Annotated in this window: 105 protein-coding genes, 3 tRNA genes, 12 pseudogenes and 1 other annotated feature; of the genes and pseudogenes, 79 read left to right on the top strand and 41 right to left on the bottom strand. The window is 63.5% G+C overall.

Annotated elements, in window-relative coordinates; genetic code table 11:
* Positions 1 to 84 precede the first annotated feature (84 nt).
* A complete protein-coding gene (locus THIX_RS12250; RefSeq protein WP_112484377.1) occupies positions 85 to 1,440 on the top strand; it encodes an IS1182-like element ISThsp16 family transposase in 1,356 nt (451 codons plus the stop codon).
* A 149-nt stretch (positions 1,441 to 1,589) separates the two neighbouring features.
* Here the strand turns inward: THIX_RS12250 and THIX_RS12245 are convergent, their stop codons facing one another.
* Both THIX_RS12245 and THIX_RS12240 read right to left on the bottom strand, forming a co-directional pair.
* Positions 1,590 to 2,462: a nitronate monooxygenase family protein gene (locus tag THIX_RS12245; RefSeq protein WP_112488338.1), complete on the bottom strand. Its 873-nt coding sequence runs from the start codon at positions 2,460 to 2,462 to the stop codon at positions 1,590 to 1,592.
* A gap of 8 nt (positions 2,463 to 2,470) precedes the next feature.
* The gene (locus THIX_RS12240) at positions 2,471 to 3,691 is read right to left on the bottom strand and encodes a YbfB/YjiJ family MFS transporter (RefSeq protein ID WP_112486458.1); all 1,221 of its coding nucleotides are present in this window, start codon (positions 3,689 to 3,691) and stop codon (positions 2,471 to 2,473) included.
* Between the two features lie 103 nt (positions 3,692 to 3,794).
* Here THIX_RS12240 and THIX_RS12235 point away from each other — a divergent pair, with 103 nt between their 5' ends.
* A complete protein-coding gene (locus THIX_RS12235; protein ID WP_199195287.1) occupies positions 3,795 to 4,805 on the top strand; it encodes a LysR substrate-binding domain-containing protein in 1,011 nt (336 codons plus the stop codon).
* Between the two features lie 298 nt (positions 4,806 to 5,103).
* Here the strand turns inward: THIX_RS12235 and THIX_RS24250 are convergent, their stop codons facing one another.
* Together THIX_RS24250 and THIX_RS12230 are read right to left on the bottom strand one after the other, a co-directional pair.
* A complete protein-coding gene (locus THIX_RS24250; protein ID WP_146748537.1) occupies positions 5,104 to 5,310 on the bottom strand; it encodes a hypothetical protein in 207 nt (68 codons plus the stop codon).
* Complete coding sequence (locus tag THIX_RS12230; protein ID WP_112486457.1) at positions 5,277 to 6,149, bottom strand: GyrI-like domain-containing protein; 873 nt, start codon at positions 6,147 to 6,149, stop codon at positions 5,277 to 5,279. Before THIX_RS12230 ends, THIX_RS24250 begins: the two co-directional genes overlap by 34 nt.
* Positions 6,150 to 6,515: 366 nt before the next feature.
* Here THIX_RS12230 and THIX_RS12225 point away from each other — a divergent pair.
* The 11 genes and pseudogenes from THIX_RS12225 to THIX_RS12170 all read left to right on the top strand — a co-directional run.
* Positions 6,516 to 6,824, top strand: a pseudogene (locus tag THIX_RS12225) (transposase); the annotation flags it as partial.
* Positions 6,825 to 6,879: 55 nt separating this feature from the next.
* Entirely contained in the window at positions 6,880 to 8,022 is a 1,143-nt protein-coding gene (locus tag THIX_RS12220; protein WP_371412905.1) for an NAD-dependent epimerase/dehydratase family protein, read from the top strand.
* Positions 8,023 to 8,942: 920 nt separating this feature from the next.
* Entirely contained in the window at positions 8,943 to 9,422 is a 480-nt protein-coding gene (locus tag THIX_RS12210; protein ID WP_112486455.1) for a hypothetical protein, read from the top strand.
* A 171-nt stretch (positions 9,423 to 9,593) separates the two neighbouring features.
* Positions 9,594 to 9,899, top strand: a complete 306-nt coding sequence (locus THIX_RS12205) for a carbamoyltransferase N-terminal domain-containing protein (RefSeq protein WP_112486454.1) — start codon at positions 9,594 to 9,596, stop codon at positions 9,897 to 9,899.
* Positions 9,900 to 9,922: 23 nt separating this feature from the next.
* A complete protein-coding gene (locus THIX_RS12200) occupies positions 9,923 to 11,161 on the top strand; it encodes a carbamoyltransferase C-terminal domain-containing protein (protein WP_233224537.1) in 1,239 nt (412 codons plus the stop codon).
* On the top strand, positions 11,154 to 12,086 hold the full coding sequence (locus THIX_RS12195; RefSeq protein WP_158540874.1) for a glycosyltransferase family 2 protein: 933 nt from the start codon (positions 11,154 to 11,156) through the stop codon (positions 12,084 to 12,086). Before THIX_RS12200 ends, THIX_RS12195 begins: the two co-directional genes overlap by 8 nt.
* Positions 12,083 to 13,291 (top strand): radical SAM protein, encoded by a 1,209-nt coding sequence (locus THIX_RS12190; RefSeq protein ID WP_112486451.1) that lies wholly within the window; start codon positions 12,083 to 12,085, stop codon positions 13,289 to 13,291. The genes THIX_RS12195 and THIX_RS12190 overlap by 4 nt, the downstream gene beginning before the upstream one ends.
* A gap of 126 nt (positions 13,292 to 13,417) precedes the next feature.
* Positions 13,418 to 13,678 (top strand): annotated as a pseudogene (locus THIX_RS12185) (transposase); the annotation flags it as partial.
* 89 nt (positions 13,679 to 13,767) lie between these two features.
* Entirely contained in the window at positions 13,768 to 14,838 is a 1,071-nt protein-coding gene (locus THIX_RS12180; RefSeq protein ID WP_112486449.1) for an IS110 family transposase, read from the top strand.
* A 296-nt stretch (positions 14,839 to 15,134) separates the two neighbouring features.
* Positions 15,135 to 15,599 (top strand): annotated as a pseudogene (locus tag THIX_RS12175) (IS3 family transposase); the annotation flags it as partial.
* A 96-nt stretch (positions 15,600 to 15,695) separates the two neighbouring features.
* A pseudogene (locus THIX_RS12170) lies at positions 15,696 to 16,701 on the top strand (IS3 family transposase).
* 52 nt (positions 16,702 to 16,753) lie between these two features.
* Here THIX_RS12170 and THIX_RS24240 read toward each other — a convergent pair.
* From THIX_RS24240 to THIX_RS12150, 5 genes and pseudogenes are all read right to left on the bottom strand, one after another.
* Positions 16,754 to 17,164, bottom strand: a pseudogene (locus THIX_RS24240) (DUF3291 domain-containing protein); the annotation flags it as partial.
* A gap of 24 nt (positions 17,165 to 17,188) precedes the next feature.
* Complete coding sequence (locus THIX_RS23410) at positions 17,189 to 17,371, bottom strand: hypothetical protein (RefSeq protein WP_158540873.1); 183 nt, start codon at positions 17,369 to 17,371, stop codon at positions 17,189 to 17,191.
* Positions 17,372 to 17,609: 238 nt separating this feature from the next.
* Entirely contained in the window at positions 17,610 to 18,188 is a 579-nt protein-coding gene (locus tag THIX_RS12160) for a biotin transporter BioY (protein WP_112486447.1), read from the bottom strand.
* A 5-nt stretch (positions 18,189 to 18,193) separates the two neighbouring features.
* Entirely contained in the window at positions 18,194 to 18,580 is a 387-nt protein-coding gene (gene panD / locus THIX_RS12155) for an aspartate 1-decarboxylase (RefSeq protein WP_233224536.1), read from the bottom strand.
* 9 nt (positions 18,581 to 18,589) lie between these two features.
* The gene (locus tag THIX_RS12150) at positions 18,590 to 18,892 is read right to left on the bottom strand and encodes an H-NS family nucleoid-associated regulatory protein (protein WP_199195286.1); all 303 of its coding nucleotides are present in this window, start codon (positions 18,890 to 18,892) and stop codon (positions 18,590 to 18,592) included.
* A gap of 483 nt (positions 18,893 to 19,375) precedes the next feature.
* Between THIX_RS12150 and THIX_RS12145 the strand changes: the two genes are divergently transcribed.
* The gene (locus THIX_RS12145; protein ID WP_146748535.1) at positions 19,376 to 19,555 is read left to right on the top strand and encodes a hypothetical protein; all 180 of its coding nucleotides are present in this window, start codon (positions 19,376 to 19,378) and stop codon (positions 19,553 to 19,555) included.
* 295 nt (positions 19,556 to 19,850) lie between these two features.
* On the opposite strand, the gene THIX_RS12135 is transcribed toward THIX_RS12145, so the two are convergent.
* The 4 genes from THIX_RS12135 to THIX_RS12120 all read right to left on the bottom strand — a co-directional run bounded on the left by THIX_RS12135 (position 19,851) and on the right by THIX_RS12120 (position 23,605).
* Positions 19,851 to 20,099, bottom strand: a complete 249-nt coding sequence (locus THIX_RS12135) for a hypothetical protein (RefSeq protein ID WP_112486443.1) — start codon at positions 20,097 to 20,099, stop codon at positions 19,851 to 19,853.
* Between the two features lie 332 nt (positions 20,100 to 20,431).
* Entirely contained in the window at positions 20,432 to 21,205 is a 774-nt protein-coding gene (locus THIX_RS12130; protein ID WP_146748534.1) for a hypothetical protein, read from the bottom strand.
* A 28-nt stretch (positions 21,206 to 21,233) separates the two neighbouring features.
* Entirely contained in the window at positions 21,234 to 21,875 is a 642-nt protein-coding gene (locus THIX_RS12125) for a cytochrome b/b6 domain-containing protein (protein ID WP_112486441.1), read from the bottom strand.
* Between the two features lie 20 nt (positions 21,876 to 21,895).
* Positions 21,896 to 23,605, bottom strand: coding sequence for a tetrathionate reductase family octaheme c-type cytochrome (locus tag THIX_RS12120; protein ID WP_233224535.1), 1,710 nt, complete (start codon positions 23,603 to 23,605; stop codon positions 21,896 to 21,898).
* A gap of 91 nt (positions 23,606 to 23,696) precedes the next feature.
* Here THIX_RS12120 and THIX_RS23405 point away from each other — a divergent pair, with 91 nt between their 5' ends.
* The gene (locus tag THIX_RS23405) at positions 23,697 to 23,903 is read left to right on the top strand and encodes a hypothetical protein (protein WP_158540872.1); all 207 of its coding nucleotides are present in this window, start codon (positions 23,697 to 23,699) and stop codon (positions 23,901 to 23,903) included.
* Positions 23,904 to 24,066: 163 nt separating this feature from the next.
* On the opposite strand, the gene THIX_RS12115 is transcribed toward THIX_RS23405, so the two are convergent.
* From THIX_RS12115 to THIX_RS12090, 7 genes and pseudogenes are all read right to left on the bottom strand, one after another.
* Positions 24,067 to 25,269, bottom strand: coding sequence for a DUF2252 domain-containing protein (locus THIX_RS12115; RefSeq protein WP_112486439.1), 1,203 nt, complete (start codon positions 25,267 to 25,269; stop codon positions 24,067 to 24,069).
* Between the two features lie 295 nt (positions 25,270 to 25,564).
* Positions 25,565 to 25,906: a hypothetical protein gene (locus THIX_RS24855; protein WP_371413001.1), complete on the bottom strand. Its 342-nt coding sequence runs from the start codon at positions 25,904 to 25,906 to the stop codon at positions 25,565 to 25,567.
* A 10-nt stretch (positions 25,907 to 25,916) separates the two neighbouring features.
* Positions 25,917 to 26,417, bottom strand: a pseudogene (locus tag THIX_RS24850) (KUP/HAK/KT family potassium transporter); the annotation flags it as partial.
* A gap of 125 nt (positions 26,418 to 26,542) precedes the next feature.
* Positions 26,543 to 26,755, bottom strand: coding sequence for a hypothetical protein (locus THIX_RS12105; protein WP_112486437.1), 213 nt, complete (start codon positions 26,753 to 26,755; stop codon positions 26,543 to 26,545).
* Positions 26,756 to 26,909: 154 nt separating this feature from the next.
* A complete protein-coding gene (locus THIX_RS12100) occupies positions 26,910 to 27,107 on the bottom strand; it encodes a hypothetical protein (RefSeq protein ID WP_112486436.1) in 198 nt (65 codons plus the stop codon).
* Positions 27,108 to 27,110: 3 nt separating this feature from the next.
* Complete coding sequence (locus THIX_RS12095) at positions 27,111 to 28,493, bottom strand: NRAMP family divalent metal transporter (protein WP_112486435.1); 1,383 nt, start codon at positions 28,491 to 28,493, stop codon at positions 27,111 to 27,113.
* On the bottom strand, positions 28,490 to 28,696 hold the full coding sequence (locus THIX_RS12090; protein WP_112486434.1) for a hypothetical protein: 207 nt from the start codon (positions 28,694 to 28,696) through the stop codon (positions 28,490 to 28,492). Before THIX_RS12090 ends, THIX_RS12095 begins: the two co-directional genes overlap by 4 nt.
* A 547-nt stretch (positions 28,697 to 29,243) precedes the next feature.
* Here THIX_RS12090 and THIX_RS24610 point away from each other — a divergent pair.
* On the top strand, positions 29,244 to 29,372 hold the full coding sequence (locus THIX_RS24610; protein ID WP_256359978.1) for a hypothetical protein: 129 nt from the start codon (positions 29,244 to 29,246) through the stop codon (positions 29,370 to 29,372).
* A 633-nt stretch (positions 29,373 to 30,005) separates the two neighbouring features.
* Positions 30,006 to 31,052: an O-antigen ligase gene (locus tag THIX_RS12085; protein WP_233224744.1), complete on the top strand. Its 1,047-nt coding sequence runs from the start codon at positions 30,006 to 30,008 to the stop codon at positions 31,050 to 31,052.
* Here the strand turns inward: THIX_RS12085 and THIX_RS23800 are convergent.
* The 3 genes and pseudogenes from THIX_RS23800 to THIX_RS12070 all read right to left on the bottom strand — a co-directional run.
* A pseudogene (locus THIX_RS23800) lies at positions 30,993 to 31,574 on the bottom strand (hypothetical protein); the annotation flags it as partial. The gene THIX_RS12085 and the pseudogene THIX_RS23800 overlap by 60 nt on opposite strands.
* A gap of 139 nt (positions 31,575 to 31,713) precedes the next feature.
* A complete protein-coding gene (locus THIX_RS12075; RefSeq protein ID WP_112486432.1) occupies positions 31,714 to 32,715 on the bottom strand; it encodes a hypothetical protein in 1,002 nt (333 codons plus the stop codon).
* A gap of 93 nt (positions 32,716 to 32,808) precedes the next feature.
* The gene (locus THIX_RS12070) at positions 32,809 to 33,249 is read right to left on the bottom strand and encodes a hypothetical protein (RefSeq protein WP_112486431.1); all 441 of its coding nucleotides are present in this window, start codon (positions 33,247 to 33,249) and stop codon (positions 32,809 to 32,811) included.
* Between the two features lie 93 nt (positions 33,250 to 33,342).
* Between THIX_RS12070 and THIX_RS12065 the strand changes: the two genes are divergently transcribed.
* Positions 33,343 to 34,698, top strand: a complete 1,356-nt coding sequence (locus THIX_RS12065) for an IS1182-like element ISThsp16 family transposase (protein WP_112484377.1) — start codon at positions 33,343 to 33,345, stop codon at positions 34,696 to 34,698.
* A gap of 166 nt (positions 34,699 to 34,864) precedes the next feature.
* On the opposite strand, the gene THIX_RS24845 is transcribed toward THIX_RS12065, so the two are convergent.
* Positions 34,865 to 35,311: a hypothetical protein gene (locus THIX_RS24845; RefSeq protein WP_146748533.1), complete on the bottom strand. Its 447-nt coding sequence runs from the start codon at positions 35,309 to 35,311 to the stop codon at positions 34,865 to 34,867.
* Here THIX_RS24845 and THIX_RS23020 point away from each other — a divergent pair.
* The 21 genes and pseudogenes from THIX_RS23020 to THIX_RS11960 all read left to right on the top strand — a co-directional run bounded on the left by THIX_RS23020 (position 35,304) and on the right by THIX_RS11960 (position 54,432).
* Positions 35,304 to 35,606 carry a helix-turn-helix transcriptional regulator gene (locus THIX_RS23020; protein WP_146748532.1) on the top strand — a complete coding sequence of 101 codons (303 nt, stop codon included), beginning with the start codon at positions 35,304 to 35,306 and terminating at the stop codon, positions 35,604 to 35,606. The genes THIX_RS24845 and THIX_RS23020 overlap by 8 nt on opposite strands.
* 39 nt (positions 35,607 to 35,645) lie before the next feature.
* A complete protein-coding gene (locus THIX_RS12055; RefSeq protein ID WP_112486429.1) occupies positions 35,646 to 35,834 on the top strand; it encodes a hypothetical protein in 189 nt (62 codons plus the stop codon).
* A 32-nt stretch (positions 35,835 to 35,866) separates the two neighbouring features.
* Positions 35,867 to 36,142 carry a hypothetical protein gene (locus THIX_RS12050; protein ID WP_112486428.1) on the top strand — a complete coding sequence of 92 codons (276 nt, stop codon included), beginning with the start codon at positions 35,867 to 35,869 and terminating at the stop codon, positions 36,140 to 36,142.
* Between the two features lie 68 nt (positions 36,143 to 36,210).
* Positions 36,211 to 36,525 (top strand): annotated as a pseudogene (locus tag THIX_RS24840) (radical SAM protein); the annotation flags it as partial.
* Between the two features lie 290 nt (positions 36,526 to 36,815).
* Positions 36,816 to 37,400 (top strand): nitroreductase, encoded by a 585-nt coding sequence (locus THIX_RS12040; protein WP_199195284.1) that lies wholly within the window; start codon positions 36,816 to 36,818, stop codon positions 37,398 to 37,400.
* A 244-nt stretch (positions 37,401 to 37,644) separates the two neighbouring features.
* Positions 37,645 to 40,074, top strand: a complete 2,430-nt coding sequence (locus tag THIX_RS12035) for a phosphoketolase (RefSeq protein WP_112486426.1) — start codon at positions 37,645 to 37,647, stop codon at positions 40,072 to 40,074.
* Positions 40,071 to 41,621, top strand: a complete 1,551-nt coding sequence (locus tag THIX_RS12030) for a thymidine phosphorylase family protein (RefSeq protein ID WP_112486425.1) — start codon at positions 40,071 to 40,073, stop codon at positions 41,619 to 41,621. Before THIX_RS12035 ends, THIX_RS12030 begins: the two co-directional genes overlap by 4 nt.
* A gap of 3 nt (positions 41,622 to 41,624) precedes the next feature.
* Positions 41,625 to 42,605 carry a ribose-phosphate diphosphokinase gene (locus THIX_RS12025; protein ID WP_112486424.1) on the top strand — a complete coding sequence of 327 codons (981 nt, stop codon included), beginning with the start codon at positions 41,625 to 41,627 and terminating at the stop codon, positions 42,603 to 42,605.
* Positions 42,602 to 44,005 carry an MBL fold metallo-hydrolase gene (locus THIX_RS12020; RefSeq protein ID WP_112486423.1) on the top strand — a complete coding sequence of 468 codons (1,404 nt, stop codon included), beginning with the start codon at positions 42,602 to 42,604 and terminating at the stop codon, positions 44,003 to 44,005. The genes THIX_RS12025 and THIX_RS12020 overlap by 4 nt, the downstream gene beginning before the upstream one ends.
* 133 nt (positions 44,006 to 44,138) lie before the next feature.
* Positions 44,139 to 44,585, top strand: a complete 447-nt coding sequence (locus THIX_RS12015) for a universal stress protein (RefSeq protein WP_112486422.1) — start codon at positions 44,139 to 44,141, stop codon at positions 44,583 to 44,585.
* 29 nt (positions 44,586 to 44,614) lie between these two features.
* Entirely contained in the window at positions 44,615 to 45,613 is a 999-nt protein-coding gene (locus tag THIX_RS12010; protein ID WP_199195283.1) for an HlyD family secretion protein, read from the top strand.
* Positions 45,610 to 46,551 carry an ABC transporter ATP-binding protein gene (locus THIX_RS12005; RefSeq protein ID WP_112486421.1) on the top strand — a complete coding sequence of 314 codons (942 nt, stop codon included), beginning with the start codon at positions 45,610 to 45,612 and terminating at the stop codon, positions 46,549 to 46,551. The genes THIX_RS12010 and THIX_RS12005 overlap by 4 nt, the downstream gene beginning before the upstream one ends.
* Positions 46,548 to 47,504 carry an ABC transporter ATP-binding protein gene (locus THIX_RS12000; RefSeq protein WP_112486420.1) on the top strand — a complete coding sequence of 319 codons (957 nt, stop codon included), beginning with the start codon at positions 46,548 to 46,550 and terminating at the stop codon, positions 47,502 to 47,504. The genes THIX_RS12005 and THIX_RS12000 overlap by 4 nt, the downstream gene beginning before the upstream one ends.
* Positions 47,501 to 48,637 carry an ABC transporter permease gene (locus THIX_RS11995; protein ID WP_112486419.1) on the top strand — a complete coding sequence of 379 codons (1,137 nt, stop codon included), beginning with the start codon at positions 47,501 to 47,503 and terminating at the stop codon, positions 48,635 to 48,637. Before THIX_RS12000 ends, THIX_RS11995 begins: the two co-directional genes overlap by 4 nt.
* 4 nt (positions 48,638 to 48,641) lie before the next feature.
* Positions 48,642 to 49,775 carry an ABC transporter permease gene (locus tag THIX_RS11990; protein ID WP_112486418.1) on the top strand — a complete coding sequence of 378 codons (1,134 nt, stop codon included), beginning with the start codon at positions 48,642 to 48,644 and terminating at the stop codon, positions 49,773 to 49,775.
* Between the two features lie 211 nt (positions 49,776 to 49,986).
* Positions 49,987 to 50,667, top strand: a complete 681-nt coding sequence (locus THIX_RS11985) for a Bax inhibitor-1 family protein (protein ID WP_112486417.1) — start codon at positions 49,987 to 49,989, stop codon at positions 50,665 to 50,667.
* A 60-nt stretch (positions 50,668 to 50,727) separates the two neighbouring features.
* Positions 50,728 to 51,288, top strand: coding sequence for a general stress protein (locus tag THIX_RS11980; protein ID WP_112488334.1), 561 nt, complete (start codon positions 50,728 to 50,730; stop codon positions 51,286 to 51,288).
* Between the two features lie 114 nt (positions 51,289 to 51,402).
* The gene (locus THIX_RS11975; protein ID WP_146748530.1) at positions 51,403 to 51,753 is read left to right on the top strand and encodes a hypothetical protein; all 351 of its coding nucleotides are present in this window, start codon (positions 51,403 to 51,405) and stop codon (positions 51,751 to 51,753) included.
* A 62-nt stretch (positions 51,754 to 51,815) separates the two neighbouring features.
* A complete protein-coding gene (locus tag THIX_RS11970; protein WP_112486415.1) occupies positions 51,816 to 52,280 on the top strand; it encodes a universal stress protein in 465 nt (154 codons plus the stop codon).
* Positions 52,281 to 52,342: 62 nt separating this feature from the next.
* Positions 52,343 to 54,346 carry a protein-L-isoaspartate(D-aspartate) O-methyltransferase gene (locus THIX_RS11965; protein WP_112486414.1) on the top strand — a complete coding sequence of 668 codons (2,004 nt, stop codon included), beginning with the start codon at positions 52,343 to 52,345 and terminating at the stop codon, positions 54,344 to 54,346.
* Positions 54,343 to 54,432: an SHOCT domain-containing protein gene (locus THIX_RS11960; RefSeq protein WP_112486413.1), complete on the top strand. Its 90-nt coding sequence runs from the start codon at positions 54,343 to 54,345 to the stop codon at positions 54,430 to 54,432. The genes THIX_RS11965 and THIX_RS11960 overlap by 4 nt, the downstream gene beginning before the upstream one ends.
* Before the next feature lie 151 nt (positions 54,433 to 54,583).
* On the opposite strand, the gene THIX_RS11955 is transcribed toward THIX_RS11960, so the two are convergent.
* The 3 genes from THIX_RS11955 to THIX_RS11945 form a co-directional block, all read right to left on the bottom strand.
* The gene (locus THIX_RS11955) at positions 54,584 to 55,030 is read right to left on the bottom strand and encodes an Hsp20/alpha crystallin family protein (RefSeq protein ID WP_112486412.1); all 447 of its coding nucleotides are present in this window, start codon (positions 55,028 to 55,030) and stop codon (positions 54,584 to 54,586) included.
* 143 nt (positions 55,031 to 55,173) lie between these two features.
* Positions 55,174 to 55,776: a hypothetical protein gene (locus tag THIX_RS11950; protein ID WP_112486411.1), complete on the bottom strand. Its 603-nt coding sequence runs from the start codon at positions 55,774 to 55,776 to the stop codon at positions 55,174 to 55,176.
* Positions 55,777 to 55,786: 10 nt separating this feature from the next.
* The gene (locus THIX_RS11945; RefSeq protein ID WP_112486410.1) at positions 55,787 to 57,130 is read right to left on the bottom strand and encodes a class I SAM-dependent methyltransferase; all 1,344 of its coding nucleotides are present in this window, start codon (positions 57,128 to 57,130) and stop codon (positions 55,787 to 55,789) included.
* A gap of 296 nt (positions 57,131 to 57,426) precedes the next feature.
* Here THIX_RS11945 and THIX_RS24600 point away from each other — a divergent pair, with 296 nt between their 5' ends.
* From THIX_RS24600 to THIX_RS11850, 19 genes and pseudogenes are all read left to right on the top strand, one after another.
* Entirely contained in the window at positions 57,427 to 57,645 is a 219-nt protein-coding gene (locus THIX_RS24600) for a helix-turn-helix domain-containing protein (RefSeq protein ID WP_112486409.1), read from the top strand.
* Positions 57,646 to 58,029: 384 nt separating this feature from the next.
* A pseudogene (locus THIX_RS11935) lies at positions 58,030 to 59,202 on the top strand (IS110-like element ISCARN20 family transposase); the annotation flags it as partial.
* Positions 59,198 to 60,028 (top strand): annotated as a pseudogene (locus tag THIX_RS11930) (IS630 family transposase); the annotation flags it as partial. The pseudogenes THIX_RS11935 and THIX_RS11930, both read left to right, overlap by 5 nt.
* A 228-nt stretch (positions 60,029 to 60,256) precedes the next feature.
* The gene (gene phaP, locus THIX_RS11925; protein ID WP_112486408.1) at positions 60,257 to 60,820 is read left to right on the top strand and encodes a TIGR01841 family phasin; all 564 of its coding nucleotides are present in this window, start codon (positions 60,257 to 60,259) and stop codon (positions 60,818 to 60,820) included.
* A gap of 261 nt (positions 60,821 to 61,081) precedes the next feature.
* Positions 61,082 to 61,807, top strand: coding sequence for an acetoacetyl-CoA reductase (gene phbB / locus THIX_RS11920; RefSeq protein ID WP_112486407.1), 726 nt, complete (start codon positions 61,082 to 61,084; stop codon positions 61,805 to 61,807).
* Positions 61,808 to 61,858: 51 nt separating this feature from the next.
* Complete coding sequence (locus tag THIX_RS11915) at positions 61,859 to 62,059, top strand: hypothetical protein (protein ID WP_146748529.1); 201 nt, start codon at positions 61,859 to 61,861, stop codon at positions 62,057 to 62,059.
* A gap of 137 nt (positions 62,060 to 62,196) precedes the next feature.
* Complete coding sequence (gene ppk2 / locus THIX_RS11910; protein ID WP_112486405.1) at positions 62,197 to 62,979, top strand: polyphosphate kinase 2; 783 nt, start codon at positions 62,197 to 62,199, stop codon at positions 62,977 to 62,979.
* A gap of 217 nt (positions 62,980 to 63,196) precedes the next feature.
* A complete protein-coding gene (locus tag THIX_RS11905) occupies positions 63,197 to 63,550 on the top strand; it encodes a translational machinery protein (RefSeq protein WP_233224533.1) in 354 nt (117 codons plus the stop codon).
* 87 nt (positions 63,551 to 63,637) lie between these two features.
* Positions 63,638 to 64,084, top strand: a complete 447-nt coding sequence (locus THIX_RS11900; protein WP_112486404.1) for a universal stress protein — start codon at positions 63,638 to 63,640, stop codon at positions 64,082 to 64,084.
* A 49-nt stretch (positions 64,085 to 64,133) separates the two neighbouring features.
* Positions 64,134 to 65,603 carry a F0F1 ATP synthase subunit beta gene (atpD, locus tag THIX_RS11895; protein WP_112488333.1) on the top strand — a complete coding sequence of 490 codons (1,470 nt, stop codon included), beginning with the start codon at positions 64,134 to 64,136 and terminating at the stop codon, positions 65,601 to 65,603.
* Positions 65,600 to 66,022 (top strand): F0F1 ATP synthase subunit epsilon, encoded by a 423-nt coding sequence (locus tag THIX_RS11890; protein ID WP_112486403.1) that lies wholly within the window; start codon positions 65,600 to 65,602, stop codon positions 66,020 to 66,022. Before atpD ends, THIX_RS11890 begins: the two co-directional genes overlap by 4 nt.
* Complete coding sequence (locus THIX_RS11885; RefSeq protein ID WP_112486402.1) at positions 66,019 to 66,315, top strand: AtpZ/AtpI family protein; 297 nt, start codon at positions 66,019 to 66,021, stop codon at positions 66,313 to 66,315. The genes THIX_RS11890 and THIX_RS11885 overlap by 4 nt, the downstream gene beginning before the upstream one ends.
* Positions 66,297 to 66,620 carry an ATP synthase subunit I gene (locus tag THIX_RS11880; protein ID WP_199195282.1) on the top strand — a complete coding sequence of 108 codons (324 nt, stop codon included), beginning with the start codon at positions 66,297 to 66,299 and terminating at the stop codon, positions 66,618 to 66,620. Before THIX_RS11885 ends, THIX_RS11880 begins: the two co-directional genes overlap by 19 nt.
* Entirely contained in the window at positions 66,617 to 67,330 is a 714-nt protein-coding gene (locus THIX_RS11875) for a F0F1 ATP synthase subunit A (RefSeq protein WP_112486400.1), read from the top strand. The genes THIX_RS11880 and THIX_RS11875 overlap by 4 nt, the downstream gene beginning before the upstream one ends.
* Entirely contained in the window at positions 67,327 to 67,572 is a 246-nt protein-coding gene (locus THIX_RS11870; protein ID WP_112486399.1) for a F0F1 ATP synthase subunit C, read from the top strand. The genes THIX_RS11875 and THIX_RS11870 overlap by 4 nt, the downstream gene beginning before the upstream one ends.
* 4 nt (positions 67,573 to 67,576) lie before the next feature.
* Complete coding sequence (locus THIX_RS11865; protein WP_112486398.1) at positions 67,577 to 68,317, top strand: F0F1 ATP synthase subunit delta; 741 nt, start codon at positions 67,577 to 67,579, stop codon at positions 68,315 to 68,317.
* Positions 68,301 to 69,851, top strand: a complete 1,551-nt coding sequence (locus tag THIX_RS11860; RefSeq protein ID WP_112486397.1) for a F0F1 ATP synthase subunit alpha — start codon at positions 68,301 to 68,303, stop codon at positions 69,849 to 69,851. The genes THIX_RS11865 and THIX_RS11860 overlap by 17 nt, the downstream gene beginning before the upstream one ends.
* Positions 69,848 to 70,708, top strand: coding sequence for a F0F1 ATP synthase subunit gamma (locus THIX_RS11855; RefSeq protein ID WP_112486396.1), 861 nt, complete (start codon positions 69,848 to 69,850; stop codon positions 70,706 to 70,708). Before THIX_RS11860 ends, THIX_RS11855 begins: the two co-directional genes overlap by 4 nt.
* 42 nt (positions 70,709 to 70,750) lie before the next feature.
* Positions 70,751 to 71,128: pseudogene (locus THIX_RS11850) on the top strand (IS1634 family transposase); the annotation flags it as partial.
* A 145-nt stretch (positions 71,129 to 71,273) separates the two neighbouring features.
* Here THIX_RS11850 and THIX_RS11845 read toward each other — a convergent pair.
* The 3 genes and pseudogenes from THIX_RS11845 to mfd form a co-directional block, all read right to left on the bottom strand.
* Positions 71,274 to 72,402: pseudogene (locus THIX_RS11845) on the bottom strand (IS5 family transposase).
* On the bottom strand, positions 72,380 to 73,354 hold the full coding sequence (gene serB / locus THIX_RS11840; RefSeq protein WP_112486394.1) for a phosphoserine phosphatase SerB: 975 nt from the start codon (positions 73,352 to 73,354) through the stop codon (positions 72,380 to 72,382). Before serB ends, THIX_RS11845 begins: the two are co-directional and overlap by 23 nt.
* 73 nt (positions 73,355 to 73,427) lie before the next feature.
* On the bottom strand, positions 73,428 to 77,081 hold the full coding sequence (mfd, locus tag THIX_RS11835; protein WP_112486393.1) for a transcription-repair coupling factor: 3,654 nt from the start codon (positions 77,079 to 77,081) through the stop codon (positions 73,428 to 73,430).
* Between the two features lie 49 nt (positions 77,082 to 77,130).
* Between mfd and ispD the strand changes: the two genes are divergently transcribed.
* The 7 genes from ispD (at position 77,131) to pssA (ending at position 83,858) form a co-directional block, all read left to right on the top strand.
* Positions 77,131 to 77,868, top strand: coding sequence for a 2-C-methyl-D-erythritol 4-phosphate cytidylyltransferase (ispD, locus tag THIX_RS11830; protein WP_371412902.1), 738 nt, complete (start codon positions 77,131 to 77,133; stop codon positions 77,866 to 77,868).
* Positions 77,861 to 78,367 (top strand): 2-C-methyl-D-erythritol 2,4-cyclodiphosphate synthase, encoded by a 507-nt coding sequence (ispF, locus tag THIX_RS11825; RefSeq protein WP_112488331.1) that lies wholly within the window; start codon positions 77,861 to 77,863, stop codon positions 78,365 to 78,367. The genes ispD and ispF overlap by 8 nt, the downstream gene beginning before the upstream one ends.
* A 256-nt stretch (positions 78,368 to 78,623) precedes the next feature.
* Complete coding sequence (locus THIX_RS11820; protein ID WP_112488330.1) at positions 78,624 to 80,426, top strand: acetolactate synthase 3 catalytic subunit; 1,803 nt, start codon at positions 78,624 to 78,626, stop codon at positions 80,424 to 80,426.
* Between the two features lie 171 nt (positions 80,427 to 80,597).
* On the top strand, positions 80,598 to 81,089 hold the full coding sequence (ilvN, locus tag THIX_RS11815) for an acetolactate synthase small subunit (RefSeq protein ID WP_112486392.1): 492 nt from the start codon (positions 80,598 to 80,600) through the stop codon (positions 81,087 to 81,089).
* 33 nt (positions 81,090 to 81,122) lie between these two features.
* Entirely contained in the window at positions 81,123 to 82,139 is a 1,017-nt protein-coding gene (gene ilvC / locus THIX_RS11810; RefSeq protein ID WP_112486391.1) for a ketol-acid reductoisomerase, read from the top strand.
* A 150-nt stretch (positions 82,140 to 82,289) separates the two neighbouring features.
* Complete coding sequence (locus THIX_RS11805) at positions 82,290 to 82,943, top strand: phosphatidylserine decarboxylase (RefSeq protein WP_112486390.1); 654 nt, start codon at positions 82,290 to 82,292, stop codon at positions 82,941 to 82,943.
* A gap of 18 nt (positions 82,944 to 82,961) precedes the next feature.
* Complete coding sequence (gene pssA / locus THIX_RS11800) at positions 82,962 to 83,858, top strand: CDP-diacylglycerol--serine O-phosphatidyltransferase (RefSeq protein WP_112486389.1); 897 nt, start codon at positions 82,962 to 82,964, stop codon at positions 83,856 to 83,858.
* On the opposite strand, the gene THIX_RS24220 is transcribed toward pssA, so the two are convergent.
* Entirely contained in the window at positions 83,855 to 84,013 is a 159-nt protein-coding gene (locus THIX_RS24220) for a hypothetical protein (protein ID WP_233224532.1), read from the bottom strand. The two genes, pssA and THIX_RS24220, sit on opposite strands and share 4 nt — an antisense overlap.
* A 42-nt stretch (positions 84,014 to 84,055) precedes the next feature.
* The gene (gene wrbA, locus THIX_RS11795; RefSeq protein WP_112486388.1) at positions 84,056 to 84,658 is read right to left on the bottom strand and encodes an NAD(P)H:quinone oxidoreductase; all 603 of its coding nucleotides are present in this window, start codon (positions 84,656 to 84,658) and stop codon (positions 84,056 to 84,058) included.
* A 188-nt stretch (positions 84,659 to 84,846) separates the two neighbouring features.
* On the opposite strand from wrbA, the gene THIX_RS11790 reads away from it, so the two are divergent.
* Positions 84,847 to 85,245: a helix-turn-helix domain-containing protein gene (locus THIX_RS11790; RefSeq protein ID WP_112486387.1), complete on the top strand. Its 399-nt coding sequence runs from the start codon at positions 84,847 to 84,849 to the stop codon at positions 85,243 to 85,245.
* Here the strand turns inward: THIX_RS11790 and THIX_RS11785 are convergent.
* The 5 genes from THIX_RS11785 to THIX_RS11765 all read right to left on the bottom strand — a co-directional run bounded on the left by THIX_RS11785 (position 85,242) and on the right by THIX_RS11765 (position 87,931).
* On the bottom strand, positions 85,242 to 86,546 hold the full coding sequence (locus THIX_RS11785; RefSeq protein WP_112486386.1) for an SGNH/GDSL hydrolase family protein: 1,305 nt from the start codon (positions 86,544 to 86,546) through the stop codon (positions 85,242 to 85,244). The genes THIX_RS11790 and THIX_RS11785 overlap by 4 nt on opposite strands.
* Positions 86,546 to 86,638, bottom strand: a tRNA-Leu gene (locus THIX_RS11780). The genes THIX_RS11785 and THIX_RS11780 overlap by 1 nt, the downstream gene beginning before the upstream one ends.
* Before the next feature lie 44 nt (positions 86,639 to 86,682).
* A tRNA-Cys gene (locus THIX_RS11775) sits at positions 86,683 to 86,756 on the bottom strand.
* Between the two features lie 186 nt (positions 86,757 to 86,942).
* Positions 86,943 to 87,018 (bottom strand) — tRNA-Gly (locus THIX_RS11770).
* Between the two features lie 85 nt (positions 87,019 to 87,103).
* Positions 87,104 to 87,931 (bottom strand): DDE-type integrase/transposase/recombinase, encoded by an 828-nt coding sequence (locus THIX_RS11765; protein WP_112484590.1) that lies wholly within the window; start codon positions 87,929 to 87,931, stop codon positions 87,104 to 87,106.
* A 147-nt stretch (positions 87,932 to 88,078) separates the two neighbouring features.
* Here THIX_RS11765 and THIX_RS11760 point away from each other — a divergent pair, with 147 nt between their 5' ends.
* Positions 88,079 to 88,516, top strand: coding sequence for a hypothetical protein (locus THIX_RS11760; protein ID WP_112484591.1), 438 nt, complete (start codon positions 88,079 to 88,081; stop codon positions 88,514 to 88,516).
* 149 nt (positions 88,517 to 88,665) lie between these two features.
* On the opposite strand, the gene THIX_RS11755 is transcribed toward THIX_RS11760, so the two are convergent.
* A complete protein-coding gene (locus THIX_RS11755) occupies positions 88,666 to 90,021 on the bottom strand; it encodes an IS1182-like element ISThsp16 family transposase (RefSeq protein ID WP_112484377.1) in 1,356 nt (451 codons plus the stop codon).
* 196 nt (positions 90,022 to 90,217) lie between these two features.
* Positions 90,218 to 91,024: an enoyl-ACP reductase FabI gene (gene fabI, locus THIX_RS11750; protein ID WP_112486385.1), complete on the bottom strand. Its 807-nt coding sequence runs from the start codon at positions 91,022 to 91,024 to the stop codon at positions 90,218 to 90,220.
* A 131-nt stretch (positions 91,025 to 91,155) separates the two neighbouring features.
* Here fabI and THIX_RS11745 point away from each other — a divergent pair, with 131 nt between their 5' ends.
* The 11 genes from THIX_RS11745 to THIX_RS11695 all read left to right on the top strand — a co-directional run bounded on the left by THIX_RS11745 (position 91,156) and on the right by THIX_RS11695 (position 106,335).
* Positions 91,156 to 93,018: an extracellular solute-binding protein gene (locus tag THIX_RS11745; protein WP_233224531.1), complete on the top strand. Its 1,863-nt coding sequence runs from the start codon at positions 91,156 to 91,158 to the stop codon at positions 93,016 to 93,018.
* Entirely contained in the window at positions 93,015 to 94,064 is a 1,050-nt protein-coding gene (locus THIX_RS11740; protein ID WP_112488328.1) for a microcin C ABC transporter permease YejB, read from the top strand. The genes THIX_RS11745 and THIX_RS11740 overlap by 4 nt, the downstream gene beginning before the upstream one ends.
* Positions 94,061 to 95,134 (top strand): ABC transporter permease, encoded by a 1,074-nt coding sequence (locus THIX_RS11735; RefSeq protein ID WP_112486384.1) that lies wholly within the window; start codon positions 94,061 to 94,063, stop codon positions 95,132 to 95,134. Before THIX_RS11740 ends, THIX_RS11735 begins: the two co-directional genes overlap by 4 nt.
* Before the next feature lie 10 nt (positions 95,135 to 95,144).
* On the top strand, positions 95,145 to 96,764 hold the full coding sequence (locus tag THIX_RS11730; RefSeq protein WP_112486383.1) for an ABC transporter ATP-binding protein: 1,620 nt from the start codon (positions 95,145 to 95,147) through the stop codon (positions 96,762 to 96,764).
* A gap of 328 nt (positions 96,765 to 97,092) precedes the next feature.
* A complete protein-coding gene (locus tag THIX_RS11725; RefSeq protein ID WP_112486382.1) occupies positions 97,093 to 97,722 on the top strand; it encodes a ribosome maturation factor RimP in 630 nt (209 codons plus the stop codon).
* The gene (gene nusA, locus THIX_RS11720) at positions 97,719 to 99,197 is read left to right on the top strand and encodes a transcription termination factor NusA (protein ID WP_112486381.1); all 1,479 of its coding nucleotides are present in this window, start codon (positions 97,719 to 97,721) and stop codon (positions 99,195 to 99,197) included. Before THIX_RS11725 ends, nusA begins: the two co-directional genes overlap by 4 nt.
* A gap of 24 nt (positions 99,198 to 99,221) precedes the next feature.
* Positions 99,222 to 102,074 (top strand): translation initiation factor IF-2, encoded by a 2,853-nt coding sequence (gene infB / locus THIX_RS11715; protein ID WP_112486380.1) that lies wholly within the window; start codon positions 99,222 to 99,224, stop codon positions 102,072 to 102,074.
* A gap of 116 nt (positions 102,075 to 102,190) precedes the next feature.
* A complete protein-coding gene (gene rbfA / locus THIX_RS11710; protein WP_112488327.1) occupies positions 102,191 to 102,559 on the top strand; it encodes a 30S ribosome-binding factor RbfA in 369 nt (122 codons plus the stop codon).
* Between the two features lie 26 nt (positions 102,560 to 102,585).
* On the top strand, positions 102,586 to 103,530 hold the full coding sequence (gene truB / locus THIX_RS11705) for a tRNA pseudouridine(55) synthase TruB (protein WP_112486379.1): 945 nt from the start codon (positions 102,586 to 102,588) through the stop codon (positions 103,528 to 103,530).
* Between the two features lie 7 nt (positions 103,531 to 103,537).
* Positions 103,538 to 105,364, top strand: a complete 1,827-nt coding sequence (gene typA, locus THIX_RS11700) for a translational GTPase TypA (RefSeq protein WP_112486378.1) — start codon at positions 103,538 to 103,540, stop codon at positions 105,362 to 105,364.
* A 41-nt stretch (positions 105,365 to 105,405) separates the two neighbouring features.
* Entirely contained in the window at positions 105,406 to 106,335 is a 930-nt protein-coding gene (locus tag THIX_RS11695) for a DMT family transporter (protein ID WP_256359975.1), read from the top strand.
* A 384-nt stretch (positions 106,336 to 106,719) separates the two neighbouring features.
* Here the strand turns inward: THIX_RS11695 and THIX_RS11690 are convergent, their stop codons facing one another.
* Positions 106,720 to 106,992 (bottom strand): hypothetical protein, encoded by a 273-nt coding sequence (locus tag THIX_RS11690; RefSeq protein WP_158540868.1) that lies wholly within the window; start codon positions 106,990 to 106,992, stop codon positions 106,720 to 106,722.
* 651 nt (positions 106,993 to 107,643) lie between these two features.
* Positions 107,644 to 108,869 (bottom strand): IS3 family transposase gene (locus tag THIX_RS11685; RefSeq protein WP_112486375.1). Its coding sequence is split into 2 segments (ribosomal slippage): positions 107,644 to 108,590 and positions 108,590 to 108,869, totalling 1,227 coding nucleotides; the frame shifts between segments, so codons are not numbered across the junction.
* Positions 108,475 to 108,591, bottom strand: a sequence feature (AL1L pseudoknot). (Overlaps the previous gene by 117 nt.)
* Before the next feature lie 173 nt (positions 108,870 to 109,042).
* Between THIX_RS11685 and THIX_RS11680 the strand changes: the two genes are divergently transcribed.
* On the top strand, positions 109,043 to 110,089 hold the full coding sequence (locus THIX_RS11680) for an IS110 family transposase (RefSeq protein ID WP_112486297.1): 1,047 nt from the start codon (positions 109,043 to 109,045) through the stop codon (positions 110,087 to 110,089).
* Positions 110,090 to 110,407 lie beyond the last annotated feature (318 nt).

The raw sequence follows: 110,407 nt of genomic DNA, 5'->3' as shown, positions 1-110,407 counted from the left end.
CTAGGAGACTGTCGGACTTTGCGGTCTTCCGGATGAAGACGCTATCCGAGACAATTGCTGCTGCACAACCGAGAGCCCGAGCCGATGAGCCGCTTCGTCCCTGTTGACCGAGACACCGCATATCTGTTGCCACCGTCGGTGGACGAATGGCTGCCCACTGATCACTTGGCGCGCTTCGTGGTCGAAGTCATCGAGCAGCTTGATCTGGGCGATCTGGCCCGACAGTACGCAGGCCGGGGCTCGGCGGCGCACCATCCGGCGGTGCTGCTGGGCCTGCTGATCTACGGCTACGCCAACGGCGTGCACTCCAGCCGCAAGATCGAGCGGGCGACCTACGACTCGGTGGCGTTCCGCTTTGTTGCGGCCAATACCCACCCCGATCACGACACGCTGGCGACGTTCCGCCGCCGCTTCTTGAAGGAGGTGGAGGCACTGTTCGTGCAGGTGCTGGTTCTGGCGCGCGAGATGAAGCTGCTCAAGCTCGGACACATCGCGCTGGATGGCACCAAGATCGACGCCAACGCCAGCAAGCACAAGGCCTTGTCGTGGGCTCATGCCAACAAGATCGAGGCGCAGCTGCGCCAGGAAGTACAAACGCTGCTGGCGCTGGCAGAGAACAGCGACCGCGCGACGGTACCCGACGGCATGGATGTGCCGGCGGAGATCGCCCTGCGTGCAGATCGCTTGAGCGCAATCGCGCAGGCCAAGGCCAAGATCGAGCAGCGCGCCAGCGAACGCCATCAGGTCGAGCAGCAGGAGTACGAGGCCAAGACCGCCAAGCGCCAAGCCCAGCGCGAGGCGGGCAAGAAGCCGCGCGGCAAGGACCCTGAGCCGCCAGAGGCCGGCCCCCGGAGCAGCGATCAGGTCAACCTCACGGATGAAGAGTCGCGCATCATGCCCGTGTCGGGTGGGGGCTTCGAGCAAAGCTACAACGCACAAGCCGGCGTGGACATCGCGACGATGATGGTGATCACCCAGCATGTGAGCCAGGCATCCAACGACAAGCGCGAAGTTGTGCCTACGCTGCAGCAGATCCAAGCGTTACCCGCGGTGCTGGGCGAGGTGCACACGCTCATCACGGACAACGGCTTCTTCAGCCAAGCCAACGTGATCGCGTGCAACGACGCGGGTATCGAGCCGCTGCTGGCGCTCAAGCGGGAGTCGCATCACACGCCGGTGATGGGGCGCTTTGCACCCGATGTGCCCGAGCCCCAGACGACGGATCCGCTCGTGCAGATGGCACACCGCCTGGGCACGCAAGCAGGCCGAGCCCTGTACGGCCTGCGCAAGCAGACAGTGGAGCCGGTGTTCGGCATCATCAAGCAAGTGATGGGTTGGCGCCAGATGAGCATGCGCGGGCTGGCCAAGGCACAAGGCGAATGGAGCTTGGTGACCATGGCTTGGAACATCAAGCGCATGCACGTCCTGCGAGCCGCGTGAGGGCAATAGTGCGCCCCGACCACGCCAAAACCGAGTCCCCAGGCCGCCCCATGTGCCCTCACAGTGTCTCGCCAACCATCGAGAGCGTTCGATCAGCGCGCCGCTGTCAAAAAAAACGCGTCGCACTGATCAATCGGATTCGCTCGGGTTCAAGTCCGACAGCCTCCTAGGCTGCGCCCCGCGCGACCGGAGAAGGCGCGTGTGACGAGCGTCTGTTCCGGCAGGCTGCCTCCGATCGCATCCGCCCATGCCGGCGCAAGCGCGGCTTCAGGGCAACGCAGGAAACCCGTACCGATCTGCACTGCCGACGCGCCAAGGATCAACGCTGCCGCAACACCGCGCGCATCGGCGATGCCACCTGTGGCGATCACCGGCACATGCACCGCATCGACGACGGCTGGCAGCAGAGAGAAGAGTCCGACCATGCTGGCCTCGGCTTGTGCTGCGTTGAAGGCACCCCGATTCCCGCCCGCCTCCATGCCTTGAGCGACGATGGCGTCCGCACCGGCGCGCTCCGCACGGCGGGCTTCGGTGACTGTGGTCACTGTTGCAAACCACTGGATGCCGCGCGACTTCGCTTTCGCGATGAAGTCGCATGGGTAGATCCCCATGATGGAGGAGACCACGGCGGGACCGATATCCAGAATGGCGTCGCACTGCGCCGCGAAATCAGGCATCCGCACATCGCCATCTTCGCGGCTGGGTCGCGGCCCCCAGTTGCCGAGAAAGGCACACATCGCCTCCTCGGTTGGGCCGTCACGGATCGGCGCCGGGTCGGGAATCCACAGGTTGATCTGAAATCCCCCGTTGCTGCCCGCTCTGAACGCCGATGCCCAGTCCCGAATGGCATCGGGCTGCATGAGCAGCGCGCCGCACGCTCCAAGCCCTCCCGCATTTGCAACGGCAATCGAGAGTGAAGCCGGGCATGCCCCTGCCATCGGCGCCAGCAAGATGGGCATCCGAAGATTGTTCGCGTCGCAGAAGCGGTTGGCGCGCGCCAGAGCAGGATTCGTCGTCGGCATGATGGACCTCATGGTTCATCGCAAGACCCAGACCCTACATCGGCGGCATCGGGAGTCCATTCGCCAACACCCTGTTCCACGGGACGTATGGCACTTTGTGTCCGCACCATGGCAAGGCCTGTTGCCGCAAGGAGGGTCAGCGCCGCGAGCAGCAGCGGCGCATCGAAGCTGTGCAGCCGTACGGCCAGCCACGCCGCAGTCAACGGCCCGACGATCTGCCCGCTGCCGAACGCGGTGGTCAGCGCGGCGATCAGGCGGGTGTGGTCGTGCGGTGCAAGCCGGCGCGCTTCGCGCATGACCACCATGACGATGGGCATGAGCACACTGCCGATCAACACGGTCGCCAGCGCGAGGCCGATGATGCTCGGCCAGACCAGAATCAGGGTGATGCCCAAGATCATCGAGACACAGGTTCCGGCCAGCGCGCGGCGGTTGTCGATGCGCTGCAGAATGCGCGGCAGCAGCAAGGTCAGGACGACGGTCGCCGCACCGTAGAGCGGCCAGAACCACTCGCGCAGTGCGGGAAGGTGCAGGCGCTCGCCGGCGATGACCGGCAGAAAGGTGGCGGGGATCACATAGCCAAATCCGATCAAACCGTAGGCGGCAATGAGCGTCCATGCCGGACCTGTCGGCGTTGCCGTGGTTGCGACATGGGCGTGTGCCGTTGCCGCTGGGGAGGCGCTGTCCAGGGTGCGCCAGATCAGCGCCGTGGCCAGGACGCAGGCCAGGCCGAAGCCGATCCAGCTTGCCGCCGAACTCACGCCCAAGGGCTGCATTCCTGCCACCACCACACCGCTCACCACGATGCCAACACCCGGGCCGGTGAACACGAAGGCTTCGAGCAGGGGGTGGCCCGAGGCCTGCAGGCGATGCATGCTCCAGGCGATGCCGTGGACCACCAACACCGCCGCAGCGACGCCCGCCAACAAGCGCCAAGCCAGCCACGGCACCATGCCATGCGTCAAGCCCATGCCCGCGGTGGACAACGTTATCGCCACCAGCCCCCAGCGCAACGCTTGCCGCTGCGGCAGGGCCACCACGGCGCACAGCAGGGCACCGGCCAGATAGCCGAGATTGTTCACCGACGCCAGCCAGCCCCCGCCCACCAGACTCAGCCCGGCGTCCGCCTGCATGATGGGCAGCAGGGGAGTGAGCAGAAAGCGGCCGATGCCGAGCGCGACGGCGAGCAGGGTCATGCCGGTGAGGGCAAATCGGAGTGGGCTGCGCATGGTTGGACGTGAACGGAGGGGCCATCGACAGAACGATCATAGGCATCATGTTCCATTGCGTAAAATGAATAATTCAGCGGTATTCATTCGATGGAATCGAATCATGGAATTGCGTGAACTTGAAACATTCCGCGCCATTGTCGAGTCCGGTGGCGTTGTGCGCGCGGCGTCGCGACTGCATCGCGCGCAATCCAGCGTGACGGTCAGGATTCGTCAATTGGAGGCGTCGCTTGGCGTCCAGTTGTTCGAACGGGATGGGCGCTCGCTCCGGCTGACGGCTGCCGGGGATGTGCTGCTGCAATACGCCGACCGGCTGCTTGGGCTGGCCGAGGAGGCGCGCACGGCAGTGCGCCTGGATTGCGTCTGTGGCCGCCTGCGCCTGGGGGCGATGGAAAGCGTGGCCGCCAGCCGCTTGCCCGGCCCGCTGGCCGTGTTCCACGGACGCCATCCCGAGGTCGTGGTGGAATTGCAGACCGCGCCATCCCGGGAACTGATCGCGCGTTTGCAAGCCGGTGGGCTCGATGCCGCGATCGTCGGCGATGAGGTGGACGACGCACGCTTCACCTCCGTGCCCCTGTACCAGGAGGAACTGATCCTGGTCGCGGCCGCCGGCTGTCCGCTGCCACACCATCCGAAACGGCTCAACGGCAAGACTCTGCTGGTCTTCCAGGGGCAGGGGTGCGCCTATCGCCGGCGTTTCGAGCAGTGGATGCAGACCTTGCGCGTGGTGCCATCGCGCGTGCTGGAATTCGGCTCCTACCACGCCATCCTCGCGGCGGCGGCTGCTGGTGTGGGGGCCAGCCTGATTCCGCGCTCGGTGCTGGAGATTTACGCGCAGCAGGACGCGGTTTCCTGGGCCACGGTGCCCCCGCGTGTCGCCAAGCTGCGAACCCTGTTGCTCATGCCCTCGACCACCCACGCACCGGCGCTCACCCGCCTGGTCGAGTTGTTGCGTACAGACGCTGCGGCGCGAACCGCGGCTACAGTGCAGCCACAGAAGACATTGAAGGATGCGATGTCCAAGGGTGATCGACGACAAGGCTTGCAAGAATCAACGCCAAAGCCCCCAGGAGCATCGAACCAGCGGCTGGAACCACAGATGCCAGACCGTTGAATGGGCGGCCATCGGCCTCTTGCGCTTGGCGTCAGCCGGCAATCGCAGCGTCAGGCTGCCGCCCGAAGAATGGCAACCGGGCGCGATGCGGCAGTTGGGCCGGCCTCGCGACGCAGTGCGGCGACGAGGTCGGTAAGGTTTTCTTCGAGTTGGGCAACATGGTCGATGCCGCCACGTCTCGCCGGTGCCGCACGGCCGCGTCAATCTGTCATAGACGCGTTGGCGATCCCACGCTCGGCGAGCGTTTCGTCGAACTTCTGCAGGTAGCTGCTTTCGCCTCCCGAGCCATGCAACAGGATCAGATGCAAATTGCATGTGCTGGATACCAGCGCAGCGCCAACTCGCTTCCATCGCGCACGGTGAAGACGTCCGATGCAGGGAATTGGCCTTGCAGACGAACGTCGCGCAGCACCGAAAAGTTGAACGTCGCCATGATCGACACTTGTTTTTCACCGGCGCAGCCGGGGCGATCTATTTCAGCGGCAGGTACACGTCGGTCTGCCATGCATGCTCCGGCGTTTCGGGGTAGACGCTGAGATAGTGGAAGAACAGCGGGAAGTCGCGCAACTCTTTCCCGCTCTTGGGCAACCAATCCCGATACAACGGGTAGATGGTTTCACCAATCCTGTCAGGCGACCCCAGATGCCGCACCACGGCGCAGCGGCCTGCAGGGATGATCTTGTTGCGCACGCCCTGCGGGTTGTCCAGCACCAGGGCCGCGACCTCACCGCAGACGTCGAACCGGAACTCGTCCGGTGGCGTGGTATCCGGGTTGCTGTAGGGGATGCCGAAAGTTCTGCTGGCTTGAACCGGAGACAGACCCGTCTGCTGGCGCCAGTCGATGAAGACGCGCACCGTCTCGTTCAGATGACCGATATGACCACGATGTTCAAGGGCCGCAACGCGGGTTTCGGGGAAATCGACGATCTTCACATTCATGATGGGCTTCCTTGCGAGATTGGGAAAGACGAAGCAGGCGCTCCAAGCATGCCACTCCGGCTTGCGCCGGAATGCTGACGGCGTCTGACCGAATGTGCGCTTGAACGCCCGGGCAAAGGCCTCGGGGCTCTCGAAGCGAGCATCCAGTGCAATGTCCAGAATCCTGTCGGCTTGGTGAAACGCGAGCCGAAGGGATGCCCGGCGCAACCGCATGAGTTGTACATATTTGAAAACGCTGATGCCGGTGTAGGCCGAGAATTGCCGGTGGAAGTGAAACTTCGAGAAGTTCGCGAGTTGGCTCAGACTCTCCACCGAGAGGTCATCATCCAGGTGCGCGTCGATGTACTCGAATACCTTGCTGAATCGTTGGACATAGGCGCTCGTGTTGGGTCTGACTTGGCTCATGGCATCACTCGATCGACGGTTGTGATGTTGCCTGCCAGACGGCCACGATGTCCTGACCGTGATTGCTCAATTCAGATCACGTTGGATGCAGCGCATGGCGCGCATCTCGGCCATTGACTTGATTTCAGTCAGGTTTCGCTGCGTGACGCTTCCTCCATGATTTCACAGGCCACCTGGCCGATGGTCTTCAGTCCCTCGATGCGAGTGGCGCTCCAGCGCTCGCCAACATTGAGCCTGATGCAGTTCTGGTACCGCTTCGAGGTTGTGAACAGGTACCCTGTGCTTTAAGCAGGCCGTTGAAATACTGGCGCGCTGCACGGGGATCAGCGAGGATGGCGGGCAACGCCCAACCGTGAGAGACGAGGAATGCGAGGAGCCGACAGCTACAACGAGGCGCTGTTCAGCACGGTGAAGTTGGAGGAGTTCGTGCCCCAGACGCATCCGCTGCGCCCGATCCGCAAGTGGATGAACGAGGCGCTGGCGAAGATGGGCGCGAAGTTCTCGGCGATGTACGAGGCTGACGTGAAGGGCGGGCGCCCGAGCATCGCGCCGGAGAAGCTGATGCGTGCGATGCTGTTGCAGGTGCTCTACAGCATCCGCAGCGAGCGCCAGCTAGTTGAGCAGATCTCCTACAACCTTCTGTTCCGCTGGTTCATCGGGCTGTCCACCGAGGACACCTCGTGCGGGCAGCAACAACATTCGTAACAAAGCATCATCAGGGATCGGGATCGTGCGCATCTTAGTTGCCGGCGGGGCGGGGTTCATCGGGGCCGCCTTGTGCGAAAAATTACTCGGGCTGGGACACGCGGTGGTGTGTGTCGATTCGTTGCAGACCGGCAGCGCGCAAGCGGTCGACCGGCTGCGCGCGTTCGCGGGCTTCACCTTTCTCCATCAGGACATCGCGCAGCCGCTGGATTCCGCCCCGGTGGGCCCGGTCGAGCAGGTCTACAACCTGGCCTGCCCGGCCTCGCCGCGGCAATACCAGCAAGCCCCGGTCAAGACCATCGAAACCAATATCATCGGTACGCGCAACCTGCTGGACCTCGCCCGGCTTACCTGCGCCCGTTTTCTCCTGGCGTCGACCAGTGAGGTCTATGGCAGCCCCCAACAGAAACCCCAGCGCGAAGACTACTGGGGCAACGTCAACACCATCGGCCCGCGCGCCTGTTATGACGAAGGCAAGCGATGTGCCGAGGCACTCGTCCAGGCCTATCAAACGCAGTACCAGATGGATACGCGCATCGCGCGCATCTTCAATACCTACGGGCCCGGTATGCAACGCGATGACGGCCGCGTGGTGAGCAATTTCGTTACCCGCATCCTCGACGGCGCGCCTATCGAGATCTACGGTGACGGCCGTCAGACGCGTTGCTTCTGTTACGTGGACGACATGGTCGAGGCCTTGATCGCCCTCATGGCCAGCGACTGTGCCACGCCCGTGAACCTGGGGGCGGACCGCGAAGTGTCGGTCGCCCAACTGGCGCATCTGGTCGGCCTGGTGCTGGAAAAACCGGTCACCTTGCACTATGCTCCAGCCTTGGTCGACGACCCGCGGGAGCGCCAGCCCGACCTGGAAAAGTGCCGCCGCGTGCTGGGCTGGCAAACCACCACGCCGCTGGAGGCGGGTTTGTTGAAGACGGCCGCATTCTTCGCGCAAACGCAGGAGCATAGCCATGCTCGACTATGTGGTGGCGGGCGCCTCCTCGATCGAGGACATCCCGCAGTTCGTGGCGGTGGCCACGCATGCCGGCATGACAGTGCTGCTCCTGGAAAACGCGGCGATGTCGGAGCACATTCCGACGCAGCACCGTGCGCTAGTGACCTGCAGCGAGGACATCCCGCAAATCCGCGCGCCCGTGATCCCGCTCAATGAATTCTGGGTGAGCCGGGCGATCCGGGCCGGCGTGGCCAATATTGCACCGCACGCGCTGCGCGCCAGCCGCTCAAAGCACGACCTCTCCGCTCGGCTCGCTGCATGCGGCCTGCATAGCTTGCCGCGGCGCTACCTAGAAGACGTCGCCACGCCTTATCCCGATCGCTACCTGGCCCGGCTGGATGCGGCCTATTCCGGCTATGGCATCGTGCGCCACGCCGAAGCGGGGCGCTTCGACCCCATGGCGATCGCCCGGCTGGTGCAAGCCGACGCCGGCCGAATCATGCGCGCCGTGCTCGACGAGGATGCCGCCCGGGTGGTGGTGGAAGACTACCTGGACGGCGAGGAATACAGCGCCGACGTGTTCGTGCACCAGGGCCGGCCGGTCGTGCTGCGCCTGTTTCGCAAGATCGTCGCCTGGATCGGCGGGCGGCCGGTGTGCGACAGTTACATCGCCGTGCCGCAGGACCCTGCCTTGTGTGCAGCCATCCACGACTGGTGTGCGGCCCTGTACAGCGCCGGTTGCACTAGCTTCGGTCAGTTCGACTTCATCGTTGTCGACGGGCGCGCCGTCGCGGTAGATTTTTCCTGCCGCATCGGCAGCGGCCTGGGCGCGATCAAGCGATTCTCGGGCATTGCCAGCTATGCCGCCCTGGCACTGGCCGGGAGCACGCCGTCTTTCGCGCCGTTCACGGTGCAGAAGAATGTGCTGGCGCGGCGCCCCGGCCGCCTGGCGAACTTTGCCTGCCGGTTGCCGCACGCGTACCAGGTGACGGTCCACAAACAAGCCGGCGACTTGCTGTCGGAAAACATCTGCAGCACTAACGCCAGGATCGCCGAGATCTGCTTCGCGGCCCGTGACCTGGACGATGCAGCGGCCATTGCGCAAGCTCTGGATGACAAGGTGAGCATCGATGTCCATGACTGATACCGAAGAACTGCCCCATCTGCTGTCCGGCTGTTTCACCCTGCTGGACGGCGTCCCGACGCCAGCCGAACTGGCGCGCCGCCTGCGCGCCATCGAAAAGCTGGACGACCTGGCCGCCATCGACGGCGACTTGGACGATCCGCTGTGGCGCGTGGTGCCGCAGATCATCATGCATCGCTTCGGACTGGCGGCTTTCCAGTCGTTCGAAACCCGGCACGCGGCCGGCAAATCCTTCGTCTTCGTGCATCCCGCCCATGGCCATATCGTGCCGCAGCTGCAGGAGGCATTGCGCCAGCGCTGGACGGTGGGCGAGCCCATCACGCGCGAACTGACGCCCCGGCTGATCTGCGGCCTGTACGGCGGCTACCCCTGGCATGCGGCCTACGCCGCAGCTTGCCGATACCGGGGTGACATCGGCCGGCCACGATCCTACCGCTGGCGCCCTGCGCCCGTGCGGCGCTGCAAGACCTGATCGCCTACAAGAACGACAACCGGGACCGCCTAGCGGAAAAGATCGTCATTCCCCGCGAGCGCCTGGGCCAGGCGATGAACGGGTTGATCCAGGCCTTCCATTGCCCCGATGTGATTGAAAACACTCGCCAGTTATTGAACCTCGGCCTGGCGGATTCGAGCGAAATTTCGGATGAGCACTCGCATCATCGGCCTGCATAGCGGCCACGACGCCTCGGCCTGCCTGCTGGTGGACAATGTCGTGGTCGGCGCCATCGCCCGCGAGCGGCTGACCCGCAGGAAGCACGATCAGGGCGACCCAGTCGAGTGCGTCGATTACCTGCTGACGCATTTCGGGCTGGCGCCGGCCGACATCGACCTGCTGGTGTGCAGCGACTGGCACGATGCCACGGCTTGCGCGAGGATCGCTATTGCCGGTTTGCCCGCGTGGAAAGGACGCGGCGCCATCATCTGCTGCACGCCTACGCGGCCAGTGTGATGGCGCCGGCCGGACCAGCCCTGGTGCTAGTCGCCGACGGCCGCGGATGCCGCCCCGAAGACAACGGCGTGGCCGGGATGAATCCGGGTTTGTTCGAGGTTGAGTCCGTCTACCGCCATGAAGACGGCAGGCTCACCGCGCTGGAAAAAACCTACCGCCCCTATTACAACAAGCGCTACCCTTGGGGCAGCCACATCGACAGCCTGGGCTATGCCTACGCCGCAGTCAGCAAGAAGATCTTCGGCTCCTCCCATGCGGCCGGCAAGGTCATGGCGCTGGCCGCGCTGGCCACGCGCACGCACGGCATTCCCGCGCCGCTGCGCTTCGGCCGGGATCAGGCGTTCGGCGTCAACCCGGACTGGCTGGCCTTCCTGCAAGCCTGTCCCGACCATATCGACTGGGACACGCCGCTGGCGGCCGACCTGGCAGACGCGATCCAGCAGGGCCTGGAAGCTTACCTGGCCTTTCGCACGCAGCAACTGGCGCAGGCCCACCAGTGCCGGGATCTGCTGCTGGGCGGCGGCGTGGCGCTGAACTGCAGGAACAATGGCTTGCTGGTCAACGCCGCCTGGCTGCGCTCGGTGAACATTTTCCCCGCCGCAGGCGACGACGGCCTTTCGGTGGGGGCTGCCGTGATGGCCCTGCGCGAGACCTTCGGCGACTACCGCCCCATCGTATACCGGGTGAGCCAGGGCGCCTCTTATGCAGCGCCGATGGCGCAAGGGGCGCAGGCTGCACAGGCGCTTGCCCGCTTGCTGGCCGACGGCCACACCGTGGGCGTGTTCCAGGGCGGCTCGGAATTCGGCCCGCGCGCGCTGGGCTACCGCTCCATCCTGTCGTCGGCGGCCGACCTGGCCTTGAAGACCCGGCTCAACGCCCAGATCAAGCGCCGCGAATCCTTCCGTCCCTTCGGTGGCATCGTGCTGCGCGCCAATCTGGACCAGATCACCGGCGACGCCCTGGCCGGGCCCAACATGCTGTCGGCAGCGCGGATGACCGATACGTCTCGCGCCTGCTATCCGGCGCTAGCCCACGTCGATGGCACCGTCCGGCTGCAGGTGGTGGAAGAAGATGGCTGCCTGTTGCACCAGGTCCTGGCCGCCTATGAGGGCCTGACCGGCCACGTGGTGCTGCTCAACACCTCCTTCAATGGTCGTGACGAGCCCATCGTGGAAACGCTCGCCCAGGCCCGCGCCTGCGCCGCCGCCATCGGCCTGGATCATCTCTATGCGCACGGCGCGGTGGAGGACGTGCATGCCTGAACTGGCCATCGTTACCTACCTGCGCGGCCAGGAACGGTTGACGCCAGAACTGATCGACATCGGCAACCAGTTGCACCGGCGCTACCCCGACCTGGTCATGGAGCTGTACGTGGAATCGACGGGGCCGGTGCCTGCGCCGGGCTCTGACTTCCCCATCCGCGTCACCCATGTCCAGGGAACCAAGTACCGCAAGCTGCTGCATGCATTGCAGGGTACCGGCCATCGCTACCTGCTGAGCCTGGACAACGACATCGCCGCCGACATCCCCAGCCTGCTGCGCCTGGTCGCACAGACCGTGGATGGCGATTTCGACCTGGGCTGGGGCCGGATCCATTCGCGCAGGGTGTCGAGTTTCATCTCGCGCCTGGTGGAAGTGGACAAGCTGCTTTCCCACACCGTGCTGCGGCCCGCGCTGTGGCGCCTGCACCTCGGGGTGACGATTCCCGGCCAGTGTTTCCTGCTCAAGGCGGCCAGCTTCCAGGGCAGGCTGCCGGGCACGGATACATTCCTCGATGACCTCTCCATCGGCCTGCACGCGGCCAAGCATCGCCTGCGCTATCACTATGCGCAGGAAGTGGTGGCCTTCGAGTTACCGTTTTACTCATTCGCGGCGCTGTGGAAGCAGCGCTCGCGCTGGGCCACGGGCTTTCGCCAGTCCTTGTCCTGCGCCACCCTGACCCGCCAGGACCGCCGGCTGCTGTGGATCCACGCCTTTTGTTATCACCTGCTACCCATCCTCCACGTGGTGGCGCTGGCGGCACTGGCGCCGCAGGCGCCGCTTGCCTGCGCCGGCTGGCTGGGCGCACTCGCGCTGGCCATCGCCCGGCGCCGCCCGCAAGCGCTGGGCGCGGCGCTTGCTTACCCGATCCTGTTCCCGCTATTCCATGTGGGATGGTGGCTCCATTTCTTTTACGTCAAACCATGATCCTTTCACCTGAAACCGAGTTGAAGGCCGAGATCCTCACGCGCGGAGTGGTATTCACTCCCGCCGCGATCGACTGCGCCGCGCGCATGGGTGCCAAGGGCCAGAACCTCGTCTACAACGCCCCCAAGGGCTTTGCCCGGGAGCGGCCGCAGGAATTGTTCCTGGAGGGCGAGGACGGTTATCGCACCGTGGTCTCCTGCGTGTCGGCCCACGGCAAGCGTGAACCCGTCACCGTAGACGTGGCGGCTTCGGGCGAGCTGGTATGCCGCATCGGCGAACAGGCCGCCAGCGACTGCGTCAAGGTCAGCTTCGTCAAGCAGCCGAAGTATTATGCGCAGCGCCTGGCCAGCGGCGACCCGGCCCAGAAGTACATTTCGGCCTGCGGCTATGACGAACTCAACATCATTCCCTGGAAGGGCTGCCTCATTTCCAGCGTCTGCCGGTTTTGCGGCGTCAACAGCGTGGCCGTGAAAAATCCCAGCGACGCCTTGCACGCGGCGCACTTGCAGCCCGGCGCCCTGGGCTGGGAAGCGGCGCGAGCATCCTACCTGGGCAACCTGTCGGAATCGATCGAGCTGGCGCTGCAGGCCGAGTGTTATTCGGAGCACATGCACGTGATCCTGATCTCGGGCAACCTGCCGGACGACCAGCTCGACGACCAAGCCGACATCTATTGCGACATCGCCGCTCACATCAAGGACCAGGTCGCGCCAAAGAGCACCGAGGGCATCGTCGCCGTCATCACGCCGCCACACGACCTGGGTCGGCTGGACAAGCTCAAGCAGGCCGGCGTGGCCATCGTGGTGTTCAATCTGGAGGTGGGCAACGACCCCTGGTTCAGCAAGTACTGCCCCGGCAAGAGTGCACTGGGCCGTGATTTCTTCATCGATCGGCTCAAGCACGCCGCCACCGTGTTCGGCCGCGGCAAGTCCTGGACCAATTTCGTGCTGGGCCTGGAACCGGTGGACGAATTGCTAGCGCTGTGCGAGGAACTGGCCGGGCACGGCATCGCCTCTAGCGCCAATGTGCTGCACGTGGACGAGGGAAGCCGGCTCGACTGCGACCCGCCGACCAAGGAAACCGTCATCCGCTTCTTCCACGGGCTGGCCCAGATCAACCATCGCAATGGCTTCGAAGCCTTCTATTGCGCCAAGGCCTTGCGCACCAGCCTGTCCAACGAATTCCAGGACGGGCGCTGCGCATAGGAAATTCAAACCTTGTTTTGTCGTGTTGGCTTGCGTAGAGAGGTGGCTCGGCGAAACTGAACACGGGGATAAGTGGATAGGCTGCTCCCAAGGGCGAGGAATTCGCCCGACAGAACAGGAGCAGACATGAGCAAGAGGACCCGTCGCAATCACTCACCGGCGTTCAAGGCCAAAGTGGCCTTGGCGGCGATGAAGGACGACAAGACGATCGCCGAGATCGCGCAGCAGTTCGAGGTTCATCCCACCCAGGTCAGCGAGTGGCGCCGGCAACTGCTGGAGCGCGCCTACGACGTGTTCGGCACGAGCGCAGCGCCAAGTGCGGCACCGACCGTGGACATGAAGTCGCTGCACGCCAAGATCGGGCAGCTGACGCTGGAGAATGAATACGAAGGGACTTCCCACGATGCGGCCATGGCATTCGCTGCGAGGATTGACCAGCGGAAGTCATTCTGAAACCACTTGAAAGGAAGATCCCCATGAGCACGATGACACGAGTCGGCGTTGATTTGGCAAAGCGCATCATCCAGGTTCACGCAGTGGATGCGATTGGAAACCGCATCACCAGTCTGGCACTCCCGCGCGACAAGTTCATGGCGTGGTGCGCGCAGTTACCGCCAGGCTGCGTGGTCGCCATGGAAGCCAGTTCCGGTGCACATCACTGGGCGCGTCGACTCATCGCCCTCGGTCTGGATGCGCGCATCATCGCCGCGCATTTGGTCGAGCCCTACCGTGTGCAGGGCAAGAGCGGAAAGAACGACGCCAATGACGCTGCCGCCATCTGCGAAGCAGCCAGTCGGCCCCACATGCATTTCGTTCCCGTCAAAAGCGTCGAGCAACAAAGCATGCTGTGCATCCACCGCCTGCGTGAGGGTTTCAAGACCGAGCGCACCGCATGCATCAACCGCATTCGTGGCCTGCTGGCTGAGTTTGGTCTCGTGTTTGCGCAAAATCCCACAGAGCTGCTCCGGGGTTTACTTGATGTCATCGAGGACGCCAGCAATGAACTGGGCGGTCTGGCGCGATTGGCGCTGCAGCGGGCTTGGGGGCAGTGGCGGGAACTTGATGCCCATCTGGCCTGGTGTGACGAACGCATTGCCGCCCATCTGAAAGCAAGTGAGCCGGTGCGTCAGGCCGAGAAGCTCCTCGGCGTCGGGCCCGTGACGGCATCGGCCCTGGTGGCCACGGTGGGGGATTTCAAGCAGTTCAAGAACGGTGCCCAGTTTGGCGCGTGGCTGGGGCTGGTGCCGCGACAACGCTCCAGTGGAGGCAAGGCCACTCTGGGGGCGATCACCAAACGCGGTGAGCCCTATTTGCGCACCTTGCTGATTCAAGGGGCAAGGTCAGCCGTGATGACCGCCCACCGGCGTGATGATCCGATCTCGAAGTGGGCGCACCGGCTGCGCGAAAAATCGGGTTGGCAGAAGGCCGTGGTTGCGCTGGCCAACAAGAATGCGCGCATCGTGTGGGCGGTCTTCGTCCGGGGGAAAGCGTTCGATGCGCACCATGTCGGCATCAAGTCAGGAGCGCCTGGGGCGCTGGCCGCTTGATGCCGAGTTGATGTCCTTGCAAGACGTGAGTTCGAAGATGCATTGAACAGGTCAGACCGGCAGCGTGCAAGCTCGATAAAAAATCTGGCGCACCAAGTCTGGGGACGCCGAAGAACGAATGGAGCCCCGCTGCGCGGTTCGTATCTGGGTCCGCATGCTGGTCGTGCAACAAGGCCGTCTGTAGATGTGCAGTCTGTTCCTCGTTCGGGTGCGCCTTGAATTCATGCAGAGGCAAGAAAAATCGCCATCAAGGTCAACCATCCACATCTCTTGACTGCGGGGGGAGTCCCTGTAGATTTTTTAAGCGGCGCGCTCACCAAGGCGGGACTGCTGAGCGCAAGTCAATGATCGACCGCGACCACAAACTGCCGGTGAAGCGTCAGGCCCAACTGCTCGACATCAGTCGGGGCACTGCGTATTACTAGCCCCGGCCGGTGAACGAGTGCGACCTGGCGCTGATGCGCCGCATGGACGAGTTGCACCTGGAGCATCCCTTCGCCGGCAGCCGCCTGCTGCGCGACTTGCTGCGGCGCGAAGGACATCTGGTCGGCCGGCTGCACGTCGGCACGTTGATGGCCCGCATGGGCATCGAGGCGCTGTACAAGAAGCCCAACACGAGCCGCAAGCATCCCCGGCATCCGATCTACCCGTACCTGCTGCGGGGGCTGAAGATCGAGCGCGCCAATCAGGTCTGGGCGATGGACATCACCTACATCCCGATGGCGCGCGGCTTCGTCGACCTGGCCGCAGTTCTGGACTGGCATGCCGCCGGGTGCTCGTCATGCCCGTGACCTGCCCCGGGATTTTCGGACCATTTAAAACTTGAGATGATGGCTCCCGCCGACAAGGAGGGAGTGGTGAGGAAGAGCCGGTTCAGCGAAGAGAAGATGGTGTCGATCCTGCGGGAGGCCGACCGTGAGCCCGTGGGCGAGGTGGCCAAGCGGCACGGAGTCAGCGAGCAGACGATCTACAACTGGCGGCGGTATTTCGGGTCGATGGACACGGCCGACGTGAAAAAGCTGCGTGAGCTCGAACAGGAGAACGCGCGGCTGAAGAGGATGGTGGCCGACCGCGACCTTGAGATCGACGTGATGAAGGAGATCGCCGCAAAAAAATGGTGAGCGCGCAGGCGCGTCGCGAGCAGGTCCGGTTCGCCATTGGGCGTGGCCTGTCGCAGCGAAGGGCTTGCGCGCTGCTGTCGGTGGCGAGGTCTGCTTTGAACTACACGTCGAAGATGCTCGAGAAGGATGTTCCGGCGCTGGGCGCGATGAGCGTGCTGTCGGCGCAGTACCCACGCTTCGGGTCTCGTCGTGTGCACGTGTTTATGGAGCGCCAGGGCTTCGAGATGGGCCATGGTCGGGCGTGGCGGCTGTGGACCAAGGGCAATCTGCAGGTGCCGCGCAAGCGGCCCAGGAAGCGCGTCGCCGGCAGCAGGCCGCGGCCGTGCACCCCGAAGGGGCCAGGCCAGGCCAGGTCTGGGCTTACGATTTCGTGCACGACGCGTGCGCCAACGGCGCAGAAGCTCAAGTGCTTCACCGTGATCGACGAGTTCACCAAGGTGAGCCTGACGATCGACGTGGCCGGCTCCATCAAATCCGGCCGCGTGGTCGAGGTGTTGTCCCAGCTCGTCAGCGTGCACGGCGCACCGCGGTACGTTCGCTCCGACAATGGCCCCGATTCCGGGACGAATGCCTGAGCCTGGAATGGTTCAGGAATCGCACCGAGGCGAAGGTCGTCATCGAGCAATGGCGGCGGCATTACAACGAGGTCCGGCCGCACAGCAGTCTCGGCTACCGGACCCCGAACGAGTTCGTGCAGCAAGGGTGTTCAACTGTGAAACAGGGGGCCGTCGTCCAGGAATGACTGGTCCGATGAACCGTGGCAGGTCACAAGGGCAAAAAACCCGCTTAAACGCGAATGCCTCTCGCGTAGGGCCGTTCTTCAGAAGGAGATCCAATTTGAATTTGGCTTCATCAACAGTCGGACGATGATTGCGGACGACCCACCACAGCACGGCATGGGTTTGGGCCAAGCCCGTGAACCACTCTTTCCTTCGCCGAATCCATTCGGCATGCTCGCCCCTGTAGACAAAACGACTCAGTGCATCGGGATCCTGCCATACGGATAGATGAAACAAGATGGGATGCGTCGACTGCAGCAGCACATGGGCATCGCCGGCTTCAGGTTGATACGCCCATATAAAACCCGGTGCGGCTGCGGCGAGTGCGTTGATGCGCTCTCGATTGGCAACAAAATCGGCCATCACAGGGGAGTCCAGTGGCGCCCTGGCTACGGCAATATTGAGTTGGGCTAGCTGATATGGCATTGAACTTGCTCAGCGGTGAGTCATTCACGATTCAGGCCATAGCGATTGTCGCTGGATCTGGCGGTATTGGTATTGATTGCGTTCGGCCCATATCCCCCACACGACCACCAGCAGGGCGGGCAGGACAAGCAGCAGCCCCTCCCTGAGCAGGCGGATGCGTGAGGAGCGCGTGGTTGGGGTCTGTAGCTTCTTGGCCGCAGTGAACACAATGGGCTCTCGATCGCGGGGTGCGCGGGGAAGTGGACTCCGGCGCATGGCGACGCCATGCTCACCGTGTTTTGTGCAGCATCGACCCGGGGATGGATCGGCCCTTCCGCCGGTCTTCCGACCGGGTTCCAGGCCCGCGCATCTTGATCTTCCGCGCGGGGCTCAAGCACTGGACGCGCTGAGCCGTGCCGGGGAAGAACGCATTCATGCGCGGCTAAGAGGCCGGCGGCTCGCATGACTACCGCATGGCCGACCAGGCCCTGACGATCGCAGCCCCAAGGATGGACTTCAGGACTCCCCCGAACACAAAAGGCAGGACACCCAAAGTGATGGCCTTGGCCGGCCCGATCATGCCGGCCAGCCAAACAGCGCCAAGCAGCAGACATAGGGTGTTACCCGCGAGCATCGCCAGAAACACCAGGAAGGGCCGCGACCCATTCCGGCCCCGCCCGGCCAGCCAGCCGGTGAGCGCACCGGCCAGGGGAAAGGCGAACAGGTAGCCGCCCGTTGGCCCCATGAAATGGGCGATTCCGGAGGCCCCACCCGCGAGAACCGGCAAGCCCAGAGCCCCTTCCACCAACCAGGCGATGATCGTCACGCTGCCCAGCCGCCAACCGTAGAGGGCACCCACCAAGGTCACCGCCAGCGTCTGCAGGGTCATCGGCACGGGAACCATCGGGACCGTGATCAGCGAAGACACCGTGAGCAGCAGCGTGCCCAAGAGGACAGCGGCCAGCTTGACGGAAAGCGATCGATTCTGGAGCGACAACGGTTGCGTTGTCGTGCCAGCAAGCGTATGCGCGGCGTTGGGATTCATCGTCTTCAGGCTTTCATTGCGGCAATCTGATTATCGGGATCGAGCAAGGCGATGCGCGGCTTGAAGGCGCGTGCAGTTGCGTCGTCCATCGGACTGTAGGTACAGATGATCAGCAGATCGCCGACGGCAGCATGCCGAGCCGCCGAGCCATTCAAGGTGATCCGTTTGCTTCCGGCTGGTTCGGCGATGGCATAGGTGCTCAGACGCGCGCCGTTGGTGACGTTATAGATTTCGATCTGCTCGCCGGGGAGAATGTCGCAGGCCTCAAGCAAAGTCTGGTCGATGCCGCAGGATCCCTCATAGTGCAGATCCGCACCAGTGAGGGTGGCGCGGTGCAGTTTGGCGCGCAGCATGCTGCGCACGGGTGCGGGATGCACAGGGTTGGCAGCCATGGCTGCCGCTCAGGCGATGGCGAACGCGGTGATGTCCTGGCCCGCGGCGATCTCCGCAGCCAGCCAGCGCGGATGCTTGCCTCGTCCCGTCCAGGTCTGGCCGGTCGTCGGGTGGCGGTACTTCGGCGCGACCGTGCGGCCCTTGCGAAAGCTGGCGCGCTTGCCGCCCAGGTCTTCCAGGGTGATGCCATAGTCGGCCATCTTTTGCTGGATCTCGGCGATCACGCTGGCCAGTTCCGCGCGGCGGGCAGCGTCGGCCCGGGCGGTGAGCGCGGCAATCTGGGCTTGCAGTTCGGCGTAGGTCGGTGTCATGCGGAGCATCCCTTTTGGAAAATGTCCTCAGCTTATCGCTGCACACCAGGAACAGCAAGATCGTGGATCGAGCGATTCACTGCCCGTTACCTGCATCGGATCGCACAGCGATGGCCGTTGGTAGCCAGATGGGTTCATGCGCTTCAACATTGCGCGAATGCTCCAGTGCTGCCTGGCAAGGCCGGAATACAACACGCCTCTGGGCGCAGACGCGTCCTCCCCTTGATCCGGGTCAAGGCCGGCGCCGCATCGCCCCCGTAAGCTGCCCGACAGCCTGGGCGCCAGCGGCAAGGCCGTCCGGGGCTCAGGTCAGGCCGCCCCAGGCCCGCAGGCCAGGCCTGCGCTTCACCCTGGGGCGGCCGCCCGGGTCGTCCGGTGGCCTGCCGATGGCGCTTGTCGGTTGGGACCTCTTTCGCATCGTCCACCGGCTTGCTACGCTGGCGGCCTGCGCTGGACGTCCAGCGCCCCATGGAGGACCTGTCCATGCCATCCACCCTCATGCTGGCCCCGAACGAACACTCCACCTTGTTGCAAGCCATTCAGGACTTGCGCGAGATCCTCGAAGAGGGCTTGCGTGCCTGCGACAGCGCCCGGCTGTGCCAGATTGCCGAGCTGTGCCAGCGGTTGTGCAGCCAGGCTGCCGGGCTGCCGGCGGCGGCCTGAGCCCGGCCGTATTCCGCTCCGCGCTGCTGACCGACAACGGCCGGGCACTGCTCGACACAGCCATCGACACCCACATGGAACTGATGGGCGCAGCGGTGGATGCTGCCGAGCTGCACGCCATCGGCGAGCTGTGCTTGAGCTCTGGGCCCGTCAGCGGCGCGAAGCAACAGGAGAAGGCGACGAGGACGGGGGTGAGGACGCCGAGGGTCGGGATGACCTCCCGGAGCTGGACGACCTGGAGCCCAGCGGCTGAATCCCACTGCGGCGTCACCCGACCGGTCTGAGGCACCGGGGGCTACCGCTTCGCGGCCTGCAGGTCGTTCTGACGCTGGCGCAGCCAGGCTTGGGCCTTGACCTGGTTCATCTCGACCCGCTTGGCCATATCCAGATGCAGCCGCGAGTTGGAGAGGCAGTGGCCGGTCCTGGAATCATAGAGATAGAGCGCCCCGGTCAACAGGTCCGCCAGCACGGGCAGCCCCCGGAAGCTCATCTGCACCACCAGCGCCTCCAGCACCGGCAAGCCGGCCCGGCAGGCCTGCGCCATCGGGCACAGAACCTGCAGCCCGGCATCCTTGGCGGCTTTCTCCGCGAGGAGGCGCAGTCCAGGGTCGCCCGAGGATGGCGCTGGACTGCGAGCGCGCGGTTGGAGGCGGTGATTACCACGGCACCCATGAACGAGGCCAGCGTGAACGCCTGGTGCCGCGAGCACGGGGTGTATCCGGAGCCGAGCTCAGCACGTGGCGCGCGAGTTGCACCGCCGCGCGCTGGCCGAGCCCGAGGAGATGCGAGCCAGCCCGCAGGCCACAAGAGCGTCTGCCCGGCGGATCAAGGATTTAGAGCGCGAACTGTTGCGCAAAGACCGCGTTTTGGCTGTCGTTAGGAACCGCTCGCCTGCGTGATCAGCACCCCGCCGACGGTGTCCTTGAGCGTGATCTTGCGCAGGTCGATGGACAGCGCCTTGTCCTTGGCGACAGAGCCGCTCACATGGCCGACGATGTCCATCGAGAAGTGTTCGTAATTGACGATCGCCGAGTCGAGTGTGGCGATGGTTTGGGCGTTGGTGCAGTGCAACTTGCGGAATGAACCAGGGCTGGCATAAAAATAATGGAACGGCGAGTTGTCGAAGTAATAGTCCGCGCCCTTGATGAACAACCGGTTGTCGATCGGATAGGCTTGGTCGGCCTTGTCGTAGGCGTCCAGCGCGATGTCGCTGACCTTGATCAGCACATCGGGATGCGCCTTGGCGGCCTGGATCAGGCGGTCGATCTCCTGCTTTTGCGTCGCGCTGGCCTGCACGGGCTTGGGCGGGTCGATGTTCTCGGTGTTCTCGGTCAGGACGGCGCTGTAATCCACCGGCTGGCCGGAGTAGGCGTAGACGTAAAGCTTCAGCAGCACGTCCGAATCCAGTACCGCCAGGCCTTGCTCGGTTTTGAGCGTGCCGCCGTTTAAGGCGCGGTCCATCACCGGCAGCGACGGCTTGATGCCGGGCGTGTCGGCCAGGCCCGGCATGTTCTGGTTGGTTTCCGACGGGGCCGACACCGCCAGTTCGCCGAGCCACGGCAGCGCCACAGCGCCGCAGACCAGCAGCGCGGCTGCCAGGCGGGACGGTTTGCGAGCCCTGGCGGTCCATGATTTTTGCGTTTCGCGCATCTGCATCACCTCGTTTGCAAGTTCTGTCTCAGGCGCCCGCCGAAGAAGGGCTCTTGTCCTGCGGTTCGTCGTCGCTCGTTTCCCAGCCGGTGACCATGGCCTTGATGTAGGTGAGCGGCGTGTGGCCGGTGGTGGCCAGATAGACATGGGCGATAAAGAACAGCAGCATCATGTAGGCCGCCACGGTGTGCGTCCAGGCCACTTCGGTCAGGTTCAGGCCCAGCGGCGACAGGCGGATCCAGTCGTAGCTGAAGAACAGCAGCAACAGGCCGCTGGCCCAGATCAGCGGATTGATCATCAGCTTGAGCCAGAGATAGGCCAGTCGCTGCAGCGGGTTGTGCTTGTGCAGCGGGGTCGCGTGATAGGGATGGGACTCGCCGCGGAACATGCCCCAGGCGTAATGCCGCGCCACCAGTGTGATCTTGCGGAAGGTGGGGATGTACTGCTTCCATTCCCCGGTGGTGAAGTGCCAGAAAATGGCGAATACCCACAGGATCATCAGTAGCCAGGCGGCGTACTCGTGGATCAGCAGCGAGGTTCTGAACTCCAGCCCGCCCAGATAGCCGTGGATGGCGAAGCCGGTGTAGAGCATGGCGATGATGAGAAGCGTCTGGCTCCAGTGCCAGAAGCGCTCGAAGCGTTTGAACAGGTAGATGCGTTGTTCGGCCATGACGATGTCTCCTTGGAGCTTTAGCGGCGGCGCAGCCACAGCGCGACGCGAATCAGGCCGTGGATCAGCACGCCAGCGAAGGCCAGCGCTGCCACCAGCAGGCCAATGCGCTCGATCCATGGCTGGTGGTCCTTGCTGCGCCCGGGCATGTACACACCGTCGATGTTCTGCAGCCGGCCGTTGTCGGCATGGCACTGCATGCAACTGAGGGCCTGCGACTTGGGCGCCACCATGTGCGCGATGGGCCAGTACATCTCGGTCTTGATGAATTTGTAATGCCCGGAATACGGTAGATGGGCTGCTTTCATCCCGGCGGCGATCGACGTGCTCCAGTCGTAACTCATGGTGTAAGAGTCTTTGTCGAAGCCGAACGAGTGAAAGACGACGAGCATGCCATGGGCAGGGTCATACGGCTGGTTGTTGCGGGCGATCTTGAACGGCCAGATCTTGGACTGACCATCGGTTGGACTGCCTTCGATGGAGTTGACCTTGACCACGCCTTGGGCATCAGGGTGGATTTTGTCGCCCACGTGCATCCAGCGCTCGGTGCCGTTGAACCAACGATACTCGGGCACCACGTTCTCCGCCCATTCGAAGCTGCCCTTGACGCCCCAATAGGTGTTCCAGCCGCGCTTGTCCATGATCACCAGCGGCGAGCCGTTGGGCGCGAGCTTGCCGGCGGTGGCGTAGTTCCAGTTCATTTTGGTGGGCAGGCCGCCGCGTGCGTATTTCGGGATGTGGCAGGTCTCGCAGGCGATGTCACGCGTGTGCATGTCCAGCGTGGATGCCACCAGGCTGGACTGCAGGTTGTCGCCCTTGTGCGGCGCCTGCCCGTGGCAGGACTGGCAGGTCACGGCGTTGCCGTTGTGCGCGTCGCCGCGCATATAAGCGGCGTGCTTGGGATCGGCGTCGATGGCGTAATGCTCGCCGCTGATGTTGTGATCGCTGGTCTTGTGGCATTCCTGGCAGGAGAAGTTCAGCCCCTTCGCATCCATGTGCACGTCCAGTGCGCGCGGCGGGTCGTTCAACGAACTGTCGAGGTCGCCGTGCTTCACGCCGTCGCCGCCGCCGCCATAGAAGTGGCAGATACCGCAGGTGTAACGCGTGGGCGCGCCGACATGCTGGGCGATGGCCGTCAAGTTTTCCGGCTCGACATAAGGCTTGTCGGTGCCGTAGACCTCATTGCAACCGGGCCGCACCGCGATCTTGGCCAGCGCAGGATTGCCGCCGATGAACGGGATCTTGCGATACGTCTTGGTCCGATCGTGGCACACCAGACAGTCCACATGGTCTTCGGTGCGCTGACTGAAGGGGATGAACTTGTCTGGATTGGCGCTGCCGTAGCCAGCATGGCAGACCGTGCAGAACTGCTCGTTGCTGATGGGACTCACGCAAAAGGTGTTGAGCACCTCATTCTTGCCCACCATCTGCTTGGTCTTGGGATTCCACGCCTTCCAGGTCCAGTGGATGGTGGACATCACCTGCTTGGCCGCCTGGGTGTGGCAACCCAGGCAGGCCTGTGTGACTTGCTCGGGGGTTGTGAACGGGCCCTGGAGCTGTTTGAACTTGCTGTGATCCTGCGGAGTTTTGGGGCCGACCGGGCTGTCCACTTCCTTGGGCACGACATGCCAGGTCGACGGCTGACTGGCGCTGGCCGCATGGGTGTCGATGAAGGTCTGCGCGGATTCGGCACCGAAAGCCTGTGCTGTGCTGGCAACCAGCAAGGCCATCAGTGCAAGGAACCATCGGCCTTGCGGTCGGAGGTGTCCTTTGGAAGCCGGTGCGCCTTGTTGTGTGGACGTTTCCATCCGTGTCCCCTCGATGAGCATTCGCGCCATAATGCGCGGGGGACATGCCTTTGTTTTTGAGAAATCGCAAGCAATTCGATTGCAATTCAAGCGCAATCGCGGTCTCTTGACCTGCGACAAACGAGCGGCAATGACCGAATCCGCCTGCGCCCATCATTGCGCAGAAAACATAAGGGCTGCATTGCGCGTCATTTTCCAAAACATTGACCGCCGCCTATAGGATCGGGGTCGGCTGGGCCATGCCTGGACGATACTATTCAAGGGCCGAATCTATAGAGCGCAGCAAGGCCCAATGGCTGGTTTGGGCCGTTATCAGCCGCCAAGTTTGGCGATCCAGCGGACGGCGACCCCAAGCCGCCATGCAAAACTCCCTGCCGTCTGGGCTACCCCTTGAACCCTCCCGCGTCAAAGGCCGCCGCGAACGCCTTCCAATCCTGCTCGCACTGCCGCGCACAATCTTGCGCAGCAGCCATCAGGGTCTTGCCCCATTTGCGCCCAGCGGCAAAGTCCTGCAGCTCATCCGTGGTGGCTGACCCACCTCGGCCGCTGCTGCGCAACTGCGCCCAGGCCGTCAGTCGCCCCATGGTCCTGATCACGCCCTCGAGTTCGGCCATCGATGGCTGTGTCCTGTCCAACGCCACCCGGTCTTCCGAAGGTTGCAGGCCGCGCAGGACGTAAGACTCCTGCTTCCACTTCAGCGGCCGCAGGAAGGCCATCGACACCGCCTGCATGCGCTGCTGCACACCCACCACACGGTGCGCGTGCGAGGCCCACTTGGGTTGGCGCGTCGCCACATGCCCGGCCAGCGCCGAAGGCAGCGCCTGCTTGAGGTCCAGCAGATAGTTGGCATCCGGCGAGCCCTTGCCCTGCACCAGGATGACATAGCGATCCACCCCCAGGCTGCCCGTGCCGGCAATACGCCGGGCCACATCCAGCACGGTGTAGAACTCCGGATGCGCCTGGGCGGCCGCAAACTCGGCCAGTAAGGCGGTCACCTGTTCGCGCTGCTCATCGCTGGCTGGGAGAGCCTTCTGGCCATCCACCCGCAGCAGCCTGCGCTTGCCCTTGCGCACGGTGCGGGTGTCCAGGAAGGCGGGTCGGGCGCGGTCTTGCAGCGCCCCGAGCAACTGCCGCACCCGCCCATGCGCCGTTTCCCGCTCCACCCAGCGGGCGTTGCCATCCAGGATGGCCTGGGTGTAGGCATCCAGGAAGCGGCGACCCAAATCGAGGGCTTCGTCTTGGGCTGCGTGCAGGACATCGGCGCCGACCAAGATGCTGGTGAGGGCGCGCACCAGATCGAGCGTGAGCGAGCCCAGCAGGGCTTCGTCGAAGTCGTTCAGATCGAAATACACCAGGCGGTTGTCACCCTTGTAGCTGCCGAAATTCTCCAGGTGCAAATCACCGCAAAGCCAGGCAGTGGGCGCCTTGGTGAACAGCTTGGCTGCCGGCAGGCGGTCATGGAACAGGTGACAGCTTCCGCGCAGGAAGGCGAAGCGGCTCTGGCGCATGGCGCGGTATTTGAGCGCCAGGCGCTCGGGGTCGCGTCCGGCGTTGAAACTGCGGATGGCACGAACGGGGTCGATCATGGGTGTCGCTTCGGGGAGGATGAGGAGGCGGGCGAGGCCGACGCACGGACCACATGGCGCGGGCGTGGGCGTTTGCCGGCCTGCGCTGCCCAGGCTTGCAACTCCTCGGGCGTGCCGATCCGGGTGGAAAGCGCCAAGGCCTGTGCCTGGTCGTGACGCTGCAGGCGCAACTCAACCAGGCCTTCCGGGGTTGCGGCCAGCCGCAGCTCTGCCGCCCGGCAGCTCAGCAAGGCGCAGAGCTGGGTGGCCAGGCGGGTGAGATCGGTGCGGGCAAGGCGGGCCATGGGCCATTGTGTCAGCACACAGCCGCGGGCATCAAGGTGTTTCCAGGCAAATGACGCAAGGGACTCCCGACGCAGATCGAGATCTCGATCTGCGTGCCCAACTCGACCGCCTGGTTGGGCGGAATCTTGAAATAGTCCGACGCGGCCTGCGTTGCGGTTGAGCCAGGCGAACAAGACCTCCCGCCAGGGTGCAGACCCTTGCGGCGTGCCGACACAAGGGTCTGCGGCGCCAGAAAGAATGAAGTCTCGTTCATCTGGAACTCGAAGTCGCAGAACTGCGCGCAGTTCGCAAACAATCCCTGGATGTCCACGGCATCCTGAAAGCCGCGCTGGGCGTGCAGGGTGTATGCCATACCTCTTGTCGCTCAGCACCGCGCGTGCGGGCCCTGTGACATGCGGCGCCTCAAGCGTCTGGGTCCACGGGAAGGCCACCCGCTCATGCAGCACCTCGTTGTGCTTGAGGTTGTGCAGGAACGCTGCCGGGATCACATCGGTGGCGGGCGCGAAGTACGCCGCCGTACCTTCGACATGCTGAATGTCTGCGTATTGCAGACTCGCCACGAAATCAGCCGCATTCGGCGTGTCGGCCTTGAGCTTGGCGATCAGCAGGGTGCGACCACGCTTCCAGGTCGACAGGGCGGTGTAGACGCAGGCACCGAACAGCAACGGGAACCAGCCTCCATGCAGGGTCTTCAAGCTGTTGGAGGCCAGCAACAGCAGGTCGATCACCAGAATGGCGCTCTTGATCGGGTTCCAATGCCACTTCTCCAGCGAAACCGTCCGACAAAACGCCGTCGTCACCAGCACCGTGACATTGACCGCGAAGCCGTAGGCACTGGCCAGACTGTCGGCGTTGTCGAACACCACCAAGGCCAGGTGCCGCCTTCACTGCTCGGGATCTGGATGGCGCCGGTGCGCGCAGGCAGGTTGCCATCGGAGCGCACCCCTCGACGCTGAACTCGATCAGGCCTCCTGGCCATCCAAGGGCTCTACCCGTAGCCCAGACTGCCGCCCCACTGGAACAAGGCCGAGGAAGCGCGGCGGCTTTGCAGACCGCCCGAGACATTGGCCATGCTGGTCAGATCCAAGCGGCCCGAGGTGCTCAAAGCGGCATCGTCGGCATGGACGATGGGCAGCCAGACCGTCAGCAACACGATGGCCAGCGGCAGGGCGTACAAAGCATCGCCATGAAATTTGCACATGATGCGTCCTTGCGTTCCGATGCTGAGCCGGGATCGTGCCAGTTCAGGATGGGGGCGGGTGCGTCAGGCGCGCGCCCTTAAGCCGTGACGCTGTGCGCCACGGACCTTGCATGCAGTCGGGAGAACTGGCGCGCGATGCACGCCAGAGGGGTGTTCAGCCAGCCGCGCCGTGCAGGAAAGCCCAGACGACCACGGCCGTCATCACCACCACATAGAGGCGCAGCCCCCAGAACACGGCTTGCTGCCGCCCTGTGAGTTGCACGCGACGCACCTCGGGCAAGGGTTTTTGCCAACCTTCGCGCTCGACCAAGCGGCGGATGACCCCAGGATCGAATTCATGCAGTTGCTTCATGGCTCATCCTCCCAAGGCATGCGGAAACAAGGTGGCAACGCCATACAGGACATTGCACACGATCAGCCCGACCATGATGGCCACTGCCACCGCATTGCGCCGCGCCGAATTGACCTGATCGCCCATCAGCTCCCGGTCGTTGAGCAGCATGAGCAAAAACAACATGGCGGCCGGCATGAACACTGTGGCGATGACCTGCACGCTCAGGTTCAGAAAACCCAGGGACAGATTCGGAATCATCACCGCGACGGCCGCCAGGGCCGTGCCGATGATCGCCGGCAGATAAAACCCCATGGCCTTGCGCGGCGGCGCGTTGATCGAACGATCGATCTCGAAGGCTTCGCCGATCGCCCAGGCGCTGCTGGCGGTGATCACGATGGAGGCGATCAGGCCCGCTTCCATCAGCCCCAAGGCAAACAAGGCCATCATGCCGTCGCCCAGCTTGCTGCGGATGGCGCCCAGCACGGCATCGGCGTCCAGGTTCTGCACATTGGGCAGGCCCTTGAGGGTTTGCGCCGCCACGATGATGATGGCCATGGCCACGAACACCATGCCCACCACCCCCAGCATCAAGTCGCGCCGCCCGGCGCGGATGTCCTGCGGCAGCAACCCCTTGTCGACGACGCACGATTGCTGAAAGAACAACTGCCAGGGGGCGATGGTGGTGCCGATATTGGCCGAGATCAGGATCAGGAAGGTCAGCGACAGAAATCCGCCCGGCACGATCCAGCCATGACCGACGAAGGCCAGCGCCACCGCATGCCAGTTCGGATGCGAGAACAGGGCGAGTGGCACGAAGATGAGGTTGAACACCGCGATGAAGAGCGAAATCCGCTCCCAGGTCCAGTAGCGCAGGAACACCAGCACATAGGTGATGAAAGCCAGCGAGGCGGGCACCGTCAGCCAGGGCGACAGTCCCAGCGCCTGGCCACCCAGGCGGATGCCGATGAACTCGGTCATCAGGGTCAGCACATTGGCCACCACCAGGTCGATGAGCGAGAACCAGCCCCAGAAGGCGCCGTAGCGCTTCCAGATGAGCTCGGCGTGGCCGCGGCGGGTGACGGCCCCCAGGCGCACCGTCATCTCCTGCACCACATAGGCGACGAAGCCCAGCAGGATCATCAGGGGCAGGAACAGCCCCAAGCCATAGGTGGCCCCGGTCTGGGCATATGTGACCACGCCGCCGGCGTCGTTGTCGCCCAGCATGACCAGCACGCCGGGGCCGATCAGGGCCAGCCCCAGCGCCAGACGGGTGCGCCAGTTCGGCTTGGCACGGCGCAACTCGTCCAGGTGCAGGCGGTCGCGCAGGCGGTGCTCCAGGTTCTCCGGCAGGGGAGGGCAGTCCGGGCACAGCCGGGCATCGAGGGTGGCGACGTCGGTGTTCATGGGCGGCCTCCACGGTTCAAGGTGCGGCGGGTGTTGGGTTCGCCGATTGGACCCAGGGCGATGCCCAAGGACGCCAGGCGTACAGCGTTGATGGTGATGCGCGGGCGCTCCACGTTGACGGACGCGGGGCGTGCCGGCGCGAGCTGCACGGCACCGCTGCGGAACAGCCCGGGGCGGGCGAGGAGTTTTTGGAGCACAAACATGGGATCCTCCGTTCGTGTGAGACGGCTGAACAGGTTGCGCGCAGGCGTTGACAAGACGCTCGCACGGCAACGGACACGAAGAGGGGGAGGAACCAGGTCGAGGAACTCGACCTGAGCCACCGCCGGCCTGAGGGCGGCGGCAGCGAAGAACTGGGGCTGCTGTCGAATGCCTTCAGGCGTTCACTTCAACGATTCGACAACTGCCACTGTCCATGGGGTGAGTTGAGCCGGGATACGGCCAAAAAAGCAACATTCGAAATCGTAGTTGCGGCGCAGCAGGGGTGTCAAGCGTCTTGTGCGCAGAGCTTGGGGGGCGTTGTCAGCGGACTAACATCAGCGGACAAACGCGCAAGGGACTGGGTGATGCGTTGCGCGCGTTCCGCCGTGCTGCTGGCGACACCTGCGCTGGCTGCTGCGTGCGCGATGGTCCTTCAGCGCCGACCTTCTCGAACGCAGGGCGCTGCGCAACGCTACAGCAACAATCAGAGGCCAGAATGCAGGGGACAGCAGATTGTGCGGTCCATCGATCCCGTGAGGAGAAACTGAAATGAAGTTGCGGCCGTCCTTGGAAGTCATGATGACGATCATGGCCTTTGCCATCGCCGTTGCATTCGTCGGCCTTTGCTTGGCCTACATCATCAGCGCGTTGGGGGATGCTCCACTGGCCGGGCTGTGAAGGGGCCGACAACGATCTGGTTACGAATGCGAAGGTCGGTGCAAGTTTTCAGCGCAGTGATGAACAGCACTGTCTTGAACGCCGCGGAAACCACACCCGTGTTGTTCAGGGCATCGGCCACTGCGGTGGATCGGGAATCAAATCGTGCGCGCTGGTGATGGCGGGGAAGACACTGAGCCATTTCTCAACTCGGCTCTCTGAGCATCAATACAGCCCCCTCGGCGGGCGGCCCCTACGACCCGGCCCTGAACGGCGCACAGAAATATCTCGCAGCCCCACCAGGATCGGCCGACGACCCGAACGCCAACAATCTGCTCACTTGGACGCTGACGGCGTCGAATGTAAGGCCGACTACACAGCCGCTTACAACGTCATCAGCGGCACAAAACTGACCTTCACTTTCCATTGATACCAAGCGCCATGTCGCAACAATTTGCCGAACCAACAAGGCCATGGCGCCCGATTGATCTCGCTGCAGTGTTGCTGGTGTTCACCCTGCCACTGCCCACGGCCTGGGGCTCCATCGCCGTGGTTCTCCTGCTTTTGGCTTGGCCATGGAGCGGCAGATGGACGGAGCAATTTCAGCGCTGGAAAGCGGTGCCAGCGGCGATGTGGGCGACGGCCTTGCTGCTGATGTTCATCATTGGCGCGAGCTACAGCGCGGGCACACAGCATGGCGTCATCAATTTCATGACCAAGTACGCCAAGCTCTTGCTGCTGCCCTTGCTGGTCATGACCATGAGCAATGAACGCTGGCGACAGCGTGCCATCCAAGCCTTTCTCGTGGGCGCAGTCCTCGCGGCTGCGCTGTCCTACGCTCGCTTTCTTGGGTGGGTGCCTACACGCTGTCAACAATCCATGGTGCAAGGCACGATCCACTTCGGCACGATCATGGCCTTTGCCGCCTATTTTTTTGCCCGCAAGGCGTTTGCTTCCAAGCGCTGGGCCTGGCTATGGACTTTGACCTCCGCCTGCATCGCCTTCGATGTCCTGTACACAAACCGTGCAAGAACCGGCTATGTCATTCTTTTCGCGCTGATTGTGTTATTGGCTTGGCAGCGCTTCGGGTGGCGTGGAATGATGATCGGGGCTCTGGCTTCGACCCTGCTGGCCGCAGTTGCATTCACCACATCCCCAGTGGCCAAGAGGCGGCTGGATGAGGCCATCAGCAACGTCCATGCCTACGCCCAGCGCCAGCATCCGCACGAAGGCATGTTGACCGGAAACTCGATGGGATTGCGTCTGCAGTTCTGGCAAAACACCCTCGCCCTGATCGCGAAACATCCGCTGTTTGGCACGGGAACCGGCAGCCTCCACCAAGACTATAAGAAGCTCGTGGCCGGAACCGACACCCTGGTGGCCGTGAACCCACACAATGAATACCTCGGCACGACGGCCCAACTTGGTATTGTCGGGCTGATCCTTCTGCTGGGCATGGGGGCATCCGCGTGGCGTCAAGGCCTGAAACTGCCAAGCGTGGATCGTGACGCTGTGCAGGCAGTGATTGCCACGGTCGCCATCGGCAGTTTGTTCAACTCACTGCTGCTGGACGTCAACGAGGGGCGGTTTTTCATGGTGATGCTGGGCCTGCTGCTTGCCGGGGTCGCAAACCAAGCTCGGTCATCCCCAGACTTGAGCCTTACACCGTCGCGAGATACAGGGCACGCGCTTTCTGGCTGAGATGACGCTCAGGGTCTGCATGCTTGACTGACCTGTTGTGTCGATTTCCAGGCACGGAACGTCAAAAATGTTCGTCAACTTCCGGATTTCAGCAACCTTGTGGAGATCGAAGGCGGCCGCAAGGACGTCTTTGATATGACGCGTTATCTGGTTTTCCGCGTGTTTTTTGCGAGCCGCGAGCCTTGTCATGGCGGACTCAAGGCTGGCTGGCCCGGCGTTGCCGGGCCGCGTCCCGGTGCCCCGGGGTGATGGCCCCTGCGGGCGAGCCATCCAGGTTGACCCGCAGGTGCGCACCCAAACCCCCCGCCTGTACGCTGGCGAGGAGCGATGCGGATACAGCAGTTGTTTGGACAACGGATGCAAAGCCGTGCCCGAGAGGGTTTGGCTTGCAGGCTGGGCGCGCATCCACCGCGCGAACTGGGTGTGAATGCCCGCCGCCAACGCCAGCGCATTGAGGCACACGCCCTCGGCTTGGGCACGAGAGAGCTTGGCGTGGATGGATTTTGGCACGCGCGCCACGAATTGGCCAGAAACGCTCGGCCCCTGTCATGCAATGCGGACATGACAGCGACGAAGACATCCTGACTGTTCTTCACGGCTTCGGCTGCCCTATCCGACGTGCACCCTGGCGGATCGGTTGAAACCACCCATGTCGTTTGCCTCAGAACTGATACGTCACCCCCACGTTACCCATCCAGTGCGCAACTTGCTGATAGCCGTTGGCATGACGGTAGAGCGGCATATACACCGAAGCATTCAACAGCCAATGGCTGTTCAGATTGACCTGAACGCCGGGGGTGATGTAGAGGTTGGAGTAGCCGCTGTCCCTATTGCCGTACTGCGCATCCCCGCCACCTTGGTCATGGCCGCGCCACTGGGCGTTGAACTGCAGGGTTGGAACCAGATCGGTGCTGGCCTCGATGCCGTCATAGTGCGCGCCCACGGCAAGGTTCACGCTGTCCCCCGGCTTGTAGCCCTCCCGGCTGCCGAGCGCATGGCGCCAGATTCCCTGAACGAACCAGCCCCAATCGTTCTCATTGCCCATCTTGTAGCCGCCCAGCAGCAGATCGGAGGTGCCGGTGCCAGGCTGGGTATCCCGATCCATGATGGGCTTGCCCTGGTAGTCGTTTCCGGCGTTGAACGAGCCTGTGGGCAGTTTCAAGCCGAACATCACCCCGCTGGACATGTCCGGCTCGAACCCCGTGTACATGCCCATCACCCGGATGTCCGACAGCACGGTCGCGTTGGAGGTGAGCAACTGTTGCGAAACACCCTGGCGCTGGTCCGTCTGGCCCACCGTGCCATTGTTGTCGGTGACGAAATGCCGGTTCCAGTAGGGGATCATCGCCATGACTCCCCACTGGCGGTTGAACATGTGCTGGATGTCGAGGTTGAAGAAATTGGTCTTGATCTGCTTGTCTGGATTCAGATCCCCCGAGACGATGTTGCTGCCATGCTGGGTCTCGTTCTGGTTCATGGCGTCGTATTGCAGCGAGATCTTGGTGCTGTAGACCGTATTGGGCAGACCCGGCAGGCCGGGGTTGAAGACGCCGCAGCCGCAGGCACAGGCTGCGGCGATGGCGGGGGTCAGGAAGGCTGCGGTGGCGGCAAGGCTGGTGAGGGCAAAGCGCAGTGGGGTTGTTTCGCGGATGGAATGGTTCATCGAAGGCTCCCGCGCGCGCCAAGCTCACGCCTGGCGCGGCATTGATGATGACAAGTTGGAGCGGGCGCGGTGGCACAGCACGCACCCGCCGGGTCACAGCGTCAGGGTGGGAGCCCAGGGTGGCGCGTGGGACGGAGGGCGCAGAAAACGCGTTTCGACCCGCGGAGTCCGCTCCTGCTGGCGCGCAAACCGGAATTCGCCTTGTGGGCTCGGGGCGATGTGCTGCGCGCCAGGCAGCAGGGCCGGTTGATCGAGCAGGGCTGTCTGGTCGTGGCCGAGCTGGATCAGCAGGTGTTGCGGCGGCTGGTGGGGAGTCTCGGTGTGCGGCGCTTGGGCTTGGGCTTGCGCGTTCGGTGCGGCCTGGAAAGACCCAAGCTGGCCTGCGCAGTAGGGGACTTCCACCCAGCGCTGGGGGAATGCCAGCGCTTGCAGGGTTGGCAGCAAGGCGTAAGTCCACGCCATCAGAACGATGGTCGTGAGGCTGGCCTGCTGGCGTATCAGGGTGCGCAGGCGTGGCAAGGGAGGCCGCGACATGCATTCATTCTAGGAGACTGTCGGACTTTGCGGTCTTCCGGATGAAGACGCTATCCGAGACAATTGCTGCTGCACAACCGAGAGCCCGAGCCGATGAGCCGCTTCGTCCCTGTTGACCGAGACACCGCATATCTGTTGCCACCGTCGGTGGACGAATGGCTGCCCACTGATCACTTGGCGCGCTTCGTGGTCGAAGTCATCGAGCAGCTTGATCTGGGCGATCTGGCCCGACAGTACGCAGGCCGGGGCTCGGCGGCGCACCATCCGGCGGTGCTGCTGGGCCTGCTGATCTACGGCTACGCCAACGGCGTGCACTCCAGCCGCAAGATCGAGCGGGCGACCTACGACTCGGTGGCGTTCCGCTTTGTTGCGGCCAATACCCACCCCGATCACGACACGCTGGCGACGTTCCGCCGCCGCTTCTTGAAGGAGGTGGAGGCACTGTTCGTGCAGGTGCTGGTTCTGGCGCGCGAGATGAAGCTGCTCAAGCTCGGACACATCGCGCTGGATGGCACCAAGATCGACGCCAACGCCAGCAAGCACAAGGCCTTGTCGTGGGCTCATGCCAACAAGATCGAGGCGCAGCTGCGCCAGGAAGTACAAACGCTGCTGGCGCTGGCAGAGAACAGCGACCGCGCGACGGTACCCGACGGCATGGATGTGCCGGCGGAGATCGCCCTGCGTGCAGATCGCTTGAGCGCAATCGCGCAGGCCAAGGCCAAGATCGAGCAGCGCGCCAGCGAACGCCATCAGGTCGAGCAGCAGGAGTACGAGGCCAAGACCGCCAAGCGCCAAGCCCAGCGCGAGGCGGGCAAGAAGCCGCGCGGCAAGGACCCTGAGCCGCCAGAGGCCGGCCCCCGGAGCAGCGATCAGGTCAACCTCACGGATGAAGAGTCGCGCATCATGCCCGTGTCGGGTGGGGGCTTCGAGCAAAGCTACAACGCACAAGCCGGCGTGGACATCGCGACGATGATGGTGATCACCCAGCATGTGAGCCAGGCATCCAACGACAAGCGCGAAGTTGTGCCTACGCTGCAGCAGATCCAAGCGTTACCCGCGGTGCTGGGCGAGGTGCACACGCTCATCACGGACAACGGCTTCTTCAGCCAAGCCAACGTGATCGCGTGCAACGACGCGGGTATCGAGCCGCTGCTGGCGCTCAAGCGGGAGTCGCATCACACGCCGGTGATGGGGCGCTTTGCACCCGATGTGCCCGAGCCCCAGACGACGGATCCGCTCGTGCAGATGGCACACCGCCTGGGCACGCAAGCAGGCCGAGCCCTGTACGGCCTGCGCAAGCAGACAGTGGAGCCGGTGTTCGGCATCATCAAGCAAGTGATGGGTTGGCGCCAGATGAGCATGCGCGGGCTGGCCAAGGCACAAGGCGAATGGAGCTTGGTGACCATGGCTTGGAACATCAAGCGCATGCACGTCCTGCGAGCCGCGTGAGGGCAATAGTGCGCCCCGACCACGCCAAAACCGAGTCCCCAGGCCGCCCCATGTGCCCTCACAGTGTCTCGCCAACCATCGAGAGCGTTCGATCAGCGCGCCGCTGTCAAAAAAAACGCGTCGCACTGATCAATCGGATTCGCTCGGGTTCAAGTCCGACAGCCTCCTAGGGAACGTGTTCAAAACTTCCTGCTAGGCGCGATACTTGTCGCTTAATGATTGGAATTGCCTGATTGATGACCACGGGCCGCGGTGGTTTGGCGTGGCGTCGTCGCAGTGGCCAGTTGCTCATTGTTCGTTTGACGCTGCGCAGATTGCGTCGGCCGCGATGGCAGGCAACCCCCTCCTGCAAGATTGTGTCGAGCACACGCTCATGGAAGGCTTGCCTCTGCACAGGGGGAATCGCGTTGAAGACGGGGAGTTTGCGGCGCACGACGCGCACAGCGTGAATGAACGGCGGCCGGTCGGGAGTCTTGCTGCGCAAGACGATCCTGGCGCCGCGCAAGTGGGTCTTGAGCTCGTCCAGCGCCGTCTCGATCTCCCAGCGCTCGCGGTCCAGCGCGGCCAGTTCCTGCGCCGGGGCTTGTTGCGGATCCAGCACGCTGGTGGCCAAGCGATCGATCGGCTCGGCATCGCTGACGCTCTCCAGTCGGTACTCGATCATCCGCAGGCCAATCGCGGGGGTCTGGCGTTCGATCTTTCTCCGAGGGATCGATGCGACTCAGGTCGGAGCCATCGGCCAGTCGCTTGTCGCGCGGCAGGCGGGGCAGCCCAACACGTCCCTGCATCTGCGTCATCTGCGCCAGATCGGCATCGTGCATCGCACCCGTGAGGGGCGCGTTGCGACCTACCGCATTGGCAACACCGTCGTGGCTGATCTTTGCGACACCGTCTGCCAAGACCATTGAACGCGCCTCACAGCGGGGTTCCGATCGGGGATTCTCCTTATGTTCAAATCAGCGTCTTCAACCGCCGATGGCGTCGAATTCAACGCCTTGTCCCGCGGCGCGACCTTACGCAAGTTGCCCTGGATGCTCCCGGTCAGCCTTGTCTTGGATCAAGATGACAAAAGCCGAATCGCATCAAACTTCATTCCACAGAGCGGCCATGTCGAGCAGACCGTGGCCTGCATTTGAGTGCCGATGTCATCGGCAGGGGAGACGCATCCATGGAAACCGAAATCGTGTATTTCGCACAGGCCTTCCACCGTGGTGAGCCCGAGCAACGCAGTTATGTGATTGCCGTTGGCACGCTGGACGTGGTGAACCGCTTGGCACTCGCCGAGCAGCACAAGCACCCCGAGTACGGCGTGGCCGTGTACAAAACGGTCGTCGATCAACCAACCACAACGCATGCCCATCTCGTGCAGTACTACAGCTCCGAAAGCGGCGAACACTGGACCGATCATCACTCCCGAGGACTCAAACACGGATTGCTCGAATAAACCCTGGCCTGGGCACACCAACCGACGCGATGTGTGAAAACACCGACCGAGCCGGGGCCATCCACCCGGTGGCGCGCCGAACGATTCCCATCGCCGACTGTCGCCACGCCAGCGTCGTGCCCAGCGTTCCCAAGCAAGCGTCGAAGCCCGCGCGGCTGCTGGCCGATCGGATGGGTCGTCCCCTGCAGGATCTGCGCATTTCGGTCACCGACCGTTGCAACTTCCGCTGCACCTACTGCATGCCCAAGGAGGTCTTCGGCAAGGAGCATGCATTCCTGGCGCATCGCGATTTGTTGAGTTTCGAGGAAATCACCCGTGCCGCGCGTGCATGCATGGATCTTGGGGCGCGCAAGATCCGATTGACGGGCGGCGAGCCCCTGTTATCGGCGGCTAAGCAGCGTGCACATCGATCGGGATGGGCTCCCCAGCCCAAGACCCTTGACCACGCCGTCGGCCGGTTTGGGCTCGCCGCATGCGCGCCACACCCCAGCCTCTGCTTTGACGGGCTTGATCCTGGCCGGTGGGCGCGCATCGCGTATGGGAGGGCTCGATCAAGGTTTGCGGCCGTTGCGTGGTCGATGCCGATCCCGCAGCTTTCAATGGTCCCTTGGCAGGCATTTTGAACAGGTTTTGTGATGCCAGAATTTTGAGCAACCCTTGGATGAACACCCATATGGATCAAATCGACACCATCGATTGGACGCTCGAACTGCTTCGCAAGCGCCAACAAACCTCCCCGAAGCGCTTGATGGCGCCAGGCCCCTCATCACCGCAGATCCGGATGTTGTTCGATGCCGCGGCCCAGGCGCCAGATCACGGTCTGATTCTGCCTTGGCGCTTCGTGCAGATTTCGGATGCGGCGCGTGCGCGTCTTGGAGAGGCGTTTGCCGCAGCCTTGCTGGAGCGCGATCCAGCGGCGTCGACGCAGCAATTGCAGGACGCTCGCGACAAGGCGCAGCGCGCGCCGTTCCTGGCCCTGGCCATCGCGCGCACGCAGGATGATCATCCCGAGATTCCCGTGTCGGAGCGCCTGGTGTCGTTGGGGAGCGCGCTGCAGAACATGCTGCTGGCCGTGCATGCCCAAGGCTTCGGTGCGGGCCTCGTGAGTGGGCAGGCGATGAATTCCCAAGCGCTGCGGGCACTGTTCGGCCTTGGCGGCAACGAGCAGGCTGTTTGCTTCGTGGTTGTCGGCACGGTCAAATCAGCCAAGGCGGCACGGATTCGACCGGCTCCAGAGGCGTTCGTGACCACGCTTTGACAAGGACACCTTCCGGAGAAACGGAAACTCGCCTGAAAATCCCCCTCCAAACGTGGGCAGCCGCATCAATGAATGGTGACAGTCGGCCACAGCACTGGCAGGCTTGATCATCAAAAAAAGCGCTCCATCGGCAAACTGCGCCGCCGCCTTTATTGATATGCGTCAGATGACCGGCATGCCAGATCCAGACAATGAAAAGCTTGGTACGCCGCTTCGCTGACGACGTCAAGCAGGGAGAAAGGGTATGGCAAGCAGAACCAAAGCCCGACTTGCGCAAACCCAAGTCGCCTGGCTTGACCGCTGGTGGCGGGCAACCAACTACATCGCCTGCGCGCAGATTTTTCTGCTGGACAACGTGCTGTTGCATGAGCCCTTGTCGTTCTCACACATTAAGCCGCGGTTGCTCGGTCACTGGGGTACGAGTCCGGGACTGAATCTGCTCTACGCTCATCTGCTGCGCGCGGTTCGTTCGCATGGCATGCAGCCGCTGTTTGTGGCTGGGCCAGGGCACGGTGCGCCGGCAGTACTTGCGAATGCATGGTTGGAAGGCAGTTACGGCGCAGTGCGGCAGGAGTTGACCCGCGATGGATTAGGCCTGCACAGGCTGTGCCGCGAATTTTCCGTCCCTGGCGGGATAGCCAGCCATGTGGGGCCGCATATCCCTGGTTCGCTGCACGAAGGCGGCGAGTTGGGCTACGGGCTGCTGCATGCAGTCGGTGCGGTGTTCGACAACCCCGACCTGCTGGCGCTGGCCGTGGTGGGTGACGGCGAGGCCGAAACCGGCCCGGCTGCCGCCGCATGGAAGTCACTGCACATCATCAACCCGGTGCGCGATGGCGCAGTGCTGCCGGTGCTGCACTTGAACGGTTACCGAATCGCCGCACCCACGGTGTTCGGACGCATGGGCGATACGCAAATCGACCGGCATTTCAGCGGCCTGGGCTGGCGCGTGCTGATCGTGGAGACCGACGACCCCGCAGCCGTTCACCGCGAGCTCGCCGGGGCGATGGACGCGGCCTTCGCGCATATCCACGCCATTCAGCACGACTGGCGCGAGGATCTCGCTTCGAGTGGTCGATCAGGCCGCACCACACCTGACTGGCCGCTGCTCGTGCTCCGCACCCCCAAGGGCTGGACCGGCCCGCGCGAAGTGGACGGCTTGCCAATGGAAGGCAGTTTTCGCGCTCACCAGGTGCCACTGCCGCGTGCGCGCAGTGACGCCACCCAACTCGCCCAGCTCGAAGCCTGGCTGCGCAGCTACCGGCCCGACGAACTGTTCGACGCGCAGGGCCGCCCACAGCCGGATTTGCTTGCCGGCTTGCCATCCGAACGGCTTTTGCCTGGCAACTGCCCACATGCCGATGGCGGGCGGGTGCGGATCGACCTGCAACTGCCCGTGCTCGACGCCCTGGCGCTGCCGGTCGCCGCGCCAGGGGCTGAGGACGCCGAGAGCACGCGCGCACTCGGCACCTGGCTGCGCGATGCACTGCGGGCCAACGCGGGCAGCGCCAATTTGCGTGTGTTCAGTCCGGACGAACTGGTGTCGAACCGGCTGGATGCGGTGTTTGAGGTCACGCAGCGTTGCACGCTGCAGTCCATCCGCCCAGACGACGACCACCTGAGCGCCGACGGCCGCGTGCTCGAAGTGCTATCCGAGCATTGCTGCGAGGGCTGGCTCGAAGGCTATGTGCTGTCCGGAAGACATGGTCTGTTCGCCTGCTACGAGGCGTTCGCCCCAATCGTCGACAGCATGGTCAACCAGCATGTGAAGTGGCTCAAGGCGGCTGCCGAAGTGCCGTGGCGCAGGCCACTTCCGGCACTGAACATCCTGCTGACCTCGCACACATGGCGGCAGGACCACAACGGCTACAGCCACCAGGGGCCGGGGTTCATCGACAACGTGCTCAATCGCAAGCACCGCCATGTGCGGGTGTATCTGGCGCCTGATGCCAACTGTCTGCTCGCGGTCGCGCAGCATGCTTTTGCCAGCAGTGATCGCGTGAACGTGATCGTCGCCGGCAAGCAGCCCATGCCGCAATGGCTGGAGTTGGCCGATGCAATCTCGCACTGCGCGACGGGGGCAGGACGCTGGCGCTGGGCCGAAGGCGGCGCGGCCGACGAGCCCGCCGTCGTGCTGGCAGCGGCCGGTGACGTGCCCATGCTCGAGTTGCTCGCTGCCGCAGACTTGCTGCGCCGCCACGTGCCCGACTTGGCATTTCGCGTGGTCAATGTGGTGAATCTGCTTGCGTTGGCGTCACCGCTGGATCACCTGGACGGCCTGCCAGAAGCCGAGTTCGACGCGCTATTCACCGTCGACCGCCCAGTGCTGTTCGCCTTCCACGGCTACCCGCATGTGATCGACGGGTTGGTCCACCGGCGAACTCATCCTCAGCGTTTCCAGGCAGAGGGTTACCGCGAGGAAGGCACGACCACCACACCCTTCGACATGGTCGTGCGCAACCGTATCAGCCGCTTCGACCTGGCCGCGCAGGCGCTGGATCTGGCTGGCCGCGATGACGCCACGGCCGATGCGCTGCGCAGGCATTGCAGCGCGCAACTGACTGCGCACGCCCTGCACATTCGCACCTGGTTCGAAGATCTGCCAGAAGTTCGCGACTGGCGTTTTCCTCGACCGGCCTTCCCTGCAAGCGGGGAAGGAGCGCATCCATCATGACCGAACCGGCTACTCCCTCGCCAACCCAGCCCTCGGCAGATCCTGGCGCTGCGTTTTCTCTGCGCCCCAAACGCATGGGTATCGACACCCATCACGAACCGGTGGTCGTGCTGCGCGCCGACTCACCGGTGGTACGCGCCGAAGGTTTTGAGGCGCATGCGCGCATCGAGGTGCTGGGGGCGCAGCGCTCCATCATCGCCACGCTCAACATCCTCACGGAAGGCAACCTGATTGGACCGGACGAAGTGGGGCTGTCGGAAGCCGCGTGGCGGCGTCTCTTGCCGACCGGCGACGAGGTGCTGCGCTTTCGCTTCGCCCGGGCCAGCGACAGCATGAGTCATGTGCGCAGCAAGATTTTCGGCCAACGCCTGAGTGAAAACCAGTTTGACGCCATCATCGGCGAGGTGGTCGGTGGGCGTTTGTCGAACGTGGAAATCGCAGCCTTTCTGGTGGCCTGCGCGGACGGACGCATGAACACGGGTGAAGTCACCAGCCTCACCCGCGCGATGGTGCATGCCGGGAGCCGCATGAGCTGGTCACAGCCGGTGGTGGTGGACAAGCACTGCATCGGTGGTTTGCCCGGCAACCGCACCACGCCCATCGTGGTGTCCATCGCCACCAGCCTTGGGCTCATCATGCCCAAGACCAGTTCGCGCGCCATCACCTCGCCGGCGGGCACAGCGGACACGGTAGAGACATTCACCCGCGTCGACCTGAGCCTGGAGGCGATGCGCCGCGTGGTCGAAACCGAGGGCGGCTGCATGGTCTGGGGCGGAGCGATGAACATGAGCCCGGCCGACGATCTGCTCATCCGCGTCGAGCGCACCCTCGACCTCGACAGCGAGGGTCAGCTCGTTGCCTCCGTGCTGTCGAAAAAGGCCGCAGCGGGCTCCACCCATGTGGTGATCGACATTCCCACAGGCCCCACCGCCAAGGTGCGCAGTCAGGCCGAGGCGCAGTCCCTGTTGCTGGCATTGCAGCGCACGGCTCACGCCATCGGCCTGACCCTGCATGGGCTGATTTCCGATGGCAGCCAGCCCGTGGGTCGCGGCGTCGGCCCGGCGCTGGAGGCGCGCGACGTGATCGCGGTGCTGCGCAACGATCCCGGAGCGCCAGACGATCTGCGCCAACGTGCCCTGCAAGTCGCCGCCGCAGTTGTGGAACTCGGCGGCCTCGCCCAAGGCCAGGCAGCGCATGACATCGCCGCAGCCGCTCTTGCTGATGGCCGTGCATGGCACAAGTTTCAGGCCATATGCCAGGCGCAGGGCGGGTTTCGCGAGCCGGGCGTGGCGCCATTTCAGCATCCCGTGCTTGCTGAACGCATCGGGCGGGTGGCGCGTATCGACAATCGGCTGCTGGCTCGCGCGGCCAAACTCGCTGGCGCACCGCACGCGAAGACCGCCGGGCTTTGGCTCAATGTGCATCTGGGAGCCCGCGCCGAGCGTGGCCAGCTGCTGTTCGTGCTGCATGCCGAGTCGCAGGGCGAGCTTGATTACGCGTTGGAATTCGTACGCAGCCACCCAGCCATCATCCATCTGGAGAACTGAACCATGACAGCGCTCACGCTCTACCCCATGCCCGGCAATGAAGCGCGCGCCGCTGCCATCGCCCGTGCCCTGGGCGGGCGGGTCGAGGTGCAGGTGGCTGCCTGCAACGTCCACCGCTTTCCCGATGGTGAAAACCTCGTCCAGGTACAGGCTCCGGCACCCGGCGGCCAAGCGGTGCTGGTGTGCACTCTCAATGCCCCTGACTCGAAGACCGTGCCGCTGCTGATGGCCGCCAGCACCTTGCGCGATCTGGGCGCGACACAGGTGGGGTTGGTGACGCCCTATCTCGCCTATCTGCGGCAGGACAGACGCTTCATGCCTGGCGAGGCGGTGTCGGCGCGTGTGTATGCTCGGCTGCTTTCGGCGCACTTTGACTGGCTGCTCACGGTTGATCCACACCTGCACCGCATCCACGATCTGTCGGAGATTTATGCGCTGCGCAGCCGCGCGCTGCACGCGGCTGCGCGCATGGCGGCGTGGATTCAGGCCCATGTGGACCGGCCTCTGATCGTCGGCCCGGACGGCGAAAGTGCGCAATGGGCGGCCGACGTTGCCGCCCGCGTCGGCGCGCCGGTTGTGGTGGTGAGCAAAACCCGGTTGGGCGACGAGGACGTGCGCTCGACCATCCCCGATCTGCACCTGCACCTCGGACGCACACCGGTGCTGATCGACGACATCGTCAGCTCGGGCCGCACCCTGGTGGCAGCGCTGAATCACTTGCGCGAACAGCACGCGCCGCCCGCGATTTGCTTGGCCGTGCATGGGCTGTTCGCCGACAACGCGCTGGCCGCCATTCGCGCGGCGGGCGCGGCGCGCGTCGTGTGCGCTGACACGGCAGACGGCATCGATGCCCCGGGAGTCGAGATCATCCCTCTCGATGAAGACCTGGCACAGGGTGTGCTCGAAATGACGTCACGTGGTTGCAGCCAGTCTGCGCCCGCTGCAGCGGGCGCATCCTCGACCATCCCGGGAGAGCGAGCATGATTCGCCTGTCTTGCCACGGTGCCGCCAAGCAGGTGACCGGGTCTTGCCATTTGATCGAAACCGATCAGGCGAGCGTGCTGGTCGATTGCGGGCTGTTCCAGGGTGGGCGCGAACTCGCCGAGGAAAATGCTGCCGAGTTCGGCTTCGACCCGGCCTCAATCGACGTGCTGTTGCTCACCCACGCCCACCTCGACCACTGCGGGCGCATCCCGCTGCTGGTGAAGCGGGGCTTTCGCGGGCGCATCATCGCCACTCCGCCCACGCGCGAACTGACCCACCTGGTGCTGGCCGACTCAGCCGGGCTGCAGGAAGAGGACGCTCGCCGCGCCGAGCGCCACGCCAGGCACCGCGGGGAAGAGCATGCGCCAAGCCCGCTCTACACCCTGGCTGACGCATTCCACAGCATGGATTTTTTCGACGGCGCGGCAAGCTATGGCCAGCGCATGGGCGTAGCCCCGGGTGTGCATGCCACCTTCATGAATGCCGGGCACATTCTCGGCTCGGCCTCGATCTTCCTCGAACTGGAAGACGGCGGCTCGACCCGCACCGTGTATTTTTCCGGGGACATCGGCAATCCTGGCCGCCCCTTGCTGGACGACCCGCAAGCCCCGCCCGCCCCGCCCGACTATGTCGTGATGGAAACCACGTATGGCGACCGCGACCACCGGCCCTGGGGCGCGTCGACCCTCGAACTGATCGACGCCATTTCCGCCACACAAGTTCGCGGCGGTAATGTGGTCATCCCCACCTTCGCGCTGGAGCGTGCGCAGGAAGTCCTCAACACTCTGTCTGAAGGCATGGAGCGTGGCATGCTGCCGTGCCACCTGGGCGTGTTTCTGGATTCGCCGATGGCCATTTCCGCCACCGAAATCTTCTCACGCTACCCCGAAGCCATGCGGGCGAGCTTCATCCAACGCCTGCGCGATGCCGATCCTTTCGCACTGCCCGGGCTGCGCATGACGCGAGATGCGTCCGAGTCCATGGCCATCAACCAGATCCGCGGCGGCGCCGTGATCATGGCCGGCTCCGGTATGGCCACCGGCGGGCGCGTGCGCCACCATCTGCGCCACAATCTGTGGAACGCCGCAGCCAGCGTGATCTTCGTCGGCTATGCCGCGCAGGGTACGCTGGCACGGCTGATCATCGACGGTGCAAAGCATGTGCGCCTGTTCGACGAAGACATCCGGGTGCGCGCCCGCATCCACACCATCAACGGTTTTTCCGCGCATGCCGGGCAGGCCGAGTTGCTCGGCTGGCTTGCGCGCTGCGGCAAGCCGCGCAAGGTGTTTCTGGTGCACGGCGACGCAGACCGCGGCATGAAGGTTTTCAGCGAACAACTGCAAACCCGGCAACTTTCCTGGCAGATCCCGGGCATGGGTGAGCCCATTTTGTTGCGCTGACACTCGGCGGCCAACGGATGGAGCTGCGACCAGCGGGCCTGACGCAGATCAAGGGCGATGACTGCCTGTGCGCGCAAACTTCACACACATTCACCGTTTCATATCGTGCGTTGCAAAACCGAAGCCCAACGCCATGTACACCCATATTTTTGTCGCCATTGACAGCAGCCAGGTCTCCGATGTAGCTCTGCGACACGCCATTCGTCTCGCCAAGGATCAAGGTGCGCAGCTCCATATTGCCCATGTGATCGATATTCTGGACATGACCTGGGCCATGCCCGATATTTTGGACACTTACCGGGAGCAGGGCCAGATCTTGCTCAATCGCGCCCTGGATCTGGCCCGGCAAGCCAGTGTGCCGGCAACGACCAGCTTGCTGGAAACCGGCGTGGTGGGCAACAGACCCGCCGAAGTTCTGACGCAGCGGGCGCAGGAAGTAGCGGCCGATCTCGTCGTGTTGGGTAGCCATGGCTATCGTGGCTTGAGCCACTTTTTCCTGGGCAGTGTGGCCGAAGGGGTGGCTCGCTTGTCCCGGGCGCCGGTGCTGATCGTTCATGGGCCGGGTTCGTCGGGCAACTGAAGCGAAATCAACATCGCGGAATCGCCATCATGCTGTCCAGTCGCCGCTTGGCATTCACCGGACTTGTCGTGGTCCTGGCCGTGCTCAGCCTCCTGCTCTGGCTGTGGGCACCCGCCCGCGAATTCGTGTTCGGTCCGGCGCAGGCGCCGAATCGCATCGTCGTGTCGGGCAATATCGAGGCGCACCAAAGCGTACTGAGCTTCACCAATGTGCAGGCGACGATTACCGAACTGCCTTTCGACGAAGGGAAATTCGTCCAGGCAGGCACAGTGCTGGCGCGGGCCGACGACAGCGTCTACCGGCAGCAGCTGGCCATCGACGAGGCGGCGCTCGACGCGTCTTCCCGACAGGTGTCCGTCAACCGCAGCAACTTGGCTGCCGCCCAAAGCACGGTGACGAGCGACAGGCTGGACCTGGCCGAAAAGCGGCGCGACCTGGCGCGCGACGCGGCGCAACTCCTATCCGGTTCCGTTTCGCGCCAGACCTACGATTTGGCCGTAACTGCAGCGGGCCAGTCGGCTGCTGTGCTGGCGCGCGACGAAGCCCTGATCAATGTCGCGGCGAACAACATCAGTTTGGCCGAGGCCAACCTCAAAACCGCGCAGGCCAAGGTGGCGCTGGACCGCATCACTTTGGCGCACACCACGCTCAAGGCGCCGTTCAGCGGCGTGCTCGCGGTGCGGCAGGCCGAACTGGGCGAGATGGCCGGACCCGGCGTGGCCATCTTCACGCTCGACGATCTGAACCATGTCTGGTTGCGCGCCTACGTCAACGAGCAGGATCTCGGCGGCGTGCGCCTGGGCGAAGCGGCTGCTGTGACCACCGACACCTATCCCGGTCATGTCTATCACGGACGTATCGGTTTCATCGCCTCGCAGGCTGAGTTCACGCCCAAGACGGTGGAAACCCACGCCGAGCGGGTAACACTGGTCTACCGCGTTCGTATCGACATCGACAACCCAACCCACGAACTGCTGCCGGGCATGCCGGCCGAAGCCTCGATCATCTTGCTGCCTGCCGGAAAATGAGCGCGAACGCGGTCGAGTTCGCCGTGCAGGTGCGCGCGTTGAGCAAAAGCTTCGGTCCGGTGCATGCAGTTCGCGGCATTGAATTCAGCGTGGAGCCGGGCGAGATCTTCGGCCTGGTCGGCCCCGACGGCGCAGGCAAAACCACCACCATGCGCATGCTCGCCGGTGTGCTGCGCCCGGATGCGGGCGGCGTCCTGGTCGATGGGATCGATGTGGCCGCCGAGCCCGAGGCCGCCAAACTACACCTGAGCTATATGCCGCAGCGCTTCGGGCTGTACGACGACCTGACCATCGCCGAAAACATTTTTTTCTATGCCGAGCTGTTCGGCGTGCCGCGCAAGCAGCGCCTGGCGCGCAGCCAGGAACTGTTGCACGCTGCCGGCCTGGCGGGGTTCGAGCGCAGGCTGGCCGGGCAGCTCTCGGGTGGAATGAAGCAGAAACTCGGCCTGATCTGTGCGCTGATCCACACGCCGCGCGTGCTGCTGCTCGACGAGCCCACCACGGGCGTCGATCCGGTTTCGCGGCGCGACTTCTGGGCCATCCTCTACAACATGCGCGAAAGCGGCGTGGCCATCCTCATGGCGACCGCCTACATGGACGAGGCTGAACGTTGTTCGCGTCTGGCGCTGTTCCACGAAGGTGAAATCCGCCATTGCGACACGCCGGCGCGGCTCAAGGCCTCCATGCCCGGCGCGCTGTTGGCCATCACCGCGGCGCAGCCGCGCGCTCTGCGGGACGCCTTGGCAGGCCGGCCTGGCGTATTGGGCGTGCTGCTGATGGGTGACCGAGTCCATGTACGAGTGGACGATACCGGCCGCCGCATCCCCGAACTGCGCATGCTGCTGGCGGCGCAAGGCGTGCCGGATGCGCAGATCGAACCCACCGAGCCGGGAATCGAGGATGTCTTCGTGGCATTGCTGGGGGCGCCGCAAGCATGAATGCCACCATTCAAGCGGCGGTCGCCGCACATGGTCTGACCAAGCGTTTCGGCACGTTCACCGCGGTAGACCATCTTGACTTGTCCATCGCCCGCGGCGAGGTGATGGGTTTCATTGGACCGAACGGTGCCGGCAAGTCCACCGCCATCCGCATGTTTTGCGGCCTGCTCACACCCAGCGCGGGCGGCGCCACGGTGGCCGGGTTTGATGTCGGCAGTCAGTCGCAAGCGGTGCGCGAGCACATCGGTTACATGTCACAGAAATTCTCGCTCTACGACGATCTGACGGTACGCGAGAACCTGCGCTTTTTCGGTGGCATCTACCACGTGCCGCGACACGAGCTGCCCGAACGCATGGCGTTCGCTCTGTCCATGGCCGGACTGAAGGGTCAAAACGATGCACGGGTGGCGACGCTCGCGGGTGGCTGGAAGCAGCGCCTGGCACTGGGCTGCGCCATCCTGCATCGTCCGCCGGTCCTGTTCCTCGATGAGCCGACCTCGGGCGTGGAACCCGCGGCGCGGCGCATGTTCTGGGATCTGATTCACCAGCTCGCTGGCGGTGGTGTCACCATCCTGGTGTCCACCCACTACATGGACGAGGCTGAATACTGCAACCGCATCGCCCTGATCGACCGCGGCAAGCTGGTGGCCATGGGCAGTCCTGGCGAGTTGCGCGCACATGGCCTGGGTGGAGACCTGCTCGAGGTCACCTGCAGCCCGCTGGGCGCAGCCCTCAAGGTGCTGACGGGTGCCCCGGGCGTGGTCGAAGCGGCCATCTTCGGCGACAAGCTGCACGTGGTGCTGGCGTCAGAAGGCCTCGCCCTCGACACGCTGCCGGCGTTTCTGGCCCAGCATGGCATCCAGACGGGACAGACGCGCAAGGTGCTGCCCAGCCTGGAAGACGTGTTCGTGCGCCTGGTGTCGCATGGGCAGGACGCAAGGAACGCGGCATGAACCTGCGCCGCCTGCTGGCCATGGCCTACAAGGAAACGCTGCAGATCTGGCGCGATCCGCGCAGTCTGGCCATCGCGCTGATCATGCCGTTGATGCAGATGGGCCTGCTCGGCTATGGCGTGAGCCTGGACATCAAGCATGTGCCGATGTGCATTGACGACCAGGAAAACAGCCAGATCAGCCGATCCATCGTCAGCGCATTCGACGCCGCCGGCTGGTTTTCCATCAGCAAGGTGCTGCACAGTCAGGCTGGCATCCGCGATGCGATGAACACTGGCGCATGCATCGCGGCGGTGGTCATCCCGGTCAACTTCTCGCGCACGCTGGCCACGACCGGGGCCGCCAACGTGCAAGCGGTATTCGATGCCACCGATGTCAACACCACCAATATTGCACTGGGTTATATCCAGGGCGCGGTGGCGCAGGTCAATGCGCAGGTCCAGACGCAGTGGGCCGCCGCGCACGGCGTGCAGCCTTCGCTGCTCGGCCAGGTTGAGCTGCAGTCGAGTACCTGGTTCAACGAAACGCTCGACAGTCGCAATTTCATCATTCCGGGCGTGGTGGCCGTCATTCTCGCCCTGGTGGGCGCGCAACTGACCTCGCTGACTGTTTCGCGCGAATGGGAACGCGGCACCATGGAGCAGTTGATCTCCACCCCGGTGATGGCGCTGGAGGTCATGCTGGGCAAGCTCATTCCCTATTTCGTCGTCGGCATGGTGGATGCGGCCGTCTGCCTGGGCTTGGCCGTGTTCTGGTTCGGCGTGCCCTTTCGCGGCAGCTTGCTCACCCTGTTTGCCGCGACCGCGCTATTCAGCCTGGTGATCCTCGGCATCGGCTACCTGATTTCGGTACGTGTCCGCAGCCAACTCGGCGCCAGTCAGATTGCCCTGCTCGTGACCCTGTTGCCAACCACGCTGCTGTCGGGCTATACCTTCCCGATCGATCAGATGCCGACCCCGATCCAGGCGCTCACGCTCATCGTCTATCCGCGCTACTACGTCACCATCCTGCGCGGCATTTTTCTGAAAGGCAGCGGCATCATCGACCTGTGGCAACCGCTGTTGGGTCTGGTGATTTTCGCCGTGGTCATCGTCTGGCTCGCAGCGCGCGCCTTCCACAAGCGGCTGGACTAAAGGCATGTTCGAACGCCTGTCCGCGATGTTGACGAAGGAGTTTTTGCAAATCCGGCGTGATCGCTGGGCGATGTTTCGCCTCATCGTGCCGATGATCATCCAGATGCTGGTGTTCGGCTACGCCGCCACGTTCACCGTGCACCATGTCGCCACCGTCGTGCTCGACCTCGACCAGAGCCAGGCCAGCCGCAGCCTGCTCTCCCACTTCGTCGCATCGGGACGCTTTGACGTGGTCGAAGAGGCCAGAACCGATGCCCAGGTCAAGAGCGCCATCGATCACAACGTGGCGCTGATGGCCGTCGTCATCCACGCCGGTTTCCAGCGCGACCTGCAAAACGGCAAGGGCGCACCGCTGCAGGTCATTGTCGATGGCACAAACTCCAACAGCGCGCTGATCGCGCTGGGCTACATCAGTCAGATTGTCATGCAGTTCTCCAGCGACGAGGCCAGCAGGCTATTACCCCCTCACGCCAGCCTCGCTCGACCCGAAATCGGCGTCATGCTGCAAACGCAGCCCTGGTTCAATCCAGGCCTGGAGGATCGCTGGTTTTTCATTCCCGGCGTGATCGGCAGCTTGACCCTGCTGCAGGTGGTGAGCCTGACGGCCTTCGCCATCGTGCGCGAGCGCGAGGTCGGCACGCTGGAACAGATCATGGTCAGCCCGATCCGGCCAATCGAGTTCATCCTGGGCAAGACCATGCCATTCTTTCTCATCGGACTGGGCGACATCGCCTTGGTCAGCACGATTGGCATCTTCTGGTTCAAGGTGCCATTTATTGGCGATCCGCTGGTGATGCTGGCTGGCGCCACGCTGTTCCTGCTGGCGGTGGTCGGTATCGGGTTGCTGCTGTCCACCTTTTCCAAAACGCAGCAGCAGGCTTTCGCGCTCAACTTCTTTTTCGTCAACCCGCTGTTCATTCTCTCGGGTTTCGCCTTCCCGATCGCGGCCATGCCCACGGCCCTGCAGTGGTTCACACTGATCAACCCGCTGCGCTATTTTCTGGTCATCATCCGCGCTGTATTCCTCAAGGGTGTTGGATTTGCGGTGTTGTGGCCCGATCTGGCTGCGATGGCCCTGCTGGCGGCGATCCTGCTCACCGTGAGTGTGCTGCGCTTCCGCTCTTCGCTGGATGCCTGATAGGCGCGTCCCTGCGGTGGCACGCGCGGAGTCACTTCGACATGGGAAGCGTGGGCGGGGTTACATCGTCAAACAAGTCCAACAAAATCCCAGGGTGTTATCTGATGTGCATCAAGGGCAAGCATCGTGAAGCCGCACAAACTTGTTTTCTCGTGTTCCGGTATCTGTCATGGGCCGGATCGCAGACCACAGCATGTGATGGAGTTGGACCATGCCTCGACCATCCTATTTGCCCGAGTTTCCAGGCTCCATGGCCTCCGTCGCCACCCATGAGCTGGTACGCAAAACCTATGCTCTCCTGGCGGCAACGCTGGTGGTGACTGCGGTCGCGGCCATGTTCGGCATGAGCATGGCCTTCCCGTATCAGCACCCCTTCATTCTGATGATCCTGGCGTTCGGTGTGCTGTTCGCCATTCTGTTCACGGGAGCCAAGCAAGGCCCACTCGCCCTCCCGCTGGTCTTTGTCTTCACTGGCCTCATGGGTCTTTCCTTGGGCCCCATGCTGGCGGTCACCCTGCAATTGTCGAACGGCCCCTTGATCGTGGCCGAGTCGGCAATCGGCACGGCTGCAATTTTTGGTGGACTGTCGCTTTATGCCTGGATCTCCAAACGGGATTTCAGCTTCATGGGCGGCTTCCTGTTCGTCGGCTTGATCATCGTGATTCTTGCTGGCATCGCCAATTTCTTCTTGCAAATGCCAGCCCTGCAACTGACCGTGGCCAGTGCGGCGCTGTTCATCTTCAGTGGCTACACCCTGGTCGATACCAGCCGCCTGGTGCGCGGTGGTGAGACCAACCCGATTTTCATCACGGTTTCGCTCTATCTCGACGTGCTCAATATTTTTCTATCCTTGTTGCAAATCCTGTCTTTTCTGCAAGGCCGGCGCCGCTGATGGCGCGGGACTTGTTGCGACACGGCCCACCTTTCACGTTCATCGAATTGAGGAATGATCATGACCCCAACCCAAGACATCGCCGTTGCTGTTTATGATTCCCACATCAAGGCTGAAGATGCCGTCAAAGCCCTGCAGCACGCAGGGTTCGACATGAAAAAGCTGTCCATCGCGGGGCGCGACTACGAAACAAAAGAGCATGTGGTCGGGTTCTTCAACGCCGGGGATCGTGCCAAATTCTTTGGAAAACTTGGTGCCTTCTGGGGTGGCATGGCTGGCCTGTTGCTCGGTGTTGTATTCGTCGTGGTCCCGACGGTCGGGCCCATTGTGGCCCTTGGTCCTTTTGCCGCAGCCCTGGTTTCAACCTTGACGGGCGGAGTGGTCGGCGGCGTGGAGGGCGCGGTCTTCGCTGGCGGTGCTGGGGCGCTGTTCGGCGCCCTGAGTGCGCTGGGCATTCCGAAGGATGCCGTACTGCACTACGAAACCGAGTTGAAGGCCCGCCATTTTTTACTGCTTGTCCATGGCGATCCGAAGGATATGCATCGGGCCAAAGATCTTCTGGCGCAATCCGGCTATCTCTCGTTCACCCACCATCCCAAGGCGCATCCGGCTGCCCAATAAGCGCTGCCAGCGGATCTTCAAGAGAGTGCGTTTTCCTTCAAGTTCGATCAGGGGATTTCAATGTTCAAGAGCACGTCTTTTCAAGTTCGTCGGCCTCTGGTGGCCTTGGTCTGCATGAGCTCCATCTTGGTTTGCGGAGTCGCCTACTCCCAGCCGCGTCCCAGCCTGGCCATCGCCCACCGCTGCGGAGGTGTCGGCGAGGGCAATTTGCAGCAATTGAAACGCCAGGCCCATGACTTCAATTTGGGATTCTGGATGGTCGAAGGGCCGCGTGGCGCCTATCTCGCAGACGTGCCGATCCAAGTCAAAAAAGGTCACAAGACGGTCGCATCCTTTGTGGCGGATGGCCCACTGTGCTACCTCAAGGCACCAGCCGGCTCCTACACCCTGGTGGGCATCTACAAGGGGGAGTTGCGCAGCATCCGGGCACATACCGGCGATATGAATGTCTACCTGCGCTGGTGATGGGGCACGGTGCGTAGCGTAGGTCATGCGGATCTTGACCCAGAAAAATCCGTGAGGAAACCATGTACACGCAAATTTTGGTCGCGGTCGATGGCAGTCCAGTCTCCGAAGCGGCTTTGCAACATGCCATTCGTCTGGCCCAGGAGCAGCATGCCAAGCTCCATTTCGTTCACGTGTTCGACGTCGCAGGCATTCTCTGGGCCGAAACAGACGAGGTGACCGAGGTGGACTTGTTGACCATTTATCGCCATCGAGGCGAAGCCATTCTCAGCCGCGCAGTGGCCTCGGCCAAGCAGGCCGGCTTGGCGGCTACCTCGACGCTGTTGGAAGAGGAGATCATCGGCAAGCGGGTGGCTGAGTTGCTGGCCGACGAGGCCAAGGCGGTGGCGGCCGATCTGGTGGTTCTGGGCAGCCACGGTCACCGTGGCCTGAGCCGTTTGTTTCTGGGTAGCGTGGCCGAGGGCGCAGCCCGCTTGTGCGCCGCGCCGGTCCTGATCGTGCATGGACCTGTGCCGAAGGGCGGATGATCCCGCCGGGAAGCGAGCCAGCGCATTCGATGCACCATTGCTGTATTGCTGTGGAGTAGGCCATGAACAAGCCTGATTTCGCCAAACGGCGCGTCTGGATGGTGCAGCATCACATCGCGCAGCGCGGGGTGCTGGATCCCCTGGTCCTGGATGCGATGTCGACCATCCCACGCGAGATCTTTCTGCCGGAAGATCTGCGGGAGTTTGCGTATGAAGATGCGCCATTGCCGATCGCGGAGGGGCAGACCATTTCGCAGCCGTATATCGTCGCCCTGATGATGGCCGCGCTGGGTTTGAAGGGTGGGGAAAAGGTGCTGGAAATCGGCACCGGCTCGGGTTACGCCGCAGCCGTGCTGTCGCGCATCGCGGCAGACGTCTACACCGTCGAGCGCATTGGCCAACTCGCCGAGAAGGCAGCGTCGCTGCTGACCGATCACGGCTTTCGCAATGTGCATGTGTTGCATGCCGATGGCACGCGAGGCTGGCCGGAGCATGCGCCATTTGATGCGATCGTGGTGGCTGCCGGCAGCTCTGGGGTTCCCGAGTCGCTGAAGGAGCAACTCAAAATCGGCGGCCGCCTGGTGATTCCCGTGGGGGTCGATCAGCGCGTGCAGGAGTTGATCCGGGTCACGCGCATTTCGGAACTGCGCTTCGAGCGCGAGGACGTCGCCGATGTCCGCTTCGTCCCACTGATGGGCGACGAGGGTTGGGGCCCCGACGGCGTGCGCCCGCGCCCGCAGGCCGCGCACATGGAGACGCCTGCCGAGGAGGCCAAGCTGGCCCGGGCCATCGCACGCCAGGTCGAGCCGTTCGATGCGATCGACGACGCGGACCTCGACGGCCTGCTGCAGCGTATCGGCGACGCGCGCGTCGTGCTGCTGGGTGAGGCCACCCACGGCAGTTCGGAGTTCTACCGCATGCGCGCGCGCATCACCCGCGCCCTGATCACCCGCAAGGGTTTCGACTTCGTCGCCATCGAGGGCGACTGGCCCGATGCGGCCAGGGTGGACCATTACGTGCGGCATGCCGCATTCCGACCCTCGGAATGGACCGCGTTTGCCCGCTTTCCCACTTGGATGTGGCGCAACCACGAGGTGCGCGATTTCGTCGACTGGCTACGCGAACACAACGCGGGTCTCGAGCCCGGACAAAGGGTGGCGTTTCATGGGCTCGATCTCTACAGCCTCTACACCTCCATCCAGTCCGTGCTGGATTACCTGGAGCGCGTCGATCCGCCCACGGCGCGGGTGGCACGCGAGCGCTACGGCTGCCTCACGCCCTGGCAGGTCGACCCATCGACCTATGCGCACGCCGCATTGACCCAGCACTACCGCACGTGCGAGAGCGAGGTCGTCTCCATGCTCAAGGAGCTATTGCAAAAGCACGCGGCCTACGCCCGACACGACGGCGAGCGTTTCCTGGATGCGATCCAGAACGCGCGCCTCGTGGCCAACGCGGAGCGCTATTACCGCACCATGTACTACGGCTCCCGCACCTCCTGGAACCTGCGTGACAGCTATATGTTCGAAACCTTGCAGTCCCTGCTGACTTACTACGGGCCGCAGAGCAAGGCGATTGTCTGGGCGCATAACTCCCATGTGGGTGACTCCTCGGCGACCGAGATGTCCCTGCGGGGTGAATTCAACATCGGGCATCTGTGCCGCAACGCCTTCGGCCAGCAGGCCTACAGCGTCGGATTCGGCACGGACAGCGGAAGTGTCGCCGCAGCATCGCAATGGGACGGCCCGATGGAGGTCAAGTCCGTGCGTCCATCCTTGCCGCGAAGCTATGAGCATCTCTGCCATCTGGCTGAAGTGCCGCGGTTCTTTCTGCCCTTGCGCAGGCCAACTCTCCAAGGTTCGCTCGGTGATCTGGCAACCCCTAGGTTAGAACGAGCCATCGGCGTGATCTACCGCCCCGAGACTGAACTGCAAAGCCATTACTTCCAGGCCGTGCTGCCGCAACAGTTCGACGAATACATCTGGTTCGACCAGACCACCGCCGTGTCGCCATTGCAGACGCAGGAGATTGAAGGTTTGCCCGAAACCTATCCCTTCGGGCTTTGAATCTGGACATTCTGAAGGAGCGCTACGCCCGCGGGGACATCGACCGCGAGACCTATGACCGCATGCGGCGCGAGCTGGAAAGCTGAGGCCCGGATCATGAAACCGCTACCGCCCGGCTGGCTGGCTGGCTGCTGCAGCATGTGGACACCTTCACCACACTTTAAACCTCATCCTCAAGAAGAAAACGACACCAGCAGGCCTGATGCGATGTTGGGCAGGGCCTGCCAATGCCATCACCTACTGCACCTTGACCTCAATGCTCTTGGTTTGTGTTTGCGCAGTCTTCGGAATCTGCAACGTCAACACCCCATCCTTGAAGGTTGCCACCGCAGCTTGACTATCAATGTTTTCAGGTAGCGAGAAGCTGCGACTAAAGCTGCCGTAGAAACGTTCGATACGGTGGAAGGTCTTGTCGTTGTCTTCTTTCTCGCGCTTGCGCTCGCCTTCAATGGTGACAACGCCATCGTTGATCATGACCTTGACGTCATCCTTGTGCACCTCGGGGATCTCCGCTTTGATGGTGAACTCCTGGGGGGGTTCCGCGATGTCAACCTGCGGCGACCAATCAACGGCGGTTGCCGGCTCTCCACCCTTTGTCCGCCTTTGCCGCCATCCAACCGCCCGGGTGTAGCGGTCGAACATATCCTCGATTTCCTGCCAAGGATCCCATTGGACGATAGCCATGATGCTTCTCCTTCATACGGGCGCGAAAATTAAAAACGCAGACCACCTGGCCCGTGAAGGGGTCGACGCTGACTCGGAATAGACATGGGCGGGGGTTGGGCATCCACGCCAATCAATGAGCATGGGTTGTGTATGTCCATTGATCAATTTTCTGTCTGAAACTCGGCTCGCCAGTTCAACAACGCCCGGCGTGCCAGAGCAGCCAGCGGCCGCTCTGCCCAGCGCTGGACGCGGGCATGGAGTTGCAATGGTTTGAGCGCCATGCGCACGCCCAGCCCGACTGGATACTGCGTCGCCATGAGTGCAAAGACCCGCTTCATGGCCTCCGGGAACCGGCACTGGAGGAATATGCGCCCCCGGAAGCGCCATGTCGTCGCGTGGCGCAGGGCGATGTCGGCAGCCCTGTGACGCAGTTCAATTGCCCGGCGCCGCAGGGCTGCGATGACCTGCGGTCGGTGAAGGTTCTCGTGTCGCTGGTAGCGCAGGAAGTAGTGGTAGAAGTGTTTGTAGTGCTGCACCTCGTCGTTGCGGATATGCCAGGTCAGCTCGCGCAGCACCGGCTCGCCGCACACGGTGTTGAGCGCCTGGTAATAGGTGGTCGTGCCCATTTCCACGATGCAGCGCGCCACCATTTCCTGGCCGCGCGTGGGCTCGAGTGACCAACGCAAATTCCCGGGATTTTGCACGCCATGCCTGGCCTCGGCTTTGGGGGCGGTGAATGAGTTGGGTCGATCGGATTTCAGCATGATGCAGACCTCATGCAAAGGCGGTGCATTCGGCGTTTGACGGCAATGGTCGTTCTCCCACTTTGGGATTGCCGACCATGTACTCACGATTGAACGGATATTCACTTTGCGCCGCGCGCAGCGTGGTGGCGGGCTCCTGGCGGGTCTCCACCACGCCATCGGGATGCGAGCCCAGCACCTGGAACAGCGAGATCCAGCCCTGCTCGAAGCCCATGGCCGAGCCGGCGAGGTACAGCCGGTAGGCACGCAGAATCTTCTCGGCATGCGTGCCCAGCGCCTGGCGGGCTTCGGCCTCGTGGGCCTCCAGGGCGTCGAGCCAGTGCCACAGGGTCTGGGCGTAGTGGGGGCGCAGGCATTCGGCGTCCAGCGGCTCCAGGCCACCGCGGGCCAGGGTGTCGAGCATGACGCTCACATGCACGAGCTGGCCGCCGGGGAAGATGTACTTCTCGATGAAGTCGCCCATGCCGCCGGCAAGCTGGGGGTTGTCGGTGCCGCCGGCGGTGATGCCGTGGTTCATCACCAGGCCGCCGGGCTTGAGCAGGCGGCGAATCTTGGCGAAGTACAGCGCCAGGCTGGGCCGGCCGACGTGTTCGCACATGCCCACCGAGGCCACTTTGTCGTAGGGCTGGGATTCATCGACGTCACGGTAGTCCTGCAGCAGCATCTTGACGCGCCCCTGCAGCCCCTTGTCTTCGATCAGGCGGTTGACGTAGGCGTACTGGTTCTTCGACAGGGTGATGCCGGTGGCCTGCACGCCGTAGTGCTCGGCGGCCCACAGCAGCAGGCCGCCCCAGCCGGCGCCGATGTCGATGAAGCGCTCGCCGGGCTTGAGCAGGAGCTTCTTGCAGATGTGGTCGAGCTTGGCTTCCTGGGCTGCAGCCAGGCTCATGCCGGGCTGGGCGAAGTAGGCGCAGGAGTAGACGCGCCGGGGGTCGAGCCACAGGGCGTAGAAATCGTCGCAGACGTCGTAGTGGCGCTGGATCTGGGCGGCGTCCTTGGCCCGGCTGTGGTGGCTGCGCTCCCACAGGCTGCGCTGCACGCGGCCGAGCAGGCGGGGCAGGAAGCTGGCGGACTCGCGGGTGGGGTCGGTGCCGAGCAGCGCGGGGGCGACGGCCATCAGGTCGCGCAGCCGGCCTTCGATCTCGAGACGGCCTTCGACATAGTCCTCGGCCAGACGGCCGATGGCGCCTTGCGCCAGGTGCATGAGGGCGCGCATATCGCGCACCACCAGGCGCAGTCGGGGCTGCGCGGCACCAATGCGCTGCCCCCCCGGAAGCTGCACGGAGCACGGCAGCGGCAGGTTGGCCAGGCGCTGCTCTGCCGGCTGCAACAGGAGACGGTGGGACAGGCTCATGACACCTCTTTCTTCAATGTGCTGGTCGATGACATGACGATTGCGGTCAGATCTGGCCTTGGGGCTGTACCGGGGCGCGAAGTCAGCGAATCGATATGGCCTGAAGGCCTCCACAGACCTGAATCCGGCTGTATGACATGCAATGAGACGTGCCGTATCCCATGCTGACGTGGACTCCAACTTGATCTTTCGCGCTGCTTGCAATTGTTCTGAAGCCAGGGCTCGACCCGCTTGGATGAAGAAAAAAAGTGTGAAATAAGTCATAAAGTCTGAACCTTGTTGTGCAATTTTTCTTGATGTGCATCAGATACTGCTATTTTTTTCGCATGACTGATGTTTCGACAGCCAGGAGTCTCCAAAAAGGTTATCTGGGATTGAGGCTAGAGACGGTCAGCCGATTGATGATGCGATTGCATCGGGATGTGCTGATTGAGATCGAGGCGCGTCGGCATCTACGAATCCTCAACCGGGTAGCCTTAACGGCCTTGCTCACACCTCCTGGTGACTGCTTATAGATAAGGCCCAATAAAATATGAACTTTCAGCAAGTTTTTTGATCCATTGATGATGGAAAAGGAAAACGCAAGGAAGCAAACACTGGAGCAACTTCACGAGCGGCGCAAGCAAGTCGTGAGCATCCCAAGCCCCTGGGGGCGCCCGGCGTTCGCGAAGAAACGATCTTTGGGCTACAAGGTGAACGGCAGTGCCGAGATGACCGACAAGTCATTGGTGCGAGCCTGCGGCGTTGTAGGACGCCGTGAGGTGAGCCCGCTCGTGAGCATGGTCCGGGAATCGTCGGCGACAGTGGTGAGCACAGCGATGTGCATCCCGTTTGAGAGATCGAGTCGAATTCGACGACTCCCATGGCGCTGCCGTTCGTTGACAATCTTGGAGCAAACGATGGCGATGCGCAAGCGAGATGATGATCTGGTCTTCCCCAACGCGGCGGGTATCGACGTAGGAGGGTCGAGCCACTGGGTGGCGGTACCCCGGCAAGCCTGCGACGAACCGGTGCGCGAGTTCGGTGCGATGACCGACGATCTGCACGCCATGGCCGACTGGCTGCTCGCGTGTGGGGTCGACACCGTGGCGCTGGAGTCCACCGGGGTGTACTGGATCCCGGTGTTCGAGGTGCTGGAGCAACGCGGCTTGACGGTGTTTTTGGTCGATGCGCGGCAGATGAAGTATGTGCCTGGGCGCAAGAGCGATGTGCAGGACTGCCAGTGGTTGCAGAAGTTGATGAGCCTGGGGTTCTTGCGCGCGGCGTTCCGCCCGACCGATGAGGTCTGTGTGGTGCGTGCCGTGGCCCGTCAGCGCGACGTGCTCTTGGCCGAGCAGGCCAGTTGGGTGCAGCGCATGCAAAAGGCGCTGGTGCAGATGAACATCCAGCTCACCGAGGTTCTGACCGATGTCATGGGACTGACGGGACAAGCCATCATCCGCGCCATCGTCGCTGGCGAGCGCGACCCCAAGACGCTGGCCCGGTATCGCAACGCTCGTGTCAAGGCCAGTGAGACGGAGATTGCCAAGGCCTTGACGGGCAATTGGCGCGATGAGCACCTGTTCGTGCTGCGCCAGGCGCTGGCGATGTATGACGACATTGCCCGGCACCTGGGCGAATGCGACGCCAAGCTGCAAGGACTGCTGAGCCAGCTTGGCGCGGCCAAGGTCGATCTGGGCAAGACGCCTCGTGCAGGCAGCAAGCTGCGCGCGCAGTTCGACGCACGCCAGATTCTGGCCAACTGGGCCGGCGTCGATCTCACGCGCATCAACGGCCTGGGTCTGGCTGCGGTGATGAAGATCCTCTCGGAGGTCGGCCCCAACCTGAGTCGCTTTGCCAACGTCAAGCACTTCTGTTCTTGGTTGGGGCTGTGTCCGGGCACGAAGATCAGCGGCGGCAAGGTGCTGTCAGCCAAGACCCGGCGATCCGCCAATCGGGTCAGGCAGGCGCTGAAGATGGCCGCGATGAGCCTGTCGCACAGCGACTCGGCCCTCGGCGCGTTCTACCGCCGCTTGTCGGGCCGCATGGACAAGCCGCGTGCCAATACCGCCACCGNGACGCGCCAGAGGCGACGGTCGGGTGCTCAGTCAAGCGCAAGAAGAGACGATCCAGCGCATGATCATTGACACGCGTCCTGAGCAACTCAAGATGGACTTTCACCTGTGGAGCCGCGCTGCGGTGATGCAACTCATTGAACAAGAGTTCGACATCAAACTGCAGGTGCGCAGCGTTGGAAAGTACCTCACCCGCTGGGGCTTTACGCCACAAAAGCCGATCAAGCGAGCCTACGAGCAAAGCCCCGCGGCGGTGCAGGCTTGGCTGGAGGGCGAATACCCCGCCATCGAGCAGCGCGCCAGGGCTGAGGGCGGGGAAATCCACTGGGGAGACGAAACCGCGCTGGTCAACACGGACGTGCGCGGCAGAAGCTTTGCCCCTGCGGGCAAAACACCGGTGGCGATGGCGGTGGGCGGGACGCGCCAGAAGCTCTCGATGATCGCCACGGTGACCAACCAGGGCAAGACCCGCTGGATGATCATCGACGAGGCGTTTGATGCCGACAAGTTGATTGAGTTCTTGCAGGCCTTGATCAAGGATGCGGGCAAGAAGGTATTCCTGATTCTGGACAACCTGAGGGTGCATCACAGCAAGTTGGTGAAGGCTTGGGTGGCCTTGCATCACGCGCAGATCGAGCTGTTTTACCTGCCAAGCTACAGCCCCCAACTCAACCCTGAGGAGAGGCTCAACGCCGATCTCAAGCAGGAGATGGGCAAACGCGTGCCGGTGCGAACCAAGGCCAAATTGCGCGAAGCTGCCAACGACCACATGGCGATGCTGGAACAAAACCCGCAGCGTGTGATGCGCTACTTCCAGGACCGGCATATTCGCTACGCAGCTTAATACTTCACAGGGCCGGAGCAATAGTTCATAAGACAACGCACCAAGCAGGTCACGAAGCGGTGCCCAACTGAACGGCCTCGGGCACAAATCGAGGTTGATGCGCCGAGCTCAACCGCGGTTACATCTTTTTTGCATCATCGCTTCCGCTTGCCTGATGCACATCAAGGAAGTCGGTCGCGAGCCCGCGCAAACTAAAAGTGCCTTTCCATACCCAACGGGAGCCGCGCGATGAGTACCACCGAACAGATTCAGGCAGTACAGAAGGCCGAGTTGGATTCCATGCTCAGCATGGCCGACAAAGCCATGAATGGCTTCGAGAAACTGGCCCAGTTGAACCTTCAGACCTTGCGCGAAGCCACGCAAGATGCGGCCGAGGCCATGCGCGCCGCGTTTTCAGCACGCGACCTCCAAGAGCTGATGAGCTTGCAAACCGGGAACCCGATGCAGACCAGTGGTCAGAAGGCCGCGGCCTATGCCCAACACCTCGCGGAGATTGCTGGCAGTGCCCAGGCCGAATTGGCCGAAGCGCTCAATCAGAGCATGACACGCATGCAGCAAGCACTGCGAGACGCCACGCAAAACTCCATGGGCAATTTGCCCTTAGGAAGCGAAGGCGCGGCGGCGCTCATGCAAAGCGCGATGAACTTCACCACCCAGGCCTTCGATGCCATGCAAAAGTCGCAGAGCCAGGTCACCAAGATGGTGTCCGACAACGTCGAGTCCATCACGAATCGTGCGACCAAGGCGGTTGCGGCACAAGCCACGCCTTTGCGCAAGCGTGCGACCAAATGAGCTGCACAAGCCGCGTGGCGCCGCGTCGCGGCTCCGCCCCCGGAGGTCGGGGAAACTTGAGGCTACCGCGCGATTTCTTCAGGGACGGAGCGCTGATCACCTGTAGCTGCTGCCGTTGCAGTCGAGACAGGGCGCGTCTCGCTGTGCGCCGCAAGAGTTTGCGCTGACAAGTCGGCGAGTCTCATCGTCGAACAGGTGCCACCCGCATCCACCCCAGATCAACCTGGTCACCGTTCGGCATGACAAGATTGAGAGACTTTCATGACAAGATTGGCACTCATCACCGGCGGCACACGCGGCATCGGCGCGGCCATCGCGCGTCGCTTCAAGCTCGACGGCTTGAACGTTGCCGTGACCTACTACGGCAACGATACCGCAGCGATTGCTTTCACCCAAGACACAGGAATTCCCATCTACAAATGGGATGCCACGGATTTTGACGCATGCCAGATCGGCGTACAAAAGCTGCAGACCGATCTCGGCCAACCCGTGGATGTGCTGGTGAACAATGCCGGCATCACGCGCGATGCGACGCTGCCCAAGATGACCGTCGAGCAGTGGCATGCCGTGATCGACAACGACCTCGGTGCCTGCTTCAACATGTGTCACGCCATCATCAGCGGCATGCGCGATCGCGGTTGGGGGCGCATCGTCAACATCGCCTCGATCAACGGACAAAAAGGCCAATTCGGCCAGACGAATTATTCGGCAGCCAAGGCCGGCGTGATTGGTTTCACCAAGGCCTTGGCGCTGGAATCGGCACGCAAGGGCATTACCGTGAACGCCGTCGCGCCGTGCTACACCGCGACCGGCATGGTGGCGGCAATGGACCCCACAGTGCTCGAGGGCATCGTCGCTCAAATTCCGGTGGGACGTCTGGCCAAGCCTGAAGAAATCGCCCATGCCGTGGCTTTCCTGCTGGGTGAGCGGTCGGCCTTCATCACGGGCTCCACGTTGTCGATCAACGGCGGACAGTACCTCGTTTGAGGATCGAACATCTGGCGCGCCTTCTTTGTGCAATCTTTCCACATCAACAACATGGGTCACAACGCCAAACAAGAAAATTCGGTCGATGTGCTGGTGATCGGCGGCGATCCCGGACGCACGCCGGCCGCACTGTCCACTGTCGCTAGCGCCGGGCGGAAGGCGCTGATGCTGGTCGAGCAAGCCGACGGTTTGGGCGGGACTTGCTTGTTCGAGGGCTGCATTCCATCCAAGATCTTTCGCCACACCGCCTGATTGCCGAACCAGTTCGGCAGCAACGCAAAAATCTCACCATGATCGCCAACGATACAGCACGACTCGGCTATCCAGGACGCTCCAGCGTTGAAGCCCTGTCCTCGCCCATCACATCAAAACCCCCTTCAGCCCCCAACATGAAAAACCACTCGAATGATCAGGCCAAGGGTTTGCCCTATGCCAAAACCCTGCATGCGCTACAGATCGAACTGGTGAAATTCCAGAAACACCTGATCGCGCATGGTGACCGCATCCTCATCATCCTCGAAGGGCGTGATAGCGCGGGAAAAGACGGCACCATCAAACGCATCATCGAACACCTGTCGCCACGCGACACGCGCGTCGTGGCGCTGAACAAGCCCTCCGACCGCGAAACCTCGGCGTGGTACTTCCAGCGCTACGTGCCGCATCTGCCCCTGGCCGAGGAGTTCGTCCTGTTCAACCGCAGTTGGTACAACCGTGCCGGTGTCGAGCGGGTGATGGGTTTTTGCCGCAAGGCACAGTACGAGGAGTTCATGGAAACCGTCCCGGTGTTCGAGCAGATGCTGGTGCGTTCCGGTGTACAGCTATTCAAGTACTACCTGGATCTCGGCAAGGACGAGCAGAAAAAGCGTCTGCAAGACCGCCGCACCGATCCGCTCAAGCAGTGGAAGATGAGCCCGATCGACGCTGCGGCGCAAAAACACTGGAAGGACTACAGCGTGGCGCGCAATGCCATGTTCGCACGCACCCATACGGCTGCTGCCCCTTGGACTGTGGTTCGCGCCGACGATAAGAAGCGCACCCGCCTGAATCTGATGATGGATCTGCTCATCCGTCTGGACTACAAGGACAAGGATCAGTCTCTGCTGCGGCCCGATCCGGACCTTGTTTTTGCCTACTCCGAGCAGGCCTTGCAGGATGGGCTGATCGCCCCCTGAAGTGCTGGGCCAGCGCCATGTCCCGGGCAAGTCACGCAAGCTTTCATGGCCGTCACCAATGCCTATCGCGACGCCAAGGCAGCGCATTGATCCAGCGGCCGCGGCCGCCATCGACCTTGAATGAGGACGTAGCTTGCGCTGCACTTCTGTTCATCCTCCACCCACCCCAAAAAGGAGTTTTCCATGTCCGACTGCCACGTCATCGCCTGGGTCGACCATGCCCAGGCCCGAGTGCTGCATATCGGATGCCGACAACATCGAGAAATCCATTGTCGAACCCGTACAGCATCCTCATCTTCACCACAAACGCAACGCTATCGGCAGTGGCAAGGCCGCAGAAGATCAGCACTTCTATCACGGCATTGCACAGGCGCTGGCCGGCGCGCAGGAAATTCTCATCGCCGGGCCGGGGCGGGCCAAACTGGAGCTATCCAAGCACCTGCAGCATCACGACCCCGAAGCGGCCAAGCATGTGGTCGGGCTGGAGACAGCAGATCACCCCACCGACGGCCAACTGGCGGACCACGCTCGACATGACTTCAAAGCCAAGGACCGCATGCTGGGTGTTTGATGCCAGCATGCACGGCTCCGCCGGGGAACGCGCCTGTGCCATTTTCCGCCGGAGACTTGATTTCTTTTACGACGACTGCTCACCACCATGTACAGCAAAATACTTGTCCCCCTGGATGCCAGCGCCACGGCACAAACCGCTGCCGAGCATGCCATTGCCATGGCCCGCTCGCTCAAGGCCGCGCTGCGGTTCATGACCGTGATCGATTTCAACGGCTTCATCGGCGCCGTGCCCAGCATTGTGGGCGTCATGAACAACGACGCCAGACTGATGCTTGACGACTGGATGAGCAAGGCCTCGCAATGGGGCCTGGACGCGAGTACCGCCATTGCCGAGACCGATCCAAACACGCCGCGCGTGGCCGATGCCATCGTCGCCGAAGCCGGACGGTGGAATGCCGATCTCATTGTCATCGGCAGTCATGGCCGCAGCGGGGTGCGCCATCTGCTCCTGGGCAGTGTGGCCGAGGGTGTGGCCCGTCGCAGCATGATTCCCGTGCTCATCGTGCATCCTGGCGAAAAACCGTCGTCCTGATGCACAAGCCAAGCGCGAAAACGGACCGCCGAGCACGTTGACCGTCGCCATGCACATGCAACAAGTGACTGCGGTCACAGCAACGGGCGCCGGTGCGCCGCCCGGCACTGTCGTCACGGTTCGCGGCGCCGTGGTGGATGTTGCGTTTGCAGACGCTGGGCTACCCCCCATCCACACCGCGCTGCGCGTTGCTTGGGATCGCCCCGAGCTCCTGCTGCTCGAAGTGCAAGGGCACCTGGATCTGCACACGGCGCGCTGCATCGCCCTGCAGAACACGGCCGGTCTGGCGCGCGGCACCACGGTGCGGTCCACTGGTGCGCCCGTGCTGGTCCCCGTCGGTGACGCGGTGCTGGGGCGCCTGCTCGATGTCGTCGGGCAAGTGCATGACCTCGGACCGGCGCTGCCGGCCGACACTCCGCTGCGCAGCATCCACAATCCTCCACCAACACTGGAGCAGGAAGCCTCGGCCATCGAGGTCTTTGAAACCGGAGTCAAGGTCATCGATCTGCTGGCTCCCATGGCGCAGGGAGGCAAGGCCGCCATGTTCGGCGGCGCGGGCGTGGGCAAGACCGTGCTGGTGATGGAACTCATCCACGCGACGGTGGAGAAGTACCGCGGCATTTCGGTGTTCGCGGGCGTGGGCGAGCGCTTGCGCGAGGGCCACGAAATGCTGAGCGACATGCGCGACTCCGGTGTGCTGGCGCGCACCGTGCTGGTGTATGGGCAGATGAACGAACCCCCGGGCGCGCGCTGGCGAGTGCCGCACAGCGCCCTGACCATCGCTGAATACTTTCGCGATCAGAAGCATCAGAACGTGCTGCTGCTGATGGACAACGTGTTCCGTTTCGTCCAGGCCGGCAGCGAGGTTTCGAGCCTGCTGGGCCGACTGCCCTCGCGCGTGGGCTACCAGCCGACCCTGGGCAGTGAAGTGGCGGCGCTGCAAGAACGCATCGCCTCGGTGGCGGGCACCGCGGTCACTGCGATCCAGGCGGTTTATGTCCCGGCCGACGACTTCACCGATCCGGCAGTCACGGCCATCTCCAGCCATATGGACAGCATGATCATGCTGTCGCGCCAACTCGCCGCGGAGGGTTTCTATCCGGCGGTTGATCCATTGGCTTCGACGTCCGCGTTGCTCGATCCACTGGTGGTTGGTGTGGAGCATTACCGCATTGCCGAACGCGTCCGCGAGACCTTGGCGCGGTTCAAGGAACTGCAGGACATCATCGCCTTGCTTGGCGTGGAGGAGCTCGGCGCCAACGACCGGCTGGTGGTCAAACGCGCACGGCGCTTGCAGCGCTTTCTCAGCCAGCCGTTCATGGTGACCGAGGCTTTCACGGGCACGCCCGGGCGTACCGTGGCACGCGCGGATACCCTGGCTGGCGTGCGTGCGATTCTCGATGGCGAGACCGACGCCTGGGCGGAAAGCTCGCTGTATATGGTGGGCACGCTGGACGAGGCGTGGCACAAAGAGCAGGCGTCAGCCCCAACGCCACACGCTGCGGAGCCGGCGACGTGAAGCTGCGCATCGTCACCCCGCTGTCGATCGAAGTCGATGAGGACGGCTTGCAATCCCTGCGCGCAGAAGACGCGAGCGGCAGTTTCGGCATCCTGCCCCGGCATGCCGATTTCCTCACCAGTCTGACCATCTCGGTGGTGAGTTGGACGCGCGCCGACGGATCGCAGCGACATTGCGCGGTGCGCCGCGGCGTGTTGACCATGTTCGGCGGGCGCGAGGTGCACATCGCCACGCGCGAAGCGGTGGTGGGCGATGACCTGATGCAGCTCGACACCGACGTGCTGGCTCGCATGCGGTCCGACCTCGACCTGGAACGCACCCAGCGCGTGGAGAACACGCGAATGCAACTTGGAGCCATCCGGCAGATCATGCTGCATCTGCGCGCTGATGGACACCGAGGTTTTGGGGTTGGTTCGTGAGCGACACGCCCTCTAGCCCCGAGGACAGCGACGATGCGCTCGTGCGGCAGGCGAGCCTGCGCAGTGCGCGCCATCGCCGCTGGCTGCGCGAGGGTGAGCCCTCCGTCGCGCGTCGGCTGGCGCAGATCGGAGTGCTCGGATGGATCATCGTGCTCCCCATGCTGCTGGGTCTATTCGCCGGGCGCTGGCTGGATCGCGCCCTCGGAACCGGGCTGATGTTCACCGGCGCCTTGTTGATCCTTGGGCTTGCCATGGGTAGCTGGTCGGCCTGGAAATGGATGAAAAGCGCATGAATCCATGGCCTTTGCATGTCATCTCGGCGGCTGCGTTCTGGCCGCTTTTTCTGCTCGCACTGGCCGTGGGTTTCTTGGCTGGGCTGGGCTACTTTTATGCCATTTGGTGGAGTGCGCGCGCGCTGCTGAGCGGCCGGCATGGCGCAGTGCTTACCATCTTCCTGTCAATCAGCCGGCTCGCCTTGCTTGCCGGCTTGCTCATTCTTGCAGCGCATGCAGGTGCCATGGCTTTGCTGCTCACGGCGCTGGGTCTGTTGGCTGCCCGTTTCGTGGTGATCCGCCACGTAGGACAGGAATCGCCATGAATTCGCCCTTGGCCGGCCTTGTGATGTTTCACCTCGGCTCGGTGCCGATCACGCAGGCCGTGGTCGTCACCTGGGGCATCATGATTTTGCTCGTGCTCGGCGCCTTGATGCTCAAGCGCCGTTTGAAACTCGTACCTTCGCGCAGCCAAGCGGCTTTCGAGCTGATGGTCGATACGGTGGACGCGCAAATCCGCGACACCATGCAGCTCCAACCCGAGCCCTACCGCGCTTTCATCGGCACGCTGTTCGTCTATATTTTTCTCGCCAACTGGTCTTCACTCGTGCCTGGCATCAAACCGCCGACTGCCCAGCTCGAAACGGATATTGCATTGGCACTGCTGGTGTTCGTCGCCGTGGTCGGCTTTGGCGTGCGTGCTGGCGGGATACGCGGCTATCTGGCGACCTTCGCCTCGCCCAATCCCATCATGATTCCGCTGAACTTCGTGGAAAGTCTCACCCGCACCTTCTCCATGTTCGTGCGCCTGTTCGGCAATGTGATGAGCGGTGTGTTCGTGATTGGGATCGTGCTGTCGCTAGCCGGCCTGTTGGTGCCGATTCCACTCATGGCGCTCGACCTTCTCACTGGCGCCGTACAGGCTTACATCTTCACGGTCCTGGCCATGGTGTTCATCGCCGGCGCGGTCAGCGATGGGCCGCATCCATCGGCACCTGATTCATCTCAACCCGAACTTTCTAGGAACCCGCCATGAATTGGTTAGCGCTTGCCAGCATCGTTTCCGCCGCGGTCGCCGTATCGTTCGGCGCCATTGGACCCGCCTTGGGCGAGGGACGCGCGGTGGCCGCTGCAATGGATGCCATTGCCCGCCAACCCGAAGCGGCCAACACCATTTCACGCACCCTGTTCGTGGGCTTGGCGATGATCGAGACCATGGCCATCTACTGCTTGGTGATCGCCTTGTTGCTTCTGTTCGCCAACCCCCTGCTGAAATGACGGCATGAGCATCGACTGGTGGACGATCGGCCTGCAGGCCGTCAATGTCCTGATCTTGGTCTGGCTGCTGGGGCGCTATTTCTGGCGCCCGGTGGCGGACATCATCGCCAAGCGTCAGGCGGCGGCAAAGGAATTGCTTGATACGGCCCAGGCCAAGCGCGAGCAGGCTGAAGGTGTGCTGGCCGAAGCCACGCGCGCTCGTACCGCGCTGGCGCGAGAGCATGAGGATATGTTGATCAAAGCCCAGGCTGAAGTTCAACAACTTCGGGCCACGAGCTTGCAGGAAGCGGCGCAACAGGCGCAAACCTTGCTAGACGACGCGCAAGCGGAGATCGCCAGGCTGCGCGAAGCCGTGGAGCGCAGTTCACAAGAACGCGCCGTACAGCTCGCCGTTGCCATCGCCCAGCGTTTGGCGGCCAGACTCGATGGGCAGGCCGTACGGGAGGTTTTTCTTGGTTGGCTGGTGCAGAGCATCCAGGCCTTGCCCCAAGCGGTGCGCCAGACAGTGGTGCAAAGCGGCACAGCCGAGCTGGTCAGCGCTACGCCACTCGACCCTTCCGAACAAGCGCAGCATGCGCAGCACATCGGCCAGGTTCTTGGCGGCGCGGTGAAACTGACGTTCAACACCGATCCCGGCTTGATCGCGGGGTTGGAGTTACGCGGCGCGCAGGTCGTGATCAACAACAGCTGGCATTCTGATCTTACTCGCATCCGAAAGGAATTCGACGATGCCCGGCGCGCTTGAAACCACGGCCGACGCCTGGCTTGCCAGCGCCATGCAGAAGGTCGAAGTGACCCCTCTGGGGCCGCAAGCCGAACAGATTGGACATGTGCAGGCCATCAGTGATGGCGTCGCCATCGTTTCCGGCCTGCCGCAAGCGCGGCTCGACGAATTGTTGCGCTTCGATCACGGGCAGTTCGGATTTGCCCAGGTGCTCGAGCGCGACCACATCGGCTGCGTGCTGCTCGACGGCGCCGACGAGGTGCAGGCGGGCGATACGGTGCATGGCACCGGCGATGTCGTGCGGGTGCCGACCGGCATGGCCTTGCTGGGACGGGTGGTCGATCCGCTGGGGCGGCCGCTGGATGGCAAGGGGCCCATCGTCAGCGATGCGAGCGAACCCATCGAGCGTGCGGCGCCGGGCATCGTCGAGCGCGAACGGGTCACCCAGCCGGTACAGACGGGGCTGCTGGTGATCGATACCTTGTTCGCCCTGGGACGCGGGCAGCGCGAACTCATCATCGGCGATCGCGCGATTGGCAAGACCACCATCGCCATCGACGCCATCATCAACCAGAAGCACAGCGACATCATTTGTGTCTACGTGGCGGTGGGCCAGAAAAGCGCGAGCGTGCGCCGCGCCATCGATGCCATCGCGGCGCATGGCGCGCCCGAGCGCTGCATCGTGGTCGTGGCGCCGGCCTCCAGCACGCCGGGTCTGCAGTGGATCGCTCCATTTTCCGGCTTCACCATGGCCGAGTATTTCCGCGACCGCGGCCAGCACGCGCTGGTGGTGATCGACGATCTGAGCAAGCACGCCGTCAGCCACCGCGAAATCGCGCTGCTGACGCGTCAGTCGCCCGGTCGCGAAGCCTACCCCGGCGATGTGTTCTATGTGCATGCGCGGCTGCTGGAACGGGCCGCGAAGCTGTCCAAGGCCAAGGGTGGCGGCTCGCTGACGGCGCTGCCGATCGCCGAGACCGACGCCGGCAATCTCAGCGCCTATATTCCGACCAATCTGATTTCGATCACCGACGGCCAGATCGTGCTCAGTGGGCGACTGTTCGACGAGGGGCTGAAACCCGCAGTGGACGTGGGCGTGAGCGTCAGCCGGGTCGGCGGCAAGACCCAGGCCGCCGCACTGCGGCAAGCCGCGCAGACGCTGCGGCTGGACTACGCCCAGTTTCTCGAACTGGAAATATTCACCCGCTTCGGCGGCATGCCCGACACGCGGGTGCGTCAGCAGCTCACGCGGGGCGCGCGCATCCGCGCCATCCTCGGCCAGCCGCAACACGCACCCTTGCGGCTGGCCGAGGAGGTTGCGCTGGTCTTGGCGGTGCAGTCGGGCTTGCTTGACGGCATGGATCTGCCCTTGGTCGAAGCATTTCGTCATGGTCTAGGAGCGGCGCTCGACAGCGGAGCGGCGGATGCGGTGCGCGCGATCCAGGAGCAGGGCACGCTGTCGGAGACCACTCGACAGTCCCTGCTCGAAGCCTTGCGCCAGTATCGCCTGGCCCTGGTGGCGCCGAATGCCGCGGTACGAGTGGAGCCCGCATGACCGAGCGTCTCGCTGAAATCGAAGCTCGCATCCAGGGCACGCAGCAACTCGGCGCCGTGGTCAACGCCATGCGCGGCATGGCGGCGGCGCGCGCCCAGCAGGCGCATGGCCAACTTGTCGCGGTCGAGAGTTATGCCGCGAGCATCGCCGGCGCCATCGGCAGTGTGCTGGAAGTCATCCCTGCGCGCGATGCGGGCCAGTCATCGGCCAGCACCGGCCGGGCACTGGTGCTGTTCTGCGCCGAACAGGGGTTCGCGGGAGCATTCAGTGAGCGCGTGCTGGATGCCGCCAGCGCGCAAATGCAGGGCGCCGAACTGTTGCTGGTCGGCTCCCATGGGTTGACGGCCGCGACCGAGCGTGAACTGCACCCGGACTGGACCGGTGACATGCCGGCGCAGACCCAGGGTGTTCCCAAGCTGGCCGATCGCATCGTCGAGGCACTGTATGCGCGCATGGCCACCGGCGCGATCGAGCGGCTCGATGCCGTGTTCAGCCGTTGGCAGCTTGGCCTGCCGATCCAGGTCGAAAGCCGCCGTCTGCTGCCCCCCGATCTGTCGATTTTCCCGCGCCAGACGAAGACCGCACCGCCCTTGATCAATCTTGCACCGGCCGTGCTGTTGCAAGAACTCGTCGCGGCCTATCTGCATGCCCAGCTTTGCGATGCCGCGCTGCACGCCTTCGCTGCCGAGAATCAGGCACGCATGGAAACCATGGCGTCGGCGCATCAGCAGATCGACCGCCAGCTCTCAGCTCTGCAGGCCATCCAGCGGCAGGTGCGGCAGGAAGCGATCACCGCCGAGATCATCGAGTTGGCCGCCGGCGAGCTTGCAAGCCGTGAGGCCGAATCCGGTTCGTGAGTCGATCTCGGATGCGTTGGAGGAAGGCTGCATGGTGGCGGCGTGTTCGTGAAAATCACCAGTTCAGGCGGCCGCCGCGAGGGGCAACGCGTCGCGGCGCGACGCGACGCGGCCGGGCGGGTCAAGCCGCAGCGCACGGTGGCCACGCTCGGGCGCGCCGATCAGGCTGGCGGGCAACTCGACGGCGTGATGCGGGGCCGGCGGCGGCTGCGCGGCCAGACGCCGGTTGACGAAGCGCAAGCTGCCGCCGGGCCTGCCCTGCAGAACGGCGCGTTCGCGCCCAGCCGCAACCTCGGCGACGTGTGTGAGCGCTGGCCGAGCTTTGGGAGGAACGGGGATTCGGCGAGTTCAGGCGTGTGCGCCGTCGCACGCGCCGCCGCCTCGATGAAGCTCAACCGACGGTGCGATCCGACGTCCAAGCGTGTTGCGCTTCACTCTTGAAACCGCCGACACGATTGCAGAATCTACAGGCCTGCTGCAACGCATATGTTGTGAGTTGTTTCGGTCATTGGTTCGGCCGTGTTGGATTTGTTCACACCCTCTCAGAGGGTGTAGACGAAATGATCTATGTAGCGAGTCTGGTTGCGAGGATACGCGCCTCGGCCAGCCAGACCCAAGCGAGTGGGGCCCAAGTTGACCTGTCATGGTGTGCCATGAGGCGGCGTGCGCGCTCGTTCCAGGCATGAGTACGCTCGACAACCCAACGCTTGGCCTGCACGACGAAGCCCTTGGCTACAACCTCTGGCCACAAGGGCTGCTGCGCGTCCTGCCAAGTGCCCGTGCTGCGGTTGCCGGGGTGACGCACGATGTCCACGCTGAGGCCGTGGGCCTCCTCGATGGCCACGGCGCACTTGCCGCCGTAGGCGCCATCGGCGTAGAGCTTCTTCAGGCCAGTCACCTTGGTGCAAGCCTGCGCCACCACGGCAGCGGCGGCGTCACGGTCCTGCACGCTGGCCGCGGTGACCGTGACGGCCAGCAGAAGGCCCAAAGTATCGACCACCAGATGGCGCTTGCGCCCCTTGACCTTCTTGCCGGCGTCGAACCCGGCCCCACCACCTTGCGCGGTGCTCTGCGCATCGATGATTGCGGGCCGTCGGCTCGGGCGCTCGACCGATGCGGTCACGCCATTGCTGGCGCAGCCGATCATGCATGGCCTCAAAGACGCCGAGCGCAGCCCAACGGCTGAAGGCCTTGTAGGTCGCCTGCCAGGGCGGGAAGGTCTTGGGCAGCAGCCGCCACGCGCAGCCGGTGCGCAACGCGTGGCAGCAGGCGTTGACCATGTGGCGGCGCGCATACCGGGGCGGCACCCCGCGCTGCCCATCGCGCTCGAACAAGTCGCCCACCAGCGCCCACTCGGCATCGGTCAGGTCGGTGTTCATGCCGCTGGCGCCATCGGCACGACGGTGCGCTGCGGTGTAGCCGTATCGCGTCGGGGTTGCCCCTTGAACTGCCGCCCGTTCACCCGCCCGGCGCAGCGGCTTGAGCCGCTCGATGCCGGCCTTGCGCAGCGCCTTGCGCACGGTGACGGTGCTGACCTTGACTCCCGTGCGTCGAAACAACTCGCGCGTCACCGCGTCCAACGACGAGCGCGGCTGCTCCTGCGTGATCGCGCGCAGCACCGCCGTGTGTTCAATGTTCAGCGAGGGCTTGCGGCCCGGCCGTCCTGCTTGCTCAATCTGCGCCTTCCTGACCATTCGATACCTCGCCGACGCATGACTCGATCCGAGTCATAACGCGCGAGATGTTGTTTTCGTCTACACCCTCTCGGGCCTCGAACAGCCACAACGCTCCATCCAACCCGCAAACATTCAGCGCCGCGCTTGCCGCATCCTGCACCGCCGGCTTGGCGTGGTAGGCCACACTGAGGCCTGCGGCGTCCATCATCGCGAGGTCGTTGGCGCCGTCGCCGATGGCGATGGCTTGTTGCGGGGCGCAGCCGATGCGGGTGCAGGCGTCGAGCAGCGCTCGTCGTTTGCCTTGGGCGTCGACGATGGGGCCGAGTGCGTGGCCGGTGAGCTTGCCGTCGTGCATCTCCAGGGTGTTGGCGGCGACGAAGTCCAGGCCCAGGCGCTGCTGCAGGCGTTCGGTGAACCAGGTGAAGCCGCCGGTGGCGAGCAGCACCTTGAGGCCGGCGGCCCGGGCTGCAGCAATCAGCGCCTCGGCGAAGGGGTTGAGGCGCAGCCGGGCGTACACCTCCTCCAGCACGCTCTCGGGCGTGCCGGCGAGCAGGGCGAGGCGGCGGCGCAGGCTTTCGGCATAGTCGGCAATCTCGCCGCGCATCGCGGCTTCGGTGATGGCGGCGATCTGCGCTTTCTTGCCGCTGGCGGCGCCGAGTTCGTCGATGGTTTCCATGGCCACCAGGGTGGAGTCCATGTCCAGCACCAGCAGCTTGAAGTCGGCCAGGCGCAGGCCGGCGGGGACGACGGCCCAGTCGATGCCGTGCTCGCGGGCGAGGGCTGGCATGAAGCCGCGCACCACATGCGGGTCGACGCCGATGTCGCGCAGGCGCATGGCTTGCGCGCCCCAGTCCCCTTGCGGGCTGGGGAGTTTTTCCAGGCCGCCGGGTTGGGCGTGCTCGGCGATGCGCGCGACGAGGTCGGCATTCAGGATGGTGGGCGCGGGAACTTGCAGAACGAGGTGGTGCATGGCTGGGGTCGTGGCGCCAGATCGTGGCGGATGGGGTGGGTTTGGGAAGGAAGGGGCGTTGAGCTGAACGGCCTCAGGCCGCCAGGGCCTCGCCGCGCGGCTCGCCGAGCAGACGCAGGGTGTCGCGCACCAGGCGGGCGCGGGTGGGCGCGTCTTTCGCATCGCGCTCGATGCGCAGCCGGTCGTTGCCGGCCAGGCGCACATGGCGGTGGTTCTGCACCAGCCAGATGATGCGGGCGCCATCGATGGGCGGGTTGGGGCGGAACTGGATGAGCGTTTGCTTGTCGGCCGCATCCACCTTCTGCACGCCGTAGCGCGCGGCCAGCAGGCGCAGGCGGTGGGTTTCCAGCAGGTTGAGCGCGGCGCTGGGCATGCGGCCGAAGCGGTCGACGATTTCTTCCGCCACGTCCTGCAGCCGGGCTTCGTCCCCCGCGCTGGCGAGCCGCTTGTACAGGCTCAGGCGCGCGTGCACGTCCGGGCAGTAATCGGCCGGTAGCAGGGCCGGTTCGTGCAGGTTGATTTCGGTGGTCACGCCCAGCGGGTGCAGCAGGTCGGGCTCGCGCCCGGCTTTGAGCGCCTTCACCGCTTCGCCCAGCATGTCGATATACATCTGGTAGCCGACCTCCTGCACATTGCCGGATTGCGACTCGCCCAGCGCCTCGCCGGCGCCGCGAATTTCCAGGTCGTGCATGGCGAGGTAGAAGCCCGAGCCCAGTTCTTCCATCTGGGTGATGGCGTCCAGCCGCTGCAGCGCGGTTTTGGACAGCGACTGCACTTCCGGCACCAGCAGATAGGCATAGGCCTGATGGTGCGAGCGCCCGACGCGGCCGCGCAACTGGTGCAACTGCGCCAGACCGAACTTGTCGGCGCGGCTCATGACGATGGTGTTGGCGGTGGGCACATCGATGCCGGTTTCGATGATGGTGGAGCACAGCAGCACGTTGAAGCGCTGGGCGTGGAAGTCGCGCATCACGCGCTCCAGGTCGCGCTCGTGCATCTGGCCGTGGGCAATGGCGATGCGCGCCTCGGGAATCAGCTCGGCCAGCATCTCGCGCCGCCGCTCGATGCTCTCCACCTCGTTGTGCAGGAAGTAGACCTGCCCGCCGCGCTTGATTTCGCGCAGCACCGCTTCGCGAATCACCGCCTTGCTTTCGTTGCGCACGAAGGTCTTGATCGCCAGGCGCTTTTGCGGCGCGGTGGCGATGACGGAGAGGTCGCGCAGTCCTTCCATCGCCATGCCCAGCGTGCGCGGAATGGGCGTGGCGGTGAGGGTGAGCATGTCCACCTCGGCGCGCAGGGCTTTCAGCGCCTCTTTATGGCGCACGCCGAAGCGGTGTTCCTCGTCGACGATGACCAGGCCCAGTCGCTGGAACTTCACGTCGGCCGACAACAGCTTGTGGGTGCCGATGACCACGTCCACCGTGCCGGCGGCCATGCCCTCGAGCGCGGCTTTCACCTCCTTCGCAGTGCGAAAGCGCGACAGCTCGGCAATCTTCACCGGCCAGTCGGCGAAGCGGTTGCGGAAGGTTTCCACATGCTGCTCGGCCAGCAGCGTGGTGGGCGCGAGCACGGCCACCTGCTTGCCGCCCATGATGGCGATGAAGGCGGCGCGCAGGGCCACCTCGGTCTTGCCGAAGCCGACGTCGCCGCACACCAGGCGGTCCATCGGCCGGGGCGAGATCATGTCCTGCACCACGGCGTGAATGGCGGCGCGCTGGTCCGGAGTTTCCTCGAAGCCGAAGCCGGCGGCGAAGGCTTCGTAGTCTTGCGCGGCATAGCGGAAGGCATGGCCGGGACGTGTGGCGCGGCGGGCATAGATGTTGAGCAATTCGGCCGCGGTGTCGCGCACCTGTTCGGCCGCTTTGCGCCGCGCCTTGTCCCACTGGCCGGAGCCCAGGGTGTGCAGCGGCGCGTTGTCCGGGTCCACGCCGCTGTAGCGGGCGATGAGGTGAAGCTGGGCCACGGGCACATACAGCGTGGCCGCTTGCGCATAGCGCAGGTGCAGGAACTCGGCCGGGCCGTCGCCCAGGTCCAGCGAGGTCAGGCCCTGGTAGCGGCCGATGCCATGCTGCTGGTGCACCACCGGGTCGCCGGGCTTGAGTTCGGAGAGATCGCGAATCAGGTTCTCGACATCGCTGGCGCGCTCTTGCGTGCGGTGCCGGCGCTGGCTCGGGCTGAGGGCGAACAGCTCGGTCTCGGTCAGCAGGGCGATGCCGGCATCGGGCAGGGCGAAGCCGGCGGCGAGCGGAGCGACGACGAGACCGAAGGCCGAGTCGGCCGCGGCGAAAGCGGCCCAGGACTCGGTGACGCGCGCGTCGAGCCTGGATTCGCGCAGCAACTCCAGCAGGGTTTCACGCCGTCCGGCGGACTCGGCGCAGAGCAGGACGCGCAGCGGATGCTGGGCATCGCGTTGCCCCGCCTCGAGCCAGGTCCGCAGGCGGCGCAGGGGCTGCTCGCTGCGCCGCTCGATGGACAGGTCGGGCAGGGCGCGCGCGGGCAGGCCGGGCACGGGCTTGGTTTGCAGCGCCGGGAGGACTGGAGAAGCCGAGGAGGGCAAATCGGATGGCGTTTCGGCAGAGGCTTCGGGACTTGCAGCCGGTTCGGCGGCGCCCGGCGCTTCGGGCTCGTCAGCGGCCAGCTTCGCCGCGAAGGCTTGGGCGCCGCTGCGCAGGCCGAGTTGCGCCAGGGGCTTGATGCGCAGGAAGAATTCTTCCTCGCTCAGGTACAACTCGCCGGGAGCCAGCGCCGGGCGCTCGGGGTCGTGGCGCAGCAGGCGCCAGCGGTCGGTGGTGTCGGTCCAGAACTGGCGCATGGCGCCGGTCACGTCGCCCAGCAGCACGACGCCGGCATGCGGGCCGGCGTAGTCGAGCAGGGTGGCGGTCTGCTCGAAAAACAGCGGCAGGTAGTACTCGATGCCGGGGCCGGCCACGCCGCTGGCCATGTCCTTGTACAGCGGGCTGCGGCTCGGGTCGCCCTCGATGCGCTCGCGCCACTGGGCGCGGAAACGCTGGCGCGCGGGTTCGTCCAGCGGAAACTCGCGGCCCGGCAACATGCGCACGGCCTCCACCGGGTAGAGGCTGCGCTGGCTGTCGGGGTCGAAGGTGTGGATGGACTCCACCGTGTCGCCGAACAGGTCTACCCGCAAGGGCAGGGCGCTGCCCATGGGGTGGAGGTCGAGCAGGCCGCCGCGCACGGCGTACTCGCCCGGCGCCACCACCTGGGTCACATGGGCATAGCCGGCCAGCACCAGCTGCGCGCGCAAGGCGGCTTCGTCGATGGCCTGACCCTTCTGGAAACTGAAGGTGGTGGAAGCGAGAAAAGCCGCTGGCGGCAGGCGCTGCAGCGCCGTGGTGGCGGGCACCAGCACCACATCCAGCGCCGCGTGGTGCAGCGTCCAGAGCGTGGCCAGGCGCTCGGAGACCAGATCCTGATGCGGCGAGAACGCGTCGTAGGGCAGGGTTTCCCAATCGGGCAGCACGCCGCAGCGCAGGCCGGGCGCGAACCACTGGATTTCGACCAGCAGGCGCTGGGCGTCGGCCGGGTCGCCGGTGACGACCACCCACGGCCCGCGCCCAGAGGTTGCGGTGCTGCGCGACTGCGCCAACTCGGCCAACAACAGGGCGTCGGCGCTGCCGGCGGGCTTGGGCAGGGCGTGGCGGTTGCCGGGTTTGAGCGTGGGCAGGCCGGGCGCGAGAAACAGAGGTTGCGGGGAAGAGGTTCGGGACATCCCTAGAATTTTCGCAGGTACGGCCTTCCGCCGTGCGCAAAGCGAAGCGATGTCCATGCATGCCCTCATTCCCTGCGCAGGCTCGGGCGCCCGCCTGCAGGGCGATGTGCCGAAGCAATACCGCCAGTTGGCCGGCGCAGCGGTCGTCGCTCATACGGTACGGGCGTTTCTTGCCTGCCCGCAAGTCGCCTTGGTGCATGTGGTGGTGCAGGCAGGTGATGCGCAAGCGCGGGCGGTGCTGCCGGCTCACCCACGCTTGCGCATCCACGAAGCCGGTGGCGCCGCCCGCGCGCAGACGGTGCTGCAGGGTTTGCGCGGTTTGCAGGCGCAGGGTGCGGGTGAGCAGGATTGGGTGCTGGTGCACGACGCCGCGCGCTGCTGCATCACGCCCCAGGCCATCGCCGGCTTGATCGAAGCCTGTCAGCACGACGCCGTGGGCGGCCTGCTGGCCCTGCCGCTGCCGGATACGCTGAAACAGGCCGCAGCCGACGCCAATGCGCCGCAGACCATGCGCGTTGCCGCAACCCTGCCACGCGACGGCCTGTGGCTGGCGCAGACGCCGCAGATGTTCCGCCTCGGCATCTTGTTGGCGGCCTTGCAGCAGAGCGATCCGGCCGGGATCACGGATGAAGCCTCGGCGGTGGAGCGCATGGGGCTGCGGCCCAAACTCGTGCTCGGCAGCGGCAGCAATTTCAAGGTGACGTTCGCCGACGACCTGATTCTTGCCGAGGCCTTGATCACGACGCGTGCCCAGCATGCCGCAACCCCAGGAGCCGAACATGCATGAACCGAAACTGGAATGGCGCGTGGGGCAGGGCGAGGACATTCATGCCCTGGTTCCCGGCCGCAGACTGGTGCTCGGCGGTGTGGAGATTGCGCACCACAGCGGCCTGCTCGGCCACTCGGATGCCGACGCGCTGCTGCACGCCATCACCGACGCGCTGCTGGGCGCGGCCGGGCTGGGCGACATCGGCACGCATTTTCCGGATACCGACCCGCGCTACAAGGGCGCCGACTCGGGTGCCTTGCTGCAGGTGGCCATGGCCGCGCTTGCCGCGCAAGGCTGGCAGGTGGTGAACGTGGACAGCACGGTGCGAGCCCAGGCCCCGAAGCTGGCGCCGTACCGCGAAGCCATGCAGCAGTCCATCGCCCGGCTGCTGGCCATTGCGCCGGAGCGGGTGAACGTCAAGGCGAAGACGGCCGAGCGCCTGGGCTTCGTCGGCCGGCAAGAGGGCATGGCCACCAGTGCGGTGTGCCTGTTGCAGCGCAAAACACCCATGCGCTGAAGGTCGCGTGCGCTTGGGTTGCGTCGGCTGGTGGCGCCGGTTCGTCGCAACGCGTCCTTGTCCGTGATGCGGCGCCATATTACACTTGATGGTTTCGCCAGTCATCAACTTGCTGAGCGCGGGCCTCCCGTGTTGTTTTGGCCTACGCTTGAACCAGCAAACCCACAAGCTGCGCGATGAAGCTTCAAGAGCAGGTCACAAGCCTGGCTGGAGAGGCGCCAACGGTCTTTCGTCAGAGAAATTCATCGAGGTGATCATGGACATGTCCAGAACTGAAATTCAATCGGCCGCAACGGCCGCTGCGCAGCAAACTCCCCACAAATCGTCTTCCGGCGCCGCTGAAATCACCGGTTCCGAGATACTCGTGCGTTGTCTTCAGCACGAGGGCGTCAAGTACATCTGGGGCTACCCCGGTGGCGCGGTGCTCTACATCTACGACGAGCTGTACAAACAAAAAACCATCCAGCATGTGCTGGTGCGCCATGAGCAAGGCGCGGTCCACGCGGCCGACGGCTATGCGCGCGCCAGCGGCGAAGTGGGCGTGGCGCTGGTGACCTCGGGGCCGGGTGCGACCAATGCCGTGACCGGCATCGCCACCGCCTACATGGACTCGATTCCGATGGTCATCATCACCGGCCAGGTGCCCACCTTCGCCATCGGGCTCGACGCCTTCCAGGAATGCGACACGGTCGGCATCACCCGCCCCATCGTCAAGCACAACTTCCTGGTGAAGGACGTGAAAGACCTGGCGCTGACCCTGAAAAAGGCCTTCCATATCGCCCGCAGCGGCCGCCCCGGCCCGGTGGTGGTGGACGTGCCCAAAGACGTGTCGCGCGACACCGCGCCGTTCCATTACCCCGAGCATGTGGAAATGCGCTCCTACAACCCGGTGCGCAAAGGCCACGGCGGGCAGATTCGCAAGGCCGTGCAGTTGCTGATGCACGCCAAGCGCCCCTATCTCTACAGCGGTGGCGGCGTGGTGCTGGCGAATGCCTCCGACAAGCTGCGCGAACTGGCCACGCTGCTGGGCCTGCCGTGCACCAACACGCTCATGGGGCTGGGTGCGATTGCCGCATCCGACCCGAAGTTCCTCGGCATGCTGGGCATGCACGGCACCTTCGAAGCCAACATGGCCATGCAGCACAGCGACGTGGTGCTGGCCGTGGGCGCGCGCTTCGACGACCGCGTCATCGGCAATCCCAGGGACTTCGCCCAGATCGAGCGCAAGATCGTTCACATCGACATCGACCCCTCGTCCATTTCCAAGCGGGTGAAGGTGGACGTGCCCATCGTCGGCGACGTCGGCGAGGTGCTGACGGAACTGATCGAGCAGATCGAGCAGTTGAAGGCGGCCGGCCAGCGCCAGGACATGGCGGCCCTGGCCACCTGGTGGGGACAGATCGAGGAGTGGCGCAAGCGCGATTGCCTGAAGTATGAGAAGTCCGATCAGGTCATCAAGCCGCAATACGTCATCGAGACGCTGTACGAGCTGACGAAGGAGCGCGAAACCTATGTCTGCTCCGACGTCGGCCAGCACCAGATGTGGGCGGCGCAGCACTACCGCTTCGAGCATCCGCGGCGCTGGATCAACTCCGGCGGTCTCGGCACCATGGGCGTGGGCCTGCCCTACGCCATGGGCATCAAGCTGGCCAAGCCCGATGCCGAATGCGTGGTGATCACCGGCGACGGTTCGATCCAGATGAACATCCAGGAACTGGCCACCTGTCTGCAGTACGGCACGGCGGTGAAAGTGCTGCTGCTGAACAACGGCTACCTCGGCATGGTGCGGCAGTGGCAGGAGATTGAATACTCCGGTCGCTACTCGCATTCCTATATGGATTCGCTGCCCGACTTCGTCAAGCTGGCCGAGGCCTACGGCCATGTGGGCATGCGGGTGGTCAAGCCCGAGGACGTGCGCCCGGCGCTGGAGAAGGCCTTCGCCATGAAAGACCGCACCGTGTTCATCGACTTTGCCGTGGATCCGACCGAGAACGTCTGGCCCATGGTGCAGGCGGGCAAGGGCATCACCCACATGCTGCTGGGGTCGGAAGATCTCTGAACGGTGGGCTGGCCGCGGCCGTGCAGCGGGCTCACCCGTCCCGCGCAGCGCGACGGCCGCCAGCCACTTGTGGAGCCGCCCCGTTTTCCATCCATTTCCATCCACCATCACGCCTCAAGAGCCAGGCCCCGCTTACCGGCGGCGCACGAAGCCTGAGATGGGAGATTGCACATGAAACACATCATCGCCGTCCTGCTCGAAAACGAACCCGGTGCCTTGTCGCGCGTGGTCGACCTGTTCGCCGCGCGCGGCTACAACATCGAGTCGCTGTCGGTGGCGCCGACCGAAGACGATTCGCTCTCGCGCATGACCATCGTCACCAGCGGCTCGGACGAAGTCATCGAGCAGATCACCAAGCATCTGAACCGCCTGATCGACGTGGTGAAAGTGGTGGACCTCACCGAGGCCAACTACATCGAGCGCGAGCTGATGATCATCAAGCTGCGCGCCGTCGGCAAGGAGCGCGAGGAGATGAAGCGCATGGCCGACATCTTCCGCGGCCGCATCATCGACGTCACCGACAAGACTTACACCATCGAGCTCACCGGCGACGAAGCCAAGCTCGACGCCTTCATCCAGGCGGTGGAGCGCACCGCCATTCTGGAAACCGTGCGCACCGGCGCCAGCGGCATCAGCCGCGGCGAGCGCGTGCTGCGCGTTTGAGCCAACCAACCCATTTCATCCCGAGGAGCTGACATGAAAGTGTTTTACGACAAGGACTGCGATCTTTCCCTCATCAAGGGCAAGAAGGTCACCATCATCGGCTACGGCTCGCAAGGCCACGCCCACGCCCAGAACCTGAACGACAGCGGCGTGAAGGTCACCGTCGGCCTGCGCAAGGGCGGCGCATCGTGGGACAAGGCGAAGAAGGCCGGTCTGACGGTCAAGGACGTGGACGACTCCGTCAAGGGCGCCGACGTCATCATGATCCTGCTGCCTGACGAGAACATCGCCCAGGTGTACCGCGACCACGTCGAGCCCAGCGCCAAGAAGGGCGCGGCGCTGGCCTTCGCCCATGGCTTCAATATCCATTATGGCCAGATTGCGCCCCGCGCCGACCTGGACGTCATCATGATCGCGCCCAAGGCCCCCGGCCATACCGTGCGCAACACCTACACCCAGGGCGGCGGCGTGCCCCACCTCATCGCCGTGGCGCAGGACAAATCCGGCAAGGCACGCGATCTGGCGCTGTCGTACGCCATGGCCAATGGTGGCGGCCGTGCCGGCATCATCGAAACCAGCTTCCGCGAAGAAACCGAGACCGACCTGTTCGGCGAGCAGGCCGTGCTGTGCGGCGGCGCGGTGGAACTCATCAAGGCCGGTTTCGAGACGCTGGTGGAAGCCGGATACGCGCCCGAAATGGCCTACTTCGAGTGCCTGCACGAACTCAAGCTGATCGTCGACCTGATCTACGAAGGCGGCATCGGCAATATGAACTACTCGATTTCCAACAACGCGGAATATGGCGAGTACGTCACCGGCCCGAAAATCGTCACCGACGACACCAAGAACGCCATGCGCCAGGCACTCAAGGACATTCAGACCGGCGAATACGCCAAGAGCTTCATCCTGGAAAATCGCGCCGGCGCTCCCACGCTCATCTCCCGCCGCCGCCTCACCACCGAACATCCGATCGAGAAGGTAGGTGAGCAGCTTCGCGCCATGATGCCTTGGATCAAGGCCAACAAGCTGGTGGACAAGAGCAAGAACTGATTCGCCTTGAAAGGCAGCGCCGCGCTTGCAGGCGCGCTTCATGCCGGCCCTGTGCGACGCTTCGCACAGGGCCGGTTGTGCTTCGAAAGACCTGGAGATGATTCGAATGTCGCGGCCTGACTGGCCAACCCCCGCGACTACACTGCACCCATGCGCTATCCCCATCCCATTCTTGCCCGCGAAGGCTGGCCGTTCATCGGCGGCATCGTCCTGATTTCGATTCTGGCCTGGCTGTTCGCCGGTTTCTGGTGGTCATTGCCGTTCTGGCTCGTCAGCATCTTCGTCATCCAGTTTTTCCGCGATCCGCCGCGTGCCGTGCCGCAAGATCCCTTGGCCGTGCTTGCTCCGGCCGATGGCCGCATCGTTGCCATCGAGCGTGCCCACGACCCCTACGCCAAGCGCGATGCGCTCAAGATCAGCGTGTTCATGAATGTGTTCAACGTGCATTCCAACCGCGCACCGGTCACGGGCATGGTGCAGACCGTGAGCTACTTTCCGGGGAAGTTTTTCAACGCCGACCTCGACAAGGCTTCACTCGAAAACGAGCGCAATGCCGTGGTCATTCAGCACAACGCCCGCATCGTGACGGCGGTGCAGGTGGCTGGCCTGATTGCGCGCCGCGTGCTGTGCTACACCAAGCCCGGCGATCAACTGCAGCGGGGGCAGCGTTTTGGTTTCATCCGCTTCGGCTCGCGTGTCGATCTCTACTTGCCACTCGACACGGTGCCCCGCGTGTCCATCGGCGACAAGGTCTACGCCGCCAGCACGGTGCTGGCGGCATTCCCCGCCGACATGCCAGCCTGAATCCAGGGGGAACTCGCCATGCCACGTAACGTCACACGATTTCCAGACTCCGCCCAGCGGTCGGGTGGCGGCAGCAAGCGCGCGGCAGACGAGGACGAAGGCCTGGACCCAGGTCTGCCCGATCCGGGAGAAGACTTGCATCACCTGCCGCAGCGCCACCGGCGCGGCATTTACCTGCTGCCCAACTCATTCACGGCTGCGGCTTTGTTCGCCGGTTTCTACGCCATCGTCATGGCCATGGGGCAACGCTACGACCTGGCCGCCACGGCCATCTTTGCCGCGATGGTGCTCGACAGCCTGGACGGCCGGGTTGCCCGCCTGACCCATACCCAGAGCGAGTTCGGCGCGCAATTCGACTCGCTGGCCGACATGGTGTCGTTCGGTGCGGCGCCGGCGCTCATCATGTACCAGTGGTCCCTTCACGGTCTGGGTAAACTGGGCTGGCTCGCGGCTTTCGTCTACTGTGCCGGAGCGGCGCTGCGCCTGGCGCGGTTCAACACCAATATCGGCGTGGTCGACAAGAATTACTTCCAGGGCTTGCCCAGCCCGGCCGCTGCAGCGCTGGTGGCGGGGTTCATCTGGATCATGTCGGATGCCAGCGTTCTCGGCACCCATGTGCCCTGGGTCGCCTTCGCCATCACCGCGTTTGCCGGCGTCACCATGGTGACCAATGTGCCGTTCTACAGTTTCAAGGCCGTGAGCCTGCGGCGCAGCGTGCCGTTCATCACGATGTTCCTGATCGTTCTGCTCATTGGCTTGATCGCCTACCGACCGCCGCTGGTATTGTTTGGCCTGTTCGTGCTGTACGCGCTGTCGGGTTACGTGCTGTATGCCTGGCGCCGCTTTCACGGTAAAACGGCCAGCGTGATTTCCACCTCAACGGACGAGCCCGACGAGCGTGGGCTGCACGGTTAGGTCGCCGCGTCAACACGAGCCAGCATGAAACGGCTGGCCAGCGGCCGATCATCATGCTCGGCGCGCTGATTGGCGTCCCCATCAGCGTGGACAACGGTGGGCGCAGCCGCCGCGCGCTGACCGGCCACGCCGTGCACTCGCAATGGACTGTCCATCACGCACCGTCTCCGGCGCCCACCCTGTGCCACGCTCCTGCTTCAGCCGAAGAGCTTTTTCGTGATGCCAGCGACATGCGCACCCTGAAACTTGGCAATGGCCAGTTCGTTGGCGCTTGGCATGCGGCTGCCGTCGCCCTTGCTCATGGTGGTGGCGCCGTAGGGCGTGCCGCCAGAGATTTCGTCCATATTGGTGAGTTGGGGGCAGGCGTAGGGCACGCCCACCACGATCATGCCCTGGTGAAACAAGGTCGTGTGGAACGAGGTGATGGTGGTTTCCTGACCGCCATGCTGGGTGGCGGTACTGGCGAACACGCTGCCCACCTTGCCCACCAGCTTGCCCTGCTGCCAGAGGCCGCCGGTCTGGTCGAGGAAGTTGCGCATCTGCCCGCACATATTGCCGAAGCGGGTTGGGGTGCCGAAGATGACGGCGTCATACTCGGCCAGTTCTTCCGGCTTGGCGATCGGAGCGGCTTGCTCGGTCTTGGCGTGGATCGCGGCCACAGTCTCCGGGGGCATGGTTTCGGGCACACGCTTGATCGTCACGTCGACGCCCGGAACCGAACGCACGCCTTCGGCCACTTCCTGCGCCATGCGCTCGATATGCCCCCAGGTGCTGTAGTACAGAACAAGAACTTTGGCCATGAAAAACTCCTTGTAGGGTGGTGGTTGAAGACCTTATGATGCATTCATTGGTTGTAAAAATGAAGTAGGTACTTTTTAGTAACTGCATGGTTTTACCAATGCTTACGTATCGGGCCCGTGGCGAAGTGGACATCTCAGCCGAGATTCGAGATGTAGTCGCCATCCTGGCGCATTCATGAGACCCAGCCATGTCAAGCGAAACCACCGTCGAATGTCCGATGAACGCGCTGTTGCGCATCCTGATGGGGCCTTGGACCAGTTACATCCTCTGGACCTTGCGGCAGCAGGGGCCGCAGCGCTTTGGTGTGCTCAAGCGTCTGATTCCAGGGATCTCCTCACGGGTCTTGACCGAACGGCTCAGGATGCTGGGCGACGCCGGCGTGGTTCACCGCGAACCGCTGATGACCATTCCGCCGCAAGTGACCTACAGCCTCACCCAGCGTGGCGCCGAGCTCTCGCCGGTGCTCGACGCACTGGACGCGCTTGCGCGCAAATGGAGCGAAGAAGATGTTCGCGCAGGCCGGGCCTTTGCCCAGCCAGCCTCCGCCGGCCCTGAGAAGACCACCGTGCTGGCGACAGCTGCCTAGCGAGTCTGTTCGGCAAGGCCCACGGCGCTGGGGGCAGCGAGTCGTAAAAATCGAATCGGCACGGCTCCTGCCATGGCGGCATAGCCTGCATCGCTGGGGTGCACGTGGTCGCCGCTGTCGAAGCGTGGCAGCAAACGGGCTGGGTGCGCAGGGTCACGCAGCGCCGCATCAAAATCGATGACCCCATCAAAGGCGCCACCGCTGCGCATCCAGGCATTCACCGCCTGCCGGATGGCTTCGCGACTGGCTGGCAGACTCGCGGGGGTGATGGTGCCGCCATAGATGGCCACACCCCTCGCATGCGCTTGAGCAATCAAGTCCTCGTAGCCCGCGATCAGTTCGGCCGCGGTCACTTTCACATGCGGCACATCGCAGTCCAGGCCAGGGTGGGGTGGCACGAAGCCGAAATTGATGTCGTTGATGCCAACCAGGAGGATGACGGCACGAACGCCTGGCTGCCCGAGCGCGTCGCGCGAAAACCGCTGCAACAGGCTCGGGCCATAGCAAGGCGAGTCATGGAGCAGACGGTTGCCGCTGATGCCGGCGTTGAGCACGGCCAGGTGATGCATGCCGGCCGCGCGCAAGCGCCTGGCAAGATCATCCGGCCAGCGCCGGTTGGCGTTGAGTGTCGAACGCATGCCATCGGTGATCGAGTCGCCGATGGTCACCAGCGCCGCGCCGTGCTCGCTCGGGCCGACCTCGACGTCCATACCGTCGAGCCAGAGGTAGGCGGTGAAACGCCGCTGAAAAGCCGCGCCGCTGGCGTCCTTGCTGAAATTGCCGTGGGCGGCAATGAAGTTGACCTGGCTGGCAATCTTGTGCCAGGTCGTGGACGCGATGCGATCAGGCATCCAGAAGCTGACCGTCATGGCCTTGCCCGCCACGACCGGCAACGCAACGGCATCGCTCAGCAACGCCTGCCCGGCTGGTATCGACAGCGCATCCCCGCCATCGAAGGTGACCTCATGCAGCGTGTCCCGCTGCACTGCTGCGCCATGCGCGGATGCCGCCACGGTCACTCCGCCAATGCGCAAGGCCTGCGTGCCGAAACGATTGCTGATGCGCAGCCGCAAAGCCTTGCCTGAAAGCGTGGGCAGCACAATCTGGCGTACTGTCACCCCGTCCAGAGTCGGAGCGCGGTTGAAGCCCGGTGCCGCCGGGTTCAGCGACACGGCCTGAGGCGCCGCCATCCATGAACCAACCCAGTGATCGGGCGGCTTGGCGGTCAGATGCTCAGCGCCCGAGGCCAGCGGGATGCTGCAGGCAAGCAGCACGCACAGCGCGAGGCGAGGAAAGGTCATGGTGCCCGGAGCCGGGGTCGAACCGGCACGCCCCTTTTCAGGAAAGCGGCGGATTTTAAGTCCGCTGCGTCTACCAATTTCGCCATCCGGGCAAGTCGCATCGATGTAAGGCTAGCAAGGGCTGCTGCATGGATGCTGGAGGCGGGGGTCGGAATCGAACCGGCATAGACGGCTTTGCAGGCCGCTGCATAACCACTCTGCCACCCCGCCAAGGGTAGGCTGCTTAACGAAAGGTTTGGAGTCAACGCACAGGCCGCGAGACCGTATGTTCATGCATGCGCGTTGCAGGCCGTGGCGCCTTGCTTGTGCTGTGCGCACATGTCCAAATTCTCGCCGAAAAAAAAGGGAAGTGCAGGGCTTCCCTTGTTTGGAACAACATCAAACGCGTTCAATATTTGGAGCGGGAAACGAGGCTCGAACTCGCGACCTCAACCTTGGCAAGGTTGCGCTCTACCAACTGAGCTATTCCCGCGAAGCCAGAGATAATACCGCAAAAAGGTGCACTGTCAACTGAAAGCGCAAGCCTCGGTAGTGTCTCAGTTTGGATGTGACAGCCTTCAGTCGGCCAACCGCGCGATCTCTTCCAGCGTCCAGGCGTGATCGGCGATGCCGGCTTCCATGGCCGGCGTCACGCGCAGAGTCTTGTGGATGCGAGCGAAGTTGTAGTGCATGAAGTGCAGCGACACCGCATGCTCCAGGTTCTGTACCTTCTTGCTGAACCCATTGGTCAGCCGCGTGAAGCGACGCATGCTCATGCGCATTGTGAGATTCTGGCGCTCGACGTAGCTGGTCGAGATGTGCTTCGGGTCAGGGTTGCCCGACACGACGCCTTGGGTGGTGCCACGGAACTCGGTCAGGCTGTAGCGGCGCTGATCTTCCTTCGGCGCTTCGCCGTACAGCTTGACCAGCATGGCGTAGTCGATCTCGCCTGAGAAGGCTGCTTCGACGGCGGTGATGTATGCCTTGTGACCATCCGTGGTCAGCTGTACGCGACTTGCCATACGCCCAGCCAAATCCTGGATGAACTCATGCGCATAGGACGCGTCCCGACGACCGACTAGGAACGAGGGTACGAGTTTGGTGTCGGCATCGATTGCCGTCCAGGTGTACACGTCGCCATAGCCAAGCTCACCACGATGCTCGGCTGTGACGTTCTTTTCCTTGCTGCCGCAGAAGGCCCAGATTTCATCGCACTGCACGCGCTTGCACGGCAGGTTGCGCATGACCTCGTTCTGATAGAGCGAGCAGGAAAAACCAACATCCTCAAGCAGTTTCGTGACGGTGTTGATCGATACCCCGACAAGCCGCGTGATGGCGCGCATGCTGTTTCCCTCGACCAGGAGGCCGATGATCTGTGCGCGCTTCTCAATGGGGAGTCGGTTCATGTTCAGGCCCTCGCTTGAACTGAACTATAGACCAGAAGAAGACAATTAGCAAGAGTTTATTTTCCGATTCGCTTTTTAACTATTGCGTAACTTCTTTCTGGTGATCTAAAATCTGCGACACCGACCGACAAAAGTCAGGAGTAGCCCATGAATAGCACACCGGAAGCGCAGAAGAGGGGCACGGGAGAGGCCGCCCAAAGCCAACAACCGTCCGAGCGCGAACGCTCGACCATCGAATTTACATACACCGACTTGGACAATGCTATTGAGGTTGTTAAGGCGGTCCACAACGTTGGTGGAACAGCGTGCGACTATGACCAACTGGCTGCAGGTCTTGGGATGGAAGCCAAGGGTGGCGGCTTCCGAATGCGCGTACTTGGTGCGAAGGCATACGGCCTGTTGACCTACGAACGCGGAGGACGAATCACCCTGACTGAACTCGGTAAAAAGATCATCGACCCAGAGCATGCACGCTCGTCTCGAGTTGATGCCTTCTTGAATGTGGCCCTGTATCAGCGCGTCTACGAGCAATTCAAGGGCAGCCAGTTGCCGCCCCAAGCAGGGCTAGGAGGCTGTCGGACTTGAACCCGAGCGAATCCGATTGATCAGTGCGACGCGTTTTTTTTGACAGCGGCGCGCTGATCGAACGCTCTCGATGGTTGGCGAGACACTGTGAGGGCACATGGGGCGGCCTGGGGACTCGGTTTTGGCGTGGTCGGGGCGCACTATTGCCCTCACGCGGCTCGCAGGACGTGCATGCGCTTGATGTTCCAAGCCATGGTCACCAAGCTCCATTCGCCTTGTGCCTTGGCCAGCCCGCGCATGCTCATCTGGCGCCAACCCATCACTTGCTTGATGATGCCGAACACCGGCTCCACTGTCTGCTTGCGCAGGCCGTACAGGGCTCGGCCTGCTTGCGTGCCCAGGCGGTGTGCCATCTGCACGAGCGGATCCGTCGTCTGGGGCTCGGGCACATCGGGTGCAAAGCGCCCCATCACCGGCGTGTGATGCGACTCCCGCTTGAGCGCCAGCAGCGGCTCGATACCCGCGTCGTTGCACGCGATCACGTTGGCTTGGCTGAAGAAGCCGTTGTCCGTGATGAGCGTGTGCACCTCGCCCAGCACCGCGGGTAACGCTTGGATCTGCTGCAGCGTAGGCACAACTTCGCGCTTGTCGTTGGATGCCTGGCTCACATGCTGGGTGATCACCATCATCGTCGCGATGTCCACGCCGGCTTGTGCGTTGTAGCTTTGCTCGAAGCCCCCACCCGACACGGGCATGATGCGCGACTCTTCATCCGTGAGGTTGACCTGATCGCTGCTCCGGGGGCCGGCCTCTGGCGGCTCAGGGTCCTTGCCGCGCGGCTTCTTGCCCGCCTCGCGCTGGGCTTGGCGCTTGGCGGTCTTGGCCTCGTACTCCTGCTGCTCGACCTGATGGCGTTCGCTGGCGCGCTGCTCGATCTTGGCCTTGGCCTGCGCGATTGCGCTCAAGCGATCTGCACGCAGGGCGATCTCCGCCGGCACATCCATGCCGTCGGGTACCGTCGCGCGGTCGCTGTTCTCTGCCAGCGCCAGCAGCGTTTGTACTTCCTGGCGCAGCTGCGCCTCGATCTTGTTGGCATGAGCCCACGACAAGGCCTTGTGCTTGCTGGCGTTGGCGTCGATCTTGGTGCCATCCAGCGCGATGTGTCCGAGCTTGAGCAGCTTCATCTCGCGCGCCAGAACCAGCACCTGCACGAACAGTGCCTCCACCTCCTTCAAGAAGCGGCGGCGGAACGTCGCCAGCGTGTCGTGATCGGGGTGGGTATTGGCCGCAACAAAGCGGAACGCCACCGAGTCGTAGGTCGCCCGCTCGATCTTGCGGCTGGAGTGCACGCCGTTGGCGTAGCCGTAGATCAGCAGGCCCAGCAGCACCGCCGGATGGTGCGCCGCCGAGCCCCGGCCTGCGTACTGTCGGGCCAGATCGCCCAGATCAAGCTGCTCGATGACTTCGACCACGAAGCGCGCCAAGTGATCAGTGGGCAGCCATTCGTCCACCGACGGTGGCAACAGATATGCGGTGTCTCGGTCAACAGGGACGAAGCGGCTCATCGGCTCGGGCTCTCGGTTGTGCAGCAGCAATTGTCTCGGATAGCGTCTTCATCCGGAAGACCGCAAAGTCCGACAGTCTCCTAGCTGGTTCAGATCAAGCTTCTTGGTTGAACGTGCTTTCATGATGATCTAAGCCTAGCAGCCCACACAGCAGCGTCAAGTGCCGTTACGTTCAAACTGAGACACTACCCAAGCCTCAGATCTGCGCTGCCAAGCCGCCGACGACGGCGTGCATGCCGGCGTCGACATGCAGGACTTCGGCGGTGATGCCGCTGGCCAGATCCGACAATAGGAAGGCGCTTGCGTTGCCGACCTGTTCGATGGTGACATTGCGGCGCAAGGGCGTGCTGGTTTCGTTGAACTTGAGCATCTTGCCGAAGTCGGCGATGCCCGAGGCTGCGAGCGTCTTGATCGGGCCGGCGCTCACGCCATTCACGCGCATGCCGCGCGGGCCGAGCGATTCGGCCATGTAGCGCACGGTGGCTTCGAGCGCGGCCTTGGCCACGCCCATGGTGTTGTAGTTGGGGACGACGCGCTCGGCGCCGAGGTAGGTCATGGTGATGAGCGAGGGCAAATGGCCAGCGGCCGCGCTGGCTTGGAGCATGGGCAATGCAGCTTTCGCCAGCGCCGGAAAGGAGTAGGCGGAGATGTCGTGCGCGACACGAAAACCTTCACGCGTCAGGCCGTCGATGAAGTCGCCGGCAATGGCTTCGCGCGGGGCAAAGCCGATGGAGTGGACCAACCCGTCGAGTTGCGGCCACTGTGCGCCAAGATCGTGGAACAGGGCGTCGATCTGGGCGTCGTCGGCCACGTCGCAGGGAAAAATGAGTTGGCTGCCGAACTCCGCAGCGAAGCCCTTGGTGCGATCCAGGAAGCGCTCCCCCACATAGGTGAAGGCGAGTTCGGCACCCTCGCGGTGGCACGCTTGCGCAATGCCGTAAGCGATGGAACGGTTGGAGAGCAAGCCCGTGATCAGGATGCGTTTGCCAGCGAGAAAGCCCATGAGATGTCCTGTGGATGCGTATCGAGGAAGGAAGCCGCTGCGGGGTGCGGATGCGCGTTCGGATCGGTGCTCGGATGCGCGCGAAAGTCTGCGGTGTGTGCTGCGGCCTGGCGATGCGGCAGAATTCTCGCATGGCCCACGCACTCAGCCTCAGCCGGCGCACGCTCTTGCAAGCCCTTGGGCTTGCGCTTGCGCCCTGGGCAGCGGATGCCGATGCTGCGACGCAAGACTCCCCAGCCCTGGCCTTGTATGACAAACCCAAATACCCGCCGGGATTTGCCCATTTCGACTATGCGAACCCGAACGCGCCCCTTGGGGGAACCCTCTGGCTGACCCCGCCATCGCGCGCTGGCAGCTTTGACAAGCTCAACCCTTTCACCCTGCGCGGCACGGCGCCGCCCGGGATCAACACCCTGGTGTTTGAATCGCTGATGACGGCGAGTTGGGACGAACCCAACAGCGTCTACGGCTTGCTGGCCGAAGACGTGGAACTGGCCGCAGATCGCCATTCCGTGCGCTTTCGCTTGAACGCGGCGGCGCGTTTCGTGAACGGCGACCCCGTGACTGCGGACGATGTGCGCCACAGCTTCGACACTCTCGTTGGTCCATACGCAGCACCCGGCATCAAAGTGCAGTTTGCCGATGTGGCGCGGGTCGTGGTGGAAGACATGCGGCATGTGCGATTCGACTTCAAGCGGGCCAACCATGAACTGCCCTTGATCGTCGCCGGCTTGCCCGTGTTCTCGCGCCAATGGGGTGCCGGCAAGCACTTCGACGAGGTGGTGAACGAGCCGCCCATCGCCTCCGGCCCCTACGGCATCGAGCGCATGTCCCAGAACCAGGACATCGTCTACGCCAGGCGCGCGAACTACTGGGGCTGGAGCTTGCCGGCGCGTCGTGGTCAGTACAACTTCGCGCGCATCGGCTTCAAGCTTTACCGTGACGAAACCGCGCGCCTGGAGGCCTTCAAGGCCGGGGACTTCGACCTGATCCAGGAGTTCATCGCCAAGAACTGGGTGCGGCAATACACCGGGCCGAAATTCGCCAGCGGCGAACTCGTCAAGCGCGAACTGCCCAACCACAATCCGGCGGGTTTCCAGGGCATGGTGCTGAACCTGCGCCGTCCGCTGTTCCAGGACATTCGCGTGCGTCATGCGCTGGCTTTGGCACTCGATTTCCAGTGGCTCAACCGGATGTTTTTTTACGGCCAGTACAAACGCATCCATGGCTATTTCGCCAACAGCCTATTCGAGGCCAGACATGCCCCCGGGCAAGACGAACTGGCCCTGCTTGAGCCGTTGCGCCCGCAGCTTGCACCCGAGGTTTTCGGCGTCCTGCCCACTTTGCCCAGCACCGATCCTCCCGGCAGCCTGCGCGCCAATTTGCTGGCAGCGCGCGGCTTGTTGCGCGAAGCCGGCTGGCACTACCGCGACGGGGCCTTGCGCAACGTGCGTGGCGAGGTCTTCACGTTCGAGTATCTCGACAGCCAGGGCTCGATGGCGCGGGTGATGACGCCCTACGGTCAAGCTCTTGCCAGGCTCGGCATTCGCATGCAGTACCGGCAGGTGGACTACGCCCTGTACCAGCGGCGCACGGACAGTTTCGACTACGACATGACCACGGTGCGTTATCTCGGCAGTCCCAGCCCCGGCAATGAATTGCGCGATCGCTTCGGCTCGTCCTCCGCCTCCATCGAGGGGTCCGACAACGTCTGGGGCATTCGCAGCCCCGCGGTGGATGCGCTCATCAGCCACGTCGTTCAGGCCCGCACCTGGGCGCAGTTGGTGGCGGCCTGCAAGGCGCTGGACCGGGTTCTGGTGTGCGGCTGGTATTCGGTGCCGCAGTGGTATGCGGCGAGCCACCGCGTGGCCTATCGCTCCGGCTTGTTCGGCATGCCGCGCACCTTGCCGCTGTACTACGAGCCCGAAGCTTGGGCCATGGCCTGCTGGTGGTCGCAGCCACGGGCAAAACCCGCTGCGGAGAAACAAGCATGAATCTCGGCTGGTATGTCGCCAAGCGCCTGTTGTTGATGGTTCCAACCCTGTTCGGCGTGCTCTTGCTGACCTTTGCGGTCATCCAGTTCGTGCCGGGCGGCCCGGTCGAGCAGATGGTGGCGCAGCTGCGCGGCAAGGGGCAAACCGGCGAGGCTGCGGGAGGCCTGGCATACAGGGGACAGCAAGGCATCAACCCCAAGCAACTGGCCGAGATCAAGAAACTCTACGGCTTCGACAAGCCGCCGGCCGAGCGCTTTGTGCACATGCTGGGCCAGTTTCTGCGCTTCGATCTGGGTCGCAGTTACTTCTATCACGAGAGCGTCTGGCAACTCATCAAGGAGCGCATGCCGGTGTCCATTAGCCTCGGCCTCTGGACCTTCCTGCTCACCTACCTCATCTCCATCCCACTGGGCATCGCCAAGGCGGTGCGACATGGCAGCCGCTTCGATCTCGCCTCCAGTCTTGCGGTGCTGGTGGGTTATGCCATCCCCGGCTTCGTGCTGGGCGTGGTGCTTCTCGTGCTGTTCGCCGGTGGCAGCTTCTGGCAATGGTTTCCGCTGCGCGGACTGACATCAGACGGCTGGGCCAGTTTCACGCCGTGGCACAAGATCACGGACTATTTCTGGCACATCACACTGCCGGTTTTGGCCATGGTGGCGGGAAGCTTCGCCGTCATCACCATGCTCACCAAGAACGCATTTCTGGAGGAAATCCGCAAGCAATACGTTCTCACCGCGCGTGCCAAGGGCGCCAGCGAGCGCCGCGTGCTGTGGCGCCATGTTCTGCGCAACGCCCTCATCCCGCTGGTGACGGGTTTTCCGGCTGCATTCATCGGCGCGTTCTTTGCCAGCTCCTTGCTCATCGAGACGCTGTTTTCCCTGCCCGGACTTGGCCTGCTGTCCTACGAATCGGTGATGCGGCGCGACTATCCGGTCGTCATGGGCACGCTCTACCTGTTCACGCTCATCGGTCTGGTGACCAAGCTCGTGTCCGACCTTTGTTATGTGTGGGTCGATCCACGGGTGCAATTCGAAAGCCTTCAATGAGCACTGCGCCCATAGCCTCTGCCTTGCGCAATGACGCACCTGCTCTTGCGCGCTCGCCCGCACAACTCGCCTGGGCCCGCTTCAAATCCCAACGTCTGGGTTATGTGAGCCTGTGGATTTTTGGCTTCTTGTTCGGCTTGAGCCTGCTGGCTCCGGTGTTGTGCAACGACAAGCCGCTGCTGGTGCGGTATGAAGGGCACTGGTACATGCCGCTGCTGCACACCTACCCCGAGACGACTTTCGGCGGCGACTTCCACACCCCCACGGATTACCTCGATCCGCTGATTCGCAAGCACCTCAGCCAGGGCGGCAACTTCGCCATATTTCCGCCCGTGCCGTATCGCTACGACACCATCAATTACTACGCCACCCAGCCCAACCCGGCGCCCCCTTCGGCGCAGAACTGGCTGGGGACTGACGATGGTGGGCGTGACGTGCTCTCGCGCCTGGTCTATGGCTTTCGTGTCTCGGTGCTGTTCGCGCTGGCACTCACGCTGAGCGGAACCCTGCTGGGGGTCGTGATGGGTGCCATCCAGGGCTATTTCGCCGGGCGCGTGGACCTCACCTTGCAACGCGTGACCGAGGTCTGGGGGGCGATGCCGGAGTTGTATCTGCTCATCATCTTCGCCTCCATCTTCGCCCCCAGCTTCCTGCTCCTGCTGGTGCTGCTTTCGCTGTTTGGCTGGCTGGGCTTGTCCGACTATGTGCGCGCCGAATTCCTGCGCAACCGCCAGATGGACTATGTGCGCGCCGCGCGGGCACTTGGTGCGAGCCATTGGCAAATCGTCACACGCCACATCCTGCCCAACAGCCTCACGCCGGTCCTCACCTTTTTGCCCTTCCGCATGAGCGGAGCCATTCTGGCGCTGACCAGCCTGGATTTTCTCGGACTGGGCGTGCCACCTCCCACGCCCAGTCTGGGCGAAATGCTGGCGCAGGCAAAGGGCAATCTGGATGCCTGGTGGTTGTCGATCTCCGTGTTCATCACCCTGGTGTTGACGCTGTTGCTCCTCACCTTCATCGGCGAGGCGCTGCGCACGGCGTTGGATCCCCGCCGGGGGCTGCGATGAGGCCACGTCCATGAGCGCAATTCCCGACGCGACGCGTGAAGCGTCTTCGCAAACCAATGCGGCCTTGCTGCGCATCGAGGCGCTGAACGTGGACTTCGGTCCGCAGCGGGTGGTCCACGACTTGAACCTGGAGCTGCGCGCCGGCGAAAAATACGCCCTGGTCGGTGAGTCCGGCTCGGGAAAGACCGTCACGGCACTTGCCATCCTGCGCTTGCTGCAGGGCGCAACCGTCAGGGGGCGGGTGCTGTTCCAGGGGCAGGACCTGGCCAGCATGCCGGAGCGCCGTCTGCGTGGCGTTCGCGGCCGTGACATCGCGATGATCTTTCAGGAGCCGATGAGCGCGCTCAACCCGCTTCAACCCGTCGGTCAGCAAATCGCCGAGTCCCTCGAACTGCACGAGGCCTTGTCGCGCAAGGCCGCGTGGGCTCGCGCCGTGGTCTTGCTGGAGCGCATGGGCATCGCCGATTCGGCGCGCCGCGCGCAGAGCTATCCGCACCAGCTTTCCGGTGGCCAGCGTCAGCGCGCCATGATCGCCATGGCACTGGCCTGCAAGCCCCGGCTGTTGCTGGCGGACGAACCCACCACGGCGCTGGACATGAGCGTGCGGGCGCAAATTCTTGCGCTGCTGGACGAGCTGCAGCGCGAAGAGGGGCTTGCCGTCATGCTCATCAGCCACGATCTGCATCTGGTTCGCAGCTTCGCCCAACGTGTCGGCGTCATGCAGCAGGGGCGCCTGGTCGAGCAGGGAGCCACTGCCGAGGTGTTCGCGCACGCGCAACATCCGTACACCCAGGCCTTGCTGGCCAGTTTGCCGCAGCGCGATGTTGAGCCGCTGTCGCCGCGGGCGCCCGTTGTTTTGCAAGCCGAGCGGGTCAGCGTGGCTTATGCCCAGGGCGGCCCGTGGCTGCGCCGGCGCCTGCACACGGCGGTGGATCAGGTATCGCTGGAGCTTCGCGCTGGCGAAACCCTCGGGCTCGTGGGCGAATCGGGCTGCGGCAAGACCAGCCTCGCCATGGCCCTGCTTGGCCTGCAGCCCATGGGGGAAGGGCGTGTCAGCCTCGCCGGGGTGGAACTTGCCGGACTGGGCAACCGTGGCTGGCGTGCCGCCCGGCGTAAGATTCAGGTGGTGTTCCAGGATCCCTTTTCTTCTTTGTCGCCGCGGCGTAATGTCGAGCAGATCGTGGCCGAGGGCCTCAACATCCATGAGCCTGCGCTCGATCAGGAAGCCTGTCGCGTGCGCGTGGTGGACACACTCCGCGACATGGGCCTGGATGCGAGCATCCTGCCCCGGTTTCCGCACGAGTTCTCCGGCGGACAGCGGCAGCGCATTGCCCTGGCGCGGGCGCTGGTGCTGCGTCCCAGCGTTCTGGTGCTGGACGAGCCGACCAGCGCACTGGATATTTCCGTGCAACAACAAATCCTGCGCCTGCTCATCAGGCTGCAACGCGAGCAGGGCCTGGCTTATCTGTTCATCACGCACGATATGGCCGTGATTGGCGCGATGGCCCACCGCATCGCGGTCATGCGCGAGGGCAGAATTCTGGAAACGGGCGAGGCTCTGGCCTTGTTGCGCCACCCGCAGCAGCCCTACACCCGGCAACTGGTCCATGCCGCCGGCGTTGCCGGCTGACGGCGCCCAGACTCCGACTCGATGCGGGCGGAATCCGGCCCCTGGCAACTGCCCCCAAGACCGTCATAAGTCCGCGCAACTTGCCAAAATTCGCATTTTCCCTTATTATTTCAAGGCTGTAATCCATTTCTGCATGTGCGTTTGTTCGACGAGGCCTGAGCCTCGGCAGGGTGGATGTGTAAGAGCCGGGTTGGCCAGATGGGCGACACAAATGGGCGACACCAATCGCCCTTTTTTTTTGTCGGTACCTGGTGACAAGCCGGGCAGCGAGTTGGGCAGTGGGTCTTTCAAAGCGGATGGTGGCTTCAGGGTGCAAGGCAGTCGCGGTATGCAGAAGACAGAGATCATCGAGACGACCGTCCGAGGGATGGGCTACGCCTGTGTCGAGATCGCCTGGGCTTCGGCAGGCCTGCTGCGCATCACGATCGACCGTCCCGACGGCGAGTTTGTCACGGTCGATGATTGCGAGCGCGTCACGCGCCAGTTGCAGTACGCGCTGGAAGTCGAAGGTCTGGACTACAGGCGCCTTGAGGTGTCATCTCCCGGGCTTGATCGCCTGGTGAGGCTGCCGGACGACTGGCAGCGTTTTGCGGGTTTGGAAGTGGAAGTGACCTTGCGCGCGCCGTACAGGGGCCGCAAGAAATACCGCGGTGTGTTGCAGGCCCCGACAGCGGCAGCCGTGGGCGGGAGCGCTGAAGCGCCGGCTCAGGCTGATGGCTATGTCATCGTCTGGGACGATGCTTTGCTGGCGGCTGCTGCGGCGGCGAAGCCGGGTGGGAAAAAATTGAAGGCTGCCAAACCGGCTGCGGCGAAGAAGGCCAAGCCCGCTGGCGCGGATGGTGGGGCCCCGGGGGCGAACGGCGCCACGGGGGATGTGCATGAATTGCGTTTTTCCATGGCCGAGGCGCGCGAAGTCCGCCTCGTGCCCGTGCTTGACTTTAGGGGTCGAAAATTATGAATCGTGAGCTGCTGATGCTGGTCGATGCGCTGGCGCACGAAAAGAATGTGGAGCGGGATGTGGTGTTCGGTGCGGTCGAGGCCGCGCTGGCTTCGGCCACGAAGAAGCGCTATCCCGGCGAGGTCGACATTCGTGTCGCCATCGACCGCGATACGGGTGCTTATGAAAGCTTTCGCCGCTGGCTCGTGGTGCCGGACGAGGCCGGGCTGCAGCAGCCTGACGCGGAAATCCTGCATTTCGAGGCGCTCGAGCAGATCCCCGACATCGAGGTCGGCGATTACATCGAAGAGCCGGTGGAGAGCGTGGAATTCGGCCGTATCGGCGCCCAGGCGGCGAAGCAGGTGATCCTGCAAAAAATTCGTGACGCCGAACGCGAGCAGATTTTGAATGATTTCCTCGAGCGCAACGACAAGATTTTCGTCGGCACGGTCAAGCGCATGGACAAGGGCGACGCCATTGTCGAGTCCGGCAAGGTCGATGCCCGGCTGCGTCGCAGCGACATGATCCAGAAAGAGAACGTGCGTGCCGGCGACCGCGTGCGCGCCGTCATCTCGAAAATCGACCGCCAGGCCCGCGGCCCGCAAATCGAGCTGTCGCGGACCTCGCCCGAGTTCATGAAAGAGCTGTTCCGCCTCGAGGTTCCCGAGATGGAGCAGGGCATGCTGGAGATCAAGTCCTGCGCCCGCGATCCCGGTGTGCGCGCCAAGATCGCCGTGTTGTCGCACGATCGCCGCATCGACCCGATCGGCACTTGCATCGGTGTCCGCGGCTCACGCGTGAATGCCGTGAGCAATGAGCTGGGCGGCGAACGTGTCGACATCGTGCTGTGGTCCGAAGATCCGGCGCAGTTTGTCATCGGTGCCCTGGCGCCAGCCAATGTGCAGTCGATCGTTGTCGACGAGGACAAGCATGCCATGGAAGTGGCCGTGGATGAGGAAAACCTGGCCCTGGCCATCGGCCGTGCCGGGCAGAATGTGCGCCTCGCATCCGAGCTGACGGGCTGGGCCATCAACCTGATGTCGGCCGAGGAATCGCAAAACCGGCACACGGCTGAAACCGAAAGCATGCGCGAGCTGTTCCGAACGAAGCTCGATGTGGACCAGGAAGTCGCCGACATCCTCATCCAGGAAGGCTTTACCAGCCTGGAGGAAGTGGCTTATGTGCCGCTGCCGGAAATGCTGGAGATCGAGTCGTTCGATGAGGAAACGGTGCATGAACTGCGCAACCGTGCCCGCGACGCCTTGCTGACGCAAGAACTGGCCAGCGAGCAGAAACTCGAGGAAGTGTCGCAGGACCTCAAGAGCCTCGAAGGCCTGTCCAGCGACGATATTGCGAAGCTGGCCAATGCCGGCATCCAAACCCGTGACGACCTGGCCGATCTGGCTGTGGACGAACTCACGGCCATTACCGGGGCTGAAGAAGCCCAGGCCAGCGCGCTCATTCTCCAGGCTCGCGAACATTGGTTCAACGCCTGAGAACTGCGGAGCAAGGAACCACCCATGGCACAAACAACCGTCGCGCAACTCGCAACAGAACTGCACATTCCCGCCACCCAATTGCTGGAGCAATTGGCGGCCGCCAGTGTGCACAAGCAAACGCCCGACGACCCGATCAGCGAGGTCGACAAGGCGCGTTTGCTCGACCACCTGCGGGTGGCCCATGGCGTGGTTGGCGCTGATCGCAAAAAAATCACGCTGACGCGCAAGCAGACCACGGAAATCAAGCAGGCCGATTCCACCGGCAAGGCCCGCACCATCCAGGTCGAGGTGCGCAAGAAGCGCGTGTTTGTCAAGCGCGACGAAGTTGCGCCCGCGGAGCCTTCGGCCCCCGTCGTCACGCAACCCGTGGTGGACGAAGCCGAGCTTCGTCGTCGCGAGGAAGAAGCCAAACATCAGTCCGAACTGTTGGCGCGCCAGGCCGAGGAACTCGGCAAGCGCCAGCGCGAAGAAGAAGAGGCCGCCCAAGCGCGTGCCGCGGCGCAAGAGCGACTGGATGAAAAGCGCCGGTCGCAAGCCGAGGCCAAGGCCGCGATCGCGGCGGAACAGCCGTCCGAGCAGGACGATGACAAGTCGCGCAAGGCGGCCGAGCGGGAAGCCCAGGAGCATGCTGCGGCAGTGGCGAAGGTTGATGCCAAGCGCGCTGCAGACGCAGCAGCGTCCGTCTCCCGCGCGGCTGAACTCGAGGCCGTGCAAGTGCGTCGCAAGGCTGCCGAGAACGAGGCTGCGGCGATTCGCGACATGCTCTCCCGCCCTCGCGCGGTGTTGCATGCGCCCAAGCCTGAAGTGGCCAAGCCGGCAGAAGTCGCTGCCAAGGCGGGTGCCACCATCAAGGGCACCATCCACAAACCTGCTGCAGGCGCAGCCAAGCCCGCGGGCGCTGCAGCCGCCACCACGGCGGCAGGCGCGAAAGACAAAAAGCAGGTCAAGTCGGAGCAGTTGTCGTCGTCCTGGGCTGACGAGGCTGCCAAGCGCCGTGCCATCAAGACGCGTGGTGACGCCAGCGGCGGCACCGCTGCCTGGCGCGGCGCCAAGGGCGGTTCACGTCGCGATTCGCGCGAGAAGGAAGCGCCACGTTTCGTGGCGCCGGTCGAGCCGCAGGTGCGTGAGGTGCATGTGCCCGAGACCATCTCCGTGGGCGATCTGGCCCACAAGATGGCGGTGAAGGCATCCGAGGTCATCAAGGTGCTGATGAAGTTGGGCCAGATGGTGACCATCAACCAGGTGCTGGACCAGGAAACCGCGATGATCATCGTGCAGGAAATGGGCCATACCGCCATTGCCGCCAAACTCGACGATCCGGAAACTTTCCTCGAGGAGGAAGGCCAGGTTCCGCAGGAATTGACCTTGCTTCCGCGCGCGCCGGTGGTCACGGTCATGGGCCACGTCGACCATGGGAAAACGTCCCTGCTGGACTACATCCGCCGTGCCAAGGTTGCATCGGGCGAGGCGGGCGGCATCACCCAGCATATCGGCGCCTATCACGTCACCACGCCGCGCGGCATGATCACCTTCCTCGATACCCCCGGGCACGAGGCCTTCACCGCCATGCGGGCGCGTGGTGCCAAGGCAACGGACATCGTCATTCTGGTGGTGGCTGCCGACGACGGCGTCATGCCGCAGACGAAGGAGGCGATCGCCCACGCCAAGGCAGCGGGGGTGCCCATCGTCGTGGCGATGAACAAAATTGACAAACCCGATGCCAATCCCGAGCGCGTGAAGCAGGAACTGGTGGCCGAGCAGGTTGTGCCCGAAGAGTACGGTGGCGAATCGCCGTTCGTGCCGGTATCAGCCAAGACCGGGCAGGGCATCGACGAGCTGTTGGAACAGGTGCTGCTGCAAGCCGAGGTGCTGGAACTCAAGGCTCCGGAAGATGCGCCCGCCAAGGGGTTGGTGATCGAAGCCAGGCTCGACAAGGGCCGCGGTCCGGTGGCCACGGTGCTGGTGCTTTCGGGCACGCTCAAGCGCGGCGACGCGGTACTGGCGGGCTCCAGCTATGGCCGCGTGCGCGCCATGCTGGACGAAACCGGCAAGCCGGTGCAGAGCGCGGGCCCTTCCATTCCGGTGGAAATCCAGGGTCTGACGGAAGTTCCCACCGCAGGTGAAGAAATCATCGTGCTGCAAGACGATCGCAAGGCGCGCGAGATCGCCCTGTTCCGCCAGGGCAAGTTCCGTGATGTCAAACTGGCCCGCCAGCAGGCCGCGAAACTGGAAAACATGTTCGACCAGATGGTCGAGGGCATGCAAACCCTGAACCTCATCATCAAGTCCGACGTGCAGGGTTCGCAGGAGGCGCTGGTGCATGCGCTCACCAGGCTCTCCACCGATGAGATCAAGGTGCAGGTGGTGCATGCGGCGGTGGGCGGCATCACCGAGAGCGACGTGAATCTGGCGATCGCCTCGCAGGCCGTGATCATCGGCTTCAACACCCGTGCCGACGCCGGCTCGCGCAAGCTGGCCGAGCAGAACGGCATCGACATTCGCTACTACAACATCATCTACGAAGCCGTGGATGAGATCAAAGCTGCGATGTCAGGGATGCTCACGCCGGAGAAGAAAGAAGAAACCCTGGGCCTGGTCGAGGTGCGCGAGGTTTATCGCATCACCAAGGTCGGCACGGTGGCGGGCTGCATGGTGCTGTCCGGTCTCGTCAGGCGTTCGGCGCAAGTGCGGGTGCTGCGTGAGAACGTGGTCATCCATACGGGTGAACTCGACTCGCTCAAACGCTTCAAGGACGATGCGCGCGAGGTCAAGGAAGGTTTCGAGTGCGGCCTGTCGCTGAAGAATTTCCAGGACCTGGAAAAGGGCGATCAGCTCGAAGTGTTCGAAGTCAAGGAAGTGGCGCGCACGCTTTAACGCAGCAGCCTTGGCGCCGCGACCGCCTGAAAACGGCCGCGGCGCGCGCTGTGCGCATGCTTTTCGCCATTGCTTCGACGGTTCCATCCCAGTTCTCATCGCGATTCACCCAGCCCATGCCACGTCAGGCCAGCAGTCCACACCGCGTTCACCGCATCGCCGACCAGATCCAGCGTGATCTGTCGGAGTTGATCCCCCGTGAGCTGCGTGACCCGCGCATCGGCCTGGTGACCATTGCCGATGTCCAGCTCACGCCCGATTACGCGCATGCGCGCATCTTTTTCACAGTGCTGGGCGGCGAGCCGGAGCATGTGGCTGCTGCGCTCAACGAGCGCGCCGGCTATTTGCACAGCTTGTTGTTCAAGCGGCTGCGCATCCATACCGTGCCGACGCTGCATTTCGTGTTCGACCAATCCACCAGCAAGGCCAGCGATATGAATGCACTCATCGCCCAGGCCGTCGCCAATACGGCAAAGGACGATTGAGCGCCCGGCGCTCGGTCCAAAAGTTCATGGTTGCAGCCCAACAGCAACGGTCCAGCTGGCAGTCGGTGCATGGCGTCATGCTGCTCGACAAGCCGCGTGGCTGCACTTCGCAAACCGCGCTGCAGCAGGTGCGTCGCGCCTTGCGCGCCGAGAAGGCCGGCCATACGGGCACGCTCGATCCCTTGGCCGACGGCTTGCTGCCGCTGTGTTTCGGCGCCGCCACCAAGTTCGCCCAGATGCATCTGGACGCGGACAAGGCCTATCGTGCCGTGCTGCAACTCGGCGTCACCACCACCACCGACGATGGTGAGGGTGAGGTGATCGAGCGCAAAGCCTTGCCCGACTGGGGGCCCGAGCAACTGCTGCAGGTGCTGCAGGGTTTCGTCGGCACCATCGCGCAGACGCCGCCCATCTACAGCGCCCTCAAGCGTGACGGCAAGCCGTTGTATGCCTATGCGCGTGCCGGTCAGGAGATCGACGTGCCTTCGCGCCAGGTGCGCATCGACGCCATCGGCCTTGTCTCGCTGCAAGGCGATTTGCTGACGCTGGACGTGCGCTGCGGCAAGGGCACCTACATCCGTGCGCTGGCGCGCGACATTGGCCAGCAACTCGGCTGTGGCGCCCATCTTGCCGCCTTGCGTCGCACCGCAAGCGGCGGGTTCGACATCAGCCAGGCCTGCACGTTGGATGCCGTGCGCGGACTCGATGCCGGCGCCGCGCAGGCCCATTTGCTGCCGGTCGATTGTCTGGTGCAGGGTTTGCCGCGCATCGACCTGGACGCGTCGCAATCCGCGCGGCTGCTGCACGGCCAGACCCTGGCGCATGAACTGGCGCCAACCTTGCCGTCCGGGCAGGTGCGCGTGCATGGCACGACCCCAACCCATCATTCATTTCTCGGCGTTGCGCACTGGGACGGGCATGTGCTCTCCCCGCAACGCCTGCTGAGCAACGAGGAACTGCAAGCGCAGTGAACACACCATGACACGATCCATTCGCAACATCGCCATCATCGCTCACGTCGACCACGGCAAGACCACCATGGTGGACCAACTGCTGCGCCAGTCCGGCACCTTCCGCCAGAACCAGCAAGTGGCCGAACGGGTGATGGATTCCAACGACCTCGAAAAAGAGCGCGGCATCACCATCCTGTCGAAGAATTGCGCGGTGGAGTGGAAGGGCACGCATATCAACATCGTCGACACCCCCGGCCACGCCGACTTCGGTGGCGAGGTCGAGCGCGTGCTGTCCATGGTGGACAGCGTGCTGCTGCTGGTCGACGCCGTCGAAGGCCCGATGCCGCAGACCCGCTTCGTCACCAAGAAGGCACTGGCGCTGGGCCTCAAACCCATCGTCGTCATCAACAAGGTGGACCGTCCCGGGGCGCGTGCCGACTACGTCATCAACGCCACCTTCGAGCTGTTCGACAAGCTCGGCGCCACCGAAGAACAGCTCGACTTCCCGGTGGTCTATGCCTCCGGCCTGAACGGCTGGGCCAGCCTGACTCCGGGCGAAGTCGGCACCGATCTGGCGCCGCTGTTCGATGCCGTGCTGCAGCACGTGCCTGCCCACGCAGGGCTGGCGACCGATCCGCTGCAGCTGCAAATCTGCTCGCTCGACTACTCCACGTTCGTGGGCCGCATCGGCATCGGCCGCATCAACAGCGGCACGCTCAAACCCATGCAGGAAGTGGCCGTGTACAACGGCCCCGATTCCACCCCGTTCAAGGCGCGTGTCAACCAGGTGCTCAAGTTCGAGGGCCTGGAGCGCAAACAGGCTGAAAGTGCCGAGCCGGGCGACATCGTGCTGATCAACGGCATCGAGGATGTCGGTGTCGGCGTGACGCTCACCAGCGTGGACAACCCGCGCCCCTTGCCCATGTTGTTGGTCGACGAGCCAACCCTGAACATGAACTTCTGCGTCAACACCAGCCCGCTGGCCGGGCGCGAAGGCAAGTTCGTCACCAGCCGCCAGATTCGCGATCGCCTCGACCGCGAGCTGCAAAGCAACGTCGCCCTGCGCGTGAAAGATACCGACGAAGACGGCATCTTCGAAGTCTCCGGGCGCGGTGAATTGCATCTCACCATCCTGCTGGAAAACATGCGCCGCGAAGGTTTTGAATTGGCCGTGAGCAAGCCACGCGTGGTGTTCCACGATGTCGGTGGCCAGCGCCACGAGCCGATCGAGCTGGTGACTGCCGACGTGGAAGAGCAGCACCAGGGCGGCGTGATGCAAGCCCTGGGTGAGCGCCGTGGCGAACTCGTGAATATGGAACCCGACGGCATGGGCCGCGTGCGCCTGGAATACCGCATTCCGGCGCGTGGCCTGATCGGCTTCCAGAACGAATTCATGAACCTGACGCGCGGCACCGGGCTCATCAGCAACATCTTCGACGGCTACGACGCCTATCGCGGCGAAATCGCCCGGCGCAAGAACGGCGTGCTCATCAGCCAGGATCAGGGCGAAATCGTCACTTACGCCCTGGGCAAGCTCGACGACCGCGGTCGCATGTTCGTCAAACCGGGAGATCCGGTGTACGAAGGCATGATCGTCGGCATTCACAGCCGCGACAACGATCTCATCGTCAACGCCGTGCGCGCCAAGCAGCTCACCAACTTCCGCGTCTCGGGCAAGGAAGACGCGATCAAGATCACTCCGCCCATCGAGCTCACGCTGGAGTATGCGGTGGAGTTCATCGAGGACGACGAGCTGGTGGAAATCACGCCCAAGTCCATCCGACTGCGCAAGCGCTACCTCACCGAGCATGAGCGCAAGCGCGCGGGCCGCTCGGACGCGCAAGCCGCCTGAGACGGCAGATTCAGCACCGCGCCAGCGTTGACGGGAAAGTCGTGTCGAACGCTGCCCGGCCCGATCACGCCAAGGCGGTACTCGCCATGGTGGTGGCCACGCTGCTGTGGAGCGTGGCGGGCGTCGTCACGCGCCAACTGCATCAGCAGAATGGTTTGGTTCTGGTGTTCTGGCGCAGCAGCTTCACGGTGCTCGCCGTGCTGGCGTGGCTGGCCTGGAGCCAGGGCCTGCGCCGCGCCTGGGTCGATGTGCGTGGCGCATCGCATCTGCTCTGGCTTTCCGCTTTTTTCTGGGGTGTGATGTTCACCGCCTTCATGGTTGCGCTCACGCTCACCAGCGTGGCGCAAACCCTGCTGACCGACAGCCTGAGCCCTCTCATCGCCGCCGTGCTCGGCTGGCTGCTGTTGCGTCATCGTCTGCCCGGCCGCACCTGGGCGGCCATCGCGCTGGCCATGCTCGGCATGGGCTGGATGGTTTGGCACGATCTGCAGTCCCCCACGTCCAGCATGCAGTTGCTCGGCATGCTCATCGCCCTGGCCGTGCCCATCGCTGCGGCGTCGAACTGGGTCAGCCTGCGCCGTGCCGGCAGTGGGGTGCCGATGCAGGCCGCCGTCCTGATTGGCGCACTGCTCTCGGCGCTCGCCGTGGCGCTGCCAGCCTGGCCTGTCGGTGTCGATCTTCACGACCTGTTCTGGCTGGGTTTTCTGGGTGTGTTCCAACTCGCAGCCCCGGGCCTGCTGGCGGTGTGGGCCGCGCAGCGCCTGGCGCCGGCCGAGGTCGGCTTGCTCGGTTTGCTAGAAACCATGTTCGGCACACTCTGGGCCTGGCTCGGTGCGGGCGAACAGCCCAGCAGGGGCACGCTGATTGGCGGCGCCCTGGTGCTGACCGCACTGGCCGCAAACGAGCTTCTCGGTTGGCATCGAACCCGCCGGCGCACCGTGCACACCTGGCTGGATGCGGAGACGCCATGAACGCTTCCGCGTCCCACAACCCATGGCGCTTGACGGTTGCGCCCATGCTCGATGGGGTCAACGGTAAAAAAGTCCTTTTCGGACAGAGACTTAGTGACTCCGTTGAAGCGATGTAGCACGACGGAGTGCACCACATGCAGACTTTGTCGGCCCATTCCGCATTTTCTGGCTATTCCAAGCGGCCCCAATGCACCAGCCCAGTCGTGCGGCGATGCGGTTCGAAGGATGGCGGGGGTCGTGTATTACGGGCGATGTCAAGTTATCTGCGCATCGTCCCAGTCTGGCAGATATTGCCGCCCAGAGGGAGTTTCAGGTTGGGCTCCCATGGTGTAGCCAGACCGAAGCGATTGCTACAACACGTCTCCCTCCGCCCTCATGGCTTTGCTACCCTTGATGCTCCCAATTGATCTGCGTTTCTCTGCTTTTTTTGTTGTGCAACCGCTCGAGGTAGCCACGAAGGTCGTCGTAGGACATTGCGCTGCGGTTTGATAAAACCAACTCGACCCGACCATCCCCTGCGTCATTCTTTCGGTGATCGCGGCAAAGCCAAGATACGCGTTCTACGAGCAGCCGGGTCGCGTAGCGATAGAGGGAATACTTCTGCTGCTGGAAGACCTCCGGCTCGGCGATCGAAGGCTTGTGAATCAGAACATTCACCGTGCGTAGCCGGGATTCTCCGAGCAGGTTTCCTCACAGATTCATCGGGCACCAACAGGCGCAGCAACCACGAATTCCTCAGAGTCCGTACCGGCAGAGCGACTCTCTGCTGGTAGAAGAACACGCCTTGATGGCCACCCAAATTCCTCCCCTTGTGGCCACCTCAAATTCCCCCACCGCGGCGTGACGGTGCGCTGAGCGTGTCGATTTCGGCCCTGGTCAAGACCAAGCAGGACGTTACTTTCCATCCCTCATCGTTGAGGGAACTCAGCATCCAAAACTCCTTCTCGCCAGACCACTCTCGGCCCAGCCAGATTTGCGGAGCCACTTCAGTTCTCGATTGCGTCGATTCTTGGAAACGGTGGTTTGATCTTGGGCGCTCTGTACGTTAGCGAACTGACACAACTTGGAGTGGCGCGCAGCATGGAGCTGTTGGGTTCGCAGCCCGAGTTGGTGTAACTTGCGTGCTTTTCCAAAATAAGGGTCAACCATATGGCACTTCATCGGGGGGATGACATTCGCTCCAATTTGAATGGCGATATTTACGGCACCCAGGTTGCCAACAGCTAGATTCCAAATTCTCCATTTATTGCGCTCCACAGTTAACCATGGTGAACCGCCCCGGGTTTCGTGGAGGCTGGTTGGTTTAAGTCATGCCGGAATGGCGTGGTGACTGGCTTGTTGCCGCCAGTAGTTTGCCTCAGCTTCTGCCGGAGGGATACCCCCAATTGGTTTGAGCAGTCGGGTGTGGTTGAACCAGTGCACCCATTGCAGGGTGGCAAGTTCTACGGCTTGCCTGGTTTTCCAGGGTCCGCGGCGGTGAATCAATTCGGCCTTGTACAGCCCGTTGATGGTCTCGGCCAGGGCGTTGTCATAGGAGTCTCCTTTGCTGCCCACTGAGGGCTGGATGCCTGCCTGCGCCAAGCGTTCGGTGTACTTGACGCTGACGTATTGCACTCCTCTGTCCGAATGGTGGACCAAGGCATTGGCAGCGGGCCGACGCGCGTACAAAGCCTGCTCCAGCGCGTCCATCACGAAATCGGTCTGCATGGATGTGCTCACCCGCCAGCCAACGATGCGTCGGGCAAACACGTCGATGACGAAGGCCACGTACAGCCAGCCTTGCCAGGTGCTCACATAGGTGAAGTCCGACACCCAGAGCTGGTTGGGCCGCTCGGCTTTGAACACCCGGTTGACGTGGTCCTGTGGACATGGCGCGCAAGTGTCGGGTACCGTGGTTCGCACCTTCTTGCCCCGCCGGGCACCCTGCAGCCCCAGGCGTTTCATCAGCCGCTCGACCGTGCAGCGCGCCACCCGATTGCCCTCGCGGTTCATCTGCAACCAAACCTTGTCAGCTCCATACATCTGCCAGTTGGCGTGCCACACACGCTGGATGTCGGCAGCCAGCGCATCGTCGCGCTGAGCACGGGCGCTGCGCAACTCGGGGTTGCGCTGGCGGGCGGCATGGCGCCAGTCACACGACGGGGCCATCTGCAGCACTTTGCAGATGGGCTCGACCCCGTGCATGGGGCGGTGCTGGTCGATGAATCGCTTCAGCCCTTCAAACGGCGGTCGAGCTCCGCCTGGGCGAAAAAAGCACTCGCCGCTTTGAGGATGTCATTGGCCCGGCGCAATTCCTTGTTCTCGCGCTCGAGTTGTTTGAGGCGTTCACGCTCGCTGCTCGTCAGGCCGTCGCGCTGGCCTGTATCGACTTCCTCGCGCTTGACCCATTCGAGCAGCGTCTGTGGCACGCAGCCAATCTTGGGGGCCATGGATTCGACTGCGGCCCACAGCGAGGGGTACTCGCCTCGGTGCTCCTGGACCATGCGTACCGCGCGCTCGCGCACTTCGGGGGAAAACTTGTTCGTCTTGTTCATGGCTCCATCTTCTCAAAGGTTGGAGCCTCCTCAAAACCCGGGGATGGCATGGTCCGCCCACCTACAGCGCCGCCGCTGAAGTGAGACCATCCACCCAGTGGGGGCCTCGCAGAAACGGCATCAGAGTGCCAAAGTGGAAGCTCTAGCAACCACCTCAACCTGGAGGCCCCGCCATGCAATCTACTGCAAATCTGCCAGTCATTGGTCTGGATTTGGCCAAGTCCGTGTTCCAGTTGCACATCGTTGACGCGGAGACTGGCGAGATTCAGCGCCGCCAGATCAAGCGCGCCAAGCTCACCGAATTCTTCGCCAAATGCCAGCGCAGCCTGGTGGCGATGGAGGCTTGTGGCACATCACACTACTGGGCGCGGGTGATCAACTCCTTTGGGCATGAGGTCAAGCTACTGCCGGCCCAGCATGTCAAGGCGTTCTTGCTGCGTGACAAGACCGACGCCATGGATGCGCAGGCGATTTGGGTCGCAGCCCAGCAGCCCCATATCAAGCCCGTACCCGTCAAGACGGAGCGGCAACAAGCCTGCATGGCCTTGCACGGCATGCGCCGCCAGCTCATGAAGATACGCATCATGCAAACCAATGCGCTGCGCGGCATCTTGGCCGAGTTCGGCATCGCTCTGCCAGTGGGTCACAACCAACTGCTCACAACGATCCAGGGCGAGCTGGCCAAGGCACAGGAGGATGATCTGCTACGCGCAGATCTGGTGCTCAGCGTACAGGAACAACTCAGGCGCATTGAAACCTTGCAAGATGACATCGATCACCTTGGTCAGCGGCTGCGCGCCATGATCCGGGAAGATCGGCAGATGCAGGCGATCCAGCAAATTCCCGGCGTTGGGGAGTTGACAGCCTCAGCGCTGGTGGCGGCCGTCGGAGATTTCTCGACCTTCAAATCTGGTCGCCAGTTTGCGTCTTGGGTTGGGTTGACGCCACGGCAGGTCGGTACCGGGGGAAAGACGCAGCAGTTGGGCATCTCCAAGCGTGGCGATACCTATTTGCGTACCCTGCTGATTGCGGGGGCCAGAGCTGTGATCGCCAGGGCAGCGACGTCAGGTTGGATCCCTCGGCTGCTGGAGCGGCGCCACTACAACGTGGTCGTGGTGGCTCTGGCCAACAAGATGGCGCGCACAGTGTGGGCAGTCCTGGCCAAAGGCTCAGGCTTTGACCGGGTCAAGTGGAATCCGCTGGAGCCGGTGAGCGCCTGATCAGCATGCGTTGAACAACATCCCGACCGTGACCGAGTGATCCCGTTTTGAAGGAGAGCCTGCAAGAGGCGTGATGATGGAATGAGGGTCAAACCAGGTTGGAAACATCCCGATGAACCGCCCGTACCCCAAGTACAACCCGGAGATAGGAATTCCGACCGCGTATCGCCATCATGGGCAGCAGCACCAACTGCACAAACAGCCCGGATGTAAGGCAGCAAACCTTTCAAACTCTCACAACGCTAAAACTTGCTCTCCTTGGGCGGACCATGTAGGCGGTTCAAGGCTTGAGGAAAGCCGAGTTCGCGGGCTTGGCGG

Source organism: Thiomonas sp. X19 (assembly GCF_900089495.1).
GTDB lineage: Bacteria > Pseudomonadota > Gammaproteobacteria > Burkholderiales > Burkholderiaceae_C > Thiomonas_A.
Note: the sequence above shows the minus strand (reverse complement) of the source record. Positions and strands in the feature narration are given on the sequence as shown.

Coding starts and splice junctions, on each gene's coding strand:
- THIX_RS11805 (WP_112486390.1), top strand. CDS start 82,290: ATGCGCTATCCCCATCCCATTCTTGCCCGCGAAGGCTGGCCGTTCATC.
- THIX_RS12010 (WP_199195283.1), top strand. CDS start 44,615: ATGCTGTCCAGTCGCCGCTTGGCATTCACCGGACTTGTCGTGGTCCTG.
- mfd (WP_112486393.1), bottom strand. CDS start 77,081: ATGTCCCGAACCTCTTCCCCGCAACCTCTGTTTCTCGCGCCCGGCCTG.
- truB (WP_112486379.1), top strand. CDS start 102,586: ATGGTTGCAGCCCAACAGCAACGGTCCAGCTGGCAGTCGGTGCATGGC.
- THIX_RS12015 (WP_112486422.1), top strand. CDS start 44,139: ATGTACACCCATATTTTTGTCGCCATTGACAGCAGCCAGGTCTCCGAT.
- THIX_RS24610 (WP_256359978.1), top strand. CDS start 29,244: ATGAAGTTGCGGCCGTCCTTGGAAGTCATGATGACGATCATGGCCTTT.
- THIX_RS12085 (WP_233224744.1), top strand. CDS start 30,006: ATGTTCATCATTGGCGCGAGCTACAGCGCGGGCACACAGCATGGCGTC.
- THIX_RS11880 (WP_199195282.1), top strand. CDS start 66,297: ATGGATGAAAAGCGCATGAATCCATGGCCTTTGCATGTCATCTCGGCG.
- THIX_RS12020 (WP_112486423.1), top strand. CDS start 42,602: ATGATTCGCCTGTCTTGCCACGGTGCCGCCAAGCAGGTGACCGGGTCT.
- THIX_RS11980 (WP_112488334.1), top strand. CDS start 50,728: ATGACCCCAACCCAAGACATCGCCGTTGCTGTTTATGATTCCCACATC.
- THIX_RS11745 (WP_233224531.1), top strand. CDS start 91,156: ATGGCCCACGCACTCAGCCTCAGCCGGCGCACGCTCTTGCAAGCCCTT.
- THIX_RS11870 (WP_112486399.1), top strand. CDS start 67,327: ATGAATTGGTTAGCGCTTGCCAGCATCGTTTCCGCCGCGGTCGCCGTA.
- ilvC (WP_112486391.1), top strand. CDS start 81,123: ATGAAAGTGTTTTACGACAAGGACTGCGATCTTTCCCTCATCAAGGGC.
- THIX_RS12145 (WP_146748535.1), top strand. CDS start 19,376: ATGCCATCCACCCTCATGCTGGCCCCGAACGAACACTCCACCTTGTTG.
- THIX_RS11950 (WP_112486411.1), bottom strand. CDS start 55,776: ATGCTGAAATCCGATCGACCCAACTCATTCACCGCCCCCAAAGCCGAG.
- THIX_RS12190 (WP_112486451.1), top strand. CDS start 12,083: ATGATCCTTTCACCTGAAACCGAGTTGAAGGCCGAGATCCTCACGCGC.
- THIX_RS11915 (WP_146748529.1), top strand. CDS start 61,859: ATGGGTCACAACGCCAAACAAGAAAATTCGGTCGATGTGCTGGTGATC.
- nusA (WP_112486381.1), top strand. CDS start 97,719: ATGAATCGTGAGCTGCTGATGCTGGTCGATGCGCTGGCGCACGAAAAG.
- THIX_RS12205 (WP_112486454.1), top strand. CDS start 9,594: ATGAGCACTCGCATCATCGGCCTGCATAGCGGCCACGACGCCTCGGCC.
- THIX_RS12050 (WP_112486428.1), top strand. CDS start 35,867: ATGGAAACCGAAATCGTGTATTTCGCACAGGCCTTCCACCGTGGTGAG.
- THIX_RS11760 (WP_112484591.1), top strand. CDS start 88,079: ATGAATAGCACACCGGAAGCGCAGAAGAGGGGCACGGGAGAGGCCGCC.
- fabI (WP_112486385.1), bottom strand. CDS start 91,024: ATGGGCTTTCTCGCTGGCAAACGCATCCTGATCACGGGCTTGCTCTCC.
- THIX_RS12095 (WP_112486435.1), bottom strand. CDS start 28,493: ATGAACACCGACGTCGCCACCCTCGATGCCCGGCTGTGCCCGGACTGC.
- THIX_RS12235 (WP_199195287.1), top strand. CDS start 3,795: ATGGAATTGCGTGAACTTGAAACATTCCGCGCCATTGTCGAGTCCGGT.
- THIX_RS12035 (WP_112486426.1), top strand. CDS start 37,645: ATGGCAAGCAGAACCAAAGCCCGACTTGCGCAAACCCAAGTCGCCTGG.
- THIX_RS12100 (WP_112486436.1), bottom strand. CDS start 27,107: ATGAAGCAACTGCATGAATTCGATCCTGGGGTCATCCGCCGCTTGGTC.
- panD (WP_233224536.1), bottom strand. CDS start 18,580: ATGGCTGCCAACCCTGTGCATCCCGCACCCGTGCGCAGCATGCTGCGC.
- THIX_RS12115 (WP_112486439.1), bottom strand. CDS start 25,269: ATGATCGACCCCGTTCGTGCCATCCGCAGTTTCAACGCCGGACGCGAC.
- THIX_RS11995 (WP_112486419.1), top strand. CDS start 47,501: ATGAACCTGCGCCGCCTGCTGGCCATGGCCTACAAGGAAACGCTGCAG.
- THIX_RS12065 (WP_112484377.1), top strand. CDS start 33,343: ATGAGCCGCTTCGTCCCTGTTGACCGAGACACCGCATATCTGTTGCCA.
- THIX_RS24250 (WP_146748537.1), bottom strand. CDS start 5,310: ATGGCAGACCGACGTGTACCTGCCGCTGAAATAGATCGCCCCGGCTGC.
- ispF (WP_112488331.1), top strand. CDS start 77,861: ATGCATGAACCGAAACTGGAATGGCGCGTGGGGCAGGGCGAGGACATT.
- THIX_RS11790 (WP_112486387.1), top strand. CDS start 84,847: ATGTCAAGCGAAACCACCGTCGAATGTCCGATGAACGCGCTGTTGCGC.
- THIX_RS11970 (WP_112486415.1), top strand. CDS start 51,816: ATGTACACGCAAATTTTGGTCGCGGTCGATGGCAGTCCAGTCTCCGAA.
- rbfA (WP_112488327.1), top strand. CDS start 102,191: ATGCCACGTCAGGCCAGCAGTCCACACCGCGTTCACCGCATCGCCGAC.
- THIX_RS11820 (WP_112488330.1), top strand. CDS start 78,624: ATGGACATGTCCAGAACTGAAATTCAATCGGCCGCAACGGCCGCTGCG.
- ispD (WP_371412902.1), top strand. CDS start 77,131: ATGTCCATGCATGCCCTCATTCCCTGCGCAGGCTCGGGCGCCCGCCTG.
- THIX_RS12055 (WP_112486429.1), top strand. CDS start 35,646: ATGTTCAAATCAGCGTCTTCAACCGCCGATGGCGTCGAATTCAACGCC.
- THIX_RS11955 (WP_112486412.1), bottom strand. CDS start 55,030: ATGGCTATCGTCCAATGGGATCCTTGGCAGGAAATCGAGGATATGTTC.
- infB (WP_112486380.1), top strand. CDS start 99,222: ATGGCACAAACAACCGTCGCGCAACTCGCAACAGAACTGCACATTCCC.
- THIX_RS11860 (WP_112486397.1), top strand. CDS start 68,301: ATGCCCGGCGCGCTTGAAACCACGGCCGACGCCTGGCTTGCCAGCGCC.
- THIX_RS12180 (WP_112486449.1), top strand. CDS start 13,768: ATGAGCACGATGACACGAGTCGGCGTTGATTTGGCAAAGCGCATCATC.
- THIX_RS12210 (WP_112486455.1), top strand. CDS start 8,943: ATGACTGATACCGAAGAACTGCCCCATCTGCTGTCCGGCTGTTTCACC.
- THIX_RS11735 (WP_112486384.1), top strand. CDS start 94,061: ATGAGCACTGCGCCCATAGCCTCTGCCTTGCGCAATGACGCACCTGCT.
- THIX_RS12135 (WP_112486443.1), bottom strand. CDS start 20,099: ATGGCGCAGGCCTGCCGGGCCGGCTTGCCGGTGCTGGAGGCGCTGGTG.
- serB (WP_112486394.1), bottom strand. CDS start 73,354: ATGCACCACCTCGTTCTGCAAGTTCCCGCGCCCACCATCCTGAATGCC.
- THIX_RS12150 (WP_199195286.1), bottom strand. CDS start 18,892: ATGACACCGACCTACGCCGAACTGCAAGCCCAGATTGCCGCGCTCACC.
- ppk2 (WP_112486405.1), top strand. CDS start 62,197: ATGAAAAACCACTCGAATGATCAGGCCAAGGGTTTGCCCTATGCCAAA.
- THIX_RS11975 (WP_146748530.1), top strand. CDS start 51,403: ATGAGCTCCATCTTGGTTTGCGGAGTCGCCTACTCCCAGCCGCGTCCC.
- atpD (WP_112488333.1), top strand. CDS start 64,134: ATGCACATGCAACAAGTGACTGCGGTCACAGCAACGGGCGCCGGTGCG.
- phaP (WP_112486408.1), top strand. CDS start 60,257: ATGAGTACCACCGAACAGATTCAGGCAGTACAGAAGGCCGAGTTGGAT.
- THIX_RS11875 (WP_112486400.1), top strand. CDS start 66,617: ATGAATTCGCCCTTGGCCGGCCTTGTGATGTTTCACCTCGGCTCGGTG.
- THIX_RS11990 (WP_112486418.1), top strand. CDS start 48,642: ATGTTCGAACGCCTGTCCGCGATGTTGACGAAGGAGTTTTTGCAAATC.
- wrbA (WP_112486388.1), bottom strand. CDS start 84,658: ATGGCCAAAGTTCTTGTTCTGTACTACAGCACCTGGGGGCATATCGAG.
- THIX_RS11740 (WP_112488328.1), top strand. CDS start 93,015: ATGAATCTCGGCTGGTATGTCGCCAAGCGCCTGTTGTTGATGGTTCCA.
- THIX_RS12040 (WP_199195284.1), top strand. CDS start 36,816: ATGGATCAAATCGACACCATCGATTGGACGCTCGAACTGCTTCGCAAG.
- THIX_RS12245 (WP_112488338.1), bottom strand. CDS start 2,462: ATGCCGACGACGAATCCTGCTCTGGCGCGCGCCAACCGCTTCTGCGAC.
- THIX_RS12030 (WP_112486425.1), top strand. CDS start 40,071: ATGACCGAACCGGCTACTCCCTCGCCAACCCAGCCCTCGGCAGATCCT.
- THIX_RS11965 (WP_112486414.1), top strand. CDS start 52,343: ATGAACAAGCCTGATTTCGCCAAACGGCGCGTCTGGATGGTGCAGCAT.
- THIX_RS11730 (WP_112486383.1), top strand. CDS start 95,145: ATGAGCGCAATTCCCGACGCGACGCGTGAAGCGTCTTCGCAAACCAAT.
- THIX_RS24600 (WP_112486409.1), top strand. CDS start 57,427: ATGTGCATCAGATACTGCTATTTTTTTCGCATGACTGATGTTTCGACA.
- THIX_RS11900 (WP_112486404.1), top strand. CDS start 63,638: ATGTACAGCAAAATACTTGTCCCCCTGGATGCCAGCGCCACGGCACAA.
- THIX_RS11725 (WP_112486382.1), top strand. CDS start 97,093: ATGCAGAAGACAGAGATCATCGAGACGACCGTCCGAGGGATGGGCTAC.
- THIX_RS12090 (WP_112486434.1), bottom strand. CDS start 28,696: ATGTTTGTGCTCCAAAAACTCCTCGCCCGCCCCGGGCTGTTCCGCAGC.
- THIX_RS24220 (WP_233224532.1), bottom strand. CDS start 84,013: ATGGACAGTCCATTGCGAGTGCACGGCGTGGCCGGTCAGCGCGCGGCG.
- THIX_RS12025 (WP_112486424.1), top strand. CDS start 41,625: ATGACAGCGCTCACGCTCTACCCCATGCCCGGCAATGAAGCGCGCGCC.
- THIX_RS12230 (WP_112486457.1), bottom strand. CDS start 6,149: ATGAGCCAAGTCAGACCCAACACGAGCGCCTATGTCCAACGATTCAGC.
- THIX_RS11865 (WP_112486398.1), top strand. CDS start 67,577: ATGAGCATCGACTGGTGGACGATCGGCCTGCAGGCCGTCAATGTCCTG.
- typA (WP_112486378.1), top strand. CDS start 103,538: ATGACACGATCCATTCGCAACATCGCCATCATCGCTCACGTCGACCAC.
- THIX_RS24855 (WP_371413001.1), bottom strand. CDS start 25,906: ATGGCATACACCCTGCACGCCCAGCGCGGCTTTCAGGATGCCGTGGAC.
- THIX_RS12075 (WP_112486432.1), bottom strand. CDS start 32,715: ATGAACCATTCCATCCGCGAAACAACCCCACTGCGCTTTGCCCTCACC.
- THIX_RS12120 (WP_233224535.1), bottom strand. CDS start 23,605: ATGGCCTTGCTGGTTGCCAGCACAGCACAGGCTTTCGGTGCCGAATCC.
- THIX_RS11680 (WP_112486297.1), top strand. CDS start 109,043: ATGCAATCTACTGCAAATCTGCCAGTCATTGGTCTGGATTTGGCCAAG.
- THIX_RS12250 (WP_112484377.1), top strand. CDS start 85: ATGAGCCGCTTCGTCCCTGTTGACCGAGACACCGCATATCTGTTGCCA.
- THIX_RS11855 (WP_112486396.1), top strand. CDS start 69,848: ATGACCGAGCGTCTCGCTGAAATCGAAGCTCGCATCCAGGGCACGCAG.
- THIX_RS12070 (WP_112486431.1), bottom strand. CDS start 33,249: ATGTCGCGGCCTCCCTTGCCACGCCTGCGCACCCTGATACGCCAGCAG.
- THIX_RS12195 (WP_158540874.1), top strand. CDS start 11,154: ATGCCTGAACTGGCCATCGTTACCTACCTGCGCGGCCAGGAACGGTTG.
- THIX_RS23405 (WP_158540872.1), top strand. CDS start 23,697: ATGAGCATTCGCGCCATAATGCGCGGGGGACATGCCTTTGTTTTTGAG.
- THIX_RS11985 (WP_112486417.1), top strand. CDS start 49,987: ATGCCTCGACCATCCTATTTGCCCGAGTTTCCAGGCTCCATGGCCTCC.
- THIX_RS12130 (WP_146748534.1), bottom strand. CDS start 21,205: ATGCGCGAAACGCAAAAATCATGGACCGCCAGGGCTCGCAAACCGTCC.
- THIX_RS12000 (WP_112486420.1), top strand. CDS start 46,548: ATGAATGCCACCATTCAAGCGGCGGTCGCCGCACATGGTCTGACCAAG.
- THIX_RS12160 (WP_112486447.1), bottom strand. CDS start 18,188: ATGAATCCCAACGCCGCGCATACGCTTGCTGGCACGACAACGCAACCG.
- THIX_RS11945 (WP_112486410.1), bottom strand. CDS start 57,130: ATGAGCCTGTCCCACCGTCTCCTGTTGCAGCCGGCAGAGCAGCGCCTG.
- THIX_RS11905 (WP_233224533.1), top strand. CDS start 63,197: ATGCCCAGGCCCGAGTGCTGCATATCGGATGCCGACAACATCGAGAAA.
- THIX_RS12240 (WP_112486458.1), bottom strand. CDS start 3,691: ATGCGCAGCCCACTCCGATTTGCCCTCACCGGCATGACCCTGCTCGCC.
- THIX_RS12125 (WP_112486441.1), bottom strand. CDS start 21,875: ATGGCCGAACAACGCATCTACCTGTTCAAACGCTTCGAGCGCTTCTGG.
- THIX_RS12105 (WP_112486437.1), bottom strand. CDS start 26,755: ATGTGCAAATTTCATGGCGATGCTTTGTACGCCCTGCCGCTGGCCATC.
- phbB (WP_112486407.1), top strand. CDS start 61,082: ATGACAAGATTGGCACTCATCACCGGCGGCACACGCGGCATCGGCGCG.
- ilvN (WP_112486392.1), top strand. CDS start 80,598: ATGAAACACATCATCGCCGTCCTGCTCGAAAACGAACCCGGTGCCTTG.
- pssA (WP_112486389.1), top strand. CDS start 82,962: ATGCCACGTAACGTCACACGATTTCCAGACTCCGCCCAGCGGTCGGGT.
- THIX_RS12005 (WP_112486421.1), top strand. CDS start 45,610: ATGAGCGCGAACGCGGTCGAGTTCGCCGTGCAGGTGCGCGCGTTGAGC.
- THIX_RS11785 (WP_112486386.1), bottom strand. CDS start 86,546: ATGACCTTTCCTCGCCTCGCGCTGTGCGTGCTGCTTGCCTGCAGCATC.
- THIX_RS11765 (WP_112484590.1), bottom strand. CDS start 87,931: ATGAACCGACTCCCCATTGAGAAGCGCGCACAGATCATCGGCCTCCTG.
- THIX_RS11755 (WP_112484377.1), bottom strand. CDS start 90,021: ATGAGCCGCTTCGTCCCTGTTGACCGAGACACCGCATATCTGTTGCCA.